This window comes from Terrabacter sp. Soil811 (assembly GCF_001429655.1).
Lineage (GTDB): Bacteria > Actinomycetota > Actinomycetes > Actinomycetales > Dermatophilaceae > Terrabacter.
In genome coordinates this window covers 345,130-460,472 of record NZ_LMSX01000008.1, presented here as the reverse complement: position 1 = coordinate 460,472, position 115,343 = coordinate 345,130, and the positions used below count along the sequence as shown (strand labels likewise).

The following is a 115,343-nucleotide window of genomic DNA, read 5'->3' as shown; positions in this document are numbered from 1 at the left end:
ACCTCGCCGGCTCGGGCCCCGGTCTCGAGCATGAGCCGCAGGATCGCCTCGTCGCGGCGGTGCCGCAGCGTCTCGGTCGGGGCGGCGCCCTTCGGCGGGGTGCACGCCTGCAGCAGGGCCCGGAGCTGGTCCTCAGTCAGGGGCTCGATGACGGCGGTGTCGAGCTTGGGCGCGGTCATCCCGAGGAACGGGTCGGTCGGCAGCTCGCCCTCCTCGGTGAGCCAGGCGGTGAACCGGCGCACCGCATGCTGCCGGGCCCGGGCCGTGGCTGGTGCATTGGCGCCGTCGATCAGCTCGGTGACCCAGCCGCGCAGGCTGGCCCGCTCCAGCGGGGCGGCGGCGACGCGCTCGCACCAGCGCAGGTAGAACCGGACCCCGTCCCCGTAGACCTTGACGGTCTGCTCGCTCTTGCGGTCGGCCCGCAGCGACAACAGCCACGAAGGCAGCAGGGCGGTCAGGTTCGGGGGCGGCGGCGCCTTCGGCATGCCGACCAGCGTACGCCGTTATCTGGACTAGGAGCGCTGTGCTGCCCGGGAATGCCGCAGGCTAGGCGCCCGATGGGCACCTGACCTGCGGAAACACGGGACCGCGAGTCAACCCGTCAGTCGAGGTAGTCGCGCAGCACCTGGCTGCGGCTCGGGTGACGCAGCTTGCTCATCGTCTTGGACTCGATCTGGCGGATGCGCTCGCGCGTGACGCCGTAGACCTTGCCGATCTCGTCGAGCGTCTTCGGCTGGCCGTCGGTCAGGCCGAAGCGCATCGAGACGACGCCGGCCTCCCGCTCGGACAGGGTGTCGAGCACCGAGTGCAGCTGCTCCTGCAGGAGCGTGAAGCTGACCGCATCGGCCGGGACGACGGCCTCGGAGTCCTCGATGAGGTCACCGAACTCGCTGTCGCCGTCCTCACCGAGGGGCGTGTGCAGGGAGATGGGCTCGCGGCCGTACTTCTGGACCTCGACGACCTTCTCGGGCGTCATGTCGAGCTCCTTGGCGAGCTCCTCCGGGGTGGGCTCGCGGCCCAGGTCCTGGAGCATCTGACGCTGCACGCGGGCGAGCTTGTTGATGACCTCGACCATGTGCACCGGGATGCGGATGGTGCGCGCCTGGTCGGCCATGGCGCGGGTGATCGCCTGGCGGATCCACCACGTCGCGTAGGTCGAGAACTTGTAGCCCTTGGTGTAGTCGAACTTCTCGACCGCACGGATGAGGCCGAGGTTGCCCTCCTGGATCAGGTCGAGGAAGAGCATGCCGCGGCCGGTGTAGCGCTTGGCCAGCGAGACGACGAGTCGCAGGTTGGCCTCGAGCAGGTGGTTCTTGGCCTTCTTGCCGTCCTGGGCGATCCACCACAGCTCACGCTTGAGCTTCATGTCGATCTTGTCGCCGGAGTTGAGCTTCTCCTCGGCGAACAGGCCGGCCTCGATGCGCTTCGCGAGCTCGACCTCCTGCTCGGCGTTGAGGAGGGCGACCTTGCCGATCTGCTTGAGGTAGTCCTTGACCGGGTCGGCCGTGGCGCCGGCGGTGACGACCTGCTGGGCCGGGGCGTCGTCCTCGTCGTCGTCACGGATGACGAAGCCAGACTCCTCGGTCTCCTCGGTCTTCGCGGCGGCTGCGGGGGTGGCCTCGTCACCGTCCTCGGCGTCGTCGTCCACGTCGACGGGCTCGACGACGACCTCCTCCAGCTCGCCGACCGGTGCGTCCTCGGGCTCGGCGTCGTCACCGGCAACGACGGTGCCGTCGGCCGACGTCGTGGCCTTCTTCGCGGCGGTCTTGCGGGTGGCGGTCTTCTTGGCAGCGGGCTTTGCGGCCGCCTTGGCGACACCGGCGTTCGTGGCAGCCTTCTTGGCCGTGCGGGCCGCGGCCGCCTTGGGGGCGGCGGCCGCCTCGTCGTCGGTGGCTGCGGCGGCACGGGCCGGCGCCGCCTTGGCCGTCGTCTTCTTGGCGGCGGTCTTCGTCGTCGCGGTCGTCGTCCGCGTCGCGGACTTCGTCGCCGCGGCGGTGGTGCTGCGTGCGGTGGCCACAGTGCCTCCCTTGGTCCCTGTTCGGGTCTTCTTCGTCGTGCTGGAGTGCGGCGCGTCGACGACGATCTCGATGTCGTGGGCCTCGAGGGTCGTGAGGACCGGCTTCATCTGCTTCAGGTCGAGTCCTGCATCGACCTGGGCGCGCGCGATCTCCGTCCCGGTGATGGTGCCGCTGCTGCTGCCCTTGACCAGGAGCTGCATGATCGCCTCGTGCTGGAACACCTTCGGCAGGGTCTTGGGAGCTCCAGCGGTTGTTGCCTTAGGCACGGATGCAGTCGCCTTTCGTCACAGGTCTCGTCTGATGGTCGACCCGAATCCGGGCATGCACCATCACAACGAACGAGAATGGGGGTTGGTGCCGGAAGAGCTTGGCCTGTCGGAGTCGATCCCTGTTTCGAGCTCTCGGTGCGCCTCGTGCGATCCGGTACTCGGACATTATAAAACGGCGTACGCCCTCCGAGCGAACGCGCGTCCAACCCGCGTGCCGCGAACGGGCGTCCGGCCCGCACGAACCGGGCCGGACGACGTGCCGGAGAGGGCTCAGTCGCCCTTGACCGCGAGCACCGGGCAGCTCGCGTCGAGCAGGATGCGCTGCGCGTTGGACCCGAGGATCAGCTTGCCGACCGGGCTGCGGCGACGCAGGCCGATGACGATGAAGTCGGCCTTCTCCTCCTCGGCGACGGAGATGAGGTCCTCGGCGGGGTCGTTGCCCCGGACGAGCTGGCGCACCTCGTGCTCCAGGCCCTTCTCCTCGAGGAGCGTCTGCACCCGGGCGAGCTCGCTCTCGAACTGGCTGGCCTCGTTCGCGTCGAAGTCCTTGCCGCCCCGGTGGGAGCTGATGACGACGAGCTTCGCTCCACGCAGGACGCACTCCTCGGCGGCTCGCTTGAGCGCCGCGCGACCTTCCTTGGTGGCGACATAACCAACGACGATGGCCACTTTCCCGGACCTCCTTGGGACGGAAACAACCAGTGCTCGCACCGTACCCGATTACGAGGCGTCCGGCGCGTCCCGCGCGAAGTCTCACCGCGGCGTCGGCGACGCGGACGACGAGCGTGCGACAGCGCCGCCTGTCGGCGAACCGGCCCGGCGCGCAGATGGGTTCAGTCGCGGGGTCGTTCGAGCGCCTCACGGACGATGCGACCCACCTGGTCCTCCTCGATGAGGAAGCCGTCGTGCCCGAACTCCGAGGTGATGTGTGCGCGTCGGGACCCCGGCAGGGCGGCGTGCAGCTCGTCGGAGAGCCGGGGCGGGTAGAGGCGGTCGGTGTCGACAGAGACGATGGTGCACTCGGCGCGGACGCGCTCGAGGGCGGCCTCGAGCCCCCCGCGGTCGCGCCCGACGTCGTGCGAGTTCATCGCCTCGGTCAGCACGACGTAGGAGTTGGCGTCGAAGCGCCGGGCCAGCTTGCCCGCGTGGTGGTCGAGGTAGGACTCGACGGCGAACCGGCCGCGGTCTCCGGCGCGCAGCGGGTCCTCGCCGAGCTGGGCCTCTCGTCCGAAGCGGGTGCCGAGCTCGGTCTCGGTGCGGTATGTGATGTGGGCGATGCGGCGAGCCAGGCCCAGGCCGGTGTCGGGTCGCGCGTGGCCCTCGTAGTAGTCGCCACCCGCGTAGTCGGGGTCGTTGCGGATCGCCAGCAGCTGCGGCTGGCACCAGGCGATCTGGTCGGCGGTCGCGTACGCCGTCGACGCGAGCACGATGCAGCGGTCGACGTCGTCGGGGTGCGTCACGGCCCACTCCACCGCACGCATCCCACCCATCGAGCCGCCGACGACGGCCGCGAGGCGGCGGATGCCGAGCCCGTCGAGGAGGCGTCGCTCGACGGCGACCTGGTCGCGGACCGTGACGTAGGGGAAACGGCTGCCCCAGGGTCGACCGTCGGGCGCGGGGCTCGCGGGGCCGGTGCTGCCCTGGCACCCGCCTAGGACGTTGGACGCGATGACGAACCACCGCTCGGGGTCGACCGGTCCGCCGGGCCCGATGAGGGCGTTCCACCAGCCGGGCGAGGCGTGTCCGTCGCCGGCCTCACCGAGGACGTGGCTGTCGCCGGTCAGTGCGTGCTCGACGAGGATGACGTTGTCGCCGGCCTCGTTGAGCCGGCCCCACGTCTCGTAGGCGATGCGGACGTCGGGCAGCACTCCCCCGCGCTCGAGCTCGATGTCACCGACGTGGGCGAACTGCCGCCGCCCGACCGGGTCGCCGTCACGCCAGGCGCCGTCGGGCCGGCGGGGCTCCGGTGCCGTCGGGTCGACGTGGCTCGTCGCCGCACGGTCCCTCGTCGCCGAGTCGCCGGTCTGGCCGGTGCCAGCGGTCCCGGGCCGCGCACGGCGACGGGTGCTCTGCGTCCGGTGGGTGACGGTCATCGGGGTACTCCTCGGTCCTCGCGCTTGCACGCACCCGGGGACGGGGCGGCCTGGTCTTCACCCGGGGCACCCCACCGCGAAGGAGGGTTGCCGACCAGCGAGCCGGGGCTTGTCGCTGGTACTCATGACCTGCTCCAACCATACGCGAGGCCTCGCGGAGAGGCCGCGCGCCGTTCCACGACATGGACGGACGGCGCCGCCGCCGGAGACGCTCAGGCGCACTCCCGTGGCCGGAGTCCGACGTCGAGGGCGTGCCGCAGCAGCCGCCCCAGCCCGTCCTCGGGCTCCAGCTCGAGCGCACGGTCGACCGCGACCCCGGCGCGCGCACCGTCGCCGCACCACCACGCCATCGAGGCGAAGAGCGCCAGGACGGGAACCGCATGATCCGCCGGCGTGAGTCGGCAGACCTGCTCGAGGCGGGACAGGACGAGCCGTGGCGTCGCAGCCTCGTCCCACTCCTCCCAGCCGCTCGGGTCGGTGCCGTCACCGAGCCACGACTCGGGAGCCGCGTCGGGCGCTGCGGCGAGGCCGGCCCGAAGGTCGAGCGAGCGCGGTTCGTCCCGGTCCACCGACGCCTCGAGCGCCGCGAAGGTCCCGACGGCGTCCAGCTCGTCCAGCACCCGTCGTGCCTCGAAGACGTCGCGCCGCGGCTCGCCATCGTCCTCGTGGTCGTCCTCTTGGTCGTCCTCGTGGTCGTCCTCGTGGTCGTCCTCGTCGCTGTCGTTGTTGTCGTCGCCGGGGTCCTCGTCGTCGGTGTCGTCGTCGTGCCGGTCCGACGACGGCGGCCCGGCAGCCAGCAGCTGCAACAGCGCTCGGAGCGCGTCGGAGTCGCCCTCCTCGAGGTGTTCCTGCACGGGCGTCCCCGACCCCTCCGCGGTGTCGGGGTCGCCCGGCTCCGCGCCCGATCCCGGGGAGCGACCGGGCTCGGCGCCGTCGGGTGTCGGGACGCCGGCCGTCTCGTGGTCGCCCGCGGCCGGGGCGAGCCGGAGGTCAGGACCGAGCAGCACCCCGAGGAGGGCTGCGAGGTCGTCGGACAGGAAGTCGGCCGAGGCCATCCCGGGGCAGAGCCACGCCAGCAGGGCGTCATGGAAGCGCGGGTCACGGAGCGGACCTACGAGGGACGGGAGCCAGTGCTCGACGCCGTACCCCTCGATCTCGCCGTGCAGCACCCCTCCCCAGGCCACGAGGGAGTCGTGGACGAGGAACTGGCGGGCCGTCGGGTCGCCGCCGTCGAGGACCCCGAGCGCCGCGCCGGGTCGGCGCCCCCGTCCTGCCGGTCGACGGCGGCGACCCCGGGCGGGCTTCCGGTCCGTCCGGCTCGCCCGGGCCGGCGTCCTGCTGAGGGAGCCACCGGCTGCCACATAGCGGCGCTGCCAGTCGTCGATCGCGGCGGCAGCGAGGTCGTGCCGGGGCTCCGTGGGGGCGAGCGGCTCGACGAGCCTCGCCAACCCCTCTCGGTCCGCCAGGACGGAGTGCCCGAGCGCCACGTAGCTCGCGACGGCCGGCACGTCCGCCTGCTCCGGGAGGAGCCAGCCCTCCGAGGGGCAGCAGTCGCACCCGACCGAGCGCCAGCGCCCCTCGAGGACCGCGAGTCGCTCCCGGACGACGACCCGGTGGTCCTCGACGCCCGTGGCGAGCGCCTCGAGCAGGGCCAGCGACTCGTCGCGCACCTGCTCGAAACCCACGAGGGCCACCGACGACGGGGAACCCTGGAGCAGGGTCGGCACCGTCTGGGCGGCGGCCTCGGCGGCCAGGGTCTCGTCGACGAGATCGAGCCGCGCGACGAGCCCGAGCCGCTTGCCGTGGAAGCACACCACGACGACACTGCGCTCCGGCTGGAAGCCCAGGTGGAAGGGGATGATGGTCAGCAGCTCGGCCGGCCCGGACAGTGAGATCTTCGGCATGTCCCGAGCCTCGCGGCACGCACCGGGGACCGGCAGACCCCGATCGGCTCCTGTGGACCGAGTGCCTTTCGTGTCAGGGGGTGTGGATCGCGGACCCAGCGGCCGGGTTCACCGCACGCAGCACGGCGCAGCAGTACGCCGTGTCGCCGAGTGCGCTGGGCTCAGCGCTCGAGGCGCTTGCGCACCGACTCGAGGACGTAGTCGGTCGCGGCCTGGCGCGTCCCTTCCGGAAGTCGCGCCCGGTCGTCCCGACCCCGCCCGGGGTCACTGCTGGCGGACCTGCCCCTGACACGCGTGACGCGGCTGACGATGCGGCGGGGTGCAGCAGCCCCGGTGCTGTCACGGTCGCGGCGCAGTCCGTCCTCGGCACCTCCGGCCCACGCCCGGGTCGTCGGATCGCCCGGCACCGTGACCGGCTCACCGTGCACCGTCGTGCGCGACGCCTCGGTCGCCGGATCGCCACCCGGCGCCCCGCTCGCAGAACCACGCCGGGGCCGCGGGCGGTGCAGACCCTGACCGACCTCCCAGGCGATGAAGCGCTCGGTCTCCTCGAAGAATGCCTTGACCGCCCAGGAGATGACGACGGCGTCGTCGGCCGCGCCGATGACCGGCAGGACCGCCTCGGGCAGCAGGTCGACAGGCGAAGCGACGTAGGCGACCGCCCCTGCGACGAGCCCGAGCCGCTTGAGGGTCGTGCCGGCATACGTCCCGTCCACGGTGGCGCGCACCATGCGCGGCACGGCCTGCAGCCGCTCCGGCAGGCTGGGCGCGCCGGGTCGCGTCGAGGCGCGCACGACCGACGCGACGGTCGCGGCCATCTTGATCCGGGATGCGGGCTTCATGCCCGGCCCAACGAACGGGTGCCGCGTGCGATTCCCCGGCCCGGACGGCGATGCGCAACGGTGATCTGCGTGTCCCTCACGGTGAGGCCAGTCCAGCCGGTCGCTCAGCGACCGAAGGTCTCGACGGGAGGAAACTCCTTGGCCGCCTGCTTGCCGATGCGGCCCAGCATGTAGACGTCGACCGCGGCGCCGATGAGGCCTCCGACGACGGGCACGAGGCGCCCGAGCCGGGCGAAGGTCCCCTGCCCGATGCGCCCGAGCAGGCGGAAGCCGACCGCCTTGTTGAGGACCATGAGCGCCGGGGCGGGCAGCCGGTCGAAGGCGACGGACGACAGCTTGCCACCGGCAGCCTGCAGACCGGCCTTCTTGAGGAGGTCGTCGCTGTCGGCGCCGGCGAGGGTCAGCAGGATCGCGGAGCGGATCTCGGGCTGGTCGATGTCGTAGCCGCGCACCTTGGCCGTCGCCGCCGTCATGCGGGTGGCCAGCAGGTAGAACTCGAGCACGTTGGCCGGCAGCGAGAGGGGCATCGTGAAGAAGCCGCCCAGACCGGTGGCGAAGCCGCCGATCGCGCCGAGCTGCCGGTGGTCGCGCACGATGATCCGCAGGGCCTGGTCGCGATCTCCCCGGGCGTGCTTGAGCGCGTTGGCGGCGACCTCGTGGGCCGGGTCGAACGGTCCCTTGCCGTCGATCCCGACGTCGAGGAGACGCTCGACGAGTCGGGTCGCGGCTCCCGAGAGACCTCCCTCGGCCGGCAGGGCAGCCCGCTCGAGCGCGCCGGCGTCCTTCGCCGTGCGCAGCTTCACCGCGGTCGCGTCCGATGCCTCGACGGTCTCGTCCCTGCCGTAACCCAAGATGCCCACCGGCTCCACCCCTTCGTCCGTCGTCCCTGTGTGGCGGCTGTCGATTCGCCGCCGACGACACCGTATGCCGCCCGGGTCGCTCGTGGCACCCTCGTACCCAGTCGAGCCGACCGGGGACCGCGGGAGACGACGTCCCCCCGCTCTCATAGGGTCGCTCCCATGGGTGAGAGGCACGCAGACGGCGCGACGATCCTCGGCGTCCCGCTGGCCGACCTCCGGCGCGACCGCACGTCGGTCAAGTGGGGACGCTACGAGCCCGACGTCATCCCGATGTGGATCGCCGAGATGGACTGCGCGCCGTGCCCCGCGGTCGTGGACGCCGTCAGCGCCGCCGTGGCCCGGGGCGACACGGGCTACGCCCTGACGCAGGAGTATGCCGCCGAGATCGCCGCGTTCGCCGCCGACGAGTGGGGCTGGGGCTTCGACCACGACAGCACGACCCGCGTCGCCGACGTGCTGACCGGCGTGACCCACCTGCTCGGGCTCCTCACCGACCCCGGTGGCCCGGTGGTCGTCAGCCCGCCCGTCTACAACGCCTTCTACGAGGTCATCGAGGCGTGCGGGCGACGGGTCGTCGAGGCGCCGCTCGGTCCGGACCACCGGCTCGACCTCGACCGCCTCGCCGACGTCTTCGCCGAGGTGACCGCTGGAGGCGACCGCGCCGCATACCTGCTCTCCAACCCACACAACCCGACCGGCACGGTGCACACCCCCGACGAGCTGGCGGCCCTCGCCCGAGTCGCCGACGAGCGCGGCGTCCGGGTCGTCTCCGACGAGATCCACGGTCCGCTCGTGCTGCCGACGAGCACCTTCACGCCCTATCTCGCCGTCGCGGGCGCCGAGCGCGGCATCACCGTGACGTCGGCCTCCAAGGCGTGGAACCTCGCAGGGCTCAAGGCCGCGATCATCGTCCCCGGGAACGACGCCGCCGACGACGTGCGCCGCCTCCACCCCTGGGTCACGTTCGGCGCGAGCCACCTGGGCGTCATCGCGCAGACCGCTGCCTTCCGCGACGGGCGCGAGTGGGTGCACCGACTCGTCCGCGAGCTCGACTCCAACCGGCGTCTGCTCGCCGAGCTCGTCGCAGCGCAGCTGCCAGGCGCCCGTCTCGTCGTGCCGGAGGCGACCTATCTCGCGTGGCTCGACCTCTCCGGGCTGGGCCTCGGCGACGACCCCACCGGCGAGGTGCTGCGCCGCGCCCGCGTCGCGCTCTCCCCCGGTCCGATCTTCGGCTCCGGCGGCGCGGGGCACGCGAGGCTCAACTACGCGACCTCCCCCGACATCCTCCGCGAGGCCGTCAAGCGGATGGCGAGTTGCCTTGACTGACAAGTCTTCCGGTCCACCGCTCGTCGCGCTCGTCGTCGGCCCCCGAGGGGCGTATGCCGTCGGGCCGGGTGTCGACGAGGCGTGGCCGCTCGGCGACGTGGTGCACCGGTTCGTCGACACGACGACGCGGCTCGGTCCGCGCTGGGTCGTGTGGTCGGCCGCCTCGACCCTGCGGCTCGTCGTCGGCGCCGGTGTCGACGTCTCCCGCACGTGGGACCTCGCCGAGGCCCACCGCATCGTCCACGGCGGCTGGTGGGCGACGCCCGGTCATGTCGTGGCGGGGTGCCGCGGGCTCGACGAGGCCGACGTGCCCGCGCCACGCGCGCCGCGGCTGAGCGGCTTCGACGGCGACCTCTTCGACGTCGCTGCCGGCGAGGACGTGTCCCTGCTGACCGCGGCCGGCCACCTCCGCGCCGATGCTCTCGCGTGGGCGACCGACGACGCCCGCCTGCGCGAGCTGGCCGTCCTGGCGCTCGACTGCTGCACCGCGCAGCGCGAGGCCCTCGCCCGCCTCGGCGGCGACCACGTCGGTCGGCTCGAACGCACCGTGTGGTCCGAGTCCGCCGCGGCCGTGCTCTGCCTCGAGCTCGAGCGCGACGGGCTCCCCGTCGACCGGCCCGCCGCCGAGGACCTCATCGCGGCGTCCGCCGGGGCGCGACCCGACGACGACGCCGACGCGGCGCGCATCAGGGCAGAGCGCGACGCGGTCGTGCTCCGCCACGCGCCCGGCCGGGAGCGCGCCGACCTGCGCAACCCGGGCCAGGTGCGCGACCTGCTCCTCTCGGTCGGTGTCGACGTGCCCAACACGCGCGCCTGGGTGCTCGAGCCGTACCGGCACACCCATCCCCTCGTCGACGCGCTGCTCCGGTGGCGCAAGGACGAGCGGATCGCGACGACCTACGGCTACCGCTGGCTCGACGACCACGTCGGCGCCGACGACCGGCTCCGTGGCGGCTGGACCGCCTGCGACGGGGCGGCCGGGCGCATGACCGCGCAGAACGGTCTGCACAACCTCCCCGCACCCCTGCGTCCAGCCATCTGCGCGGCACCGGGTCACGTCTTCGTCCGCGCCGACCTCGGCCAGATCGAGCCGCGCGTCCTCGCCGTCGTCAGCGCCGACCGGGCGTTCGCCGAGGCCACCCGCGCCGACGACCTCTACGCACCCGTTGCCGCCAAGCTCGGCGCCGACCGGCCCCGGGCCAAGGTGGCCGTGCTCGCAGCGATGTACGGCCAGCGCTCGGGTGCGGCGGGCGAGGCCCTCAAGGACCTCGAGCGCGCCTACCCCGTGGCCATGAGCCTGCTCGACCGGGCCTACGCGGACGGGGTCGCCCGCCGTCCGGTGCGCACGTGGGGTGGACGGCTCATCCGCTTCGGCGGGGTGCCCCTGCCCGCGCTCGAGCCGGGCGCGCCCGAGCCGTCCGGCAGCGCCGAGTTCTCGGCGACGGGCGCGGACGGAGCGCGGGGCCGCTACGCGCGCAACGCGATCATCCAGGGCTCGGCGGCCGAGCTCTTCAAGGCGTGGGCGGCGACGGTACGCCACGCGGTGCGCCCGCTCGGCGGGCAGATCGTGCTGTGCCTGCACGACGAGCTGCTCGTCCACGTGCCCGAGCAGCACGCCGCGGCCGCGGCGGCCGCCGTCGAAGGCACGCTGACGAGCGCAGCGCGCACGTGGGCCGGCACCGACGAGGTCCGGTTCGTCGCCGACACCTCCATCGTCCGCCGCTGGAGCGAAGCGAAAGCCTGACCCGAGGCAGCCGAGCCGAACACGAGCGAGCGGGGCGCGGCGGGGGGAGCGGCATCGGCGGCGGCCGACGGCATACGGGAGCAGGGGACACGAAGGCGGGCCCGACCAGATGGTCGGACCCGCCTTTCGTCAGAACGCCTCAGGTGCGGTCGTCGCCCTGGTCCTCGTCGGTGACGTCCTTGAGGAACGCCTCGAACTCGGCGCCGATCTCGTCGGCCGTCGGGAGGTCCGAGAGGTCGGTGGCGAGCAGGTTGCGCTGCTGGCGGCCCTCGAGGAACGTGTCGTACTGCTGCTCGAGCGCGTGCACCACAGCGGAGATCTCGTCGGACTCCTCCATCTGCCGGGTGATCTCGGCCCGGTTGAGCCCGGCGGTCGCGGCGAGCTCGCGCAGGTCGAGGTCGAGCCCCGTCGCAGCGCGCACCCGCTCGAGGCCGAGCACGGCGGCGTCGGCGAACTCGCTCTGACCGAGGTAGTGCGGCACGTGGACGGCGAAACCGATGGCGTCGAGCCCTGCCTCGCCGAGGCGCAGCTCGAGCAGCGACGAGAAGCTCGCCGGCACCTGGACCGTGCCGAACGCCGGGTCGTTGCCGGTCACGAGCCGCGGGTTGGTGCCGTGCGCGGTCACGCCGAGCGGTCGGGTGTGCGGGACGGCCATGGGGATGCCGTGGACGCTCACGGTGAGGTCGACGCCGAACGCCTTGACGAGCATCGTGGTCGCCTCGACCATCCGGTTCCACTGGTAGTCGGGCTCGGGGCCGACGAGGAGCAGGAAGGGCACACCCTCCTTGTCGACGACGCGGTGCAGCAGCAGGCTCGGGTCGTCGTAGCTGCTCCAGTGGTCGCGGTCGAAGACCATGACGGGCCGACGGCCGCGGTAGTCCAGCAGCTGGTCGACGTCGAAGGAGGCGATGACGCGCGACTCGTGCGTCTCGAGGATGTGGTCGGCCATGAGTCGCTGGGTGTGGCCGGCGTCGATGAATCCGCCGAGGGCGACCACGAGCACCGACGCCTGCAGCTGCTGGAGCTGGCTCGGTGAGGTGTCGCTCTCGAACTGGAAGAGCTCGGTCGGGTCCTGCACGGGTCTGGCCTTTCGTCGTACGGGGTCCTTCGTGCAACGCTCCGCTGCATCCCATGATTCCCCATGTCCGGGCGCGGCAGGGGTCAGGCGTCCACCTTGGCGATCGCCTTGAGGATGCGCTGCGGCGAGACGCTGTATGCCGTCCCGACGGTCTGCGCGAAGAGCGAGACCCGCAGCTCCTCGATCATCCAGCCGATGTCGACGACGTCGGCGGCGCCGCGCTGGGCGGGCCGCAGCGTGTCGAGCAGGTCGGCGTACCGGCCCTCGACGAGGTCGACCTGCTCGAGCGCCTGGGCGTCGCGGGCCAGGTTGGCCGGCGCCTTGTCGAGGCGATGGGTGATCCCCCGCAGGTAGCGATCGAGGTCAGGCAGACGGCGCAGCCCGGTGTCGGCGACGAAGCCGGGGCGCACCAGCTCTCCCAGTTGGGCCCGGACGTCGGCGAGCATCGGTCGGATGGCCGGGCTGCTCGACCGGTCGAGCTCGGCGAGCCGGTTCGTCAGGGCGAGGTGCTTGGCGAGGATCGGCTCGACGAGCCCGACGACCTGCACGACCTTGGCGGTCGTGTGGGTGCGCACGGCCGACAGGGCCCACTCGAAGTCCTCGCGGGTGCGCACCGTGTGGTCCGACCTGTCGGTGACGGCGTCGTCGCGGATCGCGTCGATGGCCGCGGCGAGGCAGTCGTCGAGCAGGGCCGGGACGCTGCCGTGCGGGTTGTGGCCGAGCGCGAGCTTCTGGGTGTTCGTCAGGCGGGCGAGGATCTGCTTCCACGGCGGCGAGATGCCGAGCAGGAGGAGTCGCCGGACCCCGAGGCGGTGCTCGGCGTCGGCCTCAGCACGCGTCGGGAGCACCCGGAGGTCGACGGTCGAGCCGGTGTCGACGAGGGCCGGGTAGCCGTGGACGCCCTGCGCGCTCTCGAACGACTCGGCCACGCCTGCGTCGGGGAACGACGTGAGGCCCGCGCGCTCGAGTCCGGAGCCGGCGCGGCTGACCTGCCGGCGCAGCTGCGGCGCGGCGGTGTCACGGACCGCCTCGAGGTCCTTGCCGGTGGCGACAGGTCGGCCGTCGGCGCCGTCGACGCTGAAGGTGACCTGCAGGTGCGGCGGGATGCGCTCGACGTCGAAGTCCGCGGGGGTGACGGCGACGCCCGCCCGGCGCCGCAGCACGGTCGCGAGCGTGACGAGGAGCGGTCCCGACGTCGGGTCGAGCTCGGGCAGGACGGCGCGGGCGTGGTCGGGCGCCGGAACGAGGTTGCGGCGGATCCCCTTGGGAAGGCTGCGGATCAGCGCCGTGACGAGCTCCTCGCGGAAGCCCGGGACCTGCCAGTCGAAGCCGTCGGGTGTCACCTGGTTGAGGCGCTCGACCGGGATGTGCACGGTCACGCCGTCCTGTGCCGATCCCGGCTCGAACTGGTAGGTCACCGACAGGACGTTCTCGCCCTGGGTCCAGGTCGTCGGGTGGTCCTCGTCGGCGATGCTGCCCGCGCTCTCGCGCAGGAGCAGCTCCTCGGTGAAGGTCAGCAGGTCCGGCGTCTGACGCCGTGCCTTCTTCCACCACGTGTCGAAGTGACGTCCCGAGACGACGTCGGCGGGAATCCGCTTGTCGTAGAACGCGATCAACGTGCTGTCGTCGACGACGATGTCGCGGCGCCGGGTGCGGGCCTCGAGCTCGCCGAGGCGTTCGACGAGGGCGGCGTTCTCGCGCAGGAAGGCGTGTTCGGTGTGCCAGTCGCCCTCGACGAGGGCGTGCCGGATGAAGAGGTCGCGCGCGAGCTCGGGGTCGATGCGGCCGAGGCCGACGACGCGGCCGACGACGAGCGGCACGCCGTAGAGCGTGACGCGCTCGGTCGCGACGGCCGAGCCACGCTTGCCCGACCACCGTGGCTCGGAGTACTGCCGCTTCACGAGGTGCTCGCCGAGCTGCTCGGCCCACACGGGGTCGATGCGGGCGTTGACGCGCGCCCACAGGCGGCTCGTCTCGACGAGCTCCTCGGCCATGACGAACTGGGGTTGCTTGCGGAAGAGCGCCGACCCGGGACTGATGCCGAAACGCGTGCCACGCGCACCGGCATACTCCCGCTTCTGCTCGTCCCGGACACCGACGTGCGAAAGGAGTCCGGCGAGCAGCGACTGGTGGATCGCGTCGACGTCGAGCTCGCCCTGGGCCACGTCGGTGCTCCCGCGGCTCAGGTCGAGACCGGCCTGCTTGGCGGCCTGCTTGACCTGGCTGTGGAGGTCCTGCCACTCGCGGATGCGCAGGTAGTGGAGGAACTCGGCCTTGCACATCCGCCGGAAGGCGCTGCTGCTCAGCTCGTGCTGACGCTCCTTGAGGTAGGCCCAGAGGTTGAGCCACGTGACGAAGTCGCTCGTCTCGTCGGCGAAGCGCTTGTGCGAGGCGTTCGCGAGCTCCTGCTTGTCCTGCGGCCGCTCGCGCGGGTCCTGGATCGACAGGGCCGCGACGATGACGAGCACCTCGCGCAGGACACCGCGCTGGTCGGCCTCGATGACCATGCGCGCGTGACGCGGGTCGATCGGCAGCGTCGCGATGGTGCGGCCGTATGCCGTCAGGCGGCGTCCCGGACGGCGCCTCCCCCGCGCCGGGGCGGGCTCGTCGTCCTCGGGGGCGAAGGCCTGGAGCTCCTCGAGGAGCCGGACGCCGTCGGTGATCTGGCGGCTGTCCGGCGGGTCCACGAAGGGGAAGCGTGCGATGTCGCCGAGCCCGAGGCTCGTCATCTGGAGGATGACCGAGGCGAGGTTGGTGCGCAGGATCTCGGGGTCGGTGAACTCGGGGCGGCTGTCGTAGTCGTCCTCGGAGTAGAGGCGGATCGCGATGCCGTCGGAGACGCGCCCGCAGCGACCCGACCGCTGGTTGGCCGACGCCTGGCTGACCGGTTCGATGGGCAGGCGCTGGACCTTGGTGCGCTGGCTGTAGCGGCTGATGCGCGCCGTGCCCGTGTCGATGACGTAGCGGATGCCCGGGACGGTGAGCGAGGTCTCGGCGACGTTGGTGGCCAGCACGATCCGGCGGCCGGTGTGCGACGAGAAGACGCGGTGCTGCTCGGCGGCCGAGAGCCGTCCGTAGAGCGGGACGACCTCGGTGACGGGCAGCTTCATGCCGTTGAGCGCGTCGGCGGCGTCGCGGATCTCTCGCTCGCCGGAGAAGAAGACGAGGATGTCGCTGCTCGTGCCTGCGTGCCGCTCGGTCCACAGCTCCTCGACCGCCTCGCAGACGCCGGTCACCATGTCGCGCTCCTCCGCCTCGGGGCGGTCGGGGTCGACGAGCGGGCGGTAGCGGATCTCGACGGGGAAGGTGCGGCCCGAGACCTCGATGATCGGGGCCGGCTCGCCCGTGGCCGGGTCGGCGAAGTGCTCGGCGAAGCGCTGGGGGTCGATGGTGGCCGAGGTGATGATCACCTTGAGGTCGGGGCGCCGAGGCAGCAGCTGCCTGAGGTAGCCGAGGATGAAGTCGATGTTGAGGCTGCGCTCGTGGGCCTCGTCGATGATGATCGTGTCGTAGCGGCGCAGCTCGCGGTCCCGCTGCATCTCGGCGAGCAGGATGCCGTCGGTCATGACCTTGACGAGGGTGTCTCGGCTGCTCTGGTCGGTGAAGCGCACCTGGTAGCCGACAGCGGTGCCGAGATCGACGGCGAGCTCCTCGGAGAGCCGCTCGGCGACGGCGCGCGCCGCGATACGACGCGGTTGGGTGTGCCCGATGACGCCGTCGAGGCCGAGACCGAGCTCGAGGCAGATCTTCGGGATCTGGGTCGTCTTGCCCGACCCCGTCTCACCGGCGATGACGACGACCTGGTGGTCCCGGATCGCCGCCGCGATGTCGTCGCGACGCTCGACGACGGGCAGGTGCTCGGGATAGGTGATGGGCGGAACCGTCGCCGCCCGGGCGGCGCGGCGGGCCTCCCGCTGCTCGGGCGTCAGGGTGCGGACGCCCTGACGTCGCGAAGTCGCGGTGCGGCCGTGGTCGCGCCGGTCACCCTCCGTGGCCCTGGCGCGCTGGGCCGTCCGGTCCGAATGGCCCTTGGCGGCCGCGGGCGTCGAGGGAGTCGAGGAGGCCGGTGGCTCGGTGGAGGCCGAGGAAGCCGAGGAGGCCGAGGAGGCGGGGGCCGAGGGTGTCTGGGCCGGAGGCTGCTGGGCGCCCGCCGGACGTCGACGCCCGCGTCGACGAGGTGGCCGCGAGCGCGCGGGTGCGTTCGCAGGCTCGTCGGACATGCTCGACAGGATAGGCGGGCGGCGGCGGTGGCTCCGAACGGATATCGCTCCCGCGCTCTGTGCTGAGGGTGAAGACCTCGTCGAGGACTCGTGTGGCTCGGGTCGACGGCGCCGTGGACTCGCCTAGCGTGGAGCCATGAGGGGGACGGGCGTGCACGGGGAGGCAGGCAGGACGTCGGCCCGATCCGTCGTGTCCGCCGCAACGCTGGCGTTGACCTTCGTTCTCGTCGCCGGCTGCGCCAGCCCGCCACCCGACACCTCCCTCGACGCGTCCAGGCCGCCGGCCACCACGGCCCAGACCGAGCAGACGCCGACGGCCCTGCCCACCGAGCCTCCGCTCGTGCTGCCGCCCAGCCGGACCGCCGGTGCGTCGACGGGTCCGGTCGACCCGGCGGCGCCGCTCTTCCCTGACGGACCGTGCCAGCCGAGCCAGCTCGACGTCTCGGCGAGCCCGGTCGACCCCGCGCTGGGCTATCGGCAGATGCGGGTGCGGGTCACCAACTCCAGCCGGGTGCCGTGCGTGCTCACCGGGTATGCCGTGGTGTCCGCTCGCGGCCCCTCCGGGACCGTGTTCGCCAACCCTCGCGGTCGCCTGCACGACGCGGAGACCTCGAGTGCGCAGACGGTGCCCCTCGATCCCGGTGACGTCGCCCACCTCGACCTCGGGTGGCGGGGCGACCTCGCCGCCGCCGGCGTCGAGCAGACCGCGTCGATGACGATCGTCGTGAGCGACGGGTCGTCACCGGCGGCCGTGCCGCTGGACCCCACCTCACCCGTCGACATCGTCGACGGCACCGAGATCCGGGTCGGTGGCTGGAGGCCCGGCGCCGACTGACCGCCACCGAGCTGGGGTGACCCCGGCCGTCGATGCCGCGGTGAACGACCGGACGCGGAGCGGCGTCCGCTGAGCCTGCGCCGTCAGCCTCCCGGCTCGGGACCCGGCAGCCGCACGGAACGCGCCGAGGCCGGGGACGGTCAGAGGTGCGACGACTGAGGCACCCGAGGACCTACCGTGGTCCCACCCGTCTGAAGCGAGGCATCGTTGTCCGACCCCGGCCACCCGCGCCCGGCCCTCCCGGACCCCCAGCGGGACCGGCACGTCTCCTTCCCGGGCGACGTGTCCAGCGCTGACCCCGCCACGTCGGGACCGTCCCTGCCCCCGGACGCGTGGGCGCCTCGGTCGTCCGCCCCCGCTCCGGAGTCAGCGACGCCGTCCTCGTGGCAGGCCCCGGTGCCGCCGGTCCTCACCACCCCGCCGGTCCGGCAACCGCCCCGGCGACGACTGCCGGGATGGGCCGCCTTCTTCCTCATCCCGCCCCTGCTCCTCGGTCTCTCGAACCACGACGACGCGACCGAGAGCTACGAGTGCTGGACCTCCGACATCGGAGCGGAACCCGGCATCCCCGACTGCGACAGCACGATGGACGGGACGCTCGACGGCACGACCGACGGGAGCAGTGACGCCCCGGGATCCGTGATCGGCGTCCATGCCCGTGACGTCACCGCCTCGACGGCCTTTGCCCCGTTGCTCGGGGGGACCCCGGACGTGTCCCCGGTGCCGGCGGACGCCACCTCGCTGACCGTCGAGGTGGTGTCGACGCCGAGCTCGCCCAGCGCGGGGCTCGTCGCCGGCGTCGACATCACCTCGGGCGGTGTCGTCCTGGACGGGCACCAGGGGCTCGGGCCGTACGCCGCCAAGGTCACGCTCGACAGCCGGCCGTCCGAGCTGCAGGTCACGGCGACGGTCCTGACCGGGCCGGGCACGATCCAGTGCCGTGTCTACGCCGGCCGACAGCTCGTGGCCGTCGACACGTCGGACCACCAAGTCGTCTGCAGCCCCTCCCTGTGACCGAGGTCAGGGATGGTCGGCCGCACTAGATTGGGCAGCCGCACGCACGAGACGAGGGGACCCCGTGTCTGAGAATCCGCCGTTCGAGCCCGACCCGACCCGCGACACGACGGGAGATGTCGGCCCCGATCCGACCGACCCGCGTGACGGGTCGACGAGTGCCCGCGGTCTCGACCCGGCCGGTTCGGCTGACCCGGCCGATCTGCCCACGGCGACCGGGACGCCTGAGGACGTGACGGCATACGACACGACCTTCGGCCTCGAGCGGCCGCCGGCGACGAGCTGGGTGCCGCAGAAGTTGGGGGCGGACCCCGCACCGATGCCACCGCCTCCTCCCGCACCCGCCTCCCCGCCGATGACCGAGCGGCTGCGCACCGTCACCCTTCCCGGCGCCGCGGGACGCTCGCTCGGCGGGCGTCTCCAGGCCTGGCACGTCGTGGCGATCCTCGTCGGGCTGCTCGTCCCGCTCGGCTTCTGGGCGGCCATGAGCTCCGTCGACGATTTCGACCCGGTCGCCCGACCCGCCGTCAGCGTCACCCGCAACCGTCCCGTCGTGACCCGGACGTTCCCGGTCCCGACGATCACGCCCCTGGTTCCCGGCGCCAGCCCGACCCGGTCGGCCCCCGGCGCGACCGCGAAGGCGACCACCCCGACCCGAGGCGTCATGACCTCTCCCCCCACGCTCATCCCCGTGCCGGCCGTTCCCGTGACGCCCGTTCCCGCGGACGCGCGGACGATCCGCTTCGAGGCGTACGCCGAGAAGGGCGCCCGCATCGAGGTGTCCCTCTCGGACGCGACGCACCAGCGCTACGACTACCCCGCGCAGACCGCGCCCCTCGCCTTCGAGGTGCCGGTCAGACCGGGCGCGACGAGCAACGACTACTTCAGCCTCCGGGTGCGCACGAGCGACCCGACGGGGTCAGGCGTCCGCGGCGCCGTGTCGTGCCGGGCGCTCGTCGACGGGATCGTCGTCACGGCGCAGCAGGGGCAGGGCTATGCCACCTGCTACGTCAGCCCGTACTTCGACATCCAGCGACGCTGACCCGCGGTCGGCGCGCCACCTACCGCGTCGATCGGTCAGATGTCGGCGGCGTCGGCCGAGGCGCGGGCCGCCTTGCGGCGCTTGTTGATCGCGATCCGGGCAGCCATGGCCTTCTCGAAGGCGAGGTGCCAGAACCTGCTGATGACGAGCTCGCGCTCTCCCACCATCTCGACGACGTCGGCGCCGGCGCCGAGCTTGAAGAGGAGCAGGCCGGTGAGGGGGCTCGTGGCACCGAGGGAGGTGTTGAACCCCCTGAAGTCGTAGGACTCGCACCCGGCCGCGGCGGCGTCACGCATCGCCTGCCACTGCAGGGCGTTGGAGGCTCGTGCGTCGCGGTTGCGCTCGGTCGACCCGCCGTAGAGGTAGGAGAACGTGCGACCGAAGCGGATCATCAACGCCGAGGCGAGCACGTCGCCGTCGACGTGGGCCTCGTAGAAGCGCGCCGACACGGGACCGTCACCGTCCGTGCCGTCCGACGCGAACGAGCGCGCCATGACGTCGAAGTACGCCTTGGGTCGGGGCAGGAAGTTGTCTCGGTCGGCCGACTCGACGTAGAGGGCGTGGAAGGTGTCGAGCCCCTCGGGCCCGACCGCGCGCACCTGGACGCCGGCCTTCTCGGCCTTCTTGACGTTGCGGCGCCACTGCTGGTTCATGCCCTTGAGCAGCTCGGCGTCGGAGCGGCCACGCAGGTCGACGATGCAGAGCAGGCGGGGCTGACCCACCGCGACACCGTCGGCGCCGAGCGGGAGCCAGTGGTTGCGGTCGAGCCAGGCCTCGAGGGTGCGGGCCGTCGGGTTGTCGACCGCCGCGGGCAGGGTGGTGAAGCTGAGCAGGCCGTTGTCGACGACCTGCTTCTTGACCGGCTCGCGGTCCCAGACGCGGGAGACGACGGGGTAGCCGAGCCGGAGCGCGAACGCCTTGTTGGCCTTGGCCCAGGCGACGAGCGGGTCGAGCCACGCCGCCGGGTCGGTCGCCACGACGTCCCACGGCAGCCCCGGACCCTCGGGCAGGTAGGCGTAGGACCGGGAGAGGCGCGGGATGGTGCGCGAGAGGACGAGGCCAGCCCCGACGCGGGCCCCCGAGGCGTCGAACCAGCCCAGGTGCGTGCGCCGCCAGCCTGCCTTCGCCCGTCCCCAGGCAGGCGTCTGGAGGAAGCTGCCCCCGACCTCGAGAAGCGTCTCGACGGCCTCGTCGGCGCTGATCTCGCGCACCGTCAGCGGGCCGGCGACAAGGGTCGCCTGCGTCGTCGGCGCAGGGGCAGGGGTCTGCTCGGTCATGGCCGCAACCCTATCGGCGGCGCGTCAGTCCGCCGACCGCGCCACCTCGGCATCGGAGGCGGCGGTGGCCTTGGCCGTGCGACGGATCCACCAGAGGCCGACGAGCGGCAGCACGAGAGGGACGTAGCCGTAGCCTGCGCCGAAGTGTGACCAGACGGTCTTCTCGGGGAAGGCCTCGGGTCGCGCGACGCTCCAGGTCCCGACCACGAGCACGCCCACGAGCTCGACCGTGAGGGCGATGGTCGCGAGGCGTACGGATGCACGGTCGCCGCGGGCCAGACCGATGGTCGCGACGAGGTAGATGAGCGCCGCGAGCGCCGACAGCAGGAACGGGACTGGTGCCCGGTCGAAGTACTCGGTGATCTGCAGGATCGAGCGCCCGGTCGCTGCGAGGGCGAGCAGGCCGTAGACGGCGACGAGCACGCGGCCGAAGCCGTGCCCGGTGTGCGGCCGCTCCGTGTCCGGCTGCTCCGACGAGGCCTCGGGGGTGGGCGCCGGCTCAGACATTGAGGCTCCAGACCTGCTGCAGGCGGGCGACGAGGATCGCCACGACGAGGGCGCCACCGAGGACGACGGCCATGGCCCACTGCGTCTTCTCCTTGACGGCGATGACGATCGTGGCCGGGATGACGAGCAGGACGGTGAAGAGGTAGGCGATGAAGGTGGCCCGCTCGGCGCCGTCGCCGATCGCGGACGCCTTCGTGAGCCCCACGACGAGCTGCACGACGAGCGCGAGCTCGATGACGGCACCGACGATGATGAGCGGGTCGTCGACGAGACGGCCCCGGAGCAGGTGGTGGGCGGCCAGCAGGCCGAGCAGGCCGCTCGCGACGAGCAGCACGACGGTCAGGGGTTGGAGCACGCGAGAAGCCTACGGCGTCGGTCCGTGCTCCCCGACGCGGCATCGAGGGTTGGACCGGACCGTCGACCGGGCCGGCGCGGACGGTAGTTTCGTCCCGAAGCACCACCCCACGTCCCCGGGCGCCCGAGCGTCCACACCGTCCAGGAGGAGCCGTCGTGTCGATCCGCCCCATCGCCGTCGACCGCGCGGCGGGGGTGCTGCTCGGTGAGGCCTGCGGCGACGCCCTCGGCGTGCCGTACGAGATGGCGGCGCCCCCGGTCGGCGAGGCGGTCATGAAGGGTGGTGGCCTCGGGCCGTACGAGCCCGGCGAATGGAGCGATGACACCCAGATGACGCTCTGTGTGGCGCGCATCGCCGCCCAGGGCATCGACCTCACCTCGCCCGAGGGCCTCGACGGCGTCGCCGATGCCTTCACGGCCTGGCTCGACGGCGGCGCCACGGACGTCGGCATCCAGACGCGCTCGGTGCTGACGGAGGCGAAGGAGCTGACCGGACGCTCGCACGAACGCCTGACCCGGGCGAGCGAGGCACTGCACGCCCGCACCGGGCTGACCGCCGGCAACGGCGCGCTGATGCGGACCCCCATCGTCGGCCTGTCGGCCCTCGACGACCGCGACGCGACGGCCCGCGCCGCCCGAGCCATCGCCCTGCTCACCCACGCCGACCCGCTCGCCGGTGACTCGGCGGTGCTGTGGTCGGAGGCGATCCGGGTCGCCGTCACCGAGGGGCGTCTCGACCTCGCGGCCGGTCTCGACCTCGTGAGCGCGCCGCACGTCGGACGCTGGGGCGACTGGATCGAGGCGGCGACCGGCGCCGAGCCGGGGCAGTTCGGCAACAACGGCTTCACCGTGACGGCGCTGCAGGACGCCTGGGCCGCGATCACGACGACCGACCGCGGCGACGGCTCGGCGATGCACCTCCAGCGGGGGCTGCAGGCTGCCGTCCGGGCGGGACACGACACCGACACCGTGGCCGCCATCGCGGGCTCGCTGCTCGGCGCCCGCTACGGGGCGTCGGCGGTGCCGACCCAGTGGCGGCGCATGGTGCACGGGTGGCCGGGGCTGCGCGCCCACGACCTCGTCGAGCTCGCCGTGTCGACCTCGGAAGGCGGACGTCGCGTCGGCGAGTGGCCGTCGGTCGCCTCGATGGGCGACGCGCGGATCCCGACGCTGGGCATCCCGCACCCGATCGACCCCGACATCATGCTGGGCACCATCACTGACCTCGGACGCGTGCCCGAGCTCGACGTGCAGGCGATCGTCTCCCTCTGCGCGCTCGGCCTGGACGACATCCCCGCCGCCGGCATGACGGCACGCGACCACATCGAGTTCTGGATCAACGACGAGGAGCAGGAGGAGAGCAACCCTCACCTCGACTTCGTCCTCGACGACGCCTCGTCGGCGCTGCGACAGTTCCGCGCCGAGGGCAAGCGGGTGCTCGTGCACTGCCGTCAGGGCGTCCAGCGCACCCCGGCGGTGGCGCTGCGGTATGCCGTCGACCTCGGTGTCGCTCCCGAGCTCGCCGAGCGGTCGATCCGGGAGGCCCTGCCGGGCATCCGCGGGGAGGGACGGCTCTGGGACGTCGCCGCCCACGGCGCCTGAACCCGGGCCGGGCTGCGGTCTACAGTGCCGCCATGAGCGAGATCGACCACCGCCGCCTCGGCGTGGACCTCTACAACGCGACATGGGAGCTGCTCGAGCAGACCGACCGGTCGCCGGAGGACGACGACGAGATGCTGGCTCGCGCCCATGCCTCGCTGTACCACTGGGGCAGGTTCGAGGGGGTGCGGCCGGAGAACAGGGGCCGGGGTCACTGGCTCGTCTCCCGCGTGCATGCCGTGCTCGGACAGCCTGATGCCGCTGCCTACCACGCGGGGCGGTACGTCACCATCGCGCGCGGTGGGGCCGGCGAGCGCTGGGACCTCGCGGCCGCCCTCGAGGCGTCCGCGAGGGCGGCCGCGGTCGGCGGCGACTTCGATGCCGCCGAGCGCTTCGAGGCCGAGGCCCGTGAGGTGCTTGCCACGATGGACGACCCGGAGGACCGCGAGGTCGTCGAGAAGGACCTCGCGTCGCTCCCCCGCCGAAACTGACGCCCGGACCGGCGCGGGCCGCTGCGGTCGACGCGGGCCATCACCGAGCGGCGCCGTGCCGGCGAGTCCCGGCTCAGACGGTCTTGGCCTCGTCGACGTAGCGGCACAGCGCGTTGACGGCGCGCAGCTCCTCCGGTGTGTGGACCTCGGCGTCGGTGAGCAGGGGGCTGCCCACGATGACCGCCATCGCCTTGGCGCGGGAGATCGCGACGTTGAGCCGGTGCAGGTCGTAGAGGAACGAGACGCCGCGGGGCGCGAGGGCCGCCGTGGTGCTCGCCATCGAGTAGATGACGACGGCGCCCTGCTGGCCCTGGAACTTGTCGACCGTGCCGACCCGAGCGCCGTCGGGCAGCTCGGCCGCGAGGGTGGCGACGTGCGCGTTGTAGGGCGCGACGACGAGGACGTCGGCAAGACCGATCGGACGCGAGTCGCCGTCCGCCGTGGTCCAGCTGCCGCGGAGCAGGTCGTCGACGAGGGCACGGACGACCCGGCCCTCCTGGCGGCTCGACTGTTCGCACAGCGTGTCGTGCTCGACGGGAACCCAGCGCAGCCCCTCACCCGACAGGGCGCCGGGCGCCTCGACGCGGAGCTGCTCGCGCCCCGGCGCCGACTCGAGCCGGCCCTCGTAGGCGAGCTCCGACACGAACGCCGTCAGGCTCGGGTGCATCCGGTGCGTGCGGTCGAGGAAGACACCGCGCTCGGCAGGGATGACGTCGTGGACGAGCCCGTCGTCACCGGCGCGGAGGTGGTCGAGCGCAGAGACACCGGAGCCGTAGGGATGGACCGCCTTGGTCGGCTGGGTCAGCTGTTGCGGGTCTCCGAGCAGGACGAGCGAGCGCGCGGCCGGGGCCACGGCCACGGCGTTGGCGAGCGAGAACTGGCCGGCCTCGTCGATGACGAGCACGTCGACGGCATCGACCATGTCGTCGCGCGACCACAGCCAGGCGGTGCCCCCGACGAGGGTCGCCTCTCCGCTCGCGAGCGCAGCCGCGATGGCGGCATTGTCGGACGTGTGGCGGATGAGGGCGTTCGGGTCGTCCGGCTCGTCGCCTTCTTCGACGTTGGTGCCGTCCTTGTGCCAGGCAGGACGGGCCACCTCGTCGAGGAGGTTGAGCACGACCGCATGGGACTGCGCGGTGACGCCGACGCGCAGGCCGGCGTCGAGCAGCTCGCGGATCAGCGCCGACCCGGCATACGTCTTGCCGGTGCCGGGGGGCCCCTGGACGGCCAGGATCTCGCCGCGCAAGCCGCGACCGACGCGGACGACGACGTCCTTGGGCGACTCCCCGGCACGGGGCGCGAGCAGGTCGGCGGCCGGGACGACCCGCTCGACGAGCCGCGTCGCGAGGTTGGACCCACCGGCAAGCGCGAGCTCGCCGGTGCGGGCGATGCTCGCCCGGAGCGCCTGGTCCATGACCGGTCCGGGTCCCCCGAGGCCGCGCGGACGTGGCGGCTCCAGCGACTTCTTCATCGACAGCTCGACCCAGCCCTCGACCGGGTCGAGGTCGACGACCTTGCCGACCGGTGCGTGGGTGTCGACGTCGGGGACGTACTTGCCGACCGACACCTTGCAGTCCTGGGGCGGAAAGGTGTAGCGCCAGACCTTGGAGACCTTGACGATCCGCATCTCCTCGGGCTCACCGAGGTCACCGATGGCGGTGCCGTCCTCGACGAGCTCGGCCGTCTCGAGCTCCTTGTAGCGGAAGAAGTCCCACCACTCCGGGCGCTTCTCGCGCCGGTGCCACCCGACGAGTCCGGCGAGGAGCAGGTGGCCGTCGGCGACCAGGCGCTCGGAGAGCGCGATCTCGGCACGCTCCTCGTCGCTGATCTCGCGCAGCGGCTCGGGCACCGGCCGGCCCAGCGTGTGCCCCGCGCGTGCGAGCTCGGCGCGTCGCTCCTCGAGCCACTCGTGCAGCGCCAGCGTCGAGCGGACGTCCTCCTCGTTGTAGCGCCGGATGTCGTCGAGGATCGCCTGGTCGGCCGACCCGTCGTCGCGACCGGCGAGCCAGCGTTCGTATTCGACGACGGACGAGAGACCGTCGGCGACACCCGCGCCGTCGGCGGATCGCGTGTGGCCCCAGTAGAACTCCTCGAGCTTCTTGATGGAGTAGGAGCCCTTGCTGATGCGCACGCCCTGGCGCACGACGGCGTAGAGGTCGACGAAGACCTCGTGGCGCAACAGCTGGTCGAGCTCGGCCTCGCGCGTCGCGTGCTGGCCGACGAGCCTCTTGAGAGCCGTCGTCTCGTAGGGCGCGTAGTGGTAGACGTGGAGGTCGGGGTAGCGCTGCCACCGCTCCGTCAGCCAGTCGACGAGGTCGGTCGTCAGGCGCCCCTCCTCGGCGAAGTCGTGCGCCCAGAACTCGACGAATTCCCCCTGCCGCGTCCAGATGCCCGCGAGGTACTCGCGCCCCGTACCGCCCTCGGCCCACGGGTCGCCCTCGAAGTCGAGGTAGACGTCGCCCTCGTCGGGCTCGGGCAGCATCTGCAGCCCCCGGGCCGGCTCGGGGTCGAGGAGCTCGAACTGCGCCCGCCCGGTCTCGCGCTCGGCGAGCTGGAGCCTGGCCTGCTGGAGCAACCGACGCCGGGTCGCGATGGACAGGGCCGGGGCCAGCCGCTCCTCGCTGGACTCGGCCAGCGAACGAAGCGTCGGGATGCCGAGGTCGATGAGCGCGGCGCGGTGGTCGGCGCGCATGCCCGCGACCTGGATGAGGTCGTCGCGGTCGAGCCACTCCTGCGCACACCGCTCCTTCCACCGGCACTGACCGCAGTGCTGGACGCGCGCGGACTCCGTCTCTCGCGGGTTGGCGATGGCGTCGAGCAGCTCGGCGCGCCGACGGCGGGCGTAGGGGGCCACGTCGACGAGCCGCCACGGGTGCGACTCGGTGTCGCCGGTGACGACGGTCAGCCACTGCGGCGGGACGCCCTGGAGCAGCTCGAGCCGGGCGGCATACGTCGCCATCTGGAGCAGCGCTGGGACCTTGAGCCGCCGCGCCAGCTTGGTGTCGGCGATGTCGTAGCGCCACGGGCCGAGGTCGCTCGGCTCGTCGACGCGCAGCAGGAAGTCGGCGAGCCCCACCCAGTGCCCGTCGAAGAACGTCGCCTGGTAGATGACGTCGACACCCCGGCGCATGGCGTCGAGCGTCGCCGCCTCGGCCTCGACACCCCGCACCCCCAGGGCCGCGATGTCCTCGACGACGCGCCCCTCGGCGACGAGACGCTCGAGATAGGCGCGCTCGTGCTCGAGCCCCTTGGCGAAGACGAGGTTGAGCGAGTCGTCGGCGCCGCTCGCCCTGCTGCTCGTCCCGGCACTCGTCCCAAGGCCGGCGTCGAGAGCCTCGAGGTCGAGCGTCGTGATGTGCGCACAGGCCACGTGCTTCGTCAGGTCCGTGGGGCTCAGGACGAGGTGACCGTCGATGCGCTGCATGGCGCCGAGTATGCCGTCCGGCACCGACACCCTCGACACCCCGCGAATCAGTTTGCCCGGAACGCGCCGGAACGGCTCGAACGGGGATAGGTTGCATCCGGCGTGGCAGGCAAGTTCGGGGGCGAGCGTCCCTGCGCACGCGGTGCGCAGGCGCATCGCGGGCGAATGGAGCCACGCAAGGAGGATCCGTTGTCCGACAACACTCGGGGACCATGGCGCTCGCGCCGTGGCGTGATGAGCTCGGTGAGTGCAGGAGCCATCGCGGCCCTGGCCGCCACCACCCTCGGGGCCACGCCGGTGTCGGCGAGCCCTGACCCGTCCGTCAAGCACCGCAGCAACGCCTCGGTTCCCGATGGTGTCACGAGCGCCGGCTCCCTCGGCCTCGGCACGCAGCGCGTGGCCGCGGGCGACAAGGTGGACGCCGGCCTGCGCAAGGCCACCGGCCCCGTCGACGTCATGATCGAGCTCGACGCCGCACCCGCGACGACGGCGTTCGGTCAGGCCCGCGGGCGCGGCCTCGCTGCCGCCAAGAGCGCGGCGCGCACCCAGACCTCGGCGGTCAAGGCAGCCCAGAAGGGCGTCGAGTCCCGTTTCGCCGCCACGGCGACGAAGGCACGGACGCTCTACAAGGTGCACGCGGCATACGCCGGCATCGCGGTTCGCACGGACGCCGCGAAGCTCACCGCCCTCGCGGGCATCCCCGGCGTCAAGGCGATCCACCGACTGACGCCCAAGGCACCGACCAACTCCTCCTCCGTGCCGCTCATCGGCGCGCCGAAGGTGTGGAAGGCGCTGTCGCAGACGGGCAAGGGCGTCCGCGTCGGCATCATCGACACCGGCATCGACTACACCCACGCCGACTTCGACGGCCCCGGCACGGTCGACGCATTCACCGCGGCCAGCGCCTCCAACACCTTCACGCCGACCGCCAAGGTCGTCGGCGGCTACGACTTCGCGGGCGACGCCTACAACGCCGACCCGACCTCGGACAGCTACGACCCGAACCCGCAGCCCGACCCCAACCCGCTCGACTGCAACGGCCACGGCTCGCACGTCGCGGGCACGACCGCCGGTCTCGGCGTCTCGTCCGACGGCACGACGTGGTCCGGTGGCTACGCGTCGGACATCGACCCGGCCAGCCTCGACATCGGCCCCGGCGTCGCCCCCGAGGCGAGCCTCTACGCCCTCAAGGTCTTCGGCTGCGACGGCTCGACCAACGTCGTCGGGGAGGCGCTCGACTGGGCGGCTGACCCGAACGGCGACGGCGACCTGTCCGACCGCCTCGACGTCGTCAACATGTCGCTCGGCAGCTCCTACGGCTCGCCTCAGGACCCCGACGCCGTCGCCGCGAACAACCTCGCCGCGCTCGGCACCGTCGTCGTCGCCTCCATGGGCAACTCCGGCGACGTCTACGAGGTCGGCGGCTCCCCGGGCAACGCGCCGCGCGTGCTCGCGGTCGCCGCGTCCGACGACGGCAACGACGTCGTCGACGGCCTCAAGGTCGACTCCCCCGCCGGCATCGAGCCGGCCGACACGGTCGACGGCACCCAGGACAACGTCTTCGCCGCTCTCAAGTCGGTCGCCTACGACTGGACCGCCGAGCCCGGCGTCACGAACGTCCCGGTCGTCACCGTCGGTGACTGGTCGCAAGACCCCAACGCCGGCAACAACACCGACGGCTGCTCGCCCTACTCCTTGGCAGACCAGGCCAAGGTGACCGGCAAGGTCGTCCTGCAGATGTGGCTCGACGGCACCGGTCGTCGCTGCGGCTCGGCCGCGCGCGCCCAGCTCGCGCAGGACGCGGGCGCCGTCGGCGTCATCTACGGCAGCGACGTCAACGCCTTCTCGGCCGGTGTCACCGGCGACGCCGACATCCCCGCGATGCTCACCGTCAACCAGGCGACCGTGGCCATCAAGGCGCAGCTCGACGCGTCCAACGAGGTCCGCGTCACGATGACGAACGACCTCCGCAACGGCGTCTCCATCCGCAACCCCAAGGCGATCGACCAGCTCGCCGGCTTCTCGTCGCGTGGCGTCGGGGTGGCCGGTGGCGTCAAGCCCGACGTCGCGGCTCCTGGTGTCACGACCTTCTCCGCGGCCGTTGGCACGGGCAACGAGGGCATCGCCGAGAGCGGCACCTCGATGGCGTCGCCGCACGTGGCCGGTGAGGCGGCGCTCGTGCGCGGCTCGCACCCGACGTGGACGGTCGAGGAGGTCAAGGCCTCGATCATGAACACCGCGACCCAGGACGTCTTCGTCGGTCCCGACCACACGGGCGACGTCTACGGTCCCGAGCGGGTGGGCGCCGGTCGCGTCGTCGCCGACGCGGCCGTCGGCACGAGCACGCTCGCGTACGTCACCGACGACAAGGGCGCCGTGAGCGTCTCGTTCGGTCCCGTCGCGGTGACCGCCCCGACGCAGACCCTGACGAAGACGGTGCGCATCGTCAACAAGCGCCCGGTCACGTCGGCGGCCTACGTCCTGTCCTACGACGCCGCCCACCCGACGCCGGGTGTGACGTACTCCTTCAGCCCGTCGCAGGTCCGCGTCCCGGGCAACGGCTCGGTCGACGTCTTGGTCACGGCGACCTTCACGCGTTCGGCGCTGCGGGCCGTCGCCGACCCGACGACCGTGGCCGACCCGCTCGAGATCGGCATCCAGCGCAGCTACCGCGCCGACGCGAGCGGCCGCATGCTGCTCGAGCCGGTCCAGGGCACGTCCGGTGGCACGCTGCGCGTGCCGGTCTGGTCCGCTCCGCGCGCGGCATCGACGATGTCGTCGCCCTCGAGCACGACGGTGACCAAGCAGTCCGGCCTCCCGGCCGGCATCGCCACCTCGATGCTGCCGCTCACGGGCACCGGCATCGACCAGGGCACCGACACCACGTCGTACGTCTCGACGGTCTCGACGTTCGAGCTGCAGGGCACGAGCCCGCGCCGCGCTGACTGCTCGTCGACCCGCGTCGTCGACTGCAACGCGACCGCCGACGACCGCGGGGCCGACCTGCGCTACGTCGGTGCGGCCACCGACGCACCCGTGTTCGGCCTCGCCACGTCGATGCTGACCTTCGGCATCAACACCCACGGCCCGTGGCGCACGCCGGCCACGTCCACGGAGTTCGACGTCTTCCTCGACACGAACGCCGACGGCACGGCCGACGCCGCGGTCTACAACACGCGGCTGTCGACGACCGACGACTACGACTACTTCGTGGCCGAGCTCGTCGACCTGCGGCCGGGTGCCGGCTTCGGTGACGTGCTCGACCAGGAGCTCGTCAACGGGGTCGACGGGTCGTTCGACACGAACGTCTTCAACAGCGACTCGCTCGTCATGCCCGTCTCGGTCGAGGTCCTCCAGAACGCCGGCCTCGTGACGGGTGCCGCGCCGAAGGTCCGCTACTGGGTCAGCTCGCTCGCCCAGGGCTCCGCCGTCGACGCCGTCGGCTCGGCCGCCAAGCCGATGACGATCAGCCTCGCGTCCCCCGGCCTGTCGGCCTACGGGGACTTCGGCACCCTCCTCAACAGCGACCTCCCCGGCGAGAAGCTCGAGGTCCGACGTGACGAGGCCTCCGCCGCTGTCGACAAGCCGCAGGGTCTGCTCCTGCTGCACCACCTCAACACCGACGGCTCCCGGGCCAAGGTCGTCACGGTGCGCACGACGTCGACCACGAAGCTGACGGCCAGCCCGTCCAGCTACACGTATGGCGGGCACTCGACGCTCACGGCGACCGTGTCCCCGTCCACCGCGACGGGCACCGTCACGTTCATCCTGAGCGGCAAGGTCGTGCGCACGGTGTCGCTCAGCGGCGGCAAGGCGGTCCTGCCACTCAGCAGCAGCCTCGGCCGCGGCGCCCACGCGTTCACCGCGCGCTACAACGGTGACGCGAAGCTCGCCGGCAGCACGTCGGCGTCCGCCGTCGTCACCGTCAAGGGGCTGTCGAGCCGCACGAGCCTCTCGTCGAGCAGCAGCGCCTACCGCTACGGCGGACGGCCGGTGCTCACTGCGACCCTCTCGCCGAGCTCGGCCACGGGCACCGTCACCTTCCGTGACGGCTCGCGCGTGCTCGGCACCTCGACGGTGAGCAAGGGCAAGGCCACGCTGTGGGCGCCCGTCCTCTCGCGCGGGACGCACTCCGTCAAGGCGACGTACAACGGCTCTGGCGCCTACGTCCCCTCGACGTCCACGGCGGTCACCCTGCGCGTGAGCTGAGCGGTCACCGCGCACCATCCCGACGACGTATGCCGTCCGGCCGCCTCGGCCGGGCGGCATACGCCTGTCCCCGCGACCGTGGGTCGGTCCGCCCGGGTCTGCCGCACGCAGCAGGAAGGCGGCCCTCCGAGGAGGACCGCCTTGCTGCTCGGGCCCGAGGGCCCGTGCTGGTGGCCGGGTCAGGGACGCGGCCACCGACCCGACTCACCGCAGGAGGCCGTTACCGACGTGGCGGCCCCACCACTTGCCAAGGCCCCAGGTGTCCCCGGCGAGCGTCGTGGCGAGAACCGCGACGCCCAGTGCCTCGATCCAGTGGCTGTCGATGAGCGGGTTCGTGTAGACGCCGGTGGTGCCGAGGGGGAACTCGGCGAGGTACATCAGCGCCAGGAGGAGTGCAGCGGTCCAGGCGGCGATCTTGAGGCCGGCGCCGGCGAGGAGAGCGATGCCGATGCCGAGGAGGCCGGCCATGAACAGCCAGTCGGCCCACGGGCCGGCGATGTTCTTGAAGAAGGAGGCGAACGGGCCCTCGGCGTGCTTCATGAAGCCCTGGGCGGGCGTGCCGCCGTGGATCCAGGCCTTGGCCGACGGGGTCATGTAGCCGAGCCCGAACAGCTTGTCCATGAAGGGCCAGAGGAAGGTGAAGCCGAGCACGATGCGCAGACCAGCGAGGAACTTACGGGCAACGGCCGAGCGGACCACCTCCTCCTGGAAGGTGACGACGCCCTTGGTGGGGTCGTGCGTGGTGACCGGCGCACTACCTTCGGTGTGCGTGTCGCGCGGGATGGTGCCCATGGAACTCAACTCCAGAACTCGGTGTGTGTTCCGGCAGCTTCTCTGTCGGTACTACACAGCGTAGTAGTGGCTGGTCCACAACGCTCCCCCATCGGGGTGTGATCTGCCGGACACCGGGGCGCCCGGGCTCCGGACAGCGCGGCGATCAGCTCCGAGAGCCGACGCTCCGCCGCCTCAGCGGCGCGAGCGGATGAGGGTGGGGACCTCGAGCTCCCCTGGGGCGTCAGCGAGCTCGCGCACCAGCTCAGCGAGCGCGTCGAGCGAACGGCACACGGCGGCATACGACCCGTCGAGACGGATCGGACGGCAGAGGATCCGGGTGCCGGCGTTGCGGATGACGATCTCCGACTCCGGCGCACGGTCGCTGTTGCAGTGGATGAGCAGGCCCGTCGGCAGGCCCATCGCCGTCGTGTAGGCGACGAGCTCGAGGTAGTCGCGCGAGGCCATGTAGCCGTCGGCGCCCATCGAGTACTTCGCGTCGCCCACGAGGACGACCTCGCTGCCGCGGCGCACGACGAGGTCGGGGGCCATCGTGACGGCCCGGCCCTCGTCGAGCCAGACGTCCTCGTCGCGCTCGATGCGCATCTGCGGGGCGAGGCGCAGGTCCAGCTCCTGGGCGATCCAGCGCTGGAAGAGGTCGTCCATGTCGACCATGAGGCTGTTGGCCTGCTGGTCACCGGCTTCGTGGCTCAGCGACATCGCTTGCAGGACAAGGCGACTGAGCCGCATCGCGTCCTCGTAGTGCTCGTTGAGCCGCGTGATGGGCAGCGGTGCCGCGTGCCTCGTCGCCGGGGTGTCCGCGACGCCGTCGAAGCGGCCGAGGACGCGCAGGGCCTCTCGGCGGACGTGCGGCGCGAGCTGGGGCCACGACAGCATCGCCTGCAGGGTGCAGCGGAAGAGCTGGTTCTCGACGATGTCGGCCGTGAAGTCGTCGAAGCGGCACTGCGGCTCGGCAGCGCTCCACGGCCGGCGCGCGAACTCCTCGACGAGCAGCCGCCCCCGGATGGTCCGCATCCGCTCCTCGCGCGGGACGTAGCCGTGCACGAGACCGCGCATCGTCGACGAGTCGATGAGCCGGATCGCGAAGTACGCGACGCCGTCGATGAGCTCGTCGGTGTCGCTCCACGTCACGTGCTCGTGGTCGAACGCGTCGGGCGAGACGCCCGCGCCGAGCATCGCGAAGAAGTTCGTGACCGACACCTTCGGCGTGACGCGGACGACGAGGCCGGGCACGGCGAGCGCGCCGACCCAGCTCGTCGCACCGATCGTGACGACGTCGGGGTCGGCGGTCGCGTGGATGACGAGCCGCTCGCCCGCTGCCGCGACGAGAGCCGCTCGGGTCTCCCGGGACAGCCGGACCGGACCCGAGCGTCCGTGCTCGGGGATCGGGGCCAGCTCGATGGTCATCGGAGGATCGACTCCACGGTCACGGCCTCGTCAGGTCGAACTGGCCGTAGCGGGCTCGGACGTTCTCCCAGCGGAACTGAGCCAGCTCGTGCTCGCGCCCGTAGAGCTGGTCCTCGATGAACGGGTAGACGTTGTAGTCCCAGATGCGGCGCAGAGTGGCCTCGTCGCCGTCGAGACCCGGGCGCATGAAGTAGCTGTGGCCGATCTGCAGGTGCGGGCCGCGCAGCGCCCGGCGCAGGTCCTCGTTGACGCGGTCGACGAGCTCGGCCACCCACACGGGCCCGTCGTGGACCTCGAGCCACCGGCGCAGCAGGCCTTCCATCGGCCCGTCGTGCGGCATGAACGGGACGAAGTCGAAGCGCCTGCGCAGGGCCGCGTCGACGAGCGCGATGGAGCGGTCGGCGGTGTTCATCGTGCCGATGAAGTAGAGGTTGGGCGGCAGCTCGAAGCCCTCGTCGGGCCGGTAGCTCGTCTTGACCGAGTGCGAGCGGTACTCGAGCAGGAACAGGAGCTCACCGAAGACGCGTGGGAGGTTCGCACGGTTGATCTCGTCGATGATCATGATGTGCGGTGTCAGCGGATCCGCCTCGGCCGCCTCCGCGAGGAGGGCGAGCGGGCCCTTGCGCAGCTCGTAGACCATCTGGCCCTGGTGGTCGATCTGCGGCCGGAAGCCCTCGAAGAAGTCCTCGTAGCTGCTGCTCGGGTGGAACTGGACGATGTCGCGCTTGGCCGGGTCGGGCTGCAGCGCCTGCGCGAACCGCTGGGCGAGGTAGGTCTTGCCGGTGCCGGGAGGGCCGTAGAAGATGACCTGCTTCTTCTCCTCGAGCAGGCCCTGGATCTCGCGGAGGAAGTCCTCCTCGATGAGCAGCTCCGCGGCGGCCTCGCCGAGGGCGTCGTGGTCGGGCATGAGCGCCTTGTCTGAGCGGCGCATGAGCCAGTACGCGAGCTGCGCCTGGCCCCACGGGTCGTCCGGCAGCAGCGGGTCGAGCGTCTGCTTGAGCAGGGCGTTGGTCTCGACGTGCGTGCGGCCGCGGGACTTGCCCTCGGTCCAGCGTGCCGGCCCGCCGAGGCGGCCGAGCATCGCGATCTTGCCGGAGTCCCCGCCGAGGGCGAAGAGCGGCAGCCAGTGCTCGGGGTGCGCGATGGCGAAGAGCTTGAGCACGACGCTCTCGCCGAAGCCCTGGACCGGGACGTCGTCGGAGCCGAGCACGCGGTTGATCCGCTCCTCGTCGCGCCCCTCGCCCCAGAGCAGGTCGCGCACCATGACGCGCAGCTCGTCGATGCCGGCGGCGTCGAGGGCGTTGATGCTGCTGATGAGGACGGACTGCGCGCCGATGTCGCCGTAACCGCGCGTCGACACGATCCGCTTGAAGGTGGGCAGGTCGAAGGCCTCGAGGCCCTCCCGCGACAGGCAGGCGACGAAGACGCGGCGCTGCTCCTGGTGCCAGGCGTCGCGCTCGCTGGGGTAGGGCCGCTCGGCCTTGAAGATCTCGACCTCGCTGTCGAGGTCGACCATGGAGGCGAGCTCGAGGCTGGGGTCGTCGAGGGGCCCGCGCTGGCTGGAGGTCATGAAGCGCAGCAGCGGCGTCAGGGCCCGCGCGGTCGCGATGACGTCGTCGGCGAAGTCGGCGCGTCCGACGGCCTCGTCGCCCTTCCACCAGCGGCCGACGAAGGCCTCGCCGCCGGGGTACTCGCGCCCGGCGGGCTCGAGCCGGTCGGTGCGGCCGTCCTCGTGCACGCGCAGGAAGCTGAGGCCGCGCGGGAGGTGCTCCTGGACGATGGTGCCGACCTCGCGGTGCTGCTGGTCGCTCTCGCCCTCCCAGCCGCCGTGCAGTCCGAACGCGACGCCCGACGGGGTGACCCACAGGCGGAAGCCGGGAGCGCCGGCGCCGCCGACGAGGATCCACGCGGCGTACAGGTCGGAGCGGTAGGCGGCGTCCTCACCCGTGTGCTGCTGGAGGGCGAGCGTCGGGGCCTCGAGGTAGAGGCCCGTCTCGGTGGAGAGGCGGTCGATGAGGCTGTCGCTGATGTGGTCGGCCTCGCCGCGCAGCTGGCGTGCGAGATCGGCCGCGCGGTCCTCTCGCCGGCCGTCGCCGTAGCCGGTCGACGGGCGGAAGTCCGCCGCGATCTCGGCCGCCTCGACGCACACGTCCAGCACCTTGGGCGCGATCCCGACGAACGCCTCGGTCTCCTTGAGGTACCAGAGGATGCGGGCGGCATACTTCGGGTCCTCGGGGCGCAGGGCCGCGCAGAGGTCGGCGAAGGCGACGTAGCGCTCCGCGTGGCTCAGGCCGCGCTCGAGCCAGCCGAGCCGCTGGAGCATGTGCGGGGCGTTCTCCCACATGAGCGGCCACTCGCCGCCGTCGTCGGTGGACCAGAAGAGCGAGAGCACGTATGCCGTGTGGCCGGGTCCGGGGGCGCGCTGGCCGCGCGAGCCACCGCGGGCGAGGAAGGCCTCCATGGCCTGGAGCTTGTCGCCGGCGTCCTGCGGGGAGGCCGGGGTCTGGAGGGTGAGCTTGAGCAGGCCGACGACCTCGGCGTACTCCTCCTCGGAGCGGCGCATGAGCGAGGCGAGCCACGGGCCGCCGATGGGGCCGAAGCCGACGTAGGGACCGTCCTTGCGGGTCCACTGGTTCATCGCCTCCTTGAAGGCGACGAGGTCGCTGGAGGCCACGAGGTCGGCGAGGATCTCGCGCAGCTCGCCGTTGCGGGCGGCCCGCTCGGAGTCGAGCTCGGCGAAGAGGGCCTGGGCGTCCTTGTCCGCCTCGGCGGCCCGCTCGATGAGGGCGTACTTGGCGCGCCAACGCTTGACGTCGACGGTGTCAGTGCGAGACATGGGGCTCCCTTGCACGCCCACTTCTAGGGCGCATAGCTACTGCGCGCGTGGAGGTGCGCACAGGACCGCGAAAAGGTTACCTGCCGGTCGCCCATGCTCCGAACTCGTGGGTGTGTCGCCGGTGAGACCCCAGTAATCGCAGCGTCGAACGGCCCCTGACGGCAGCGAATCGCCACCATTGTCACCCGAGCATCCCGGCTCGGTGCACCCGGGGTGCCTGTGGATGACGGACGGGGCTCGGCGTGCGGGTGCGGCACGATCGTCGTAGGTTGCCGTCGTGGAACAAAGGGTGCACAACGCACCTCAGACGACGCAACCGCACGATGATCGACGATCGACAGGGGATGCCGATGACCGCCGCCGCACGCCCGCACCGGCACCGCACGCTCCTTGCGTATGCCGTCGCCCCCGTCGCGCTCGCGGCGCTGGGTGCGTGCACGGGCAGCGACCCCGGTCCTGCGGTGACGACTCCCCCGTCGACCTCGGCCGTCACGAGCTCCTCTGCTCCCACGACCACCACAACCTCGGCCACCCCGAGCCCCACCGCAACGGTCGACCCCATCATCGCCAAGATCCCCGCCGCCGCCCGACCCGAGACCATCGAGGGCGCGGCCGCCTACACGAAGTTCTACTTCACTCAGCTAAATAGGGCATTCAAGACCAGTGACCCGTCAGTCTTGAATGACCTCTCCAGTGACGCTTGCAAGATGTGCGCGGCTCTGAGCAACGGTGTGGCCGATCTCAAGAAGGCAGGCCACCACTATGGCGGCGACCTCACGAAGCTCAATTACGCATCCACCACTGAGTTCTCCTCGAGGACGCGCCAGGTCCTAGTCGACCTCAACCAGAGGGCCGTGCCGGTTCTCGACGAGTCCGGCCGCACAGTCGACACCACCCGCTCAGCAAAGTTGGCCTTCGTCGCAACTGTCGACTTCGATAAGCGCTGGATCATCACGCGCCTCCAGAAAGCCTCGTCATGAAGTCTCGAGCGCCGTGGAGCGCATGCTTCGCTGGCGCTGTCCTCGCCTTCACGTCGTCTCTCTCGGCTAGCGCCGCTGATGGGAGCTGCGACCAACTAGATGTCTGTGAGGTCGATGACACGGCAGTCGTAACCGGTCTGCTGTCAAGAGAACAGGTGCTGGCGCTTGAGAAGTTCCCAGGAGACAAGGGCGGCTCCATTGTTGACAGGCCCAGTACCGCCCCTGTTTACGAGTACGTCTCGCTCAATGACTGCCCGCAGGCAAAGCCGGACTCTCTAACCGAGCAAGTCTCGTGCGCTCACGCGCTGCGCGACTGCCCTGAAGGCGAGCTCGGTCCCCTACTTCGGATCTGGCGCCGCACCATGACGGCCGGCGAGGTGACCGAGCCCTGGCGCACGCGTGGCCTCACCTGCGCGTCCGACGTCGCACCCGGGGCGCGGCCGACGTTGACGATGGCTGACCTCAAGGCGGCGTTCATGAGGACGCCTTGGTCGAAGCCGCAGATCTCCAGCCAGCCGGCCGGCAACACGACACTCGTCAACCTCCGCACCTTCTACAAGGTCAACTGGACGTCGCACGGCTTCCAGCCCGGCGAGGTCGACCGGTCGGTCCTGCGGGGCATCCCGGTCCAGATTCGTCCGAAGCTGGTCGGGTTCACCTACGTGTTCGGCGACGGCTCGAGCACGGGCCCCACCACCTCGACCGGAGGTGTCTACCCGGACGGCGACGTCACGCACGTCTACCGCGCCAAGGGCGAGTACCCCGTTCGCGTCGACACCACCTTCGGGGCCGACTTCAGCCTCGACGGGTCGACGTGGGACGAGATCCCTTCAACCGTGACCGTGCCCGGCCCCTCCACCACGGTGACGGTGCGTGAGGCGAAGGGTGTGCTCGTCAACCACTGACGTCGCGCCGAGCCGTCATGACCTGGTGGTGTGTGCAGCGAGCGTTGCCGGGGCACCGTCCAGTGCACACGGGGTCCTGTGACGAGCGCGAGCCGGGTCAGGGCTTCTCCTCCGGGGGGACGGAGTCATCCGGCTCGTCAAAGGTGAGCTCGCCCTGCGTCGGCAGTGCTCCCGGTCCAGCGACCCCGGCCACGTCGCCGCTCGGGGTGGCGTCGGCGACGGGGACGATGTTGGTCGCCCGCGCCACCGACACGTCCGCGTCGAGGTCGTCCTCCTGGCTCGGCTCGACATCAGGCACCTCGTCCGCCCACGAACCTGCGTCATCCTCCTCGACTTCCTCCTCGAGGGCCGCAACAGCCTCGGGCTCACCCACGCCTGCCAGGTCACCGTTCGGGGTCGCGTCGACGACCGGTGCGACGGCAGAGGCCGCGCCATCGTTCGGGGTCGCGTCGACGACCGGTGCAACGGCAGAGGCCGCGCCATCGTTCGGGGTCGCGTCGACGACCGGTGCAACGGCAGAGGCCGCGCCATCGTTCGGAGTCGCTTCTGCGACGGGCGCGTCGTCGGCGTCGTCCTCCGAGGCCCTCGACAGCAGCGCGTCCTCGTCCTCGGCATTGCGATCCCACGACTCCGCCGCGCTCCGAGACTCCGAGAGCGGCGTGTGAGGCCCTCCGAATCCAGCCGCGTCGACGTCGACCTCGTCGTGCGACCTCTGCGACGTTCCGGCGGGCTCGGTGGCCAGGACTCCCGCGCCGGCCGCGGCGGCGAGGTCGGCCCCTCCGGCGACGCCCGCGGCTCCTGCCACGGGCTCGCTCGGGGAGACCACCGGGGTGGGCTCGGGCGCCGACAGCTCTGCGGCGGCGCCAGCACCCTCCTGCACCGTGCGGCTCGCGTGCTTGACGGTGAGGAACCACGTGATCGCAGCGCCGAGGACGAACGCCAGCATCAGGAGCAGCCACTTCATCGCGCGCCCTCCCAACCGCCCGAGCCGCCGAGATCCGCGAACGCCTCGTCCGCGGACCGCGCCGGCACGAGCCGACCGGCCACCGCGATGGCGACGAGCGAGCCCACGACGAACCCGACGATGCTCCACAGGAAACCGCTCCAGAAGCCGCTGTCGGTGCGACCGAGGAAGCCGAGCAGCACGGTCACGACGACGAGGGCCGTCCACCACGCGCCACCGACCCCGGTCCGGTACGAACGGGTCACGGTCTTCCCACTGCTGTGGGCCTGCTGGGACATCGGTCCTCCACGGGTTGCGTCGCGCGGTCGCGACGACGCTACCCCGCCCACCCCCGAGGACGCAGGGAACGCCACAGCGTCAATACCCACTCCGCGGTTCCCCGACGGTCCGTCTCAGGCCGCGGCGCAGCCACCCTCCGCCGTCAGCGCCGCAACGGCGTCCGGGGCCGCGATCGCAACAGCGTGCAGGGTGAACCCAGTCGTGCGGCAGGCGTCTTCGAACGCCGCCCGCAGGTCACGATCACGAGGGGTGGGCGCCGCCCGGCCGGGCCGCGCGATCACCATGACGACGTCGTGCACGTCATGCCGCGCCATCTCGGAGAGGAGCAGCCCGACGCCCTCGAGGACCTGGCCGACATCGACGCGCCGCGGCTCGTCGGGCAGGCAGATCGGCTGGAGCAGCCGCCCGTTGTCGTGCATGAACAGCAGGTAGGTCGCTCCGTCGCACCTCGTCTGCTCGGTGACGATGAGGTCGACCACCCCCTCGAAGACGTCGGGGTCGGTGATCGGTCGCTGGGCCCAGTCTCGCGGAAGCTCGTCGAAGCGCATGCCAAGAGCATGGCCGCCACCGGTGACAGTCGACCGGCGTTGTCCACACGCCCCGACGACGCCTCACCGCGAGAGGTAGCGTTCTGGCACCAGGGCCGATGCCACGATCTCCTCGCCAGCGGGCGGCGCGAGGTCGACCGCCGCGGAAGGACGTCCATGCCGCACACGTCTGGCCGACCGGCCAGCCTCACCGCCACCGAGCTCGTCGCTGCGTACGCCTCGGGCGACCTCTCTCCCGTCGACGTGCTGCACGACGTCGCCGACGTCATCGAGACCCGGGAGCCTCTGCTCAACGCCTTCTGGCGGCTCGACCTCGAGGGTGCCGAGGTTGCCGCCCGCGACAGTGAGGCCCGTTGGCGCAGGAGTGCACCCGCGGGGCCGATCGACGGCGTGCCGGTGACGATCAAGGAGAACCTCGGTCGCGCCGGCGTCCCGATGCCCTTCGGCAACGCCGGCGTCGAGCCCGTCGTCCCGACCCGGAGCAGCCCGGTCGTCGAGCGGATCGAGGAGTCCGGCGGCGTCGTGCTCGGCTCCACGGTGATGCCCGACTGGGGCATGCTCAGCTCGGGCGTCTCGAGCCTGCACGGCATCACCCGTTCGCCGTGGGACCCCTCCCTGACGACGGGGGGCTCGAGCTCGGGCGCCGGTGCCGCCGCCGCTGGCGGCTACGGGCCGCTGCACGTCGGCACCGACATCGGCGGCTCGATCCGTCTGCCGGGCACCTGGCTCGGCCTGACGACCCTCAAGCCGAGCGCCGGACGCGTCCCCCTCGACGCCCCGTACCTCGGCCGAGTGGCCGGCCCCCTCGTGCGGTCGGCCGCAGACGCGGCGCTGTTGTTGTCGGTGATCAGCCGCCCCGACCCGCGGGACTGGACGAGCCTCCCGCCCGCCGACCTCGCCGCCGTGCTGCCCCAAGACCCCCTCGACGTCTCCCGTCTGCGCATCGGTCTGCTGCTCGATGCCGGGTGCGGGCTGCCGGTCGACCCCGTCGTGGCGCACGCGGTCGAGGCTGCCGCCGCGCTCTTCGCCGGCTCCGGGGCGGAGGTGGTGCCCCTGGCCCCGTTCATGGCGCCGAGGATGCTGCGGGATCTCGACGAGTTCTGGCGGATGCGTTCGCTCACCGACTTCGACGCCCTGACACCGGAGGCCCGCGAGCGGGTGCTCCCGTTCATCCGGCGGTGGGTGCTCGCCGTACGCGACGTCGACGGGCCGTCCGTCATGCGCGACTACGCGAGCATCATGTCCCTCCAGCAGGCCACGATCGCCGCCACCGAGCCTTTCGACCTCGTGCTCTCCCCCGTCGCACCGATGACGGCGTTTCCGGCAGCGTGGCCGATGCCGTGGGGCGACGACGACGAAGGCATGGCGCACATCGGCTTCACCGTGCCCTACAACATGTCCGGTCAGCCCGCGGCATCGGTGAACTGCGGTTTCACCGCGGACGGGCGCACCATCGGCCTGCAGGTCTCCGGGCGACGCTTCGACGACCTCGGGGTGCTCCGCGCCGTCGACTGGTACGAGCGCCACCGGGACGGCTCGGCAGCGCCGCGATGGCCCATCCCCGAGAAAGAACGAGGAGCGACTGCCACCCCCGCACCTCGACACGAGCAGGGTCGTCCATGAGGCCCGCCCGAGGGGCGATCGGGCTCGCACGGCAGAATGCGTGACCCCGGTGTGTCGTCGACGTCTAGGAGTTCAGCCCCCGTGAGCGTGCAGGTGAAGGTGCCGTCCATCGAACGTCGCATCGCAGAGGAGCTCGGTGTCCGCGACGGACAGGTGGCCGCGGCCGTGGGCCTGCTCGACGGCGGCTCGACGGTGCCCTTCGTCGCGCGCTACCGCAAGGAGGTCACGGGCGGCCTCGACGACGCCCAGCTGCGCACGCTCGAGGAGCGTCTCGGCTACCTCCGCGAGCTCGAGGAGCGACGCGCTGCCGTGCTCGCCTCCGTCGCGGAGCAGGGCAAGCTCGACGACACCCTGCGCGCGCAGATCCTCGCCGCGGAGACCAAGGCGCGCCTCGAGGACATCTACCTCCCGTTCAAGCCGAAGCGCCGCACCAAGGCGCAGATCGCCCGCGAGGCAGGACTCGAGCCCCTCGCCGAGCTGCTGCTCGGCGACCCCGGCACCGACCCCGCCACCGCTGCAACGCGTTTCGTCGACGCCGACCGTGAGGTCGCCGACGCCGCCGCCGCTCTCGACGGCGCCCGCGCGATCCTCGTCGAGCGCTTCGCCGAGGACGCAGACCTCATCGGTGACCTGCGCGAGCGCGTCTGGAAGCAGGGACACGTCGGTTCGCGTGTCCGCTCCGGCAAAGAGGAGGAGGGCGCGAAGTTCTCCGACTACTTCGACTTCGCCGAGCCCCTCGCCAAGCTGCCCTCGCACCGCATCCTCGCCCTCTTCCGCGGCGAGAAGGAGGACGTCCTCTCGCTCGAGATCAACCCCGAGGACCCGGCGGCCGAGCAGCCGCCCGGCCCGACGGCATACGAACGCGCCATCGCTCGGCGCTTCGGCATCGAGAACACCGGGCGACCCGCCGACCAGTGGCTCGCCGACACCGTCCGTTGGGCTTGGCGCACGAAGATCCTCGTCCACCTCGGCATCGACGCCCGGATGCAGCTGCGCCGAGCGGCCGAGGAGGAGGCCGTACGCGTCTTCGCGGCCAACCTGCGCGACCTGCTGCTCGCTGCCCCCGCCGGTGCGCGGGCCACGATGGGTCTCGACCCGGGCCTTCGCACCGGCGTCAAGGTCGCCGTCGTCGACGGGACCGGCCGCGTCGTCGCGACCGAGGTGATCTATCCGCACGTCCCGCAGCACCAGTGGGACCGCTCGCTCGCGACCCTCGCACGGCTTGCGAAGGAACACTCGGTCGACCTCATCGCCATCGGCAACGGCACCGCGTCGCGCGAGACCGATCGCCTCGCCGCGGACCTCATCAAGGCGCACCCCGAGCTGAAGCTGACGTCGGCCGTCGTCTCCGAGGCCGGCGCCTCGGTCTACTCCGCGTCGGCCTTCGCGTCGCAGGAGCTGCCCGGCATGGACGTGTCGCTGCGCGGCGCCGTGTCGATCGCGCGGCGCCTGCAGGACCCCCTCGCCGAGCTCGTCAAGATCGACCCGAAGTCGATCGGCGTCGGTCAGTACCAGCACGACATCAGCCAGACGGCCCTCTCGCGCTCGCTCGACGCGGTCGTCGAGGACTGCGTCAACGCCGTCGGCGTCGACGTCAACACGGCGTCGGCTCCCCTGCTCACCCGCGTCTCGGGCATCACCCCCGGACTCGCCGAGAGCATCGTCGCGCACCGCGACGCGACCGGACCGTTCCGCACGCGCAGGGCCCTCAAGGACGTGCCGCGCCTCGGGCCGAAGGCGTTCGAGCAGGCGGCCGGCTTCCTCCGGATCCCGGGCGGCGACGACCCGCTGGACGCGTCGGCCGTGCACCCCGAGGCCTACCCCGTCGTCCGGCGCATGCTCGAGTCGACCGGGCAGAAGCTGACCTCGCTCATCGGCAACACCGTTGCGCTGCAGTCGATCCGGCCCGCCGACTACGTCGACGACAGCTTCGGCCTGCCGACCGTCACCGACATCATCAGCGAGCTCGACAAGCCCGGGCGCGACCCGCGACCGACCTTCAAGACGGCGACCTTCAAGGACGGCGTCGAGGAGATCAAGCACCTCAAGCCGGGGATGACGCTCGAGGGCGTCGTGACCAACGTCGCGGCTTTCGGTGCGTTCATCGACATCGGCGTCCACCAGGACGGCCTGGCCCACGTCTCGGCGCTCTCCAAGAGCTTCGTGCGCGACCCGCACGACGTCGTGAAGTCCGGCGACGTCGTCATGGTCAAGGTCCTCGAGGTCGACGTGCCCCGCAAGCGGATCTCGCTGACCCTGCGCCTCGACGACGAGGTGACCCCCGGCGCCCCGAAGGAGCGAACGGGTCAGGGGCAGGGAGGCCAGCAGCGCGGTGGTCAGGGCCGCGGCGGCCAGGGCCGTGGTCAGAGCCGGACGGGCCAGGGCAACCGCCCCCGCAAAGAGGCTCCTGCCGACGGCGCCATGGCCGACGCCCTGCGGCGCGCCGGTTTCACCGGCTGACCGCGCGGCGACGGCGCCTCAGGCGTCGGGACCCGCGCGGTGGAAGACGGCCTCGACGTTGTTGCCGTCGGGGTCGCGCACGAAGGCGCCGTAGTAGCCGGGGTGGTACTCCGGCCACAGGCGCGGCTCGTGCAGCGACTCGGCACCGAGCGCGAGTGCCGTGGCGTGGAAGGCCCGCACCGCGTCGACGCCGTCGGCCTGGAACGCGCAGTGCATCTCGCGGTTGGGCTCGGTCCCCTGCCATCGGCTGATCCAGAAGTCCGGGTGACCCTCGGTGCCGTAGCCGATGGCCACGCCGACGTCCATCTGCCGGGTGTAGCCGAGGACGCCGAGCACCGCGTCGTAGAAGCGGGCGCTGGCCTCGAGGTCGGAGCAGTTGACGCCGAAGTGGTCGATCATGCTCCCGAGGCTAGGCCCGATGCGGACCGAAGAGGGGGCCTTCACCCATTGTCTTCCGGGCCAGTCTTTGGTCGACTGTCTGTGGTGGGTCCGGCCCCATCAGGGGGCCGGTCCGTACGACCCGGAGGTGCCCATGAGCAGTTCAACGCAGTCGATCCCCGAGAACGCGGAGGATGCCGAGCTCGAAGGATCTCCCGCGGGCGTGCACTCGAGCCTGACCGTCGGCGCGCCCGTCGACCGGGTGTGGCAGCACCTCATCAGCGCCCGCGGCACCGAGGCGCTCCTCGGCCCCGGCGTCACGCTCGGCAACAAGGGCGAGTCGTGGCACAGCTCCGACGGTCCCCATGGCGTCGTGCGCAGCTACCACCCGATGGAACAGGTACGCGTGTCGTGGCACCCCCATGCGGACGGCCCGCTCAGCATCGTCGACCTGCAGCTCAAACCGGACGGTGACGGCACGCGCGTCGACCTCTACCACGAGGGTCAGGGCATCGCCGAGGACGGCGCCGGCGACAAGTCCCGCTGGGACGACGCCCTCGGCCGCTTCGCGCAGGCCCTCGACGCCTGAGCCCGGCGCCCGGGCCGAGAGGTCAGGCGCCGACGACGCCGTCGCCGACGCTCGACGCCGTCGCTCAGCGGACGACCATGACGGGGCAGGCCGCGTCGTGGATGGCGCGGTGGCTGACCGACCCGAGCAGCATGCCCGTGAACCCGCCGTGCCCCCGTGAGCCGACGACGATCATCCCTGCCGTCGCGCCCAGGTCGGCGAGGGACTGGCCAGGGTCTCCGTAGAGCACCTCCGTCGTGACGATGACCTTCGGGTGCAGCGCCCGCACGCGCTCGGCCGCGCGCAGCACGGACTGCTCGGCGTTGTCGCGGATCGCGTGTGTCTCCTCCGTCCCGCCCTTGGCGGTCTCGACGTACGTCCAGGCCTCCATCGACGGCGAGTGCGCGACGCGCACGATGTGCAGCACGGCCCCCTCGCGCTCGGCGACCTCGACGGCCGCGTCGACGGCCCGCATCGCGGCGTCCGAGTCGTCGATGCCGACGACGACGTCGTGCCCGCGCCCGGGACGGGGCGGCATCGGCACGTCGTCGGGGGTCTTGCCCTCCGGTCCGCGCACGACGACGACGGGGCAGTGCGCGTGCGCGGCGACGGCATACGACGTCGAGCCGAGCAGCCCGGCCAGGATGCGCCCGCGCCCGCGACTGCCGACGACGACCAGGGCGGCGTCCTTCGACATCTCGACGAGCTGGGCGGCGGGGCTGCCGAGCCAGTACTGCGTCGTCACCTGGGAGGCGTCGAGCGTGGCGCCGGCGCGGACCGCACCCTCGTCGACGATCGCCTTGGCGGCGTGCTCGAGCGAGGGCTCGATCTCGGAGAGGTCCATCGCCGGGAAGGCGGGGGTGGCGGCCAGGTTGACGTTGTGCACCAGGGTCAGGTGCTTGCCCTGCTGCCGAGCCGTCTCCGCGGCCCACTCGAGCGCGAGCTGTGATGATGCCGAACCGTCGTAGGCGACGACGATCCCGTTCGTGGTCCCCACCTGGCCGTTCATGGTGCTCCCCTTCTCTCGTTCACATGGCCGGGCCTCTGCTCCGTCCACCTCCATCGTCCCGCCGGGCCCGGACGCCGCAGGTCCTTTGTGACCACTCAGACAGGGCAGGCGTCCCCGATGGCGTATGCCGCCGAGCCGGGTCGAGCGACCCGGCCCGGCGGACTGCGTGGTGGGTCAGCCGACGGCCTTGAGCGCGTCCACCTCCCCAGAGCCGAACCAGCCGTTCTGGCCGCGGCCGCCTTGGCACCGCTGTGCGGCACCGTCGTCGACGCCCGGGAAGAAGGCGTACGGCGAGACGTCCGCGGGGCACGCGATCGGGTTCGTCGCACGCTGCAGATCGGCTGCGAGCGCACCACCGGTGTCGCCGGTGACACTGGCGATGAGCGCCGCCACGCCCGCGGCGTGCGGGGAGGCCATCGACGTGCCCTGCTGGTAGCAGTACGTCGCGCCACTCGCATCGACGAGTCGGCGTGCCGGCAGGCACGTCACCGTGAGGAGCGCCGCGGGCCAGGTCGAGAGCACCCGGCCGTTGGGAGCGGCGGGCGTCAGCTGCAGGATGGAGTCGCCGCCCGGCGCCGCGACGTCGACCGCCGAAATGCCGTAGGACGAGTAGAACGACTTCATCTGCTGGTTGCCCGTGGCGCTGACGCCCACGACGCCCGGCACCTCGGTCGGGACGACGGCACACGCGTTGCTGATCGTCCGCAGCACCGGGTTCGTGTCGTCGGGACTCGTCGCGTCCAGGGTCGGGTGCGACAGGTCGTCGGCCTGGTTGCCCGCGGCCGCGACGACGAGCACACCCTTGTTCTGTGCGTACTTGATGGCGCGACGCTCGGCGGTCCAGATGGCCCGCTGCTCGGCGTCGTTGCGGCAGTTGAAGAGCCACGGGTCGGCGAAGTAGCTGTTGTTCGTCACGTCGACGCCGTGGTCGGCCGCCCACATGAACGAGCAGACGACGGCCTCGGGGAAGAAGAAGCCGGCGGCGTTGCCGGCCTTGATGCCGGCGATCTTCACGTTCGGTGCCACCCCGACGATGCCGATGCCGTTCGCGGCGGCGGCGATCGTGCCGGCCGTGTGCGTGCCGTGACCGTTGTCGTCGGCAGCCGCCGCCGCGCCGGGCTCTGCCACTCCGCTGACGCAGTTGGCGCTCGCGCCGGAGTCGACGTTCGCCGCGAGGTCCGGGTGCGTGTAGTCGAGGCCGGTGTCGATGTCTCCCACGAGGATCGAGGGGTCACCGGTGCTGATGGCGTGTGCCTCACCGACCTTGATCTGGGTCATGTCCCACTGCAGCCCCGACAGCGAGTCGTTGAGGCCCGGGAGTGCTGCCCCGTTCGCGGTGGTCTGGGTCGTGGTCGCGGCTGCGGTGTCGGCCGGGACCGCTCCGCCGTCGACGGCGGTGGCGAACCTCGTCGTGGCGACGGCACCCTCGACACCCGTGACCCGACGCATCTTCGCGGCGAAGTCGGGGCTGGCCGACCGCGCGACGACGACGCTGATGGGGGCGTAGGTCGCGACGACCTGACCGCCCGCTGCGGCGACGGCGCTGCCCGCGCCGCTCGTGGAGGTCTTCTCCTTGTAGACGACCAGATAGGTCGAGCTCGCGCCGGTCGTGGAGGCGTCGGCCGACGCCACCCCGGTCGCGAGTGCGGCGGCCGCGACGACCGCGACCGCCCCGAGTACTGCAGTCCCCCGAGATCCACCCCTTCGTGACACGGACATGGTGCTCTCCTCCGCGGTGGCGGCGTGTGCGTCCCACCGCTCCGGGCCGACTCCTGTGGCGGCCCAGTTGTCCACGCTAGGGCTGTCGGGTCGTCGGCACCGGCCTTCTCAGGAGCCTGAGAGTCCGCTCGACGATCGCTGGGAACGATTCGGGCGTTTGCGGTGTCCGCGAGCGAATTCTCCCGTGCGAGTGGAGGACTCGAGTCGAGGACTCCTCAGGTCGAGTCCCGCGCGGCGGCCGTGGCGCGGTCGTTGGCGCGCTGGATCGCCTCTACGAGCTCGGCCTTGCTCATGGTGGAGCGCCCCGACACCTGGAGGCGCTTGGCGATGTCGTAGAGGTGCTGCTTCGAGGCGTTGGCGTCGACCCCGCCGGCCGAGTCCCCGTCGTCGCGGTGGGCCCTGGCCTCGGCACCGCGGCGTTCGGCCTGGCGGTCGCTCGGTCCCTTCTCGGCCTTCTCCTCCCAGTGGTCGCCGACCTTATGGAAGGAGTGCTTGAGCGAGGCGAACGCCGTGCGGTGGGCTCGCTCGCCCTCGCCGTACTGCTCGACCGCGGCGTCATGCGTCGCGAGCCACGTCTCCTGCGCCTTCTTCGACGACCGCTCGAGGGTCGAGGGCAGGTCCGTGCTTCCGCGCGTTGGCTTCCTGGCCGGCATGTCGTTCCTCCTGCGCTGTCGAGGGAGGGCGACTGTGCCCCCGTCATCTGACGTACCCAGCGGGACGGCGTGGGACCACCCGACGGCATACGCACTCGGGAGGGCACCGGGGCAAACCGTCACGAAGCACGTTCGTCGTGCCGGGCCACGGGGTACGGACTCCGGCGGTGAGGACGCGGCGCCGCGCGCCCTGACCCGACGGTTCACAGCGATTCGGATCGAAGGAGATGGGGATGAGCGAGGCTGTCGCACAACGCACGGACGGTGCCATCAGGAGTCTGGTGCCCGCCCGCATGGACCGGCTCCCGTGGACGAAGTTCCACTGGTCGGTCGTTCTCGGGCTCGGGGTGTCGTGGATCCTCGACGGACTCGAGATCCAGATCGTGTCCGAGTCGGGCTTCCAGAAGACGCTCGGCATGTCCGCCACGCAGGTGGGGCTGACGGGCACGGTCTACCTCGTCGGCCAGGTGGTCGGAGCGCTGACGTTCGGTCGCCTCACTGACCGGCTCGGGCGCCGCAAGCTGTTCATCATCACCCTGGTCATCTACCTGATCGGATCGGGCCTGGCCGGCCTCTCACCGAACATGTGGTTCCTGTGGGTCTGCCGGTTCGTCGCCGGCATGGGCATCGGTGGTGAGTACACCGCGATCAACTCGGCCATCGACGAGCTGATCCCCGCGCGCTTCCGCGGTCGCGTCGACATCGCGATCAACGGGACGTACTGGTTCGGCGCGTTCTTCGGGGCGCTCGCGAACCTCTACCTGCTCAACCCCGACAACGTCGCCGAGAACGTCGGCTGGCGCCTGGCGTTCTTCATCGGCCCGATCCTCGGCCTGTCGATCATCTGGCTGCGCCGGCACATCCCGGAGAGCCCGCGCTGGCTGCTCACCCACGGTCGCGCGGAGGAGGCCGAGCGCACGGTCGACGAGATCGAGGAGCGGGTGCGTCGCGAGGGCGGCGAGATCCCGGAGGTCGACGACAGCAAGGCGATTCTCGTCAAGGCCGAGGACCGCATGGGGCCGAAGGTGCTGTGGGACGTCTTCGTCCGGCGGTACGGGCGGCGCACAGTTCTCGGCCTGACGATGATGGTCACGCAGAGCTTCCTCTACAACGCGATCTTCTTCACCTATGCCCTGGTCCTGACGAACTTCTACGGCATCAGCAAGGCCCAGACGTCGCTCTACTTCCTGCCGTTCGCGGCCGGCAACCTCCTCGGGCCGCTGCTGCTCGGTCATCTCTTCGACACCATCGGGCGTCGCAAGATGATCTTCAGCACCTACACGATCGCGGGGCTCGTCCTGCTCGTGTCGGCCTGGGCCTTCCATGCCGAGATCCTCACCGCGACGACGCACACGATCTTCTGGTGCGTGTCGTTCTTCTTCGCGTCGGCCGGAGCGTCCGCGGCCTACCTCACCGTGAGCGAGATCTTCCCGCTCGAGGTGCGCGGCCAGGCGATCAGCTACTTCTTCGTCGTCGCCCAGTGCGCCGGCGCCGTCGCGCCCGTGCTCTACGGCGCCCTCATCGGCGAGGGCAAGGACCGCGGCCCGCTCACGTGGGGCTACGTCGCCGGTGCGGTGATCATGATCATCGGCGGAGCCGTGGCCCTGGCGATCGGGATCGACGCGGAGCAGAAGTCCCTCGAGGACGTCGCCGACCCGCTGAGCAAGGTCTCGGAGGAGTCGGGGGCCGCGGCATGAACGTCGCGGACCTGGGGCGCCAGCCCACGATCGTCGTCGGCGTGAGCCCGACGAGCGGCTCCCCCGGTGCCCTTCGCTGGGCCGTCGAGCAGGCCTCGGCGCGCGGTGGACGCGTCGTGGCCGTCCGGGCCTTCCGCCCGCACGCACCCGAGACGGCGACCGGCGGCCGCGTGCCGTCGGTCGTCTCCGACGACAGCGCCCTGTCTGCGGAGCAGTCACGCCTGGCCGAGGACGTCGCGCACGTCCTCGGCCGCGACCACCTCGTCGAGACGCGCGTCGTGGCGGGCAAGCGTCGCGCCGTCCTCGTCGAGGAGAGCCGCGGCGCAGACCTCGTCGTCATCGACGCCGGTCACTCGACCGAGGTCGGCGCGCGCTGGCTCGGCAGCCGTCTCGTGCGCGCAGCGCACTGCCCTGTCGTCGTCGTGCCACCCGCGCTCGGCGACCGCGGGTCGAGCACGCTCGGGGCGGCCGCCAGCAGCTTCGGCCGCTCGGTCGAACGCGCCGCCGGCACCGCCGGGCGCCCCGGCTTCCAGCGCCCGCCCTCGGGCTGACGCCTTCGTCGCCTCTCACGAGGCCGTATGCCGTGTGGCCCGGTCCCGGGACCCGAATTCTCTGCGAGTTGCACCGATTCGGGCCCGGGACCCACCACGCCGTGCCTAGAGTCACCGGCGACAGGGGCCCAGGGGGCTCGCATGGCAGCAGGTGGGTCGGCGCAGTCGCGCGCCGATGAACTCAGGAATCAGGCCGCGCAGGCGCGCGCCCACGCGGACGCTCTCGAGGCGCAGGCCGGAGCCTGGTCAGCCGGTGCCGACGGCGAGCGTCGAGTGGCTGCCGCACTGGACGTCCTGCCGCCCGGGTGGCACGTCCACCACGACCGTCTCCTGCGTCCGGGACGCACCCGGACGAACCTCGACCACATCGTCATCGGACCGTCGGGCCTCTACCTCGTCGACACGAAGAACTGGGCCGGTGGCACCAGCGTCCACGACGGGAACCTGTGGCAACACACGAGCAGCAGCTCACCCAAGGGACGCGAGCTCGACGCCGTGGCGCGCTTCGCCGGTGAGATGGAGAAGACGCTCGGCCTTCCCGTCGTCCCCGTCATCGCCCTGGCGGGTGGGCACTCCACGTCCTTTCCGAGACAGCGCGTGCGAGGGGTCGAGATCATCCCCTTCGACGGCCTCGCTGCCTGGCTCCTCGACCAACCCCAGGCCCCCGGGCCCGAGGGCACGGACCTGCTGTCCCGCAGAGTCGCCCACGCCTATCCGTCGGCATCGACGGAACCTGCGGGCACAGACCCGGACGTGCTGACGGTCGCCGACGTCCTCGGGGCCGAACGATCGACGGCTCGTCGGACGCCGTCACCGGTCATGGTCCGCGACACCTCCCGACCGCGACACCGCGGACGTGCTCGACGTCGGCCGCGCCGCCGCGGATCGGTGGTCTCCGCGCTCGTCGGCCTGGTTGCCCTGTGGGCGTTCAGCCACGTGGGTCCGCACCTCTTCAGCAACCTCGGAGCTCAGCTCGGGTCCGTCGTCTCCCCTGCTGCCACGGGGTCCTACCCGCTGGACGCACCCAGTCCCGCCAAGGCTTGTCAGTCCTTGGGCCGGATCACAGTCCAGAAGGTGACGGCGGCACAGTCGGCGCTGGTGGTTCCGACGCCCGACGAGGACACCTGTTCGTGGTGGCTGGCAAAGCCGCGATACGCCTTTCAGAGCCCAGACCTGATGGTCAGGACAGGGGGCTCAGTCGACCGCCGATTCGCGGCCAACGGAACCACCGGGGCGCGGGTCGACATGACCCCGGGCGAGGTCTCCGCCTGGATTCCCGTGAACACGAGGCTCGACGGATGGCGGGCCGGCACACGCGCGCGGCAGCCGTTCATGATCTCTCTCCGTTTCACCTACCCCCAAGGGGCGAGCCATGCCAAGGCCCGGGCTGTCGAAGCTGCGGCCGAGAAGAAGGTGACGCGGTTGGCCGAAGAGCTCGCGAAGGCTCTGCCCGCTCGGCCGAGCACCTGACCGGCATTGGCGGATGACGCATCCCATCAGGGCACGAGCATGACCGGGCAGGTCGCGTCGCGGATGAGCCGGTAGGAAGCCTGCCCGGACAGCACGGCAGTGGCCCCACCTCGGAGTGGCGCACCGACGACGAGCAGTCCGGAATGCCGCGTGGCCTCCGCCAGTACCGTGACGGGGTCGCCGGTGAGGATCTCGACGGTGACCACGAGCGCCGGGTGCCGTGAGGTCAGGGAGGCGACGGCATACGGAATCCTCTGTCTCGCAGCGTCACTGACGCCTCCACGTGTGACGGTGACGAGCCGCAGCGACGCACTGCAGGCGACAGCGATGCGGGACGCGGCGGACACGATCCGCTCCACGCGCGCAGCGTGCTCCTCCCCGTCCCCGCCGGCGATGGCGCAGACGACCTCGCCGCCCGGACCCGGGACCCGCGCGTCACCGCTCGCGTCGGACGAGAAGCGGACGAGGTCGTGCAGGACGACGACGGGGCAGTACGCATGGGCGACGACCGCGAAGGAGACGGAGCCGATGAGCGCGGTGCGGGCACGTCCCCGGCCGCGGGTCCCCAGCACGACGAGCTCGGCGGACATCGAGGCATCGACCAGCGCGGGGGCCGGCCCACCGACGGCATGGACTGCACGCACCCGCCCTCGGGCAAGCGCTGGGCCGGGCCAGGTCGACGGACCGCCGACGATCGTCTGGGCCACCATCTCCAGCGAGGGGCTCAGCGGGCGCAACGCGTAGCCGCGCCTGCTCGGCACCAGGTCGAGCTCGACGGCATGGACGATCTTCAGACTGTCGTCGAGAGCGCGGGAGACCGCCGCGGCCCAGACCAGGGCACACTGCGAGGCCGGGGACCCGTCGTAGCCCACGACGATCTGGCCGCAGGCCGGTCCGACATCCTGGATGCGAGTTCCCTTGACCACCAGTGACGTCGAGTCATCGGCCGCGTCAGCGGATCACCATGACGGGGCACGGCGCGTCGTGGACGACCCGGTGGCTGACCGAGCCGAGCAGCATTCCGGTGAAGCCCCCGTGACCGCGAGACCCCATGACGATGAGGCCGGCCCTCACGTCCACGGCGTAGGCGGCGACTGCTGCACCGGCTCCGCCACCGAGGACGGTGGTCTGCACGTCGAGCCCTGGGTGAGCGCGTCGTGCGTCCTCCGCGACGTCGCGCAGCAGCTGGCCGACGTGGAGGTGCATCTGGTCGATCATCTCCTCGCGACCCAGGATCGTGTCGGTCTCCGGCCAGGCCTCGAGGCCACCCACGTTGTCGACGGCGACGATGTGCAGCGACGCCTCCGCGGCCGTGGCGATCTGCACGGCGGTCTCGAGCGCCTTCTGGGACTTCTTGGAGTCGTCGAAGGCGACGACGACAGGGTGCGACGGACCCGCGTGGATCACGGAGGACCCACGGACCACGACCGCGGGGCAGTGGGCGTGGGCCGTGACGGCATACGCCGTCGAGCCCAGCAGGCCACCGGAGACTGCCCCGTGACCGCGTGACCCGGTGACGACGAGGTCGGCCCGGGTTGAGATGCCGACGAGCTCGGCGGCGGCGCCGCCGATGACGCTCAGCGGGTGGACGTCCTTGCGGTCCAGTGTCTTCGTGGCGATGTCGATGGCCTCCGCCAGGACGCCTCGCGACATCTCGTCGTACGCGTGCGCCTGGACCCCGGGGTCGTAGGCGCGGAAGGTCGGCGTCATCGTCAGCCCGACGCAGTGCAGCAGCGTCAGCTGGCGGTCGTCTCGCTTCGCGGTCTCGACGGCCCAGTCGAGGGCGAGGCGTGCTCCCGGTGACCCGTCGTAGCCCACGACGATGCCGGGGTCCATCGTCTCGTCGGTCGACTCGTGGGTCGACTCGTTCGTCGAGCTGACTGCGGCGCTCATCGCTCTCCCCTTCCACGGCGGTCGGGGCCGCATGCTCCGGCCACTCCCATCGTCCCGCGTCGGGCGTGCGTCGGCAGGGAGTTGTGACTGCTCAGACAGGTCGGCGGCGGGCGGGCTCTCCCGCCGCCGACCGGGTGTCAGGTGCCGATGAGCACACTCACCGAGGTGTTGTCGGTGCAGTCGGGGATCTCGCGGATGGCCCACCGGCCGCGGAGCCCGTTGCCGTCGAAGTTGGACTCGGCGTCCCGCTCCTCCACCTCACCCTCGGACGCCGACCACCCACGGGTCGAGTAGGCGGTCTGCATGTCGGCGAGCGTCTGCTTGAACGGCTTGGGCGACACCGCGGTGACGACCGTGCGACCGGCGCTGCGGGCCTCGACGCCCGTCACGACGTACCCATCCGGCACGGCCGCGCTCGCGGGGAACGACGCCGGCAGCGTCACCGGCTTGGCGTCCTTCGCGCAGACGAGGGCCGCGCTGTTCGAGCTCGGTTGCGCCGCCATGGCCGACTCCAGCTCGTCGTTCTCGCAGCCGGCGAGGACGAGCGCCGTGACGAGCGCCGTGGCGAGCGCCCCGGCGGCGAGGGCCCGGCGAGGTCCCGACCGTTCGTTGAGCCGTCTCATCTCGTCACCTGGAGCCGGCGCTCGTTGTCGGCCTCGTCGGACTCCCGGATGCGTCCGTCCGGGTCGACGACGACGGCGACGACGTGCGTGCCCTTGCCGAGACGGACGCCGGGGAACGTGACGGCCGCCGAGCGGCCGGGCTGGACGTCGACCGGCGACGAGGTGGCGACGTTGACCCCGTCGACGCGGAGTCGCGTCGTGACGCCCCGGGCGGCGGCCTTGCCCGGGTTGGCGACGGTCGTCGACGCGGCATAGAGGCCGCCGGCCTTCGTGACGGACAAGGAGGTCGGGGTGATGTTCGGCAGGGCGTCGTAGGCGGCATACAACGTGTTGCCCGCCTGCTGGCGCGCGATGGTCGCATAGGCATCGAAGTTCTGGGCGCCGCCCGGCTGCGCGCAGGCACCGGTGCACCCGTCGGCATAGCCGACCTCGACCCGGCCGGTCCGGTCGACCGTGACGTCCATGAAGTCGAGGAGGTTGCGGTCGTTGCCACACGTGGTGCCACCCGTGCAGATGGAGCCACGCTGGACGGGGTCGCCGGGCGTCGTGTCGACGGTGACCCAGCTCTTGCCGCCGTCGTACGTCGTCGCGACGTAGAGGTGCCAGTCGCCCTTGAAGGTCGTGGCGTCCTGGTAGTTCCCGGCGGTGGTCGTGCCGATGAAGGCGAAGGAGGCGCGGTCGTCGTCACCGGCCACGACGGCGGGGAAGACGGTGTTGTGGACCCCGAGGCCCGCGCCGACGTTCTGGTCGTCGGTCCACGTCTTGCCCTTGTCGCGGCTCACGGCGATGCGGGGGGTCCCGTCCGCGGCCTGGTAGCCCATGTAGACCGTGCCCTTGGAGCCGATGCCGACGCTGGGGTCCGAGTCGCCGGCGGTGCTGGCGGGGTCCTTGCGGACCGACCACGTCGTGCCGCCGTCCTCGGAGACCGCGACCGCCTGGTTGCCGCCGCACGACTTGTTGGGGACATAGACCGTGCCGTCGTCCGGGGCCACCTTGACGTGACCGTGCAGGCCACCGCAGTCGAGGAGCGAGTACATCGGGATGGCGGGTCCGAAGGTGACCCCGCCGTCATGGCTCGAGGCGCAGTTGGCGTCCGCGATGTCCTGGCTGCAGTAGTAGACGGCGTTCGGGTAGCTCGACGTAGGCAGCGCACCGACGCCGTTCGGCGAGTAGGGACCTCCACCCACGGTCTGGTGGTCGACACCCGAGTTGAGGCCCCCGCCCTGGCTGGGCGACCACGTGGCGCCCTCGTCGTCGGAGTAGCACATGAGCGAGGTCTTGCCGGCGAGCTGGCTCTCGAAGACGCGTCCGGTCGCCCGGTCGGTGAAGCCGATCGGGTCGAGCGACGTCGATCCGCCCGTGGCGCAGCCGTTGGCCGGCTTCGCGGAGACGTCCGACCACGTCACCGCGGACGGCGTGACGCTGTCGTCCCACGTCGCCCGGTACGTGTCGTAGAGGGCCTGGTAGAACGTCGAACCGGTCGTGTGGCTGCTGCCGATCGACGGCTCGCCCGCGTCGTGCGCGCGCCCGAACGACTGGGGTGCGCCGTACTGGCTGTAGGTCGGCGGCGTGGCCGGGCTCGGCGCGGGGTTGGCCGGGACGTCGGTCAGGGTCGCCGTGCCCGTGACGGACTCACCGAGCGGGGCATACGGCACGACCCTCACCGTGTAGTCGCCGCTGGTCGGTGCCACGACGATGGTCTCGGGGTCCGCGCTCGAGGCGGACGACGCCACGACCGAGCCGTTCTGGTCGAGCAGGTAGATGTCGAAGTCGGCAGCAGCATTGGCCCAGCCCACCTTGACCGTCAGCTGGTGGGTCTCCCCGTAGCCGCTCGGGGTCGACACGTGCAGCGCGAAGTCGTCGCAGAGCCCGGGCCCGCACGTCACGTCGCCCGTCGTCCCGGTGACGTTGGGGGCGACGAAGGGACCGGCGGTCCACCGGACGCTGGTGCTCGTGTCGGTGACGGCTCCCCCGGTCGGTGTGGCGGCCAGCGCGGGGGCGGCCACCCCCAGGGCGGCGACGAGGCCCGCGGCAGCGATGAGCGGGACGGCTCTGCCGCGGGCGCCGGCGCGGAAGCGGGAGCGGGCCCGCGAGGGAAAGGTCGGCAGCATGGGTGCAGCTCCTTGATCCGAAGTGGATGACACCCCCGAGGTGTCCGGTCCGAGGACCGTCGAGAGAGGGCACGAGGACCTCGCTCGTCGGGTCCAACGAGTCGGAGGACCGGGCGGCTACGGATGCACGGGTCAAGAATCGGTCAGGAGGGGCTGGGATTCTGCTGGACGTCCGCTGGGGACTCGGCTCCGGCGGCACGCAGGATGGCGTCGGCGGAGATGTCGATGTCGTGCTCGCTGGTCGTGGCGTTGGACACCGACACGCGGATGAGCCGCCGACCGTGCCACGTCGTGGCGCCGACCCAGCACGTGCCGTCACGCTGGACGGCCTCGACGATCGCGTCCGTGCGACTGGGATCGCCGATGCTGACGAGGACCTGGTTGAGCACGACGTCGTTGTGCACGGTGGCACCGCCGACTGCGAGGCGCTGGGCCATGCGCAGCGCCAAGGCGCAGGATCGGTCGACGAGCTCGGCCACACCCTCGGTGCCGAGCTCGCGCAGGGCGGCCCAGACCGCGAAGCCCCTTGCCCGTCTGGATGACTCGGGCGTCAGGTCGCCGAGGACGTGGTCGGACTCCGCGCCCGACCCGGTGAGGTATGCCGCCGCGTACGACATCGTGGCTGCGTGCAGGTCCGCGTCGGCACAGAAGGCGAGTCCGCAGTCATAGGGGACGTTGAGCCACTTGTGGGCGTCCGTGCCCCACGAGTCGGCGAGCTCGACCCCGTCGACGAGATGGGCGGTCCGGGGGCTCGCGGCCGCCCAGAGTCCGAAGGCACCGTCGACGTGGACGTATGCGCCGTGCTCGTGCGCCATCGTCGTCGCGGTCCTGAGGTCGTCGCACGCCCCCGTGTTGACGTTGCCCGCCTGCAGGCAGACGATCACCGGCCGGCTGCCGACGGACTCGAGGGCGATTCGGAGACGGTCGACGTCGATGGCGCCCTGCGGGGTGGCGGCGACGGGCTCGATGCTGCCCGTGCCGAACCCGAGCAGCCGAGCGGCCCGGTCGATCGTGGCGTGCCGTTCCTCACTCGCGACGATGGCGATCCTGGGAGCACCGAAGAGACCGTCCCGCGCGACGTCCCACCCGACGTCGGCGAGCACCCGCTGCCGTCCGACCGCGAGGCCCACGGTGTTCGCGGCCTGGGCACCGGTGACGAAACCCACCGAGGCGGACTCGGGCACTCCCAACAGGTGCTTGGCCCAGCCTCCGGCCGCACGTTCGGCCGCCGCCGCGGCGGGTGAGAGGACCTCGTTGTAGGCGCACTGGTCCCAGCCCGCGGCGAGCAGGTCGGCGGCCGTGGCTGCCGCTGACGCTCCCCCGATGACGAAACCGAAGAAACGTGGACCGACGGTGCCGACGAGGCCTGGGCGCGCGGCGGCGATCAGCTCGTCGACGACACGGGTGGGATCGGTTCTCCTCGCTGGTAGCGGGCCGCCGAACGCTGCCGCCAGAGCGGCGCGATCGGCCGCTGGCTGCACCGGCCGGTCTGCGACGGTGGCGCGGTGCCGTGCCCCTTCGGCGGCGGCGCGAGCGAACAGCTGTTGCAGGTCCACATCCATCCCCGCACGTTCCTCCGGGAGGCGCACACGCACAAGGGGGCCGACAGCTGGGGCAGGTCATCGATGGCCGAGGCATGACAGTGCGCATGATCCGGCAATGCCAATCATGCTGCCGGACAACGAGACTGGCCTGCTCCACCCCTTGACCATCGACTCGAACAGGTGTTCTCATGGGGTATGGACGGCGCAGCGGCAGTCAGGAGTCATTCCTCGACCGACCTTGCCCAGGCTTCCGACGCCGTCGTCGACCTCGACCGTCTCGCGACCCTCTATCGATCGAGGGTCGCGACCCGAGTGCCCATCCGGCAGCGCGACCTGCCACGTCTCGAGCGCACGCTGCGCAAGCACGTGGCCGAGGCGGTGCTCACGCAGGTCCTGCCGGCGCTCGTCGGCGAGCTGGTCGAGGCCGTCGCCGACGATCTCACGACGGCGCAGGACGACGAGGCGCGGACGGAGCTCGAGGCGCTGGCCGACGCGGACCTCAGGGTCGTCGAGTCCGTCGAACGCTGCAAGGCGGTGCTGGATGCGGTCGCCCTCGAGGCCCTGGCTCGGCTTCGCTCGACGATCGAGGCGGACGAGCTGACACGCTTCGCCGACCTCGACCGGCCGCTTCCTGCGGGCTGGATCGACGCCGACCAGCTGACCGCGCTGGAGGTGTGCACGGCCACCGGGCTCGGCACCCACGAGGTGCGGGGTCGGCTCGACCTGGCCACCGCCAGCACTCCTGGGGCTGCCGCCCTCCGCGGTCGCCTGCAGCACGGCGCGCTCACGCTCTACCGTGCGTGCACGATCCAGGCTGAGATCGCCCCACTACCGCCTGAGTGCGGGCCGCGCATCGTCGACTCCGTGCTCCGGTCCAAGGACGGCGCTCCACCCTCCCCCAGCCTCTTCCGCCAACGGCTCACCCGCGCGTGCCTGGCCGCCGACCGCGAGGCCGGCGAGCGGCGACGCGCCGCCCGACGTCGTCGAGGCGCCCACGCGCAGATCGACCACGAGGGCCTCGGCGTGCTCACCGTCGTCAACGACGCCGACAAGATCATCGCCGCGATGGAGCGAGCCGATGCCGTCGCCCGGGCCGCTCGGGCCCAGGGCGACCCGCGCGATCTCGACTCGCTGCGCGCCGACGTCATCACCGACACCCTGATGTTCGGCTGGCCCGCGCCCGTCGGCACCGACCCGCCGATGCCCGGCGCGACTGGCGCTGATGATGACGGATGCCGTTCAGGCAGCGAGTGGTTCACGCGTCTGGGTCGCCGGCCGTCAGCGACAGTGACGCTCGTGGTCCCGTTCACGACGGCCGTCGGGCTCACCGACACCCCCTGCGAGGTCCCGGGCCACGGCTGGGTGACGGCGGACCACGCCCGCCAGATCATGCTCAACGACGGCTCGGCGTGGCGTCGGCTGGCCGTCGATGCGGACACCGGCGCTGCCGTGCACCTCGAGACCCAGGCCTACCGGCCGACCCCGGCGATGCGAGCGCATGTCGAGGCCGTCGACGGGACGTGCCGCGCGCCGGGGTGCACCGTGCCGGCCGCTCGATGCGACCTCGACCACGACGTCCCTTGGCCGCACGGCCTGACCGAGGTCACGAACCTCACGAGCAAGCACCGTCCCCACCACAACCTGCACACGAACGGCCACTGGCTCGTCCGCCGCGAGGGCGACCGGGTTCGCTGGCGCACCAAGGCCGGTCGCATCTACGACACCTACCCAAGGGACTGGCTCGACGGCGTCCGAGACACGTCGCTCGCGCCCCCAACTCGAGATCGGTCGACCCGGCATCGCTCGACCGATCTCGAGCCCCCACCCTTCTGAACGTGCGGTGATTCCGAACGTGCGGTGGGTCCCTGCCAGACACCCTCACGACGCGGCGGTGAGTGGCTCGGGCAGGCGGAAGACTCCGTCGCCGGTGGCGAGGTAGAAGCCGAGCAGGTCGACCTCGTGGTCGGCGCAGCGGTCGATCGCCAGCTGGTGCCAGTCACGGTCGACGTCGTCGGGCGCCGTCCCTCGCGGTCGGCCCCGACCGATGAGGATGGAGCCGTCGTTGTCGGCCACGAGCGGCAGGAGCATGCCGAGCAGCTGGGCCAGGCCAGTGGCCTCGGCGTCCGGCGGGACGTCGTGGAGCAGGATCGGTTGGATGCCGCGGTCCTCGGCATCGCAGATCATCAGCGCGACGCACCCGGTGGCGGTCCGTGTCGCCGATGATGAGGTCGATGACGTCGGCAGCGACGCGACGGTTGGTCAGGGGGATCTCACTCGCCCGAGGGGGCAGGTCCTTGAAGGTCATGCCCGCCATCGTCATCCGGACGCGAGGCAGCCCGTCGAAGTTGTCCCCAGCCCCGGCGCCGCCTGACATGGCTGCGTCACCCGATGCCGAGCCGGTGAGCCACCTGGGCGCCACCGATCTCGCGGATGAAGTCCGGGTCCCCCACGACGACGAGCTCGTCGGTGGCGCGCGACATGCCCACGTAGAGCATCTCGCGGGCGCGCTCGGTCTTCTTCGCGTTCACGCAGAGGACGACCGCGCGGCGTTCGAGTCCCTTGCAGCCGAGGACGTGGCCATAGAAGACATCGTCGTCGTCCCAGAAGGACCGCCAGTATCCGACGTGGCCGTCCGCCTCCTGACGCTCGACCTGTGTCGGGTGCCGTGAGCCCATCGTCAGGAGCGCGACGTGCTGCGGCTGCCATCCCTCCTCGAGGAGCAGGTCGACCTGGTCGTCGGCGCTGCCGATCGCCTCGTCCCGAGGGCAGGCGACGAAGCGGACATCGGCGCCGACTCCTCCCCGGAGGTGCATCCGCATCGGTGCGAGCGGCCCGAAGGCCCGGGCGATCTGCTGCGTGTTGCGCAGGTTGTGGTCGAGCACGAGTGGGACCAGTGGCACCGGCGGCCGGCCGAAGCGGGCGAAGATCCGCTGGTTCTCGTCGGAGTAGACGTAGAGACCGCCCTCGTCCTCGTCGCGCAGCGCCTTCATGAGGGGGTACCACCAGTGGTCGGCGAAGTCCTGGGCCTCGTCGACGATGACGGCGTCGAACTTCTTGCCGTCCGGGAGTGCTGCAGCGATCTCGGTCATCCGGGCGGCCAGATCACGCTCCCAGAAGGCTGCGTCGTTGCGGTCGTGCGACGCGGTGTCGATCCCCCACTCGTTGGCGAGGTCCTCGAAGGAACCGACGAAGGCCGGCCGATGGTGCCTCGGCACGCTGGCGAGCTGCCGTTTGAAGTACTGGGAGAGGCCGATCGAGTAGCAGACGAGTGCCACACGCTGCGCCTTGCGATCACCCTGGCCACGGGTGAGGTCCTTGGCCTGGGTGAGGGCCAGGATCGTCTTGCCGCTGCCGGCACCACCCCGGATCTCCATCCGCCTGATGAGCCGTGTGACCTGGAGCAGAGCCGCCTGTTCCTGGGTCAGTCGGTCCGACGTTGCCTCCCGCTCGTCCGCGTCAGCGGCGATGTCGGGTACGGGGAAGCCTCTGCCCGAGAGGATTTCGACGATCAGCTCGACGTCCTCGGCAGTGGGGACGCGCTGGTCGTTCTCCTGCAGGGCTACGACGTCGTGGACCCGGCCAGCGAGGTCGTCGAGGTCTCCGCGGCCACTGATCATCCAGCGCGGGCAGTCCGGGGTGGCGAAGTCGTCCGCGATGTCCGTGAACGGGACGACGACCGCGTGGCCAAACCGGACCCGGCTGCGGCGGTTCTTCCAGCGGGGGTCGGCCTCCACGAAGTCGCGCAGGGCGTACTTGCCGTCGCGGCACTGCTCGACGGGGCGCACCCGGCTGCGGCGCGCACCACCACCGGACCACCAGTGGCCCTGCGCGTCGACGGAGACGCTGCCGCCCTTGACCTCCACGACGACGACGCCCACGCCAGGCATGAGCACGACGACGTCGAGCTCGTGGTCCTTGAGCTGTGAGGTGAGGCGGATGTTGGGCAGCAGCACCGTGCCCTCCGTGACGCCACGCGCCAGCCGCTCCCAGACGACACGCTCCGACTCGTGCGCGAACCGCGCGCCCTCCCCCTGTGCCATGCCCGCAGGGTAGCCGTGCTGCGCGACCCGACCTCGTAGTTGCGCAGATCCGTCGAACCGCACCCGCGGCCGCTGCACCGGCGTACGCTCGAAAGTTGTGCGAGCGGCGCTCCCACACCAGCGAACATCCGAAAGGTGGCCAGGCTCCGCTCGACACGTCCGCGCAGATTCTCCCGGAGGTGCTCATGCGAAAGATCATCGCCACCAGCGGAGCCGCGGCCATCGCCGCAGCGCTGCTGAGTCTGCCAGGAGCCGCGAACGCCGCCCCTTCTGACACCCGCCAGATCACGTCCTCTGGCACGACCAGTATCCGCAGCCTCGGCACCGGCGCCGACGGGCTCCAGCAGCCCGAGCTCAGAGCCGGACCCGACGACGAGCAGGGTGGCGTCCCGTCGACCCGCCCCGACCCGAACTTCAAGCACGGCATCTTCCCCAAGCACCCGCTCGATGCCCCCGTGGTGGCGTCGAGCGCCGTCGCTGCGACGAACCCGGCGGTCCAGGCCAGCATCCAGGGCCTCAACCACCGCGACCAGCGCCTCGCCAACGGCGGCAACCAGTTCTCACTCGAGCCACCTGACCAGGCCCTCTGTGTCGGCAACGGCTTCACCGTCGAGTCGGTCAACAGCGTGCTGCGCGTCTACGACTCGAACGCCGTGCCGCTGACCGGGGTGCAAGACCTCAACACCTTCTTCGGCTACCCCGCGGCCATCAACCGCACGACCGGCGTCGTCGGGCCCGACGTCATCGACCCGATCTGCCACTACGACCCCGACTTCCAGCGCTTTGTCGTGGCCATCACGACGCTGCACGTGGACGCGAACGGCGACTTCAACGGCAGGAACACCATCGACGTGGCCGTCTCGAACACGAGCAACCCGACGGGCACGTGGACCATCTACTCGGTGCCTGCCCAGAATGACGGCACGGAAGGCACACCGAACCACGGCTGCACGACCGACGGCGTCACACCGGGCCCGTGCTTCCAGGACTACCCGCACATCGGTGGGGACGCCAATGGCATCTACATCACGACCAACGAGTACGACCTCTTCGGACCGAGCTTCAACGCCGCCCAGGTCTTCGCGTTCTCGAAGGCGCAGCTCGCCACCCACCCGGCAGCGGTCCGCATGACGCTGGTGCCGAATCTCGACCTGGCCGGCACGCCCGGCTTCACCGTGTGGCCGGCAACGTCACCCGCGGGCCAGTACGAGAGCGCCGCCAACGGCAGCGAGTACCTGCTCAGCTCGGCCGCCGGTGACGGCTCGGAGACGGGCAACCCGACCGGGACCGCTCGGCGCATCGGCCTGTGGGCGCTGACCAACACCGCATCGCTCGACGCCGCCACCCCGGCGCTTGCGGTCACGAACAAGCTGGTCAACAGCGAGACGTACGTCTTCCCGCCGAAGGCCGACCAGAAGGCCGGCGACTTCCCGCTCGGCCAGTGCATCAACGACACGACGATCGCGACCCCGTTCGGTCCAGGCTGTTGGCAGCTCTTCTTCAACCCGCCCGAGCCGGCGCACGACGAGGTCATCTCGCACCTCGACTCCAACGACACCCGCATGCAGCAGACGTGGTTCACCAACGGCGTCCTCTGGGGCTCGGTCGACACCGCGGTGCGGGTCAACGGCGAGCTGCGGGCCGGCATCGCCTGGTTCTCGGTGGAGCCCAAGATCAACGGCGCCGGCAAGGTCGGCGGCAACATCAAGAAGCAGGGCTACCTGGCCCTCGCGGGCAACAACCTGACCTACCCGGCCATCACGATGCTGACCACCGGTCAGGGCGCCATCGCCTTCAGCGTCGTCGGACGGGACCACTTCCCCAGCGCGGCCTACGCTCCGATCTCGTCGAGCGGAGCAGTCGGCCCGATCCACATCGTGGCCGAGGGTATCGGCCCGGCGGACGGCTTCACGAGCTACAAGGCCTTCGTCGGCACCCCGATCCGCACCCGCTGGGGGGACTACGGGGCGGCCGTCACCGACGGCCGGTCCATCTGGATCGCCTCGGAGTACATCGCCCAGACCTGCACCCTGGCGCAGTACCTGACTCCCCCGATCGGCAGCTGCGGCGGCACGCGTACCTCTCTCGGCAACTGGTCCACGCGTCTGACGAAGCTCACGCCGTCATGACCGGCTGACCGCCCGGCCACACACGTGTGCCGCCCAGCCTCGCGAACCCGGCTGGGCGGCATACGTTGTCGGGCGTCAGGGTCCGACGTCAGGCGACGCGCTGCTGCGGCGCCGTCTCCTTCGTCTTGCCCGAGTCCTTCTCGACGATGTCGCCGAGGACCTCGTCGATCTTCGTCATGAGCTCGGGCCCGAGCTTCACCCCGGCCGCCTTGACGTTCTCGGCGACCTGCTCGGGACGCGAGGCGCCGACGAGCGCGGCTGCGACGTTGGGGTTCTGGAGCACCCAGGCGACGGCGAGCTGGGCCATGGTCAGACCGGCCTCGTCAGCGATCGGCTTGAGCTTCTGCACGCGGGTCAGCACGTCGTCGTTCATGAAGCGCTTGATCATGTCGGCGCCACCCTTCTCGTCGGCGGCGCGCGAGCCCTCGGGCGGCTGCTGGCCGGGCTGGTACTTCCCCGTCAGCACGCCTTGGGCGATGGGGCTCCACACGATCTGGCTGACGCCGAGCTCCTCGCACGTCGGCACGACCTCGCCCTCGATGACACGCCACAGCATGGAGTACTGCGGCTGGCTCGAGATGAGCTGGAAGCCGAGCTCCTTCGCGAGAGTGACGCCCTCGCGGATCTGGTCGGCGGTCCACTCGCTGACGCCGATGTAGAGCGCCTTGCCCTGGCGGACGACGTCGGCGAAGGCCTGCATCGTCTCCTCGAGCGGCGTCTCGGTGTCGTAGCGGTGGGCCTGGTAGAGATCGACGTAGTCGGTCTGGAGGCGCTCGAGCGAGCCGTTGATCGACTCCATGATGTGCTTGCGTGAGAGGCCCGTGTCGTTCTTGCCGCCGGGTCCGGTGGGCCAGTAGACCTTCGTGAAGATCTCGAGGCTCTCGCGCCGCTCGCCCTTGAGGGCGTCGCCCAGAACGCTCTCGGCCTTGGTGTTGGCGTAGACGTCCGCCGTGTCGAAGGTGCTGATGCCGGCGTCGAGCGCCGCCCGGACACACTGGGTGGCCACGTCGTTCTCGACCTGCGAGCCGTGGGTCAGCCAGTTGCCGTAGGTGATCTCGGAGATCTTGAGTCCGCTGTTGCCGAGGTATCGGAAGTTCATCCGTCCACCGTATGCCGCCGGCGATGTTGCTCGGACCCCGCTCCCCGTCGAGGGGACGCACGTACGATCGCGACGTGACGCTTCTCGAGCGCGTCGAGCACCTTCGCGCTGTCGCTGGCTACCTGGACGACGCACGCGCTGGGCACGGGCGACTGGTCTACGTCTCGGGCGAGGCCGGCATCGGCAAGACCACCTTCGTCTCCGCCGCGGCCTCCGAGCTCGAGACCGGCGCACGCGTCGCCATCGGCAGCTGCGACGGATCCGCCACCCCTGCACCGCTCGGTCCGCTGCGCGACATGGTGCCCTCCCTCCCAGCGGGCCTGTGGCCCGAGGAGGCGAGTCGGCAGGACGTCTTCACGCGGCTCGTGGAAACCCTCCGAAACGCGCCCCCGGACCGGCCCTACCTGCTCGTCATCGAGGATGCGCACTGGGCCGACGAGGCCACCCTGGACCTCCTGCGCCACGTGGCTCGGCGCGTCCACGGGTGCCATGCCCTCGTGCTCGTCACCTACCGCCCCGAGGACGCGGGTGCCGGCAGCGCTTTGCGAATCCTCTTGGGGGACACCGCATCCGCCAGTGGGACCCGGCGGATCGACCTGCCGCCACTCAGCCCAAGGGCCGTGGCGACCCTCGTCGCCGAACGCTCGCACGACCGGCTGTCGCAGACCAGGATCGACGTGGAGCGACTGCACGACGTCACGGGCGGCAACGCGTTCTTCGTCACCGAAGTGCTCTCCGGCGACACGGCCGGCATGCCCCCGACCGTGCGCGACGCGGTGCTCGCCCGCGTCGCCCGTCTCCACGAGTCGTCACAGCGAGCCCTCGAAGTGGTCGCCCTGACCGGGTCGAGAGCCGAGAGCGACCTGCTCGAAGGACTCCTGAGCGAGGGCCTGGCCGTCCTCGACGAGCCGCTCGCCCGGGGACTGGTCGTCATGTCGGGTCGGGAGGTCACGTTCCGTCACGAGCTGGGCAGGCTCGCCGTCGCCGACGAGGTTCCTGCCGGACGACGGCTCCACATCCACCGCCGACTCCTCGCGGCGCTCGAGAGTCGCGGAGCCGACCCGGCGCGGCTGGCGCACCATGCCGACGCTGCCGGGGACAGCCGGGCCGTGCTGGCCCATGCGCCCGAGGCCGGGGCACGGGCCGCTCGCCTCGGCGCCCACCGGGAAGCCGTCGACCAGTACCGCCGCGCCCTGCAGCACGCGGACACCCTGCCTGACACCGAGGTGCCCTCCCGCCGCCGGGCCGACCTGCTCTGGGCCCTCGGCTACGAGCTCTATCTCACCGACCGCATCGAGGGCGCCATCGAGGCGGGCGACGCGGCCCGCCGGATCTGGGACGCCGCCGACGACGCCACGCGGGTCGGCGACGCGTGGCGGTGCCTGTCACGGCTCAGCTGGTTCGCGGGGCGCAAGGCCGAGGCCGAGACGCAGGCCGCGGTCGCCGTCGACGTGCTCGAAGGGGGCTCGACCTTCGAGCTGGCGTTGGCCTACAGCAACCTCGCGCAGCTCCGCATGCTGGCCACCGACCTGGCCGGCACCCGGGAGTGGGCGCACCGGACGCTGGACCTCGCCGACTCGCTCGACGACCTGGCGCAGCAGACCGAGGTGCGCGTGCACGCCCTCAACAACCTCGGCACGATCGAGATCGCGGCCGGTGACTTCGCCTCCGGGGCCGCGATGCTCGACGACAGCCTCCAGCAGGCACGCGCCGCCGACCTCCACGAGCACGCGGCTCGCGCGTACTGCAACCTCGCGTCGAGCGCCGTGCTGCAGCGGCGGCATGAGGACGCACGGCGCTACCTCCTCGAGGGCATCGAGTACTGCTCAGAGCGCGACCTCGACTCGTGGACCCTCTATCTCGAGGGGCTCTCCCATCCCGAAAGGACCACGAGCATGCCGCTCTTCATGGACGTCCACTCCCTCGGCGACGGGGTCACGATGGACGCGGTCGCCCAGGCACACCGGGCCGACCTCGCCACGCAGGACCCCCACGGTGTCAACTACCTGCGCTACTGGGTCGACGAGCGCCGGGGCCAGATCTTCTGCCTCGTCGAGGCTCCCGACGCCGAGGCCGCCAACATCGTGCACCGCGACGCCCACGGGCTCGTCGCCGACGCCATCTACGAGGTGCAGGAGGGCGTCTGACCGCCCCATCCGCTCCATCCGCCCCACCCGCACCACTGCCAACCGCCTGACGACCCAGCCGTATGCCGCCACCCCGAGGTGACGGCATACGGCCACGTCGTCCTGCACCCACGCGGTCGCCCACCTGTCATCCCCGGTCGTCCCGGCACCGTCCCAGCCGATGGAACCGCACGGTTGGCCCGCGCGTTGGGCGGGTAGAAACCAGTCGTCACCTCGACGGAATCTTCATGTTCACTTGAACGTTGATCCAGACGAGGCACGCGTGGACAGACGGTCCACGCACGACCCGAAGGGGGTGCACCATGAGGCGAAGGAAGTACGAGGAGTTCGAAGAGGACAACGGAACCGTGCTGCGCTACGCCCGCCACGACAACGGTGGCGGTTTCGTCGAGTCGCACGCCCACGTCGACCCTGCGGCCTATGTCGCCGAGAACGCCTACGTCGACCGCGGAGCGGTCGTCGGCGCGGGAGCCCGCATCGCGAGCGGTGCCTGGATCGACCGCGGCGCGGTCGTCCACGCCGGAGCCAGCATCGGCACCACGGCACACGTGGCCGCCGGCGCCGTCGTCGGGCGCGATGCCCGGATCGGCGCACGCGTCAAGATCGGCGCCAACGCCCACGTCTGGGACGGCGTGCGCGTCGACAGCGACGACGTCATCTCCGAGGGCTCTGTCGTCCGCGCCGGCTCCCAGCACCGCCGCGCCGCCTGACGCCGGTCCGGTCAGCGGGTGCCGGCCACCCGGGACACCGCTGCGGCGACCGCCGGCGCGACGCTCGCGTCGAAGACGCTGGGGATGATGAAGCTCGGGTTGATCTCGCCCGGCTCGACCGAGTCGGCGATGGCGGTCGCCGCGGCGACCATCATGGCGTCCGTGATGTCGGAGACGCCGGCGTCGAGCAGCCCGCGGAAGAAGCCCGGGAAGACGAGGACGTTGTTGATCTGGTTCGGGTGGTCGGAGCGGCCGGTCGCGACGACGGCGGCGTGCTCGCTCGCGGCGATCGGGTCGACCTCCGGCACGGGGTTGGCGAGGGCGAAGACGATCGCGTCGGGAGCCATGGTCGCGATGTCGTCACCCGTCAGCAGGTCCGGCGCCGAGACGCCGATGAAGACGTCCGCACCGACGAGGACCTCCTTGAGGGTGCCGCTCTGGTGACCGGTGTTCGTGTGGTCGGCGATCCACTGGCGGAAGGGCTCCATGCCCTCGTTGCCGTTGTGGACGGCACCCGTGCGACCGCAGGCGACGATGTTGCGGGCACCCTGGGTCAGCAGGAGACGGATGATCGCGTGACCCGCGGCGCCGACGCCGGACACGACGATGTGCACGTCGTCGATGGACTTGTTGACGACGCGCAGGGCGTTCTTGAGCGCGGCGAGGACGACGATCGCGGTGCCGTGCTGGTCATCGTGGAAGACGGGGATGTCGAGGAGGTCACGCAGGCGTGACTCGATCTCGAAACACCTTGGGGCAGAGATGTCCTCGAGGTTGATGCCGCCGTACACAGGGGCGATCGCGCGCACGATCTCGACGATCGCATCGGGGTCCTGGGTGTCGAGGCAGACCGGCCAGGCGTCGACTCCCCCGAACTGCTTGAAGAGCGCGGCCTTGCCCTCCATCACCGGGAGGGCCGCGAGCGGGCCGATGTTGCCCAGCCCCAGGACGGCCGAGCCGTCGGTGACGACGGCGACGGTGTTGCGCTTGATCGTGAGACGGCGGGCGTCCTCCGGGTGCTCGACGATCGCCTGACAGATGCGGGCGACTCCGGGCGTGTACGCGCGTGACAGGTCGTCGCGGTGCTTGAGGGGCACCTTCGGGTTCACCTCGATCTTGCCGCCGAGGTGGAGCAGGAACGTCTGGTCGCTGACCTTGCGGACGACCGCCCCCGGGATCGCGGCGATCGCCTCGGTGATGAGGTGACCGTGCGCCTCGTCCCGCGTGTCGCACGTGACGTCGACGACGAGCCGGTCGGTGCGGCTCTCGGCGACGTCGAGCGCCGTGAGGGCTCCGCCGGTGGACGAGACGGCGGTGGTGAGGGCCGACGTCGCGTTGGCGGCGGCCGGCACCTCGACCCGGACGGTGATCGAGTACCCAGGACTCGGGATGGCCATGACAGTCCTCTCGCGCGGAGCAACGGTGCCCGACCCGTTCATCCTCCACCCGCGACGGTCGGCCCGCTCGGATGCCGACCGTCTCGTCGGGAATGTCGCCGGCATGCCGCAGAGGTCGTGGCCGGCGCATCGGTTTCGTGACCGGCCCGGACGCGCGCCCGTCTGTTCACTGCCGCCCCGAACGGGCCAGGGCCACGAGGTCTCGCATCCCGGCATCCGGCAGGTACGCGCGGCTCAGGGCCAGCCCGATGCGCGGGAGCGCGGCCTCGTCCGGGAAGACGAGATAGAGCGGTTCGTGCCTCGGTTGGAACTTCGACTTGAAGGCATGCAAGGACCTGAAGCCGTAGTACGGCTCCAGGGACTCGCCGAGTCGGTCGAGGAAGACGTCGAGCGTGCCCCGGTCCAAGGACTCGTCACCCGCAGAGGGCCGGGTCCGGGCCAACGGGGCACCCGAGAGGGAGACGAGGGCGCAGCCCTCCTCCTTGAAGGTGAGACAGGCCGAGGCGATGAGGAACTCCATGGAGTAGCGGAAGCCGCCGGGCAGGCGCCGCATGACGTCCAGCGTCCAGCCGGCGGGGTCCCCACCCCCGCTCGCGTGGAACGGCATCCACGACGTGACCCCGTGGACCGTGGCGTCACCGTCGATGGCCAGGCCGACTCGGACGTGAGGGTCGAGGGCTTCATCCACGCCACCGAGGGTGAAGCCCATCTCGGGCAGCCCCTTGTCCTCGACCCATTCGGACGAGATCGCCTTGACCTGCATCTGTATGCCGCGTGGCATGTCCTTGAGTGGGCCGATCCGGAAGCCGATGCCGAGCTTGGCCGCCTGGTTGAGGGCGGTGCGCACGTCCTGCCATGCCTTGCCGACGAAGTCCAGCGTGGGCAGGTCGACCCAGGCCTCTTCCGCCACCTGGAGGGAGTGCCATCCCTGCGCTCGCGCATGTCGAGAGGCCTCTCCCGTCACGGTGAAGAGGCACGGCACCAATCCCTGGGCGTGCACGGCGTTCGCGAAGGCGCCGAGCAGCATGGACCGGTCCTCCTCGGCCGAGGCCACGGGGTCACACAGCCCGACCGCGACGCCGGCGTGCACGCGGTACGCGACGTATCCCGACACGGAGGCCGGCGTGAACCAGCGGTTCTCCGGCCAGGTCGTCATCCACGCGAGACGGTTGACCGTGCCCTGCTGCCGCAGCAGCTGCGTGGCCCGTGAGCGCTGGTCGTCGTCGGCGGGAGCGACGATGCTGCCGCTGGTGCGGCGAGCGCGGCGGGGCGACGGGTTGCGGAACGCATGGCGGCCCACGAGGCACACGGACAGGCCGAGCCCGTTGCCGAAGAGCTCCCAGCCGGCAGCGAGGAGTCCCTGCTCACCCACCGCGATCATGTAGCCGAGGTTCAGGACCTGGATGACCATGACGACGAGCAGGAGCCCCACGGCCCAGCGCCAGGCCAGTCGCCGGCCCTTGTAGAGCGACCGGGCGAGCCACAGCCAGAGGACGATCTGGAGGACGCCGAGCAGCACGTCCGTGTCGGCGAGCTCCGCGGCCCGGGCCTCCGGGCTCAGGGTGACCGCGAACGGGCCGTCCGCGGTGGTGAAGGGGCGTAGCGCGACCTCGACCGCGGCGATGACGAAGAAGCCGGACGCGAGCAGGCGGAAGTCTCGTCGCGTCAGGTGGCGGAAGGTGAGCAACGGCGCGCGGCCCATGAGAGTCGGTCCGAGGAGCAGGCCGAAACCCACCCCCAGCACGTGCTCGAGGTCCGCGAGTGCGCCCATGTGGATGACGAAGAGCACGACGTAGGCGCCGAGCAACGCCCGGACCCGGCCACGCCACGGGGGTGACAGCGTGACCGACGCTGCGGCCGCCGCGCCGAGGAACCCGGCGGACGGCCCCGCGTCGAGCACTGCGGCGAGGTGCGTCGTCCACGCGTAGCCGTGGTCACGGGTGAGCCACAGCAGACCGGCGGCACCCAGGACGGCTACGACGTGGCAGGACACGAGCGCCACTGCGTAGCGGAGCGAGCCCAGGCGCCACTCCGCGAAGCCCCCGAACACGATGAGCCCCAGCAGGATCGGGACGTACTGGAACGGCCGCGCCGCGAAGAAGGCACCGGTCAGCACGGTGGGCCAGGAACCCTGCTCGAACGCGGGCAGGCCGTAGCTCACGGAGTCGTTCAGCGGCCGATCGAGGAGCGGGTCCCAGAGGGACCGGGTCCACACCGACAGCGCGAGGGTGGCGACGACGAGAATGCTCGTCAGCGGTAGGCGACTCGTCACCGTCCAGAGACGGGACATGCCTTCGATTGTCCTGCCAACCACCCCTCGCGTCGAGGACGTGCTGGATGTCCGACGAGCCCGTCCGACGCCGCCGACGCGGCCGACGTGGCCGACGCCTCAGCGGGATGCCTGCGTCAGGGCGAGGAACTCCGCCCGCGAGCGTGAGTCGTCCCGGAGGGCGCCGAGCAGGCTCGAGGTGATGGTCGTGGTGCCCGGGGCCTGCACGCCGCGCAGCGTCATGCAGAGGTGCTCGGCCTCGACGACCACGCCGACCCCGACCGGGCTGAGCTGGGCGCACAGCCAGTCGGCGACCTGGACGGTCAGTCGCTCCTGCACCTGGGGACGCGACGAGAAGTGCTCGAGCACACGAGCCAGCTTGGACAGGCCGAGGATGCGCCCGCCCGGGAGGTAGCCGATGTGCGCGGTCCCGACGAACGGGAGCATGTGGTGCTCGCAGAGGGACCGCACCGGGATGCCCCTCGCGACGATCAGCTCGTCGTAGCCGCCGTCGTTGGGGAACGTCGTCATCTGGAACGGTCGTGGGCTCATCAGCTCTGCGAGCGATGCGGCCATGCGTTCCGGTGTGCGCGCCAGCGACTCGTTGTCCAGGTCGATTCCCAGTGCCTCCAGCATGATTCGGGCTCCGGAGGCCGCGCGCGCCAGGTCCGGTTCGGTGACGGCACCGGTTCCCGCCCAGTGCCTTCGGGCGCGATCACGAAGTCCAGCCTGTTCCGGTGACGGGCTCATGCGCTCGTTCCTTCCCGGGCGCGGAGCCCGTCATGGTCGTGGAGGGCCAGGACGCCCGCGTCGCCCCGGGGACGGGACGAGGCCGACCGCAACCAACGGCGGGCGCTCTCGTGGGCCCGCGCCACGAGAGCGGTCGTCTGGCTGAAGTCGGCGGGTGACACCGACAGGGGGCACAGCGGGGGCAGGACGTGCAGCCGCGCACCGCCGTCATAGCCGCGGACCTGCGCCATGAGCTGGCGGTGCAGCAGCAGGCTCAGCGCCGTCAGGACCGAGCCGAGCGCGGTCGTCGGACCTGCTCCCGCGCACGGGTAGCCGGCGGGCAGCAGATAGATGTCCGTGACGCCGTGCGCCGCTGTGTGGGCCAGCACGTCCAGCTCGCCGATGGCGCCGTCGACGAGGGTCCTGCCCTGACGCACCACGGGCGGGAGCAGCCCCGGGACCGCAGCGCTGGCTCGGACGGCGCTGACGGCTGCACCCGTGCCCATCACGATGCCCTGACCGGTCACGAGATCCGTGGCCGTGACCTCGACCGGGACACGTGCGTCGTCGAGGTCGTCGTAGCCGAGGTTGCTCTGCAGGAGGCGCTCGAGGCCGGTGCCGGCGAACAGCGACGGTTGGGTCCCGCGTGCGGCCCCGAGCCACCGAAGCGGGTCCGGGGCGAAGATGTCCTGGCGACGCATCCGTTGCCAGAGGCCCACGAGGGCCTCCAGTCTGGCCCGCGTGCTCCCGGGTCCGGCGAGGTAGGCCGCGTTGACGGCGCCGACGGACGTGCCGACGAGCAGGTCGGGCTCGATCTTGCAGTCGCGCAGGGCCAGGAGCATCCCGACCTGCACCGCGCCGAGGCTGCCGCCCCCGGTCAGCACGAAGGCCGTGCTCATGGTCAGCCCCGCCGGACCGGCCACAGCACGGGGCGCGGGTCGAAGCGCGTGGCGAGCCGCTGCAGGGCGACGGCCGCCGACAGCAGGCCGAGGTCGCGCAGGGCCACATCGTAGAAGCCGGGGAGGAGCAGCAGGTTGAGGATGATGCCGCCGAGCCACGCGGCCACGACGATGGCGCCGAGACGCGGGTGGAGGGCGACGACCAGGCCGGCCACCACCTCGACGATGCCGACGACATACATCGCCTCGTGCGGTGTGACCGGCAACGGCCGGGACAGCACGGGGGCCAGGTACTGGTCCCACTGCACGAGGAGGTTGGTGAACTTGTCGAGACCGAAGACGACCGGGGCGACGACGAAGGCAGCGCGCAGCACGGCATACGCCTGGTAGGTGGGGTCACTCCTGTCCGGACGTGCGGGGCGCTCGACCCGACGGGTGGTGCTGGGACTGCCGATGGTGACCATGCGTGTCCTCCTGGACTGGTGGCTCGGTGCCCTCCGGGCTGCTCCGCGACATCGAGCCGGCCGAGTGGGACGCTGACGGGGTGTTAGTGCGTCCACGCGTCATCGGTCTTACCGCGCTGTCCCCGACCGGTAAGACCGGCGACGCTGCACACCGCCAACAGGGCATGACCCCGCACCAGACCCACACCCCGGCCACCGCGGTCCCCTGCCAGTCCGCCGGACCACCGCTCGACGTCGTCGAGTGGCGCAGGTGCCGGCTGCGCGAGGCGGGCTTCCCGGCCCTGCTCGCTCGGGACCTGGCCCGGCAGCGGGTCGACCTGCACGCGCTGCTCGAGCTCGTGGACGCCGGCTGCCCGCCGGAGCTCGCGGCACGCATCCTGTCCCCGCTCGACGGCCTCGACGGCCTCGATGGCCTCGATGCGCCGCAGGTGGGCCGATGACCGCGGTGAGCAGGGACGAGCAGCGCTCGAACACCTCGGTGTCGTCACCACCGTCGGATGCCCCCAGCCCGATGGACTGGGTGGAGGCGCTCACCGGTGGAGGACCCGAACAGGCCGCGGCCCTGCGAGAGCTGCACACGCTGATGCTCCGGGCCGCCGCGCACCAGGTGTGGCGCATGCGTCCCGCGCTGCCCGATCCTTCCCCGTCGGCGGTCGACGTCATCGTCAACCAGGCGGCCGACGAGGCCATGACCGCACTGCTGGCCAAGCTGCACACCTTCGAGGGGCGGAGCCGCTTCACGACGTGGGCCTTCAAGTTCGCCATCCTCCAGGCGGCGACCGAGGTCCGGCGGCTGCAGTGGCGGCACCGTGAGGTGGAGCTCCGTGACCTCGACGTGCCGAGCGCGCCGCGGCACGAGGACCCCGAGCTGTATGCGGAGGGAAACGACCTCGCGGCGGCCGTGGCCGCAGCGATGCGTGGCGTTCTCACGCCCTACCAGCGCCGCATCGCGATCGCCCTCCTCGTCGACGGCATCCCGATCGACGTTCTTGCCGAGCGCCTGGGCACCAACCGAGGAGCCCTCTACAAGACGCTGCACGACCTCCGGGTCCGCCTGCGGACGGAGCTCACCGCGAACGGCTACCTGCCCGTCCACCCGGCAGACCCACCGGATCCGGCCCCCTCCGACGCCCGCTCACGCATCTCCCCCACCCCCACGGCAGGCACTCCATGAGCACGACACCTCGCCCCGACTCGGCCGCCCTGACACCACGCAACGTCAGTGCGCTGCTGCAGGACACGACCCCCTGGCTCTCGTGCGACGAGTGCTTCGAACGGATGGACAGCTATGCCGAGGCGCTGGTGCACGACCCCACCTACCGGGACAAGGCGATGGCCGCCCACCTGCGGGGGTGCGCAGCCTGCGACGAGGAGGCCGAGTCGCTGCTGCGGCTGCTCGACGGCGGGTGAGGCTCGGGCCCAGCTCCGCCACCCGGCAGGCGACCACGTCTCGGGTCCGGTGTGGACCCGAGACGTGGTCGCCTGCTGGTGGCTCAGTGCGCCTCACGGGTGAGGCTGAAGCGGGCCGCGACCCCTGAGATGAGCAACGCCCAACCGGTGAGCACGAGGGCAGCAGTCGTCGGGCTCAGCATCCCGTGCGCTGCCGTGCCGACGCTGGTCAGGGCGATGGCAGCCCCCGCGGGGAGCCACTGGGCGACCTCGGGGAGGGCGCTGGCGAGGATGCCGACCTCGATGATCATGACCCAGGTGATCGCCCCGACGATGGCAGCGACCGTGTTGCGGGTCAGTGCCCCGAGTGCGACGCCGACGAGGCCGTAGAGGGCGGAGGCCACCGTGGCGCCGATCCAGAGCTGGGCCACATCGATCGGCAGCGAGTGCACCCCGCGGGCGCCGTAGATGATCACGGCCTCCGCGTAGGCGACGCCGAAGGTGCCGGCGCCCAGGAGTGCACCGAGCCCGAGGACGGTGACGGCCTTGGCCGCGAGCACCCGGGCGCGGCGGGGCTCGCCGAGGAAGGTCTGCATGATGGTGCGGTGTCGGTACTCGCCGGCGACGACGAGCACCCCGATGGCCAACATCACCATCGAGGTGAGCGCTGACACGGAGAGCGTGTGGTTGACGTGGTCCGTCGACCCGAAGGCCGGTCCCCCGGGACTGGGGACGAGTGCGTTGGCGGCGACGGAGGCCATTCCGAGCACGAGGGTGATGCCGAGGCTCACCCACGCAGCGGGGGTGGTGCGAAGCTTGTAGAGCTCAAGGGAGACAAGGGTTCTCATGACCAGACTTCCTGGGTGTCGGTGGAGTGGATAAGGTCGTGGAAGACCGACTCGAGGTCGGTGTCGTCGGTGACGATGTCGCGGACCGGGCCGGCGGCGGCGAGGGTGCCGCGGTGGATCACGACGAGGTCGTCAGCGACCGCCGCGACCTCGCTGAGCAGGTGGCTCGACAGGAAGACGGTGCCGCCGGCGTCCGCGAAGGACCGCAGGAAGCGGCGCATCTCGCGGATGCCGTCCGGGTCGAGGCCGTTGAGCGGCTCGTCGAGGACGAGCACTGACGGGTCGCCCACGAGCGCCGAGGCCAGGGCGAGCCGCTGACGCATGCCGAGCGAGAAGCCACCGACCCGGCGACCGGCCGCGGCCCCGAGACCGAAGCGGTGGAGGAGGTCGTCTGCCGTGTCGGTGGGAACCCCCGCCTGCCTCGCGGTCAGGCGGATGTGGTTGCGGGCAGAGCGGTTCGGGTGGAATCCCTGGTCGAGGACCGCGCCGACGACGCGAGTCGGATGGGGCAGGTCGGCGTAGCGGACGCCATCGATCGTCGCCTCCCCGCTGGTCGGGTCGGCGAGACCGAGCATGATCCGCATGCTCGTCGTCTTCCCTGCCCCGTTGACGCCGAGGAACGCGGTGACTCGGCCGGGAAGGGCCGTCGCCGTGAAGCCGTCGAGGACGGTGACGGGACCGTAGTGCTTCGTGAGCTGGTGGAACGAGAGTGTTGGCATGGTGCTGAGCTCCTGTGTCGGGCCGGTTTGGCTGAGACCAACGATCCGGCTCCACGGGGTCCTCGGTCGTCGGCCGTGCGGCCGAGCCTCCGCGTGCGCCTGGGGGTGGGGTCATCGGTCGCCCACGAGACGGCATACCTCCCGGGGCGTACGCCCCGAAGCCGATCCCACGGAGGCCCGCGCTCCCTACCCTTCAGGTATGGACACGCGTTGGCGGCGACGCCCGCGGCGGCTGGACCCACGGGTCGCCGACGCTCTCGTCGCGCTCGGCCTCTTCGTCCTGCTCGTCCTGTCGTTCGGCGTGGCCGTCCGCGCAGGGCAGCGGCCGGTGGACGCGTGGGCCTGGGTGCTGGGCATCCTCATGACGGCGCCGTACGCCGTGCACCGCCGAGCCCCGTGGCTCGCCCTCACCGTGACGCTCCTGGCCCTCGTGGCCTTCTCGCTGCTCCACTACGCCCCCTACCCCGGGGTCAGCGCCTTCGCTCTGCTGTTCGGACTCGCGCTGCACGGTCGACGCCGCGACTCGCTCCTGGCGCTCGGCGCGACCGTGGGGGCCTTCTGTCTGGCCATCGCCGCCCAACCCGCAGGCGTGGTCTCCCCGAGCGACGTCGTCTCGACCCTGCTCGCGACAGCGGTCGCGTGGCTGGCCGGCGACAACCTGCGCCAGCGACGCCTCCGGTGGGCGGCGATCGAAGAGCGAGCCCGCCTGCTCGAGCGCGAGCGGGAGGACCGGGACCGCGCGGCCGTGACGGCGGAGCGGCTTCGGATCGCCCGCGAGCTGCACGACGTCGTGGCTCATTCGATGTCGGTGATCGCGGTCCAGGCGGGTGTCGGGAGCCACGTCATCGCCACAGACCCGACGGCAGCTCGAGACGCCCTGGCGGTCATCGAGTCGACCAGCCGTGGTGCGCTCACCGAGATGCGTCGGATGCTCGGGGTGCTCCGCCAGGACGGTGAGACCGCGATGCACCCCATGCCCGGGCTCGCCGACATCCCACGGCTCGTGGCCGAGACGCGCCGGACCGGTGTCGGGGTCACCGTGAGCTCGACCGGCGACGGCGCGAGCCTGCCCGCCGGCCTGGACCTCGCGGCATACCGCGTCGTGCAGGAGGCGCTGACGAACGTCCTCAAGCACGGCGGACCCGTCGCTCACGTCCACATCGCCTGCTCGGAGGAGGAGGTCGACCTCGAGGTGCTCGACGAGGGACCAGCCAGGCGTCCGCGCCGTGGGGACGTCCCGGCGTCGGACGTCGGCGTCGCCCCGGGCGCCGGCCAGGGACTGGTGGGCATGCGGGAGCGGGTGGAGCTCTACGGCGGGAGCTTCGAGGCCGGCCCGAGGCCCGGAGGTGGGTTCCGGGTGCACGCCACGCTGCCGTATGCGGTGCAGACGCCGTGAGTGCGCCGGTGCGCGTCGTCGTGGTGGACGACCAGGCCCTCGTGCGAGGAGCGTTCTGCGTGCTGGTGGGCTCCGCGCCCGACCTCGAGGTCGTGGGTGAGGGCGAGAACGGCGCCGAGGCGGTCGCGCTCGCGCGCGAGCTCGAGCCGGACGTCGTGCTCATGGACATCCGGATGCCGGTGATGGACGGACTCGCGGCGACAGGCGCCATCGCCGCCCTCGGCCTGTCCACACGCGTGCTCGTCCTGACGACCTTCGACCTCGACGAGTACGTCTTCGGAGCCCTGCGCGCCGGAGCCAGCGGCTTCCTGCTCAAGGACACGCCGCCGGCCCAGCTGCTCGACGGGATCCGAGTCATCGCGCGTGGTGAGTCGCTGCTCGCGCCCACGGTGACGCGCCTGCTCATCGAGGAGTTCGTCCGGCGAGAGCCGGCCGACGTGGTCGGACGACCCGACCCGCCCGCGTCCCTGGACGCGCTGACGGAGCGCGAGCGGGAGGTTCTCCTGCTCGTCGCCAGGGGCCTGTCCAACCACGAGATCGGCACCGAGCTCTTCGTCACCCCGGCGACGGCCAAGACCCACGTGAGCCGACTCCTCATGAAGCTCGGAGCCCGAGACCGCACCCAGCTCGTCGTCATGGCCTACGAGAGCGGACTCGTGGAGCCGCACGCCCCCTGAACCCGGCCCACGCGGGCCACGGCCCCGGCAGTTACGCCGGGTCAGCCCACGTCATCGAGGCAGGCCGACCGACATCGTCATGCCCGACGGGGTGGTCAGTCCCGGCAGCGCATTCGGGGCGGACAACAGCAGCAGGCCGAGGACCAGCAGGAGCGCGGCCGTCGCGTACGTGACGACGCGCCGCCACGGGAGCAGCTTCTCGAGGGCGATGATGCCCGCCACGAGAGCCATCCACGTGAGACTCATGACGCCCAGCGCGAAGAGGGAAGCCATCAGGGCCCAGCAGCATCCGACACACCAGGCCCCGTTGCGAACTCCCATCCTCAGGGCCCCCCTCAATCCACCGCGCCACGAGCCCAGAAGCGCACCAAGAGGGCTGCGGCACGCGCCGAGACACACGTCCTTGAGGGGGGTGAGCTCGTACACGGCGGCGACCACCAGAGTGACGCCCGCGACGGCCCGCCCGGCGTTGTCCCACGCGAGTGCATCCCCGAAGATGGCACCGACGATCACCCCGATGCCGTACGCGATGACCCCCGCGACGGCCCAGGTCAGCAGATACCCCGCGGCGAACATCCAGGGTGACAGCGGCGCACTGGTCCTGGTGAGACGGGAGTACAAGGCGACCGTGGGTGCGACGGAAGGCAACATCATCGCCGCCATCATGACCACCCAGATGCCCAGGAACCAGCCGAGGCTGCCGAGACTCGTCCAGGGTCCGGCATCCATCCCGCGCATCTCACGCGCAGTCAGCAGCCAGCCGAGCGCGGCGAGGGCGAAGAGCGCGACAACCAGACCCACGCGCGTGCGCATCGCGGCGATCGCCGGACCCGGACCCGCATCACCCCCCGGCTCGGCCGGCGCGCGCATCGAGGTCAGGCGGCCCAGGCGAACGTGGACGTCGACAGGCCCGTCTTGCCCTCGTACGAGATCCCGAACGCGTTGATGCGGGTGCGGCGTGCCTCGGCCATCGTCAGGTCGGAACCGACCGGGTGGAACATTCCGTGGAAACGCACCGGCTCTCCGGTCTCGACGCCGAACGGGACGATGTCCTCGATCTCGAAGTCGATCGAGTCACCCACCCGCACACGGTGCAGCAGCCCGTCGTCCGAGATGTCGATGGCGGCGCGCTCGACCCCCACGACCTCCCCCACCAAGGGCGCCAGAGCACCCATCGGCCCACCCAGCTGCCCGCCGAAGACCTTGACCAGCTGGTCGAACTGCTCATCGCTGGCGTCATCATCGACGTAGACCCCGAGCCGCCAGTTGCCCTGGGTCATCACCTTCGGGGTGTCGGCGATCAACACGACCCTCCGCCCGCTGATGTCAGTGCCCTCGACCTGGCCCTCACTGATGGTGAAGGCGAGGGTCACCCGACAGAAGTCGTAGGTTGCGCCGTGATCGAGGGAGAGGTTGCACGGACACATGAGCTCGCACGAACAGGTCTCCACGTAGCTACCGGTCAGATTCCACGCCATCGTCGAACCCCTTCCTCGTGCCCTCCAGTTTTTCCCCAACGGCGTTGCGCGTCAACGAAACTGAGGAGCCATTTCCCCGTTCGGCGCGATCTGCGGCGCCCCCACCAGCCCGACGTGTCCCCGGAGGGTCCGGGGCCTCCGTCCCCGTGAACTGTTTGGGATACTTCGACTCGTTTGTCGCCCGGCGGCGGGCGGCGACGGGCCGAGGCAGGTGCTTCCGGATCCGTGCGTGCCCCGGTGGGCCGGGTCGGCCCAGTGCGCTCACGGAACGCGGAAGCGCTCTTGCTGTCATGCTTGATATGTGGGTGATCCTTCGGGGTCGCCGACGCTCCTACGTTGGGGTGTCCGTTCTCCTCGAGGAGGCCCCGTATGCCGAGCGTTGTGTCGTGTCTGATTCCGTCCGCTGAGCCTCGGCAGGAGCTGTTCGGCGATCCGCTGCTGGATGCCTACCTGGAGTTCTTGTCCGGGCGCTGTCGGCCGAACTCGGTGCTGGCGGCACGGTTCGACCTGAAGGTGTTCTTCACGGTCGTGGCCAAGCCGGTCGAGGCGGTGACGGCCACCGACGTGCTGGGGTTCATCACCGCCCAACGCAGCGGCGCCCCTCACCTTCCGGACCCGCTGCTCGCTCCGGTCGGCGGTGACACGGTCGGGGTGTCCCTGCGGACCGTGCGTCGCCGACTGTCCACGGTCGCAGGGCTGTACGCGTTCCTGACCGCCCGAGGCGACGTGCCCAGCAACCCGGTCCCGCGCGGGCTGCCGACTCGCCGCGAACGGCACCGGCCGTCCCAGGGTGTGCCGTTGGTGCGGGCGCCGCAACGGACGCTGCCGCGGATCCTGACCCCGGTCGAGGTCGACGCCCTCACCACCGCGTTGCGCACGCACCGGGACCGGGCCATGGTCGCCGCGATGCTGCTCGGCGGGCTGCGGCGCTGCGAGGTCCTCGGGCTGCGGATGGAGGATGTCCGGGCCGCGGAGCGTCGGTTGTTCATCGCTCAGGGCAAGGGCGGGCACCAACGATTCGTGCCGATCTCCTCGCGGTTCTTCGAGCACCTGGGCGCCTACCTCGAGCAGGAGCGACCCGCCGACGCCGACACCGACGTCGTGTTTCTCGTGTTGAAGCGTCCCCGGCGGGGCCGGCCGTTGAGCGCGTACGGCCTCGACGAGGTCCTCGACGGCGCCCGCGCCAGGGCCGGATTGGCGCACGCGTCCTGTCACGAGCTGCGCCACACCTGCCTGACCCGGCTGCGGGAGGCCGGGATGCCGCTGGAGGCCGTCCAGGCCCAAGCCGGGCACNNCGATCGAGTCGACCCGGATCTATCTGCACCTGGCCGACGACTGGCTCGCCTCCCAGTACCGCCGCGCCGCGGAAGTCATCGACGCCCAGGTCTTCGCCGGCCAACCAGGGTCGCCCGTGCCGCCTGTCCCGCCGCATCTTCGGGACCATCCAGACCGTCAAGACCGAGCCGCGGTCCCGGGGTTCCGGAGGCTGAGGTGAGTGGGCCGCTGCTGCTGCCGACCTGGGAGCAGCTCGAGGCGACCCACCCGCACGTGGTGGCCACGATGCGCGCCTACCTGGCCCAGGTCGCCTGCGTCCTACGCCCGGGCAGCGTCACCGGCGCTGACCTCGCGCTACGCTCCTTCACCACCTACCTCGCCACCGAACACCCTGGGCTGCAACGCGTTCGGGACATCGACCGGCCGCACATCGAGGGCTTCAAGACGTGGGTCGCGGCCCGACCCGGACAGAACAAGGAACGCGTCACCCCAGCCACCATCGCCCACCGCCTCGGCACCCTACGAGTGTTCTTCACCCGGATCGATGAATGGGGCTGGGACGACGCCCCACCCCGGGTCCCGATGTTCCTGGGTGACGTCCCCCGACAGCACCACGCCCTGCCCAAAGCGCTCGATGACCCGAGCGCAGCCAAGCTGCTGCGCGCCGCGCAAGCCGACCRGCGSATGCTCGTCGGGGTCACCGTCGAGTTCCTCCTACGCACCGGCCTACGCGTCGGGGAATACACCGCCCTGAGCTCCGACGCCGTCGTGCTCATCGGCGACACCCACTGGCTCCACGTCCCGGTCGGCAAGCTCCACGAAGACCGCTACCTGCCGCTGCACCCACGCATTGTGCAGCTCGTCGACACCTACCGCGCCGCGCACGTCCCGGACGGACACCCACTGCTCATCCCCTACGAAAACGGCAGGGCCCTGGACCGGCACGCCGTCACCCGGTTCATCAACACAGCCGGCTCCGCGGCCGGCCTCGGCCACATCCACCCCCACCAGCTCCGGCACACCCTGGCCACCCAAGCCATCAACCGCGGCATNGCGCGCTTGTTCGTCGGCCCGTCGTAGGCGTCGAGCACGAGGTCGCCGAGCCCCGGACACCCACTGCTCATCCCCTACGAAAACGGCAGGGCCCTGGACCGGCACGCCGTCACCCGGTTCATCAACACAGCCGGCTCCGCGGCCGGCCTCGGCCACATCCACCCCCACCAGCTCCGGCACACCCTGGCCACCCAAGCCATCAACCGCGGCATGWSCATCGAGGCCATCGCCGCGATGCTCGGACACAAGTCCCTGGACATGACCCTCGTGTACGCCAAGATCGCCAACCGCACCGTCGCCGAGGAGTACTTCACCGTCGCCGAGAAAGTCGAGGCCCTCTACGCCCAACCCGCCCAGCTGCCCACCCAGCTGCCCGCCGAGGACCTCGGCCCGAACATGGCCCGACTCAACCGCGAACACCACCGCATGCTCGGCAACGGCTACTGCGTCCGGCCCAAGAYSATGGACTGCCAGTACGAGAACATCTGCGAGTCCTGCACGTTCTTCCAGACCACCATCGAGTTCCGACCCACCCTGCTCGCCCAACGCGCCGACGCCTGCGCCAAGGGCCAAACCCGTGCCAGTACGAGAACATCTGCGAGTCCTGCACGTTCTTCCAGACCACCATCGAGTTCCGACCCACCCTGCTCGCCCAACGCGCCGACGCCTGCGCCAARGGCCAAACCCGACGAACCGAGATCTACGACAACCTCATCACCAGCCTCGACAMCACCGAAGCCTCTTGACACCGATCACCCACATAATGCCGATGTGCGTGCGTTCTGGGTGCGGCCAAGGCCGCCCGGTGTTGTTCCGAGGCGCAAGAAGGCCCTGGCGTCAAGCTGCTGGTGTGGCAGGACGAACGAGCGTCCTGCCACACCAACTGCGTTCAGCTTCCGGAGGTGGTGGCCGACGTCCGTGGCGTGCACGGTGCCGGGGCGCATACGGCAAAGCCGTTGGTGACTTCTTCCGCATAGTGACTGCCGGCGTAGTCGTACTCGACCTTGGTCCTTGGCCAGAGCCACTGCCCATCTTTGGTCACCTTGGCCACAAGGAAGAGCTCGACTTGGCCGTCCGAGGCAGCCGTCATCTCGAAGCCCTGCAAGGGTTTCGCGTGGTTCGACCACTCCCTTGCAGGCCAAGACCCCGCGCCGAGGTAGCCGGTGTCGAGTGCCGCGATGTCGACGACGACGGCCGGCTCGAACAAGATGCCGTCGCCGGTTTCCTCCGCCGCGGGTACAAGTTCCGCGGACAGGTTCGTGATGGGACTGCCGCCTTCGTTCGTCATGACGTTGAAGCCGTAGGCGACCATCTGCCCCACCTTCGACTCCATCGTGACCACTGCGTCGCCGCCACGTATACGCAACGGCCCATCCTTCAGGTCAGAGCCGCTGCAGCCCGCCAAGCCCGGCAGCAGCGCCAAGACACCCACGACGGCTGCGCGACGGATCACCTGGCGGGCTACACGCATCATCAGACGATGTTCTGGGAGTGGATGATGCCGGGGTTGGTGGCCTCATCTCCGGTGATCCCGCAAAGCCAAACGCCGCGACCGCGCTTGCTGTCCCAGTGCATGTCCATCTTCGTGGAGTAGCCCGACGTGCCGCCCAGGTTCAGGTACGGCGTCGACACGGCAACGGAGGAGCGGGTCGCTCGGGACGAGGAGATCGTGAGGCCGGTGCCGGCCGGGTATGTGCCCCGGTAAGAGGACATTGGCGACTGGATGCAGCCGCGGTCATACGCTCCGGCCTGGGTGTCCGAGCCGACGCCACCGGCCCACGTCTGGACCGCCGTCTTCTGGTCACCGACGCGCAGGCCGCTGCCTGAGCAGGTGCTGCCGTTGGCCGCGCCGTAGTAGTCCTGGATGTGCCCCTTCTGGTAGCGCATGTCGGTCCTGATCCACGCGTGGAACGCTGTCGTGTGGCTGCTGGTCACCGCAGTGCTCAGCGAGTTGCCCACGTGCGCGCTCCCGCTGATGGACCAGGCGGAAGAGCCCCACGACTTGGCGCCCACGTCGATGTCGGAGTCGGCCGTGGTGCCGTACTGCCAGTACGAGTCAGCGTTGGAGGCGTTGTGGTGCTGTCCCAGGCGCGTCGAGAGGCGGTAGGTGGTGTCGATGACGTACTGGCATCCATAGGCGGTGGCCGTGGTCGCCGTCGCGACGCCGTTGACGGCCTTCGGCGTACCGTTGAGGAGCTTTCCCTTGGTGTCGTAGACGTACTGCACGTTGACAGGGCCGGCGAGGTCTTGGCGTTCCTTCGTCGACCAGGCGTGGTTGTGCCAGGCGCGGGAGAAGTTCTGGCTGGTCGTCCCGGACGCCGAGTCGACCGTGAGCTGGAAGTTCACCCAGCCGTCATTGCGGTTGGCCTCGGCGACCATCTTGTCGTTGGGCGTGGCCGTCAGCTGGTATCGGCCGTTCACGTCGGTTCGCCCCGCTGAGAGGACCACGGGCGTGATGACATCGCCCGTGGCCGCCGTGTCGAGACCGGGGTACCAGATCAGCTTGACGCTGGCTCCGGCGATGACGCCTTGGCGTTCGCTGGACTGCAGGAGGATGGTCTCGGTGTTCAGCGCTCCTGTGGAGCGGCTCACCTCCCCGGCGGCAAGGACGTTCCCCGACGGCGGCTGTGCCAGCGGCGCCGACTGCGCGGCCGGTGCGGCATGCGCACCAACCGCTCCAGCCGTCGCCAGGAGTGGGCCCACGAACATGATGACGACTGAACGCGTCACTCTCATATGAAGTAACTCCCCTGTGACGAGGGTCCCCTGTAGACCCCTGCCCGCGGCAGACTGCTGTACGCAGCAGAAGTCGGCAACCCGAACGCCCGGATTTTGCCAAGCCCATACCATCAGCCCCGGACGGCCAACGTCACCACGCAGGCGGAGCCGGACTCCGCGGTTTGCGCCGCTGCACCCTGACGGCGATAGGGATGCGCACGGAAGAGACGCGAGCATGACGCGATTTCGCCCCATCGGGCGCTCGGACGTCACGTGCGTAGGACGACTGCCTCGTCCGACTTGGGCCGATCGGTAGCGCTCAGTAATGCGCCTTTGGAGGTCGACGGGGAGCGCTTAGAAGTACATGAACGGATCGGCGAGTTCTCCCTACAGGGGAACCAATGGTTCCGGTCCGGACGACGGGCACAGCTTCGCGAGGTCGTCCTACAGCCGAGCACGCAAGGTCGGGTGAAGCGGCTTCTCCGGTATGAGCGCGACCTGGTCTCCGACCGCGCGCACGAGCACGCATGAGATCCTCCGGCGCCCCTGAACTGCAGCGCCACACAGCCACACCTGCTTGAGCGCGTCATCGAACCAGTCACGCAGTTCCGGCTCGACGAAGCTGCCAAGCCTGTTGTTGCAGCTCGCGCAGGTCACCGTCCTGCGCTGGCCGCCGAGGTCCTCCTGGGGCGCATGCTCGCGCGTGCCTCTCTCGAGGGACCCGAGACAAATCGGGCACTTGCCGAAGTCCCGGAATGCGGCAGTCGCGAGCCCCACGGCTCGGCACCGCAACCCGTCGGGCGACACGCGAGTGATGGCCTGCTGCACCCCCGTTGACCCTTCGAGCGTCATCTCGTGCACGGGAGCGAGCCCCTTCGCGCTCCCGGGCGATCGTCGGCCGACGACGGAGCTGACCATTGCTACCGACTGGGGCGGCACCGAATCCGGTGCCGCCCCAGTGCGGTCATGTCACGCTGAACGAACTTGCGACATACGTGACCAAGAAGTCGTCAATCGCGATCTAGCCGCTCGTGACACTTTCTGACCATCGACATCAGCTGCAGCCGCTGGTGCTTCCGCAACCCTCGCAGACGTAGCAGGAGCCGGCGGGGCGCATCTTCGTGCCGCACGTCATGCAGATCGGCGCGTCGGCCGTGATGCCGCCGAACTTCTCGAGCAGCTCGGCCGAGCTGTGCACGTCGCTGGAGATCTCGCGGGCGGAGGCAGCGCCCGCACCCGACTTCACCTCGGCGGCCGCGGCCGGAGACTCGGCGTGGGCCTCCTCGGCCTTGTGCTCGGCCTTCTTGGAGACCGGGGCCGACTGCTGGAGCGACTCGAGCTCGTCCTCGAGGTCCTCGTCGGACTCGTCGGACTCGATGGCCTCGTAGGAGCCGGTCTCGACCTGGCGCGCCCGCTCCGACGCCGTGTGGATGCCCATGAAGGAGCGGGTGTCGAAGTCGAGGTAGTCCAGCGCGAGGCGGCGGAAGACGTAGTCCATGATCGACTGCGCCATGCGCACGTCCGGGTCGTCCGTCAGGCCGGCCGGCTCGAAGCGGAGGTTCGTGAACTTCTCCACGAACGTCTCCAGCGGCACGCCGTACTGGAGACCGATGGACACGGCGATCGAGAAGGCGTCCATCACGCCGGCCAAGGTCGAGCCCTGCTTGCCGAACTTGAGGAAGATCTCGCCGAGCTGCTGGTCGTCGTACGTGCCGGCCGTGAGGTAGCCCTCGGCCCCACCGACGGCGAACGACGTCGTCTGCGAGGTGCGACGCTTGGGCAGGCGGCGACGGACCGGGCGGTACTCGATGACCTTCTCGACCTTGACCTCGGCGGCAGCAGCCTCGGCAGCGGCCTTGTTGTCCTTGGCCGTCGAGCCACCGTCGGACAGCGGCTGACCGACCTTGCAGTTGTCGCGGTAGATGGCGAGCGCCTTGATGCCGAGCTTCCAGCCCTGCATGTAGACGTCCTGGATCTCCTCGACCGTCGCCGTCTCCGGCAGGTTGACCGTCTTGGAGATGGCACCGGAGAGGAACGGCTGCGTCGCGGCCATCATGCGCACGTGGCCCATGGCCGAGATCGAGCGCGCACCCATGGCGGTGTCGAAGACCTCGTAGTGCTCGGGCTTGAGGCCGGGGGCGTCGATGACGTGACCCTTGTCAGCGATGTACTCGACGATCGCCTCGACCGTCTCGCCGGTGTAGCCCATCTTGCGCAGCGCCCGCGGGATCGTCAGGTTGACGATCTGCATCGAGCCGCCACCGACGAGCTTCTTGAACTTCACGAGCGAGAAGTCCGGCTCGATGCCGGTCGTGTCGCAGTCCATCATGAAGCCGATGGTGCCGGTCGGGGCCAGCACCGACGCCTGGGCGTTGCGGTAGCCGTGCTTCTCACCGAGCTTGACGACGTCGTCCCACGCCTTCGTCGCGAGCTTGTGGACGTCGGAGTCCATCGCGTCGAGCGTCTTGATGTTGTCGTTGGCGGCCTGGTGCTTGCGCATGACCCGCTTGTGGGCGTCCGCGTTGCGGGCGTAGCCGGCGTAGGCGCCGACGACCGAGGCCATCTCGGCGGACCGCTTGTAGGCGGCACCCGTGAGCAGCGAGGTGATCGAGGCGGCGAGCGCGCGGCCACCCTCGGAGTCGTAGCCGTGGCCGGTCGCCATGAGGAGCGCACCGAGGTTGGCGTAGCCGATGCCGAGCTGGCGGTAGTTGCGCGTCGTCTCGCCGATCGGCTCGGTCGGGAAGTCCGCGAAGCAGATCGAGATGTCCATCGCGGTGATGACGAGCTCGACGACCTTCTGGAAGGTGACGGCGTCGAACGTGTCGTCGTCGCGCAGGAACTTCAGCAGGTTGAGCGAGGCGAGGTTGCACGAGCTGTTGTCGAGCGACATGTACTCGGAGCACGGGTTGGACGCGGTGATGCGGCCCGTCTCGGGGTTGGTGTGCCACGCGTTGATCGTGTCGTCGTACTGGATGCCCGGGTCGGCGCACTCCCACGCGGCCTTGGCGATCTTGCCGAAGAGCTCACGGGCGTCGACCGTGTCGATGACGGAGCCGTCGCTGCGCGAGCGCAGCCCGAACTCCGTGCCGTCCTCGACGGCCTTCATGAACTCGTCGTTGACGCGGACCGAGTTGTTGGCGTTCTGGTACTGGACGGAGACGATGTCCTTGCCGCCGAGGTCCATGTCGAAGCCGGCGTCGCGCAGGGCGCGGATCTTGTCCTCCTCGCGCGCCTTCGTCTCGACGAACTCCTCGATGTCGGGGTGGTCGACGTCGAGGACGACCATCTTGGCCGCACGACGCGTCGCGCCGCCCGACTTGATGGTGCCGGCGGACGCGTCGGCGCCGCGCATGAAGGAGACGGGACCGGAGGCCGTGCCACCGGAGGAGAGCAGCTCCTTGGAGGAGCGGATGCGGGAGAGGTTGAGCCCGGCGCCGGATCCGCCCTGGAAGATCTTCCCCTCCTCCTTGTACCAGTTGAGGATCGAGTCCATCGAGTCGTCGACGGCGAGGATGAAGCAGGCCGAGACCTGCTGCGGGCTCTTGGTGCCGACGTTGAACCACACGGGCGAGTTGAACGAGAAGACCTGGTGCAGCAGGGCGTGGGTCAGCTCGTGCTCGAAGATCTCGGCGTCGTCGGGCGAGGCGAAGTAGCCGTTGCTCTTGCCGGCGGCGACATAGGTCAGCACGACGCGGTCGATGAGCTGCTTGAGCGAGACCTCACGGGCGGCCGTGCCGACGGCGCCGCGGAAGTACTTGGTGGTGACGATGGTGCTGGCGTTGACCGACCAGAAGTCGGGGAACTCGACCCCGCGCTGCTCGAAGATCGTCTCGCCCGTCTTCCAGTTCTGCTGGACGACGTCGCGCTTCTCCCACGTGACCTCGTCGTAGGGGTGCACACCGGGCGTGGTGTAGATGCGCTCGATCTTGACGCCCTTGGCGCCTGCCTTCGAGCGTGAGCTGCGGTTACCGATCTCCGTCATGTCGTGCGGCCTCCCTGACCGAATCTGCTGCTGGTTTCAAGTGTTGCGTGGGGCACCGACAGGGCGGGTGTCCCGGACGTGCTGTGGAGGGTGGTTACCGCTGGACGTCGAGCCGGGACGGAGCCGTGGGCTCCTCCCCCAGCGCGTCGTGCTCGGCTCGAAGGAGCGCGATGGCTCCCTCGAAGTCCTCGAGGCTCTCCCAGGCCTGGTAGACACTGGCGAACCTGAGGTATGCGACCTCGTCGAGCTCGCGGAGCGGTTCGAGGACGGCCATGCCGACCTCGTGCGCCTCGATCTCGGCGTTTCCCTGCGACCGGATCGCCTCCTCGACCTTCTGGGCGAGAAGGGCCAGATCGTCCTCGCTGACGGGCCGCCCCTGGCATGACTTGCGCACGCCTGAGAGGACCTTGGCCCGGCTGAACGGCTCGGAGGCCCCCGACCGCTTGATCACGTTGAGGCTCGAGGTCTCGAGCGTCGTGAAGCGGCGGTTGCACTCGGGGCACTGGCGTCGGCGCCTGATGCAGGCGCCGTCGTCGGTGGTGCGCGAGTCGATGACCCGCGAGTCGGTGTGGCGACAGAACGGACAGTGCACGTCTGGTCACCTTCCCTTCCACGAGACCCAGTCGTTCAACGGTTCCAAGCCGTCCCGTATGCCGTCCCGAGCCCGTCCCAACCCCCGCCCGGTGTTCGTGGGACCGGTCGGGGCTGGGGATGGATCTGGGGATGACGTGGGGATGACCTGTGCGTAACCCCCGTTTGCCTGGGGACTACATGTGGACGTCTTACATCTGTGTAACTACTAGATGTAGGGGTAACTGTAGGCATGGTGTGACCCCGATCGCAAGCACGTGCGCGAGGTCCGGCGCGTCGCGTCCCTGACCTGCACAAACGTCACTCCAGTCCCAGGCGTCCCGGCGTGTCGCGAGGCATCCATCCCCAACATCTAGGGGTGGCCGGCGCCGCCCACTCCCCCATCTACGGGTTCACGAGCGTATGCCGCCCGGCCGCGACCGCGACGATCGGGCCCCTCCGGGCACCACGGCCGTGAGACCCGGCCCGGTGCGCGGGGTCGGGTGGCGCCGTCGGTCAGCGAGCCGCGGCCTCGCCGAGCTGCACCTCGAGCTGGCGCACGCGGGTGACGAGCCCCTTCAGCAGCAGGACGGCGGTGTGCGGGTGCTGGTCGATGAGGTCGGTGAACGCGGCGGGCGAGAGCCGGAAGGCACTGAGTCCGTCGGGGCCACTCGTGACCGTGGCCGTGCGCCCCGACCCGTCGATGAGCGACATCTCACCGAAGTAGTCACCCTTCGACAGCGAGCCGACTCCTCGGCCGTCGACGTCGACGTCGGCCGTCCCCTCGAGCAGCATCACCATGCCGGCGCCCCGGTCGCCCTGCTTGACGACGGGTACGCCGGGGCCCACCTTCACCGTGGAGCCGCGCGCGATCACCTCTTCGACGAGGTCGTCGGGCAGCTCGCAGAAGAGTTCGACGGCGCAGAGCGAGTCCTTCAGGCTCATGACGTGCCTCCCACCTCGTGGCCCACTCGCGGGCCGGCCCTTCGACGGTAGCCCTCGTCGGAGCGTGCGGGTAGGCATTCGACGAAGACGAGGAAAGACGTTCCGGGAGGGCAGAGCACGCGCCCGTCGCTCAGCTCAGCCGCGCGATGCCGGGTCGGGTCGCGAACCACAGGCAGAGCACCGACATCGCCGCGCCGTAGACGACGGCGGCCGTGAGGACCGAGGTGCCCGCCGCGAGCGCACCGAAGGCCGGGATCGCGAGCGGCACCAGCGCCATGTCGCCGAGGCTCGAGACCGACGAGACGCGCCCGAGGTGGCTCGGCGCGATGGTGCGCTGGTACGTCCCCGAGAGCCACACCGACGCTGCACCCGCCGCGACCCCGATGAGGAGCATCGACGCCGACAGGACGGCGCGCGAGCCGACCCCGGTGCCCGCGATGCAGACACCCTGCCCGACGAGGGCGGCAAAGCCGGCGCGAGCCGGGCGGGCCACCCGCCACCGGATGCCGACGACGCTGCCGGAGATCGCCCCCACGGCGAACGCCGCCTCGGCGGCGCCGAGCCAGCCCGGCCCCCAGCCGGAGCTGCTGACCCGCAGGGCGATCCCGAGGGCGATGACCGGCGACACGAAGACGTTGAGGGCCGCGAGCCCGAGGACGAGCAGTCGGGCCGACTCGTCCCCGCGCAGGTATGCCGCCCCGTCCCTCAGGCTGGCCGTCCACGACGCGTGGGGCAGCCGGGGCATCCGGTAGCGCGGGCGCACCACGCCCGCGAGGACGGCGGCGATCGCGGCGAAGGTGACGGCATTCGCCAGCATGGCCCCGGCAGGGCCGATCGCCGCGACCGCGACACCTCCCACGGGCGCACCCAGCAGGCGCGCGACGCGGCCGCCGATCTGGTTCCAGCCACTCACGGTCGCGAGGTCTTCAGGGCGCACGAGCTGGCGGGCGAGCGTCGCCCCGGCCGGCAGCGTGAGCCCGGTGGCGGTCCCGAGCAGGACACCCATCGTGACGAGGAGAGGTGCGCCCCTGACCCCGGCGGCCCACGCGGCTGCGCCGCCGAGCAGGACCGCCGCCTGGACGAGCCGTCCGGTGACGAGAATGCGCCGGGTGTCCCACCTGTCGGCGATGACCCCGCCGAGGAGGACGAAGACGGCCTGCGGCAGCGTCTCGGCGCCCAGAACCACGCCCGCCATGGTCGGCGACAAGGTGTGCACGGCGGTCCAGGCCAGCGCCACGGTCCACACGGCGTCGCCGAACCACGACAGCGCCATCGCGCCCACCCAGGCCTGGACCATCCGGTCGCGGGTGACGGGCGGTGGCGCAGCGCCGATGAGGGACGGCTCGGTGGCGGGTGGGGACGCCGAGACCCGCGCCGGCCCGGTGCCGGCGCTCACGGCTTCACCGGTCCGCTCGGGAAGACGCGCGCCGAGACCCGGACCGGCAGACGCTCGGCGTCGGGGTGGACCTCCACGTCGGCGCGGCACTCCTCGCTCCACTCGACGACGAGCGCAGTGAGCCGACGGCTCAGCTCGCCCATCTGGTCGACGGTGGCGGCCGCCAGGGTGTCGGTCGCCACCGACGCGTGCCGCACCTCGGCCGGTGCCGACTCGCCGCCCTCCGCGAGCCACCGCTGGACCGCGCGCACGTGGTGCCGGAAGTTCTCGGCCTCAGCCGCCCCGGCGATCCGCCGCGCGACGGTCCCCTCGCCGTAGTCGGTCGCGTCCCACGAGAGCTGTCGGGGACGACTGCGCCACCAGCTCTCCCGGGTGTCTCGGGCCAGCTCGGGCGCCGGCTCGACGAAGCCGTAACGGTGCAGCGTGCCGAGGTGGTGGCTCACCGATCCGACCGCCAGGCCGGTGCGCCGTGCCAGCTGACCGACGGTCGCGGGGCCCTCGACGGCCAGCAGCTCGCACAGCCAGCGGCGGGTCGGATGGTGGAAGGCGGTGAGCACGTCGAGCAGGGCGTTGCCCGTCTCGCTGCCGAGCGTGTCGGTGGAGGCGGGGCTCGTGGCGGCATGGCGCTCGGAGGCGGTGCGTCGTGGCATGCACCCAGCCTCGGGCGGGCACCGGCTTTTGCACAAGAGCTCTTGTATGACTTCGGTGATGCCGAGAACGTGACGCGGCAGGCCCGGGTGCTTGCCCCGCACGCCGTCATGACAGAGTCTTCCCATCGTGACAAACCGGACATCATCAGCGGACGTCCTCGACCCGACCCGGCGACGCGAGGACGCGCTGGCGGGCTATGACGTGCTCGGCAACGCTCCCGAGCGCGAGCTGCAGGCCCTCGTCGACATCGCGGCGCAGGTGTGCGCCGTCCCCCGGGCTGCGATCAACCTCATCACCGCGACCCACCAGCAGCAGATCGCCACGACCGGCTTCGCCGCCGCCATCTGTGCCCGCGAGGACTCGATGTGCGCCGCGGTGCTCGAGCACACCGATCGCGTCGTCGTGCCCGATGCCAGCCTCGACGCCCGGTTCCGCGAGAACCCTTTCGTGACGGGCGTCCTCGGGACCGTCCGTTTCTACGCGTCAGCGCCACTGACCACGCCGGACGGCGTCATCATCGGTCGCCTCTGTGTCTTCGACTCCCAGCCACGCGCGCTCGACGAAGCACAGGAGGAGGCCCTCGTCGCCATCGCCGAGCGCGTCGTCGACGTCCTCGAGCTGCGCCTGCGCACCCGGGAGCTGGAGGACTCGCTCGCGGCGCTCACCGAGACGAGGGACGAGCTCCACCGGTCCAACGAGGCCCTGTCGGTCTTCGCCGGACAGGTGAGCCACGACCTGCGCACGCCACTCACCGCGATCATGGCGAGCACCGAGATGCTCGGCCAGCAGCCCGCGGTCGCCGAGGACGAGTGGTCCGAACGCCTCGTCGCCACGGCCTTTCGCTCCGCCACGCGCATGGCCGGGATGATCGAGCAGATCCTCGCCCACGCCCGCGTCGGCGCCGAGCTGCACCGCAGCGACACCGACCTCGACGACGTGCTCTCCTCGGTGCTCGAGGACCTCGACCCGACGCTCACCGCACGGTCGGCGACCGTCACGACGGGGGCACTGCCGACCCTGCCCGCAGACGGGCAGCAGCTCTACTCGGTGCTGCTCAACCTCGTGTCCAACGCGGTGAAGTACGCCCGCCCCGGCGTCGCGCCCGTCGTGGAGATCTCGGCGGTGCGGATCGACGGCTCGTGGCGTCTCTCGGTGCGCGACAACGGGATCGGCATCTCGGCCGCCGACCGTGAGCGGGTCTTCGGCCTCTTCAACCGCGTCGAGACGTCCGTCGACGGCAGCGGCATCGGCCTGGCCACGGTCAAGCGCATCATCGAGGCTCACGGTGGGTCGATCGGGATCAGCTCGGTGGACGGTCCGGGTACGGACGTGTGGTTCGAGCTGCCGGCCGAGCTCCCCCGTCGGGACGAGCACGACGGTCCCGGCGGCGACTGACCGGACGTCGCGCCCGGGCGAGGACGACGAGCGCGACGAGAAACGCTGTCGGTGCCCTGACATCCATGAGGAGCACCTGCACGACCGTGGCGACGTAGGCCCCGAGGGCGGAACCGTCGTCGAGAGCGTCCCCGACGGAGAAGGCTCCTGAGCTCTCGGCGCTCACGAGCAGGGCGGCTCCGGCGAAGGTCGCCGCCTCGGCCAGAGCCGCGAAGGCGGCCCACCGCAACCGCGGCACGACGGACCCGGTCGTCCACGTCGGGCCTGTCGGGCGCGTCGGCAGGAGGGGGCCGCCCGTGTCGTCGACCTCCACGCCTGCGTCGACGAGCGGTTGCATCCCCGGCCGGGACAGCGCAACCGCCAGGACGACGCCGAAGCCGACGACGCCCAGCAGCGCAGTGGGCGACAACGCGTCCAGGGCACCGTCGCCGGCAGCCGTCCCGCCGTCGGTGATCCAGCCGACCGCGACGTAGGGCAGAGCCTGGAGCACCGCGAGCCACCCGCACGCCCACGCGACGAGGCGGTCGCGTCGGGCGGACCCGGCCATCCCGTTGAACAAGCGGGTCGGGTCGTCGTCGAACGAGGTCACGGGACGAGCCTCGGCCAGCGCAGGGGGTCGGTCCCGAGGCTCGGTCCGGTCGTCGTGCACGCCCTCTCGTCGATGCCCTGGAAGACCCGCAGGTCGGGACGACCGGCCGCCACGGCGACGAGGTTGCGCGCGCTGTCGGTGCCGGCCCGGAGGTAGTCGGAGTGACCGGCGGAGGTGCGACGGACGTCGACGAAGTCGGATCGTGGGTGGAGCCAGTGGTTGCAGCCGGTCCCGGTCTGCTTGAGGGCGAAGGTCGAGAGCCGGCTCGCGCCCACGACGTCCGCCGGCGCCGTGCCGTGCACCATCCAGCCGTAGGCGAACACATCGTCCCCGACCGCGCCGAGGACGTTGAGGGAGCCGGGTTTGAGGGCGGTGTGCGCCACGTCCGAGAACGGCAGGCCGGGCGCACCGAAGACGGCGACGTCGTCGATCGCACTCGTGCGAAGCGAGGCCTGGCCGGCGAGAGTGCCGCCGTAGGAGTGGGCCCAGACCGTCTGGTGGGCCGGACGGTCACGGGAGGCCTCGACACCGGTCACGAAGTCGGCCAGCGCGCCGGCGTTGTCGCGGGCCAGCTTGCCGTTGAGGACGTTCCGGTCGACCGACGTGATGATCTCGTGGACCTGCGGCGCGTCGTAGCCCATCCACGTCACGAGTGCGACGTCCTCACCCTGCGCCACCGCCTTGGCCTCCGAACGCATCCGCACGAAGGTGTCGTCGTAGCGCCGGAGATCGGCCCCGACCATGGTCGACAGGCCGCCGACGAACGTGACGACGTGCTCGGCCCGGTCGACGTCGCCGATCGCGACGGCCGCCTTGACGTCGGGTCCGTTCGCGTCGACGAGGAGCAGACGCCGGGGTCCACCGTCGCGACGCCCGAGCACGTCGCGCACCGCCTGCAGGGCCGCCACGTGCTCGGCCGAACGGGTGCGTTCGGCGGCATTGCTCGCAGACGCCGCCCGCTGCGCCTCCCGCTCGCGGGTCCAGGCAGCCTGCTCCGCTCGGCCGAGCAGGACGAGGTTGGCCTCGTGGCGAGCTGCGGCCGGCACCCCGTCGCGACGACCCACCCAGTCCGGCCGCTCACGGATGGCGCGGCGTCGCTCCTCGTCGGTCAGGGACCGCCACCAGGCGGCCGAGGCGAACACCTGACGGCCGACCCCGGCACTCGTCGAAGGTCCCGCCGGCGGAGGTGGCAGCTGCGGGACCAGCTGCGCGGCAGTCCCCGGAGACGCCGTCGCGCCACGGGCAGCGGTCAGCAGCCCTCGCCACAGCTCGTCGTCGGTCTGGCTCGCGGCCTGTCGGGCCCGCGCCAGACAGGCGTGCACCTCGACCCTCAACAGCTCGTCGAGCCGTGCCCGGTGCGCCTCGCCGGCAAGGTCTCCGAGCGACGCCCGCACGGGAAGGAAGAGCCGACCCTCGCCGTCGACCCAGGCGCCCTCGTCGGCGGCCCGACGGTCGGCGCGACCGACGAGCTCGAGCGCCGACTGCAGACGTGCCGCGGCGTGCCCGACCGCGTGACCGGTCACCGCGATGCTCCCCGCGAGCCGTCCGAGGCCGGCGACGACGAGGCCGTAGCGGTCGGCGGCCGCCGAGGAGGCCGCGCCCGACCAGCGCGGCGCGGCGGAGCGACGCCACAGCACGAGCTCCGCGAGTCCGAGGACCCGGAGGCGATGCTCCTCGAGGCGCCGGCCCACCTCGAGCAGGGACTGCGGTCGGCAGGCCCGGACGTCGGCGACGGTCATGGTCAGCGGAGCACCGGCACCCGCCACACCAGGTCTCATGGGGTGCCGCCGGACGACGACGACCGCAGGGCCTGCCGGGACGCCTGCTCGACGGCGTCGTAGGTGTCGGCGGCCGTGGCGAGGCAGCGGCCCAGCTCGCGCAGCTCCCAGCGGGTCCCGGCCAGCCGCGCCTCCCACGCCGCAGCGACCTGGCCGAGCCCGCCGGCGACACGACCACCGGGGATCGCCCCACCGAGTGGCCGCAGCTCGTCGCCGATCCTCAGCCGCTGCACCCGCGCGAGCACCTCGCCGACCGAGGCGGCGTCGTCGCGCAGCGCGTCGGTGTCCACGTCGTAGCGCATCCCCTGCTCCCTTCCGAGGACAGCCACGCTAGGCAAGGCGTCCGAGGACTCGAGCCCGTCATCCACAGGGGTCGGGAACGGCAGGTGCGGGCACAGCAGGACGCCGCACCCCCGTCAGGGGTGCGGCGTCCGGGGCAGGAACGGCGGGGTCGAAGCGCCGCTACCGCCAGCCGCTGAAGGTGGAGCCAACGCGGCGGATCGGAAGGGCCGGGACGGGCGCAGCCGGACACACGGCATACGTCCCCGGCCGGCCCAGGAGGCCCCGGGTCAGCGACCCGGGACGACGAGCTGCTGGCCGGCGTGGATCGAGGTGGTGCTGAGCGCGTTGGCGATCTGCAGCTCGACGACACCCTCGGCCGCGGTCAGCTCAGGCAGCTCGCGGGCGGCGATGCCCGACAGGGTCTGGCCGGACCGGACCGTGATCGTGCGCGGCTCGCCCGTGGCCGACGCGAGCTGACCGGCGAGTCCGACGCCGAGGAGGGAGACGACGCCCGCGACGAGGAGCGTCACGACGAGGCGACCGAAACGCGTCAGGCGCATCGGCGGCCTCGCGGCACGCACCGCACGAGCGGCCTCCGGCCCGGTGGGGACGAGGACGAGACGGGGCCGACCGGTCGGCTGCGACCGCGCGGGCTCCTCGGTGTGCGGCTGACGAACGGCCTCGAGGACGATGGCGCTCATGGTGACCTCCCCTTGCTCCTGATCTGGCGAACACGTGTTCGATAGAACGTCTGTACGAGTTGTAGCACGTATGTTCGATGAAGTCGAGACACGCATCGAACAGGTGTTTGGCAACTGTGTTCGAACTGCGTAGTCTTTCCTCACACCACAGACCTCACCAGCCACCACTGACACTGGCCGCACACCCAGCGTCACGACGCGGACTGACGAGCCGACGAAGGGGACACCATGGGCGTGACCGAGCTTCCCGATCGCGAGACCGGCGACGGTCTCACCGTCCGCCAGCGGCGGGTGCTCGAGGTCATCCGCAACTCCGTCGACCGGCGCGGCTACCCGCCGAGCATGCGCGAGATCGGCGACGCCGTCGGCCTCGCCAGCCCGTCGAGCGTCTCCCACCAGCTCAATGCCCTGGTCGCCAAGGGCTACCTGCGCCGCGACCCCAACCGGCCGCGGGCCCTCGAGGTCGTCTCGCCCGATGCGAAGGCCGAGGAGCTCGGCTACCGCGGCGGTGACCCGACCGCGCCGCGTCCGCGGGGCGACCACTACGACACCGAGACCGACTCGGGCGACGCCCGCCCCGAGGCGTCCTACGTCCCGGTGCTCGGCCAGATCGCGGCGGGCGTGCCGATCACGGCCGAGGAGGTCGTCGAGGACGTCTTCCCGCTGCCGCGGCAGCTCGTCGGCGAGGGTGACCTCTTCCTGCTCAAGGTCAACGGCGACTCGATGGTCGAGGCCGCGATCTGCGACGGTGACTGGGTCGTCGTGCGCCAGCAGCAGCACGCCGAGAACGGCGACGTCGTGGCCGCGATGCTCGACAACGAGGCGACGGTCAAGACGTTCAAGCGCACCGACGGGCACGTGTGGCTCATGCCGCACAACCCCGACTTCTCGCCCATCGACGGCGACCACGCGACGATCCTCGGCAAGGTCACGGCGGTCCTGCGCCGGCTCTGACGTCGCCCCGCTCCCCCACCCGACGACGTATGCCGTCGGCGCCCTCCGCGCCGGCGGCATCGTCGCGTCCGGGAGGCGTATCGGACGCGACGGCGCGAGACTCTGACTCGTGAGTCCTGCGAAGGAGACCGCCACGGCACCCGGCCGCACCCGCGACGTCGTCTTCACCTACCGCTACCTGCGCGGCGCGATGATCGCCCTGCTCCTCATGCTGCTCCTCTCGGTCGGCTACCAGTGGTGGTGGGAGACCGACCACTCGTGCTGGCTCGGCTCGATCAGCGCGTACTACTACACGCCGGCGCGGACCGTCTTCGTCGGCTCGCTGTGCGCGCTCGGGGCCAGCCTCATCGCCTACAAGGGGCACTCGCCCGAGGAGGACGTGCTGCTCAACTTCTCGGGCTTCATGGCCTTCGTCGTCGCCATGGTCCCGACGGTGCCGGACGGGCGGTGCGGGCCGAACGCGTACACCCAGACCCCGGCCGAGATCGCCGCGGCCGTGCGCAACAACATCTGGTCCCTCGTCGTCGTCGCCGTCCTCGCGGCCCTCGTGGCCGCCTGGCTCAGGCGCGGCGCGATGACGCGCGACCCGTCCGACCGGCCCACGGTGCGCTCGGCGGTCGTCTCGGCCGTCTGCGGTCTGGTGCTGCTCGCGGAGCTCACCCTCTTCCTCGTGCTGCGCGACCGGTTCATCGCACTGAGCCACGGCATAGCCGCGGGCACCATGGTGGCCGGGGTGATCGCCGTCATGGGCTTCAGCGCGCTGCGCGCCGAGGAGCGCCACCAGGGCACCGCCGGTGGCACCGGCGCGAGCGGAACGGTCTACAAGCGCATCTACATCGCGATCGCGGTCGCCCTGGCCGTCGCCCTGGGAGCGACGGTGCTGGCGGCCCTGACGGTGCGCGGCTTCGACCACCTGATCCTCATCGCCGAGGTCATCATCATCGTGCTCTTCGCCGCCTACTGGGGCGTGCAGACCAAGGAGCTGTGGGACCTGCGCGAGGCCGATGGCGCCGAGGCGCGTTCGGCTCGATCGGTGGCCGAATAGCCTTCAGGACAGCGGCGGCTCGTCACCGAGAGCGCCGAGCCACCACGTGCCGGCGTCGCCGTGCTCGACCGCCTCCTCCGGCGTCAGGGTCGCGGTGACCCGGAGCCACGACTCGGCGCGCCCGAGCCGCCCGAGCCGCAGCGCGGACGGCAGGGCCGAGCGCAGTGCAGCGACCGGGACGACGTCGCCCCAGACCTCGAGCGCGGCGTCCGCCACCCGCCTCAGCCGACGGTCGTCCGGGGTGGCGCCGAAGCGGTGGAGCAGCACGTTGAGCGGGACGAAGAGCGCGGACAGCGGGTGCGCGAGCACGGCATCACCGAAGTCGAAGAAGCGCATCCCGTGCGCCGTCGCGAAGACGTTGCTGGCGTGGAGGTCGTTGTGCACGAGGCTCTCCCGCAGGCCGAGACCCCCCACGTCGTCGGCCCACGCCGTGACCGCCGGCAGCAGCGCACGCAACCGGTGCGCGACGTCGTCGGCCATGCGGCGCGGGTCGTCCGGGGCCAGGGCCGTCAGGGACGCGACCCTCGCCTCGACGTAGGCCGCCGACTCGGCCGGAGGCAGGGCCGTGATGCCCGCGCCGAGGAGGTCCGCCTCGTGGCCGACGAGCTCGCGCTGGAGGTGCATCGCCTCGGCGGCGACCCGGCACCAGGCGTCGACGTCGTCGTCCGCGACCGTCAGAGAAAAGACCGGCCCCTGGTCGGGCACGAGGTGCAGGCCACGCTCGACGTCGGCCGCGGCGACCGGGACGACCCGGTGCGGCGACAGGCGGTCGAGCACGACGAGCAGGGCCGCTTCGAACGACTGGTGCGGGCAGTTCTGCTTGGCCCAGTAGGTGGCGCCGTCGGATGTGACACCGCGCCACACCGTCGACCAGGGGCGTTGGTGCACCGCGTCGAGCGACACGAGGTCGGTGCCGAGACCGCCCAGGACTCCACCGACCCACTCGCGCAGCTCGGCCTCGAACGCGCCGGACGTCCAGCGGACCGACGGGCCGTCACCGGACTCCGGGAGGGCGGCATACCAAGGCAGTTCAGTGCCCGAGGGCATCGCGCAGCTCCGTCAGCGTCGGGCCGAGAGGTGCGTGGAGGCGCAGCGTCGCCTCGGCGTCGCCGCGCGTCGCCGACCGCGTGACGATCGCGACGGGCACGTCGCGCTGGTGCGCGCGACGGACGAAGCGGTAGCCACTCATGACCGACAGCGACGACCCGAGCACGAGGACGGCGCCGGCACTCTCAACGAGGGAGAAGCACTGCTCGACGACGGCCTTGGGCACCGACTCGCCGAAGAAGACGACGTCGGGCTTGACGGTGTCGTGGCCGCAGACGAGGCAGCGCGGGGCGTGGAAGGACTCGACGAGTGCGTCGGCGAGCACGATGTCACCGTCGGGCCGCACCTGCTCACCCCACTGCGAGCCCACCACGTGCGCCGCCTCCTCGAAGCGGTCCATGAAGCCGGGGTTGGCCTCGGTCATCCTCTCGTGCAGGCCGATTCGCGAGGTGTACTCGCCGCACGTGAGACAGACGGCGCGGTCGAGGGACCCGTGCAGCTCGATGACGTCCGTCGCGCCCGAGACCTGGTGCAGGCCGTCGACGTTCTGGGTGATGATCGGCCCGACGTAGCCCGCACGTTGCAGGTCGGTGACGACGCGGTGCCCCTCGTTGGGCGCGGCGGCGTTGAAGCGCTGCCAGCCGATGTAGCTGCGAGCCCAGTAGCGCCGACGGGCCTCGCTCGACCCCGCGAACTCCCCGTACGTCATCGGCTCGACCCGACGGGTCCCGTCGGGCCCGCGGTAGTCGGGGATGCCCGACTCGGTCGAGAGCCCCGCACCCGAGAGCACGACGACGCCGCCGCCACTGACGAGGTCGACGAGGTCGTCGAAGGTGCCGAGGTCGTGCGTCTGGAGCGGCAGGGTGCGCGAGGTGGAGAGCCGGGTCGTCGCCGGGGTGACCGCGGCGGCCGTCGACTGCGGTGGTATGCCGTTCGGCTGCTGCACCCGGCAAGCCTACGTGCCGCTCCGGGACCATGCTCGACCGACTGGATACAGCAGGATTCCATAATCATCGGTTATGATGAGGACATGATCGATGCTGCCGGCCTGCGGGTCATGAAAGCCATTGCCGACGAGGGAAGCTTCACGAGCGCTGCCAACGCGCTGGGCTTCACCCAACCGGCCATCTCGCAGATGGTCCGCCGACTCGAGCAGCGCACCGGGACCGTTCTCGTCGAGCGCTACGGGCGCCAGGTCCGCCTCACCGAGGCCGGTCAGGTGCTCGCCCGCCACGCCGTCGGTGTCCTCGCCGCCCTAGACGCGGCCGAGGAGGAGATCACCGCGATCGCCGGCCTGCGCGCCGGACGGGTCCGCCTCCAGGCCTTCCCCAGCTCGTCGGCCACGCTCGTGCCCCGGACGCTCGCCATCCTCAAGGCCCGCCACCCCGACATCACCGTCACCTTCACCGAGGCCGAGCCGCCCGAGTCGCTCGCGGCCCTGCGCAACGGCGACTGCGACGTCGCGGTCGCCTTCGCCTACGAGGGTGGCGACCTCGGTGAGCTCGAGGAGGACCTCTCGCTCCTCGTGACCCGCCGGCTCATGGACGACGAGGTGCGTCTTGTCGTCCCCGGCACGCACCCGCACGCGGGCGACGCGGCCGCCTCGCTCGCCGACTTCTCGGGCGAGGAGTGGATCGCCGGCTGCCCCCGCTGTCGGGGCCACCTCCTGTCGCTCGCCGACACCGCCGGCTTCCGGCCCAACGTGGCGTTCGAGACCGAGGACTACGTCGCCCAGCTCGGGCTCGTCACGGCCGGGCTGGGCGTGGCCCTCGTGCCGGACCTCATCCTCAACGCCGCCAAGCACGACGACGTCGCGACCCTGCCGCTCTCCCCTGCGTCGCGCCGCCAGATCCTCGCCGTGACGACTCCCGACCTGCAGCGCGTGCCTGCCGTCGCCGCTGCCCTCGACGCACTGTGCGAGGCGGCCGGCGCCGACCCGAAGGCCTCCACCGCCGAGCTCGTCGGCGCCAAGACCTGACGGCTGGGTCGCCGCGTGAGGGCGCGCCACGGGCGCTCGGCCCCCACGCGGCATACGGTGGGCCTCATGGGTGACCGCGAGCGCATCTCGTACCTGGCCGTGCCCGAGCGCGACGACGTCCCGGAGGGCGTGAGCCGCCTCTGGGACAAGGCACAGGAGACCGTCGGCTTCGTGCCCAACGTCTTCCGCGCTCAGGCGGTCAACGGCGAACAGTTCCTCGCGTGGTGGGGCTACTTCAACCTCCTCGTCAACAAGGAGGGGCACCTGAGCAACGCCGACCGCGAGCTGCTGGCCGTCGTCGTCAGCAGCGTCAACCGGTGCACGTACTGCGAGGTGAGCCACGGCGCAGCCCTCCGGGAACACACCGGAGACCCCGTGACCGCCGACCTCGTCGCCTCGAACTGGCGGCAGGCAGGGCTTGCCCGCCGTGAGTACGCGATGGCCTCCTACGCCGAGAAGCTGACCCTCCATCCCGCCGAGGTCACCGAGGCCGACCTCGCCCCACTGCGAGCCGTGGGACTCGACGACCACCAGGTGGTCGAGCTCGTCCAGGTCGTCGGGATGTTCAACCTCACCAACCGGGTGTCGACGGCGCTGGGGTTCGTGCCGAACTCGGAGTACCACTCGAGCGGCAGAGCGACCTCATGAGCCGGGTGGCGCTCGCCGCTCCGGGTCCGGCGGCCCTGCAGGCCGGGCTCGAGGTGGCAGCCGAGGGCGGAAACGCCGTCGATGCGGCAATCGCCGCGTCCCTGGCGGCCATGAGCACCGAGCCCGGGGTCGTCAGCCTGATGGGTGGCGCCTTCGTCAACGTGTGGCTCGCCGGCGACGACCCCGTCGTCATCGACGGCAACGTCGAGATGCCCGGCCGGGGACTGGACCGGTCGGCCTTCGGCCACGGCGTTCGGCAGGTCCCCACCGACTACGGCGGCGGGGTGACGATCGGTGCGGGGCACGCTGCGGTCGCGAACTCCGGTGCCGTGCAGGCACTCTCAGCCGCCAGGGACCGCTTCGGGAAGGTGCCGTGGCGGCGGCTCGTGGAGCCGTCGGCCCGCACCTGTCGCGACGGGTACCTGGTCGGCGCAGCCGCCGCCCTCTACCTCGGCATCGTCCGCGACACGCTCTTCGGCCACGACCCCGAGGCCCACGCCCTCGTGACAGGAGCCGACGGCGGACCGCTCGAGCCGGGCGAGACCTCCCTCAACGTCGACCTCGCCGACATCTTGGACCTCCTTGCGGCACAAGGAGCCTCGCTCTTCACGACCGGCGCCGTCGGGCGCGTTCTCGTCGAGGACATGGCCGCGAACGGTGGGTTGATCACGATGGCCGACCTCACGGCATACGAGGCCGTGGTGCGTGCACCCACGATGCGGACCGTCGGCTCCTGGCACATCGCCCTCAACCCGCCGCCCTCCGTGGGCGGCCCGATGCTCGCCGCCATGCTCGGCCAGCTGGCGCGGCACGAGGACTGGACGTGGGCCGAGGTCATCGAGATCCAGCGCCGGGTCCTCGCCTACCGCCTCTCCGTCCACGACAGGTCCCTCGACCTCGACGCCGACGGCCACGCCCTCCTCGAGGCAGTGGAGCGACACGGGCTGGCGGGGCTTCCCACCTCGGCGTCCACCGCTCACGTCTCCGCCGTGGACGAGCACGGGAACGCGTGTGCCATCACGATGTCGTGCGGATACGGCGCCGGCATGGTGATCCCCGGCACCGGCATCCTGCTCAACAACGCCCTCGGCGAGCCGGAGCTCAACCGGCTCGGGATCCACGCCGTGCCCCCCGGCACGCGGCTCGCCTCGAACATGGCCCCGACCACCGGCCGCAGCTCCTCGGGCACCGCGCTCGCCGTCGGCTCACCCGGGGCGGACCGGATCACGACGGCGCTCATGCAGGTGCTCGGACGCGGACTTCTTCGCGGCGACGACCTCCAGCACTCGATCGACGCCCCGCGCCTGCACGTGCGGTTCATGGACGACGGGTCCCCACGCGTCGAGCACGAGCCGTCGGACGACATCGCGGCCGCCGTCGAGGCGAGCGGACTCCCGTCGCACCGCTTCCCAGGGCCGCACATGTACTTCGGTGGGGTGGGCGCAGCGGTGCTGGGTCCGGACGGACTGGTGGCCGCCGGGGACGCGAGACGGGACGGGTCGGTAGGGGTCTCCTCCTGACCGGTGCGGGCGCCATCGCCACCAAACTCGGTGCGGACGTGGGCGTGTCATGCGATCCTCGTCGCACCCGGACGGTCGGAGGGCCCACGGAGACTCAGGGTGCCACGGCCATGCAGCGACGGCGACGAACCAGCTGGCTCCGCAGGCCGCTGGGTTGGGGTGCTGGGCGGCACGAGCACGGCGAAGGTGACCGTCACCCAGCTCGTGGACCATGTCGTCGTCACGCAGGCGACCTACCGCTCCTCGACCCGCGAGTGGCGCGTCGTCGGGACAGCGACCCGCCCGAGCTCCAGGTTCTGCCCTGCTCGTGGACCGACGGCTCCCGGGGGCAGGCGCGGGACGCCACGGCGCGATCCGGGTATCTCCATGACGGTGCGCCGCGCCGCCCCATCCGACGCGCGGCCGGCACCGAATCATCTTGAGTCGACCCCCAACGAGAGGCCACCCCGATGACCATGACCGACGACCGCCCCGACGCTCCCGCCCCCTCCGCGGCGTCCTCCCGTCCGAACGGCATCGCCGCCCGGCTGGCGGCCGTCGTCGAGCCCCTCTTCGGCGGCCAGCTGCCCGTGCGCCTCAAGGCGTGGGACGGCACCGTCGCCGGACCCGCCGACGCCCCGACCGTCGTCCTGCGCGACCCCGCGGCGCTGCGCCGCCTCGTGCGCCACCCCGGCGAGCTCGGTCTCGCCCAGGCGTACGTCACGGGCGAGCTCGACGTCGAGGGTGACCTGCTCGACGGCTTCCGTCGCGTGTGGTCGACGGCCCGTACGCTCGCGGGCGGCCGTCCCTCGGCCGGCACCGTGGCCTCCGTCGCGAAGAACGGCATCAGGACGGCCTTCGACCTCGGCGTCGTGGGGCTGCCGCCCGAGCCGCCCGTCTCGCAGGCCCGGCTCCGCGGGCGCCTGCACACCAAGACCCGCGACCGCAGCGCCATCGAGCACCACTACAACCTCTCCAACGAGTTCTACTCGCTCATCCTCGACCCGCACATGGCCTACTCCTGCGGCTACTGGACGAGCACCGAGCCCGGCTACACCGTCGAGGACTCGCAGCGCGACAAGCTCGACCTCGTGTGCCGCAAGCTCGGCATCGAGCCCGGCAGCCGGCACCTCGACATCGGCTGCGGCTGGGGCTCCCTCTCGCTGCACGCGGCCGAGAGGTTCGGCGCCCACGTCGTCGGCGTCACGATCTCGAGCGAGCAGAAGGCGTTCATCGACGAGCGGATCCGCGAGCGCGGCCTGCAGGATCGCGTCGAGATCCGGCTCCAGGACTACCGCGAGGTGCCGGACGGCCCCTTCGACACCATCTCCTCGATCGAGATGGGCGAGCACGTCGGGCAGAAGAACTACCCGACGTTCACGGGGCAGATCCACCGCCTGCTGCGGCCGGGCGGTCGCGCGCTGATCCAGCAGATGTCGCGCACGACGCGCCCTGGCGGCGGTCCCTTCATCGAGGCCTTCATCGCGCCCGACATGCACATGCGCCCGGTCGGCGAGACGGTCGACCTCATCGAGCAGGCCGGTCTCGAGGTCCGCGACGTGCACGCCCTGCGCGAGCACTACGTGTGGACCGTCAACGCCTGGTACGACACGTTCGAGGCCAACTGGGACCAGGTCGTGGCCATGGTCGGCGAGGAGGTCGGCCGCGTCTGGCGTCTCTACCTCGTCGGTGGCGCGCTCGCCTTCGAGGAGGGCCGCATGGGCGTCGACCAGATCCTCGCCGTGAAGCCGACCGCCGACGGCCGCAGCGGAATGCCGCCCGTCCGGGCCTGGTGACCACGGTGACGTCAGTCTGGACGTCCGTGGCTCCCGTCGTGGCTCCGGCGGCCGAGGCCGCCGGCTTCGACGGCGGCGCCTTCGGGCGCACGCTGCTGTTCACGGCGCTCGCCGTCGTGGTCGTTCTCGGCATCACGTTCGCCGTGGCGCTGCGCGTCGGCAAGCAGGCCGTCATCGACGTGACCTGGGGGCTAGGGTTCGCGGCCATCGCCCTCACGGCGTTCGTGACGAGCGGCGGCCACGGTGACGCGCTGCGGCGCTGGCTGGCGCTGGTGCTCACGGTCGTGTGGGGGCTTCGCCTGGCCGCGCACATCTTCAGCCGGTCACGGGGCAAGGGTGAGGACCCGCGCTACGAGGCGATGCTCAAGCGTGCCGACGGCAACCCGAACGCCTACGCGCTGCTGCACATCTACCTCCCGCAGGGCGTCATCATGTGGTTCGTCTCGCTGCCGGTCCAGATCGCGATGTTCGTCCAGGGTGGCATCGGCTGGGTGCTGTGGCTGGGCGTCGTCGTCTGGGCCATCGGCTTCTTCTTCGAGTCGGTCGGCGACCTCCAGCTGACACGCTTCCGCAACGACCCCGCCAACAAGGGCACGGTGCTCGACACCGGCCTCTGGCGCTACACGCGGCACCCGAACTACTTCGGCGACGCGAGCGTCTGGACCGGGCTGTTCCTCGTCGCGGCGAGCGCCTGGCCCGGCGTGCTGACGTTCCTGTCGCCGGCCGTCATGGTGTGGAACCTCTACGGCGGCACCGGCAAGAAGCTGCTCGAGAAGGACATCGGCGACCGCCGCCCCGACTACGCCGACTACGTGCGCCGGACGAGCGGCTTCTTCCCGTGGCCGCCGAAGCCCGCCGACCCGTCGGTGAAACACGGCTGAGCAGGCACCATGACCATCGGCGCGAGGGGCGGGATGATGGACCGCATGCGCCCGCCCCTCGCCGACGTCCTCGAGCTCGAGCCGCACCCGGAGGGCGGGTGGTTCCGGCAGACGTGGGTCTCCCCCGACACCGTGACGCTGCCGGACGGTCGCGTGCGAGCGACCGCCACCCTCATCCACTTCCTCCTGCCCGCCGGCGAGTCCTCCGCCTGGCACCGCGTGGCCTCAGACGAGGTGTGGCTCGCCCACACCGGCTCGGTCGTGCTCGAGCTGGGCGGCACCGGAGCCCAGCCACCCTCCGAGGGTGGTGCCGACCCGGTCGTGCTCGGTCTCGACCTCATGGCGGGACAGGTGGCCCAGGTGGTCGTCCCCGCGCACGTCTGGCAGCGCACCGTGCCGGGTGATGACGACGCGCTCGTCAGCTGCCTCGTGTCGCCCGGCTTCGACTTCGCCGACTTCGAGCTCGCGCCGGGGGCCGCGCACGACTGACGGGCCCTCACCCGGAGACCGCGCGGACCTCGTCCCCGTCCTTGACGACTGCGACGTCACCCTCGAGGTCGGTGCGGTGCACGTGGAAACCCCTGTCCTGCAAGGCTTCCATCGTGGCGGGCGCAGGGTGGCCGTAGTCGTTGCCGGCGCCGACGCTGATGAGCGCGAGCCGTCCGTCGACGCGGTCGAGGATGCGGTCGTCGCGGTTGCTCGACCCGTGGTGGGCCACCTTGAGCACGTCGACGCGGCCCCAGCGCTGCGGGTCGAGCTGTGACTCGTGGAGCACCTGCCCGGCGGCCTCGCGCTCGATGTCACCTGCCAGCAGCACGGTGACGCCGTGGACGTGCATCGTCATCACGACCGAGCCGTTGTTGGGCACGGAGCCCGCGTCGATGCGGCGCGCGGGCCACCAGACGTCGGCAGTCACCGCCCCGACGGCAAGGCGCTCTCCGGCCCGCAGCTCGCCCAGAGGTATGCGTCGGGCGGTGGCGAGCCGGGCGACGCGGGCTGCCTCGGCGGGCGGGTCGAGCACGGGCGAGGCCCGGATCTCGGCGACCGGCCTCTCGAGCACCGCGGCCAGTCCGCCGACGTGGTCGGCGTGGTAGTGGGTCAGCACGACGAGGTCGACGGCCGTCGCGCCGATGCGGTCGAGGCAGGCCCGCATCGGCTCCGGGTCGGGACCGGTGTCCACGACGACGACGTGTCCGCCGCCGTTGTCGACGACGAGCCCGTCGCCCTGACCGACGTCGCAGGCGATGAGGGCCCATCCGGGTGGGGGCCAGGCGATCGGCGCGGTCGGCGCCGCGAAGCCCGTCGCGAGCACGACGACGGCGACGGCCACCGTGGGGCGGTGTCTCGTGCGGAACCACGCCCACGGCGCCGCGGCGACGACGCCGACGGTGAGGACGGCGAGCAGGATCGCCGCGCCGGCCGAGTCGCCCCAGGCGATGCTGCCGAAGGGCAGGTCGGCGCACCACCGCGCCACGGCAGCGATGGCCTGGGCCGGTAGCGCCGCCACCCACGCGAGCCCCGCCGCACCCGCGACCCAGACGACCGAGACGAGCGCGACGACGACGCCGACGACGGTCGTCGGCGCGACGAAGGGCGCCGCGAGGAGGTTGGCGAGCACGGCGACGACCGAGACACTCCCCTGCAGAGGCACGACAACCGGCGCACAGACGGCTTGGGCCGCGACCGGGATCGCGAGGACGGGACCCAGGGGTTTGAGGAGTCTCGGGAGCCCGCGGGAGATGACGCGCCCCCACGGCCGGGCGAGGACCAGCAGCCCGAGGGTGGCGATGCTCGACAGGGCGAAACCGTAGGAGCGGGACAGCCACGGGTCCCACACGAGAAGCACGACGATCGCACCGGCGAGCGCCGGGATGCCCGCCCGACGCCGTGACGTCGAGAGCGCAAGCAGCCCGACGACCCCCATGACGGCGGCGCGCACGACGCTGGGCTCGGGGCGGGCGAGGATCACGAAGCCGAGCAGGCCCAGTGCAGCCGCCGCCGGGCGCCAACGTCGCCGGACTCCGACCAGCCCGCAGAGCCACACCACCGCGGCGAGCACGAACGTGACGTTGCTGCCGGACACCGCGCTGAGGTGGCTGAGACCCGTCTCGAGCATCGCCGCAGTGAGGTCGGGCGGCGTCTGTGAGGTGTCGCCGACGACGAGCGCCGGGACGAGACCGCGCGCGTCGGGCCAGAGGTCGGCGGTGGCGGCTCGGAAGCGCCCACGCACCGCATCGGCAGCCGCGAAGACCCCACCGGCGGACCCGACGACCTCGACGGCGCCCTTGGGGGTCGCCACCGCGACGACGTCGTCGCCGGGCTCGGCCGGTCCGAGCCGCAGGACGGCCTCGACCTCGTCGTGCCACCGCAGTGTCGACCACTGCGTGCCTCGTCCGATAGCGAGCACGGGAGCGGTCACCGTCGTGGTGCGACCCCGCCCCGCGACCTGGGTAACGTCGAGGCGCACGACGCTGACGACGGCGGCATCGGGACGGTCCGCCCCTGCTCCGGTCCCGCCACGGACCGCTCGTGGGTCGGCGGCCACCGTGGCCCTGACCGTGACCACGGCTCGCTCGGCGGCGAGTCCCTCGACCGGACCTGCGGTCCGCACGGCGCGGTGACCGACGGCGGCGCCGAACAGGAGGGCGAGCACGGCGCAGACGGCTGCGACGCCGCGCAGAGCAGGCGGCCCGAACGCCATGGCACTCGCGCGCACGCCCGCACCGCGAGGCGGCAGCCGCACGGACCGCGGTAGGCACGCGGTGACCCCGCGCCCAGCCGCGGTGGCAGCAAGGACACCTCCCGCGATGGCGGCCAGGGCCACCGCGGCGACGAGCCAGGTCGGGGCGAGGAGTCCCCAGAAAGCCAGGGCAGGCCACGCGACCACCACGGGCACCAGGAGCCGCAGGTCGAGGCGCCGCGCCGTGCGGGGCCGGACCCGCCGCACCGTCTCGCGCCCGGTCAGCACGACGAGGGACGGGCCCCGGGGCGCCTGCTCGCGTTCCCTCGGGGGGTCCGGCGCCCGCGGCGTCACAGCGTCACCTTGGGGCGCAGCTGGGCCATGAGCTTGTCGCCGATGCCGCTCACCTCGCCGAGCTCGTCGACCGAGGTGAAGCGGCCGTGCTCGGTGCGCCAGTCGATGATCCGCTGGGCGAGCACGGGCCCGACGCCGGGCAGCGTGTCGAGTGCTGCCGCGTCGGCCGCGTTGAGGCTCACCGGGCCGTTCGAGCCACCCGACGTGCCTGCGCCACCGGCGCCACCGGCGCCGCTGCTTCCCGCGCCCCCCGCCCCTCCGGCCTCCGGACCTACGGCCGGCGGCTCCCCCGGCCTCGGCACCCGGATCTGCTCGCCGTCGACGACGAGCCGCGCGAGGTTGAGGGCCGCGACGTCCGCGCCCGTGCGGGTGCCCCCGGCTGCCGTGAGGGCATCGGCCACGCGGGCTCCGGGACGCAGCCGCACGAGGCCCGGACGCACGACCTGCCCGACGACGTGCACGACGAGCTCCGCGCCGGACGTCGGGCCACCCGACGGCGCACCCGACGCGGCGCCCGACACTGCACCAGTCGACGGGTCCGTCGTCATCCGGGCCGCCGCCGTCGCCGTCCCACCCACGACCTGGACCGATCTCGACGGTCCGGGCGCGACGTCCGGAGGGGACGCCGAGCGTTCGGCCCACAGGACGCGCAACACGAAGACGCAACCGACGGCCACGACGAGGGCGAGCATCGAGACGACGGCCGCGCTGCTCACCCCGCGCCGCCCCGTGCGCAGCTCGTCCGGGACCGTGAGGACGCCCGGCCGCCGCGCCCGACGAAGGTCGGCGTCGAGCCGCTCCACCTCGTCGTCGTCGGTGGCCCGCTGGGTCAGCCTCCGCACCGCCGACGCCACCGGGTTCTCGCCGACGGCCGCGCCCGGAGCGCGAGGCACCCAGCCGCCGACCTCCTCGCCCTCCGCCGGAGCAGCACGGGCACGGTCATCCCCCGGCCCGACGCGACCGGTGTCCGCGCCGAGGATCCGGGCCACCCGCTCGAGGTCCGGCGGTCTCTGGGCGGGTCGGAACGGCATACCCCGACGCTAGGAAGCCGGCCGCCCACCCGCCCACCCTCGGGCACCCGCTGGGGACAACCCGACCCGCACTCGAAGGGGTGTGGACGGCCACGGCCCGAGACGGCCCGCGCGTCGATTCACGCCCTCGCGTCCGGCTGGTCCAGACTGCTCCAATGGCTCGGCACATCATGACCCTCACCTGCGACGACCGACCCGGCATCGTGGCGGCCGTCTCCGCGGCGCTGCTCGCCGTCTCGGCCAACATCGTCGAGAACCAGCAGTACTCCGACGAGGACACCGACCTCTTCTTCATGCGCACCGTCTTCGACGCCGAGGCGCACGAGGTCGAGCAGGTCCTGGCCGCGATCCGTGAGAGCCCGGCCATCGCGCACCACCACCTCGCGGCCCGGCCCGAGGACGAGCACTGCCGCACCGTCATCCTCGTCAGCAAGTTCGACCACTGCCTGCTCGACCTGCTCTACCGCTGGAAGTCCGGCGACCTCCCCATCGACATCGTCGGCGTCGTCAGCAACCACGAGGACTGCCGGGGGCTCGTCGAGTACTACGGCCTGCCGTTCACCGTCATCCCCGTCACGAAGGACACCAAGGCCGACGCCGAGGCCGAGCTGCTCCGGCTCGTCGAGACCGAGGACGTCGGGCTCGTCGTGCTCGCGCGCTACATGCAGATCCTCAGCGACGGGCTGTGCCGCGCGCTCGAGGGCCGGGCCATCAACATCCACCACTCGTTCCTGCCGGGCTTCAAGGGCGCCAAGCCCTACCACCAGGCGCACGACCGGGGCGTCAAGCTCATCGGTGCCTCGGCCCACTACGTCACGGCCGACCTCGACGAGGGCCCGATCATCGAGCAGGACGTCGTCCGCGTCACGCACGCCGAGTCCCCCGAGAGGCTCGTCGCCATCGGCCGCGACGTCGAGCGTCGGGTGCTCTCGCGCGCGGTCCGCGACCACGCGGAGTCCCGCGTCTTCCTCTCGGGCCGCCGCACCATCGTCTTCTGAGCCGCCACCACAGCGTGCGTATGCCGTGTGCCGCCACCGGCTGACCGAGCCGCGTCGCGCTCGACGCTCGACCACGAGCAGGCGCGGTCCGGTCGGTAGCCTGCTCCCATGAGTGGGTCCGCGTTCGTCGTCGGTCAGCCGCACTTCGGTCGGTTCACCCGGACGCCGGAGGAGAACGAGGACGCCCTCGAGGCGGCCCGCACCGACCTCACGTCCGCCGTCGAGGCAGCGCCCGGCGACGGCGCGGGCCGCGCGGTGCTCGACGCCGCCGTCGACCTCGCCGAGGCGCTCACCATCGCCGGGCTGGAGCAGGAGGCCGTCGCGCTGGCTCGCCCGGCGGTCCACGTCGCCCGGGACACCGGCCGCGGCGAGACGCTGCGCTGGGCGCTCCTCGTGCTCGCGACGGCCGAGCACTACGCCGACGAGGCCTCCGCTGCCGAGGCGCACTTCCGTGAGGCGCTCGAACTCGCTCGCACGTCAGGCGACCGGGTCCTCGAGCACTACACGCTGCACCACCTGGGTCGGTTCCTCGTCGACACGGGGCGCACCGACAAGGCCGTCACGTGCTTCGAGGCATGCCTCATGATCCGCGAGGAGCACGGCGAGCCCCGGGCCGAGACGACCCGCGCCGCCCTCGCCGCCCTGACGGCCCCGGACCCCATGTCGAGCGCGAGGATCGAGTCGAAGTAGTCGTTCGCCGGCAGGCGCGGCAGCAGACGTAGCGCGGCGTGAGCGCCGAGTAGGCCCCCGGTGTAGCTGCTGATCGTGCGCTGCCACACGACGTCACCGGTGGTGCGGTTGACGGCACAGGCTGCCCGCCCAGTCAGGGACGTGGACCAGGCTCCCGTCGACGGCGGGAGTGCCCGAGACGTCGCGGCCGGTCGTCAGCTCCTACTTCTTCGTCAGTCCTCGACCGTCGCCAGGGAACTTCGACTCGCAGATTCGTGGGACGCAGCGGTCGACGTGGGACGAAGCCGCTCAGGGCAGGTGCCGCTGACGCCACCAGCCGATGACGTTGTTCTTGTGTCGAGCGAGGACGAGCAGCCCGATCGCCATGAGCCACAGGCCGGTCCACACATCGCCAGGCGCGTGACCTGTCCAGATGAGGACGGCGACGACGAGCATCGCAAGGGCCCCGAAGATGGATCCGGCCGCGACCCAGCGGGTCAGGGCGACGGCGACGGCGAAGACCACGACGACGACGAGTGCCACCCACGGATGCACCCCGAGGATCGCCCCGAGCGTCGTCGCGACACCCTTGCCCCCGCGTCCCTTGAGGAAGGGTGACCAGATGTGTCCGAGCACCGCGGCGATGCCGACGGCGTATGCCGCGTGGGCGCCGAAGAGGTGGCCGGCGACGAACGTCGGGACGAGACCCTTGAGGACGTCGAGCACGCCGACGACGACACCCCACTTGCGGCCGAGAACCCGGCCGGCGTTCGTCGCGCCCGGGTTGCCCGACCCGGACGAGGCGAGGTCGTGGCCGAGGAGGCGGGCGATCATCGTCGCCGGGTTGAGCGAGCCGACGAGGAAGGCGGCGACCACTCCTCCCGCCCAGGCGAGCACCGTGCCGACGTTCACGACCCGGAGACCTCGCTGGGTGACGGACGGTCCGGCAGCGGGTCGCCGGGACGTGGGCTGACGGCGATCGCGACGGTGCCGGGCCCCACGTGGGCGCCGACGACGGCGCCGAGCTCGACGACGAGCACGTCCGGCGAGCCCGGGACCATCGTGCGCAGCTCCGACGCGATCTGCTCGGCGCGGGCGCGGGCGTCGAGGTGGTGCACGGCGATGTCGACCGCGAGGCCGCCCTGCTCTACCTGCTCGACGACCATCGCCTCGATGCGGGCCACCGCACGCGCGGACGTGCGGACCTTCTCGACCGGCACGATGCGGCCGCCACGGACGGCGAGGATCGGCTTGATGGCGAGGGCCGACCCGAGCAGGGCCGACGCGGCACCGATGCGACCACCACGCCGTAGGTGCTCGAGCGTGTCGACGTAGAAGAGGACGCCCGAGGGCTGGAGCCGCGAGCGCACGGCGTCGAGCACGACCGTCACGTCGGCGCCGCCGGCGGCCGCCTCGGCCGCTGCCACGACGGCGAACCCCATGGCCATGCCGATGGTCTCGCTGTCGACGACCTCGACCGGGACCGGGGCCTCGGCCGCCGCGAGCCGGGCTGCCTCGACGGTGCCCGACATCTGCGACGACAGGTGGATCGACACGATCGCGGTCGCCCCCTCGTCGGCGAGCCGTTGGTACGTCTCGGCGAACGCCTGCGGCGTCGGGCGCGACGTCGTGACGATGGTGTACTCGCGCAGGGCCGCCGCGACCCGCTCGGCCGAGATGTCCCGGCCCTCGACGTGGTCGCGGCCCCCGACGACGACGTGGAGCGGGACGACCTCGATGCCGTGCTCCTCGAGGACCCCACCGGGCAGGTAGGCCGTCGAGTCGGTGACGATCCTCGTGGTCACGTCCCGCTCCCTCCGTCGTCGGTCAGCAGCTCGTCACATCGGGACGACGTTGACGAGCTTGGGTGCCCGCACGATGACGGTGCGGATGCCGCCCTCGGTCGCCGCCCTCACCTTGTC

General features: G+C 71.5%; 96 protein-coding genes, 2 pseudogenes and 1 riboswitch (2 of these 99 only partly in view). Of the genes and pseudogenes, 39 read left to right on the top strand and 59 right to left on the bottom strand.

The features are described 5' to 3' along the window. The 7 genes from ASH01_RS12600 to ASH01_RS12570 form a co-directional block, all read right to left on the bottom strand. Positions 1–485, bottom strand: partial view of a tyrosine-type recombinase/integrase gene (locus ASH01_RS12600; protein WP_082619799.1) — the 5' portion only. The gene continues 439 nt to the left of window position 1, outside the view; 485 of the gene's 924 nt are visible here — the first part of the coding sequence; it begins with the start codon at positions 483–485; the stop codon falls past the left edge of the window. A 116-nt stretch (positions 486–601) separates the two neighbouring features. Next, positions 602–2,218, bottom strand: coding sequence for an RNA polymerase sigma factor (locus ASH01_RS12595; RefSeq protein WP_156415605.1), 1,617 nt, complete (start codon positions 2,216–2,218; stop codon positions 602–604). Between the two features lie 339 nt (positions 2,219–2,557). Then, complete coding sequence (locus tag ASH01_RS12590; protein WP_020144644.1) at positions 2,558–2,956, bottom strand: universal stress protein; 399 nt, start codon at positions 2,954–2,956, stop codon at positions 2,558–2,560. A gap of 164 nt (positions 2,957–3,120) precedes the next feature. Next, complete coding sequence (gene metX / locus ASH01_RS12585; protein WP_056776181.1) at positions 3,121–4,380, bottom strand: homoserine O-acetyltransferase MetX; 1,260 nt, start codon at positions 4,378–4,380, stop codon at positions 3,121–3,123. Positions 4,381–4,395: 15 nt separating this feature from the next. Next, positions 4,396–4,510: riboswitch (SAM riboswitch) on the bottom strand. An 82-nt stretch (positions 4,511–4,592) separates the two neighbouring features. Further along, positions 4,593–6,284, bottom strand: a complete 1,692-nt coding sequence (locus ASH01_RS12580) for a DUF4192 domain-containing protein (protein ID WP_056776179.1) — start codon at positions 6,282–6,284, stop codon at positions 4,593–4,595. Between the two features lie 161 nt (positions 6,285–6,445). Further along, entirely contained in the window at positions 6,446–7,126 is a 681-nt protein-coding gene (locus ASH01_RS12575) for a YkvA family protein (RefSeq protein ID WP_056776177.1), read from the bottom strand. A 104-nt stretch (positions 7,127–7,230) separates the two neighbouring features. Continuing rightward, positions 7,231–7,986: an EcsC family protein gene (locus ASH01_RS12570; protein ID WP_235508784.1), complete on the bottom strand. Its 756-nt coding sequence runs from the start codon at positions 7,984–7,986 to the stop codon at positions 7,231–7,233. A 159-nt stretch (positions 7,987–8,145) separates the two neighbouring features. Here ASH01_RS12570 and ASH01_RS12565 point away from each other — a divergent pair, with 159 nt between their 5' ends. Together ASH01_RS12565 and ASH01_RS12560 are read left to right on the top strand one after the other, a co-directional pair. After that, positions 8,146–9,312, top strand: a complete 1,167-nt coding sequence (locus ASH01_RS12565; RefSeq protein ID WP_056776176.1) for a MalY/PatB family protein — start codon at positions 8,146–8,148, stop codon at positions 9,310–9,312. Further along, positions 9,305–11,056, top strand: coding sequence for a DNA polymerase (locus tag ASH01_RS12560; RefSeq protein ID WP_056776174.1), 1,752 nt, complete (start codon positions 9,305–9,307; stop codon positions 11,054–11,056). Before ASH01_RS12565 ends, ASH01_RS12560 begins: the two co-directional genes overlap by 8 nt. Positions 11,057–11,195: 139 nt before the next feature. Here ASH01_RS12560 and ASH01_RS12555 read toward each other — a convergent pair whose 3' ends face one another. Both ASH01_RS12555 and hrpA read right to left on the bottom strand, forming a co-directional pair. After that, entirely contained in the window at positions 11,196–12,134 is a 939-nt protein-coding gene (locus ASH01_RS12555; protein ID WP_056776172.1) for a proteasome assembly chaperone family protein, read from the bottom strand. Positions 12,135–12,217: 83 nt separating this feature from the next. Beyond that, complete coding sequence (gene hrpA, locus ASH01_RS12550) at positions 12,218–16,354, bottom strand: ATP-dependent RNA helicase HrpA (RefSeq protein WP_056776170.1); 4,137 nt, start codon at positions 16,352–16,354, stop codon at positions 12,218–12,220. 136 nt (positions 16,355–16,490) lie between these two features. On the opposite strand from hrpA, the gene ASH01_RS12545 reads away from it, so the two are divergent. From ASH01_RS12545 to ASH01_RS12535, 3 genes are all read left to right on the top strand, one after another. Next, positions 16,491–17,189: a DUF4232 domain-containing protein gene (locus ASH01_RS12545; protein ID WP_082619797.1), complete on the top strand. Its 699-nt coding sequence runs from the start codon at positions 16,491–16,493 to the stop codon at positions 17,187–17,189. Between the two features lie 396 nt (positions 17,190–17,585). Then, positions 17,586–18,203, top strand: a complete 618-nt coding sequence (locus ASH01_RS12540) for a hypothetical protein (protein WP_156415563.1) — start codon at positions 17,586–17,588, stop codon at positions 18,201–18,203. A 64-nt stretch (positions 18,204–18,267) separates the two neighbouring features. Next, positions 18,268–19,245: a hypothetical protein gene (locus ASH01_RS12535; RefSeq protein ID WP_056776166.1), complete on the top strand. Its 978-nt coding sequence runs from the start codon at positions 18,268–18,270 to the stop codon at positions 19,243–19,245. 35 nt (positions 19,246–19,280) lie between these two features. On the opposite strand, the gene ASH01_RS12530 is transcribed toward ASH01_RS12535, so the two are convergent. Genes ASH01_RS12530 through ASH01_RS12520 form a run of 3 tightly spaced genes read right to left on the bottom strand, consistent with a single transcriptional unit; the run spans position 19,281 to position 21,384 of the window. Further along, on the bottom strand, positions 19,281–20,522 hold the full coding sequence (locus ASH01_RS12530; protein ID WP_056776164.1) for a lipid II:glycine glycyltransferase FemX: 1,242 nt from the start codon (positions 20,520–20,522) through the stop codon (positions 19,281–19,283). 24 nt (positions 20,523–20,546) lie between these two features. After that, positions 20,547–21,029: a hypothetical protein gene (locus ASH01_RS12525; protein WP_056776163.1), complete on the bottom strand. Its 483-nt coding sequence runs from the start codon at positions 21,027–21,029 to the stop codon at positions 20,547–20,549. Next, positions 21,022–21,384, bottom strand: coding sequence for a hypothetical protein (locus ASH01_RS12520; protein ID WP_056776161.1), 363 nt, complete (start codon positions 21,382–21,384; stop codon positions 21,022–21,024). Before ASH01_RS12520 ends, ASH01_RS12525 begins: the two co-directional genes overlap by 8 nt. A 155-nt stretch (positions 21,385–21,539) precedes the next feature. Between ASH01_RS12520 and ASH01_RS12515 the strand changes: the two genes are divergently transcribed. After that, entirely contained in the window at positions 21,540–22,985 is a 1,446-nt protein-coding gene (locus ASH01_RS12515) for an ADP-ribosylglycohydrolase family protein (RefSeq protein ID WP_056776159.1), read from the top strand. A gap of 32 nt (positions 22,986–23,017) precedes the next feature. Further along, positions 23,018–23,473, top strand: a complete 456-nt coding sequence (locus ASH01_RS12510) for a hypothetical protein (RefSeq protein WP_056776157.1) — start codon at positions 23,018–23,020, stop codon at positions 23,471–23,473. Between the two features lie 73 nt (positions 23,474–23,546). Here the strand turns inward: ASH01_RS12510 and ASH01_RS12505 are convergent, their stop codons facing one another. Next, the gene (locus tag ASH01_RS12505) at positions 23,547–26,897 is read right to left on the bottom strand and encodes a TM0106 family RecB-like putative nuclease (protein WP_056776156.1); all 3,351 of its coding nucleotides are present in this window, start codon (positions 26,895–26,897) and stop codon (positions 23,547–23,549) included. Between the two features lie 243 nt (positions 26,898–27,140). Here ASH01_RS12505 and ASH01_RS12500 point away from each other — a divergent pair, with 243 nt between their 5' ends. Beyond that, on the top strand, positions 27,141–31,106 hold the full coding sequence (locus ASH01_RS12500) for a S8 family serine peptidase (protein ID WP_162263881.1): 3,966 nt from the start codon (positions 27,141–27,143) through the stop codon (positions 31,104–31,106). Between the two features lie 204 nt (positions 31,107–31,310). Here ASH01_RS12500 and ASH01_RS12495 read toward each other — a convergent pair whose 3' ends face one another. From ASH01_RS12495 to ASH01_RS23440, 3 genes are all read right to left on the bottom strand, one after another. Further along, complete coding sequence (locus tag ASH01_RS12495) at positions 31,311–31,898, bottom strand: DoxX family protein (RefSeq protein ID WP_082619794.1); 588 nt, start codon at positions 31,896–31,898, stop codon at positions 31,311–31,313. Positions 31,899–32,072: 174 nt separating this feature from the next. Next, positions 32,073–33,305, bottom strand: coding sequence for an McrC family protein (locus tag ASH01_RS12490; RefSeq protein WP_056776153.1), 1,233 nt, complete (start codon positions 33,303–33,305; stop codon positions 32,073–32,075). 19 nt (positions 33,306–33,324) lie between these two features. After that, positions 33,325–36,141: an McrB family protein gene (locus ASH01_RS23440; protein ID WP_056776151.1), complete on the bottom strand. Its 2,817-nt coding sequence runs from the start codon at positions 36,139–36,141 to the stop codon at positions 33,325–33,327. Positions 36,142–36,491: 350 nt separating this feature from the next. On the opposite strand from ASH01_RS23440, the gene ASH01_RS12480 reads away from it, so the two are divergent. Together ASH01_RS12480 and ASH01_RS12475 are read left to right on the top strand one after the other, a co-directional pair. Continuing rightward, a complete protein-coding gene (locus ASH01_RS12480) occupies positions 36,492–37,121 on the top strand; it encodes a DUF6318 family protein (RefSeq protein ID WP_156415562.1) in 630 nt (209 codons plus the stop codon). A gap of 476 nt (positions 37,122–37,597) precedes the next feature. Further along, positions 37,598–38,026, top strand: a complete 429-nt coding sequence (locus tag ASH01_RS12475; RefSeq protein WP_156415561.1) for a PKD domain-containing protein — start codon at positions 37,598–37,600, stop codon at positions 38,024–38,026. A 97-nt stretch (positions 38,027–38,123) separates the two neighbouring features. Here the strand turns inward: ASH01_RS12475 and arfC are convergent, their stop codons facing one another. From arfC to ASH01_RS12460, 3 genes are all read right to left on the bottom strand, one after another. Continuing rightward, positions 38,124–38,990, bottom strand: a complete 867-nt coding sequence (gene arfC / locus ASH01_RS12470) for a channel accessory protein ArfC (protein WP_056776144.1) — start codon at positions 38,988–38,990, stop codon at positions 38,124–38,126. Beyond that, the gene (gene arfB / locus ASH01_RS23435; protein WP_056776142.1) at positions 38,987–39,268 is read right to left on the bottom strand and encodes a channel accessory protein ArfB; all 282 of its coding nucleotides are present in this window, start codon (positions 39,266–39,268) and stop codon (positions 38,987–38,989) included. The genes arfC and arfB overlap by 4 nt, the downstream gene beginning before the upstream one ends. A 114-nt stretch (positions 39,269–39,382) precedes the next feature. Further along, positions 39,383–39,817 carry a hypothetical protein gene (locus ASH01_RS12460; protein WP_056776140.1) on the bottom strand — a complete coding sequence of 145 codons (435 nt, stop codon included), beginning with the start codon at positions 39,815–39,817 and terminating at the stop codon, positions 39,383–39,385. Between the two features lie 156 nt (positions 39,818–39,973). Here ASH01_RS12460 and ASH01_RS12455 point away from each other — a divergent pair, with 156 nt between their 5' ends. Continuing rightward, on the top strand, positions 39,974–41,440 hold the full coding sequence (locus ASH01_RS12455) for an amidase (RefSeq protein WP_056776136.1): 1,467 nt from the start codon (positions 39,974–39,976) through the stop codon (positions 41,438–41,440). 81 nt (positions 41,441–41,521) lie between these two features. Further along, entirely contained in the window at positions 41,522–43,900 is a 2,379-nt protein-coding gene (locus tag ASH01_RS12450; protein ID WP_056776132.1) for a Tex family protein, read from the top strand. An 18-nt stretch (positions 43,901–43,918) separates the two neighbouring features. Here ASH01_RS12450 and ASH01_RS12445 read toward each other — a convergent pair whose 3' ends face one another. Then, positions 43,919–44,299, bottom strand: a complete 381-nt coding sequence (locus tag ASH01_RS12445) for a VOC family protein (protein ID WP_056776130.1) — start codon at positions 44,297–44,299, stop codon at positions 43,919–43,921. A gap of 133 nt (positions 44,300–44,432) precedes the next feature. Here ASH01_RS12445 and ASH01_RS12440 point away from each other — a divergent pair, with 133 nt between their 5' ends. Further along, on the top strand, positions 44,433–44,867 hold the full coding sequence (locus ASH01_RS12440; RefSeq protein ID WP_235508783.1) for an SRPBCC family protein: 435 nt from the start codon (positions 44,433–44,435) through the stop codon (positions 44,865–44,867). Between the two features lie 64 nt (positions 44,868–44,931). Here ASH01_RS12440 and ASH01_RS12435 read toward each other — a convergent pair whose 3' ends face one another. From ASH01_RS12435 to ASH01_RS12425, 3 genes are all read right to left on the bottom strand, one after another. After that, positions 44,932–45,855, bottom strand: coding sequence for a universal stress protein (locus ASH01_RS12435; RefSeq protein WP_056776126.1), 924 nt, complete (start codon positions 45,853–45,855; stop codon positions 44,932–44,934). Positions 45,856–46,029: 174 nt separating this feature from the next. Then, a complete protein-coding gene (locus tag ASH01_RS12430) occupies positions 46,030–47,574 on the bottom strand; it encodes a S8 family serine peptidase (protein ID WP_082619891.1) in 1,545 nt (514 codons plus the stop codon). A gap of 215 nt (positions 47,575–47,789) precedes the next feature. Then, entirely contained in the window at positions 47,790–48,227 is a 438-nt protein-coding gene (locus ASH01_RS12425) for a ChaB family protein (protein ID WP_056776121.1), read from the bottom strand. Positions 48,228–48,460: 233 nt separating this feature from the next. Here ASH01_RS12425 and ASH01_RS12420 point away from each other — a divergent pair, with 233 nt between their 5' ends. The 3 genes from ASH01_RS12420 to ASH01_RS12410 all read left to right on the top strand — a co-directional run bounded on the left by ASH01_RS12420 (position 48,461) and on the right by ASH01_RS12410 (position 51,945). Next, positions 48,461–49,924, top strand: a complete 1,464-nt coding sequence (locus tag ASH01_RS12420) for an MFS transporter (RefSeq protein ID WP_056776119.1) — start codon at positions 48,461–48,463, stop codon at positions 49,922–49,924. Continuing rightward, a complete protein-coding gene (locus ASH01_RS12415; protein ID WP_056776117.1) occupies positions 49,921–50,475 on the top strand; it encodes a universal stress protein in 555 nt (184 codons plus the stop codon). The genes ASH01_RS12420 and ASH01_RS12415 overlap by 4 nt, the downstream gene beginning before the upstream one ends. A gap of 141 nt (positions 50,476–50,616) precedes the next feature. Further along, the gene (locus tag ASH01_RS12410) at positions 50,617–51,945 is read left to right on the top strand and encodes a nuclease-related domain-containing protein (RefSeq protein ID WP_235509607.1); all 1,329 of its coding nucleotides are present in this window, start codon (positions 50,617–50,619) and stop codon (positions 51,943–51,945) included. A 26-nt stretch (positions 51,946–51,971) separates the two neighbouring features. Here the strand turns inward: ASH01_RS12410 and ASH01_RS12405 are convergent, their stop codons facing one another. From ASH01_RS12405 to ASH01_RS12385, 5 genes are all read right to left on the bottom strand, one after another. Beyond that, positions 51,972–52,871 carry a universal stress protein gene (locus tag ASH01_RS12405; protein WP_056776113.1) on the bottom strand — a complete coding sequence of 300 codons (900 nt, stop codon included), beginning with the start codon at positions 52,869–52,871 and terminating at the stop codon, positions 51,972–51,974. A gap of 25 nt (positions 52,872–52,896) precedes the next feature. Beyond that, entirely contained in the window at positions 52,897–53,838 is a 942-nt protein-coding gene (locus ASH01_RS12400) for a universal stress protein (protein WP_056776110.1), read from the bottom strand. Between the two features lie 137 nt (positions 53,839–53,975). Further along, positions 53,976–54,461, bottom strand: a complete 486-nt coding sequence (locus ASH01_RS12395) for a hypothetical protein (protein WP_056776108.1) — start codon at positions 54,459–54,461, stop codon at positions 53,976–53,978. Further along, on the bottom strand, positions 54,458–56,572 hold the full coding sequence (locus tag ASH01_RS12390) for a CARDB domain-containing protein (protein ID WP_056776105.1): 2,115 nt from the start codon (positions 56,570–56,572) through the stop codon (positions 54,458–54,460). The genes ASH01_RS12395 and ASH01_RS12390 overlap by 4 nt, the downstream gene beginning before the upstream one ends. Before the next feature lie 143 nt (positions 56,573–56,715). After that, the gene (locus ASH01_RS12385; RefSeq protein ID WP_056776104.1) at positions 56,716–58,134 is read right to left on the bottom strand and encodes a pyridoxal phosphate-dependent decarboxylase family protein; all 1,419 of its coding nucleotides are present in this window, start codon (positions 58,132–58,134) and stop codon (positions 56,716–56,718) included. A 294-nt stretch (positions 58,135–58,428) separates the two neighbouring features. Between ASH01_RS12385 and ASH01_RS12380 the strand changes: the two genes are divergently transcribed. Next, positions 58,429–59,949: an HNH endonuclease signature motif containing protein gene (locus ASH01_RS12380; protein ID WP_156415560.1), complete on the top strand. Its 1,521-nt coding sequence runs from the start codon at positions 58,429–58,431 to the stop codon at positions 59,947–59,949. Positions 59,950–59,994: 45 nt separating this feature from the next. Here the strand turns inward: ASH01_RS12380 and ASH01_RS23010 are convergent, their stop codons facing one another. After that, entirely contained in the window at positions 59,995–60,300 is a 306-nt protein-coding gene (locus ASH01_RS23010) for a hypothetical protein (protein ID WP_056776100.1), read from the bottom strand. A gap of 197 nt (positions 60,301–60,497) precedes the next feature. Continuing rightward, positions 60,498–62,156 carry an NERD domain-containing protein gene (locus ASH01_RS12370; protein ID WP_056776098.1) on the bottom strand — a complete coding sequence of 553 codons (1,659 nt, stop codon included), beginning with the start codon at positions 62,154–62,156 and terminating at the stop codon, positions 60,498–60,500. 185 nt (positions 62,157–62,341) lie between these two features. Here ASH01_RS12370 and ASH01_RS12365 point away from each other — a divergent pair, with 185 nt between their 5' ends. Then, entirely contained in the window at positions 62,342–64,285 is a 1,944-nt protein-coding gene (locus ASH01_RS12365) for a hypothetical protein (protein WP_156415559.1), read from the top strand. An 88-nt stretch (positions 64,286–64,373) separates the two neighbouring features. Here the strand turns inward: ASH01_RS12365 and ASH01_RS12360 are convergent, their stop codons facing one another. Next, positions 64,374–65,384, bottom strand: coding sequence for an aldo/keto reductase family protein (locus ASH01_RS12360; RefSeq protein ID WP_056776095.1), 1,011 nt, complete (start codon positions 65,382–65,384; stop codon positions 64,374–64,376). A 74-nt stretch (positions 65,385–65,458) separates the two neighbouring features. Here ASH01_RS12360 and ASH01_RS12355 point away from each other — a divergent pair, with 74 nt between their 5' ends. Further along, positions 65,459–67,531, top strand: coding sequence for a nickel-binding protein (locus ASH01_RS12355; protein WP_235509606.1), 2,073 nt, complete (start codon positions 65,459–65,461; stop codon positions 67,529–67,531). A 302-nt stretch (positions 67,532–67,833) separates the two neighbouring features. Further along, complete coding sequence (locus tag ASH01_RS12350; protein ID WP_056776093.1) at positions 67,834–68,241, top strand: DapH/DapD/GlmU-related protein; 408 nt, start codon at positions 67,834–67,836, stop codon at positions 68,239–68,241. A gap of 11 nt (positions 68,242–68,252) precedes the next feature. Here ASH01_RS12350 and ASH01_RS12345 read toward each other — a convergent pair whose 3' ends face one another. From ASH01_RS12345 to ASH01_RS12325, 5 genes are all read right to left on the bottom strand, one after another. Continuing rightward, on the bottom strand, positions 68,253–69,638 hold the full coding sequence (locus ASH01_RS12345) for an NAD-dependent malic enzyme (RefSeq protein ID WP_056776090.1): 1,386 nt from the start codon (positions 69,636–69,638) through the stop codon (positions 68,253–68,255). Between the two features lie 166 nt (positions 69,639–69,804). Further along, positions 69,805–71,928, bottom strand: a complete 2,124-nt coding sequence (locus ASH01_RS12340; protein ID WP_056776089.1) for a bifunctional lysylphosphatidylglycerol flippase/synthetase MprF — start codon at positions 71,926–71,928, stop codon at positions 69,805–69,807. Between the two features lie 99 nt (positions 71,929–72,027). Beyond that, a complete protein-coding gene (gene folE / locus ASH01_RS12335; protein ID WP_056777648.1) occupies positions 72,028–72,573 on the bottom strand; it encodes a GTP cyclohydrolase I in 546 nt (181 codons plus the stop codon). A gap of 80 nt (positions 72,574–72,653) precedes the next feature. Then, a complete protein-coding gene (locus ASH01_RS12330; RefSeq protein WP_156415558.1) occupies positions 72,654–73,535 on the bottom strand; it encodes a patatin-like phospholipase family protein in 882 nt (293 codons plus the stop codon). A gap of 2 nt (positions 73,536–73,537) precedes the next feature. After that, entirely contained in the window at positions 73,538–73,999 is a 462-nt protein-coding gene (locus ASH01_RS12325; protein WP_056776085.1) for a hypothetical protein, read from the bottom strand. Positions 74,000–74,001: 2 nt separating this feature from the next. Between ASH01_RS12325 and ASH01_RS23430 the strand changes: the two genes are divergently transcribed. From ASH01_RS23430 to ASH01_RS12310, 3 genes are read left to right on the top strand one after another with little or no spacing between them, the layout of a single operon-like run. Further along, positions 74,002–74,439, top strand: coding sequence for a hypothetical protein (locus tag ASH01_RS23430; protein WP_200961793.1), 438 nt, complete (start codon positions 74,002–74,004; stop codon positions 74,437–74,439). After that, a complete protein-coding gene (locus ASH01_RS12315; protein WP_056776082.1) occupies positions 74,436–75,173 on the top strand; it encodes an RNA polymerase sigma factor in 738 nt (245 codons plus the stop codon). The genes ASH01_RS23430 and ASH01_RS12315 overlap by 4 nt, the downstream gene beginning before the upstream one ends. Further along, positions 75,170–75,409 carry a hypothetical protein gene (locus ASH01_RS12310; RefSeq protein ID WP_056776080.1) on the top strand — a complete coding sequence of 80 codons (240 nt, stop codon included), beginning with the start codon at positions 75,170–75,172 and terminating at the stop codon, positions 75,407–75,409. Before ASH01_RS12315 ends, ASH01_RS12310 begins: the two co-directional genes overlap by 4 nt. An 83-nt stretch (positions 75,410–75,492) precedes the next feature. Here the strand turns inward: ASH01_RS12310 and ASH01_RS12305 are convergent, their stop codons facing one another. Beyond that, the gene (locus tag ASH01_RS12305) at positions 75,493–76,236 is read right to left on the bottom strand and encodes an ABC transporter permease (protein ID WP_082619790.1); all 744 of its coding nucleotides are present in this window, start codon (positions 76,234–76,236) and stop codon (positions 75,493–75,495) included. Further along, complete coding sequence (locus tag ASH01_RS12300) at positions 76,233–76,955, bottom strand: ABC transporter ATP-binding protein (protein WP_056776077.1); 723 nt, start codon at positions 76,953–76,955, stop codon at positions 76,233–76,235. Before ASH01_RS12300 ends, ASH01_RS12305 begins: the two co-directional genes overlap by 4 nt. A gap of 199 nt (positions 76,956–77,154) precedes the next feature. Between ASH01_RS12300 and ASH01_RS12295 the strand changes: the two genes are divergently transcribed. Beyond that, positions 77,155–78,351, top strand: a complete 1,197-nt coding sequence (locus tag ASH01_RS12295; protein ID WP_056776075.1) for a sensor histidine kinase — start codon at positions 77,155–77,157, stop codon at positions 78,349–78,351. Next, positions 78,348–79,028 (top strand): response regulator, encoded by a 681-nt coding sequence (locus ASH01_RS12290; RefSeq protein ID WP_200959199.1) that lies wholly within the window; start codon positions 78,348–78,350, stop codon positions 79,026–79,028. Before ASH01_RS12295 ends, ASH01_RS12290 begins: the two co-directional genes overlap by 4 nt. Positions 79,029–79,079: 51 nt before the next feature. Here ASH01_RS12290 and ASH01_RS12285 read toward each other — a convergent pair whose 3' ends face one another. After that, positions 79,080–79,898 (bottom strand): DUF2182 domain-containing protein, encoded by an 819-nt coding sequence (locus ASH01_RS12285; RefSeq protein ID WP_056776073.1) that lies wholly within the window; start codon positions 79,896–79,898, stop codon positions 79,080–79,082. 5 nt (positions 79,899–79,903) lie between these two features. Continuing rightward, positions 79,904–80,506, bottom strand: a complete 603-nt coding sequence (locus ASH01_RS12280) for a DUF1326 domain-containing protein (protein ID WP_056776071.1) — start codon at positions 80,504–80,506, stop codon at positions 79,904–79,906. A 369-nt stretch (positions 80,507–80,875) separates the two neighbouring features. On the opposite strand from ASH01_RS12280, the pseudogene ASH01_RS23670 reads away from it, so the two are divergent. The 3 genes and pseudogenes from ASH01_RS23670 to ASH01_RS24020 all read left to right on the top strand — a co-directional run. Then, a pseudogene (locus ASH01_RS23670) lies at positions 80,876–81,799 on the top strand (tyrosine-type recombinase/integrase); the annotation flags it as partial. Positions 81,800–82,066: 267 nt separating this feature from the next. Further along, a pseudogene (locus ASH01_RS24025) lies at positions 82,067–82,833 on the top strand (tyrosine-type recombinase/integrase); the annotation flags it as partial. A gap of 211 nt (positions 82,834–83,044) precedes the next feature. Then, complete coding sequence (locus tag ASH01_RS24020) at positions 83,045–83,797, top strand: hypothetical protein (protein ID WP_443081129.1); 753 nt, start codon at positions 83,045–83,047, stop codon at positions 83,795–83,797. On the opposite strand, the gene ASH01_RS12260 is transcribed toward ASH01_RS24020, so the two are convergent. The 8 genes from ASH01_RS12260 to ASH01_RS12225 form a co-directional block, all read right to left on the bottom strand. Beyond that, positions 83,724–84,308, bottom strand: a complete 585-nt coding sequence (locus ASH01_RS12260) for a hypothetical protein (protein WP_056776064.1) — start codon at positions 84,306–84,308, stop codon at positions 83,724–83,726. The genes ASH01_RS24020 and ASH01_RS12260 overlap by 74 nt on opposite strands. Further along, the gene (locus tag ASH01_RS12255) at positions 84,308–85,684 is read right to left on the bottom strand and encodes a hypothetical protein (RefSeq protein ID WP_156415557.1); all 1,377 of its coding nucleotides are present in this window, start codon (positions 85,682–85,684) and stop codon (positions 84,308–84,310) included. Before ASH01_RS12255 ends, ASH01_RS12260 begins: the two co-directional genes overlap by 1 nt. 312 nt (positions 85,685–85,996) lie before the next feature. Continuing rightward, a complete protein-coding gene (locus ASH01_RS12250) occupies positions 85,997–86,380 on the bottom strand; it encodes a hypothetical protein (protein WP_156415556.1) in 384 nt (127 codons plus the stop codon). Between the two features lie 226 nt (positions 86,381–86,606). Beyond that, complete coding sequence (locus ASH01_RS12245; RefSeq protein ID WP_056776059.1) at positions 86,607–89,534, bottom strand: vitamin B12-dependent ribonucleotide reductase; 2,928 nt, start codon at positions 89,532–89,534, stop codon at positions 86,607–86,609. 94 nt (positions 89,535–89,628) lie between these two features. Continuing rightward, a complete protein-coding gene (gene nrdR / locus ASH01_RS12240; protein WP_056776057.1) occupies positions 89,629–90,126 on the bottom strand; it encodes a transcriptional regulator NrdR in 498 nt (165 codons plus the stop codon). A 494-nt stretch (positions 90,127–90,620) separates the two neighbouring features. Further along, positions 90,621–91,049 (bottom strand): Crp/Fnr family transcriptional regulator, encoded by a 429-nt coding sequence (locus tag ASH01_RS12235; protein ID WP_056776055.1) that lies wholly within the window; start codon positions 91,047–91,049, stop codon positions 90,621–90,623. Positions 91,050–91,179: 130 nt separating this feature from the next. Next, positions 91,180–92,445 carry an MFS transporter gene (locus tag ASH01_RS12230; protein ID WP_056776053.1) on the bottom strand — a complete coding sequence of 422 codons (1,266 nt, stop codon included), beginning with the start codon at positions 92,443–92,445 and terminating at the stop codon, positions 91,180–91,182. Beyond that, positions 92,442–93,095: a winged helix-turn-helix domain-containing protein gene (locus ASH01_RS12225; protein WP_056776052.1), complete on the bottom strand. Its 654-nt coding sequence runs from the start codon at positions 93,093–93,095 to the stop codon at positions 92,442–92,444. Before ASH01_RS12225 ends, ASH01_RS12230 begins: the two co-directional genes overlap by 4 nt. Positions 93,096–93,222: 127 nt before the next feature. On the opposite strand from ASH01_RS12225, the gene ASH01_RS12220 reads away from it, so the two are divergent. After that, positions 93,223–94,491: a sensor histidine kinase gene (locus ASH01_RS12220; RefSeq protein ID WP_082619787.1), complete on the top strand. Its 1,269-nt coding sequence runs from the start codon at positions 93,223–93,225 to the stop codon at positions 94,489–94,491. On the opposite strand, the gene ASH01_RS22510 is transcribed toward ASH01_RS12220, so the two are convergent. The 4 genes from ASH01_RS22510 to ASH01_RS12205 all read right to left on the bottom strand — a co-directional run bounded on the left by ASH01_RS22510 (position 94,397) and on the right by ASH01_RS12205 (position 97,841). Next, a complete protein-coding gene (locus tag ASH01_RS22510; RefSeq protein ID WP_156415554.1) occupies positions 94,397–95,080 on the bottom strand; it encodes a hypothetical protein in 684 nt (227 codons plus the stop codon). The two genes, ASH01_RS12220 and ASH01_RS22510, sit on opposite strands and share 95 nt — an antisense overlap. Further along, positions 95,077–96,819, bottom strand: a complete 1,743-nt coding sequence (locus ASH01_RS12215) for an alpha/beta hydrolase (RefSeq protein WP_162263880.1) — start codon at positions 96,817–96,819, stop codon at positions 95,077–95,079. The genes ASH01_RS22510 and ASH01_RS12215 overlap by 4 nt, the downstream gene beginning before the upstream one ends. A gap of 35 nt (positions 96,820–96,854) precedes the next feature. Continuing rightward, positions 96,855–97,160 carry a hypothetical protein gene (locus ASH01_RS12210; RefSeq protein ID WP_056776046.1) on the bottom strand — a complete coding sequence of 102 codons (306 nt, stop codon included), beginning with the start codon at positions 97,158–97,160 and terminating at the stop codon, positions 96,855–96,857. 267 nt (positions 97,161–97,427) lie between these two features. Further along, on the bottom strand, positions 97,428–97,841 hold the full coding sequence (locus ASH01_RS12205) for a LysM peptidoglycan-binding domain-containing protein (protein ID WP_056776044.1): 414 nt from the start codon (positions 97,839–97,841) through the stop codon (positions 97,428–97,430). Between the two features lie 228 nt (positions 97,842–98,069). Here ASH01_RS12205 and lexA point away from each other — a divergent pair, with 228 nt between their 5' ends. After that, positions 98,070–98,795 carry a transcriptional repressor LexA gene (gene lexA, locus ASH01_RS12200; protein ID WP_056776043.1) on the top strand — a complete coding sequence of 242 codons (726 nt, stop codon included), beginning with the start codon at positions 98,070–98,072 and terminating at the stop codon, positions 98,793–98,795. 109 nt (positions 98,796–98,904) lie between these two features. Further along, positions 98,905–99,840: a hypothetical protein gene (locus ASH01_RS12195; protein WP_056776040.1), complete on the top strand. Its 936-nt coding sequence runs from the start codon at positions 98,905–98,907 to the stop codon at positions 99,838–99,840. A gap of 3 nt (positions 99,841–99,843) precedes the next feature. Here the strand turns inward: ASH01_RS12195 and ASH01_RS12190 are convergent, their stop codons facing one another. Beyond that, a complete protein-coding gene (locus ASH01_RS12190) occupies positions 99,844–100,887 on the bottom strand; it encodes a phosphotransferase (protein WP_056776038.1) in 1,044 nt (347 codons plus the stop codon). Next, the gene (locus tag ASH01_RS12185; RefSeq protein ID WP_082619784.1) at positions 100,871–101,833 is read right to left on the bottom strand and encodes a Sir2 family NAD-dependent protein deacetylase; all 963 of its coding nucleotides are present in this window, start codon (positions 101,831–101,833) and stop codon (positions 100,871–100,873) included. The genes ASH01_RS12190 and ASH01_RS12185 overlap by 17 nt, the downstream gene beginning before the upstream one ends. Before the next feature lie 84 nt (positions 101,834–101,917). On the opposite strand from ASH01_RS12185, the gene ASH01_RS12180 reads away from it, so the two are divergent. The 6 genes from ASH01_RS12180 to ASH01_RS12155 all read left to right on the top strand — a co-directional run bounded on the left by ASH01_RS12180 (position 101,918) and on the right by ASH01_RS12155 (position 108,178). Further along, the gene (locus ASH01_RS12180) at positions 101,918–102,865 is read left to right on the top strand and encodes a LysR family transcriptional regulator (RefSeq protein WP_056776035.1); all 948 of its coding nucleotides are present in this window, start codon (positions 101,918–101,920) and stop codon (positions 102,863–102,865) included. Between the two features lie 66 nt (positions 102,866–102,931). Continuing rightward, positions 102,932–103,513: a peroxidase-related enzyme gene (locus tag ASH01_RS12175; protein WP_056776033.1), complete on the top strand. Its 582-nt coding sequence runs from the start codon at positions 102,932–102,934 to the stop codon at positions 103,511–103,513. After that, on the top strand, positions 103,510–105,033 hold the full coding sequence (locus ASH01_RS12170; RefSeq protein WP_056776032.1) for a gamma-glutamyltransferase: 1,524 nt from the start codon (positions 103,510–103,512) through the stop codon (positions 105,031–105,033). The genes ASH01_RS12175 and ASH01_RS12170 overlap by 4 nt, the downstream gene beginning before the upstream one ends. A gap of 449 nt (positions 105,034–105,482) precedes the next feature. Beyond that, positions 105,483–106,808: a class I SAM-dependent methyltransferase gene (locus tag ASH01_RS12165; protein ID WP_443081128.1), complete on the top strand. Its 1,326-nt coding sequence runs from the start codon at positions 105,483–105,485 to the stop codon at positions 106,806–106,808. Positions 106,809–106,813: 5 nt separating this feature from the next. Further along, on the top strand, positions 106,814–107,689 hold the full coding sequence (locus tag ASH01_RS12160; RefSeq protein WP_327191917.1) for a DUF1295 domain-containing protein: 876 nt from the start codon (positions 106,814–106,816) through the stop codon (positions 107,687–107,689). 45 nt (positions 107,690–107,734) lie between these two features. After that, positions 107,735–108,178 (top strand): cupin domain-containing protein, encoded by a 444-nt coding sequence (locus tag ASH01_RS12155; RefSeq protein ID WP_056777639.1) that lies wholly within the window; start codon positions 107,735–107,737, stop codon positions 108,176–108,178. A 7-nt stretch (positions 108,179–108,185) separates the two neighbouring features. Here the strand turns inward: ASH01_RS12155 and ASH01_RS12150 are convergent, their stop codons facing one another. Beyond that, positions 108,186–110,723, bottom strand: coding sequence for a ComEC/Rec2 family competence protein (locus tag ASH01_RS12150; protein WP_235509604.1), 2,538 nt, complete (start codon positions 110,721–110,723; stop codon positions 108,186–108,188). Continuing rightward, complete coding sequence (locus tag ASH01_RS22505; protein ID WP_082619782.1) at positions 110,720–111,754, bottom strand: helix-hairpin-helix domain-containing protein; 1,035 nt, start codon at positions 111,752–111,754, stop codon at positions 110,720–110,722. Before ASH01_RS22505 ends, ASH01_RS12150 begins: the two co-directional genes overlap by 4 nt. Positions 111,755–111,909: 155 nt before the next feature. Between ASH01_RS22505 and purU the strand changes: the two genes are divergently transcribed. Both purU and ASH01_RS12135 read left to right on the top strand, forming a co-directional pair. Continuing rightward, on the top strand, positions 111,910–112,752 hold the full coding sequence (gene purU / locus ASH01_RS12140; RefSeq protein WP_056776030.1) for a formyltetrahydrofolate deformylase: 843 nt from the start codon (positions 111,910–111,912) through the stop codon (positions 112,750–112,752). 108 nt (positions 112,753–112,860) lie between these two features. Continuing rightward, entirely contained in the window at positions 112,861–113,442 is a 582-nt protein-coding gene (locus tag ASH01_RS12135; protein WP_056776029.1) for a tetratricopeptide repeat protein, read from the top strand. Positions 113,443–113,730: 288 nt separating this feature from the next. On the opposite strand, the gene plsY is transcribed toward ASH01_RS12135, so the two are convergent. The 3 genes in view from plsY to leuS are tightly spaced (at most 33 nt apart) and all read right to left on the bottom strand, a layout consistent with a single transcriptional unit that may run on beyond the window. Then, complete coding sequence (gene plsY / locus ASH01_RS12130; protein WP_056776026.1) at positions 113,731–114,333, bottom strand: glycerol-3-phosphate 1-O-acyltransferase PlsY; 603 nt, start codon at positions 114,331–114,333, stop codon at positions 113,731–113,733. Next, a complete protein-coding gene (locus tag ASH01_RS12125) occupies positions 114,330–115,226 on the bottom strand; it encodes a DegV family protein (protein ID WP_056776025.1) in 897 nt (298 codons plus the stop codon). The genes plsY and ASH01_RS12125 overlap by 4 nt, the downstream gene beginning before the upstream one ends. Before the next feature lie 33 nt (positions 115,227–115,259). Continuing rightward, a protein-coding gene (gene leuS, locus ASH01_RS12120) for a leucine--tRNA ligase (RefSeq protein WP_056776023.1) crosses the window boundary here: on the bottom strand, positions 115,260–115,343 show its final stretch. 2,856 nt of this gene lie beyond the right edge of the window; only the last 84 of its 2,940 coding nucleotides appear in the window; the start codon falls outside the window, past its right edge — the gene reads right to left on this strand; the stop codon is at positions 115,260–115,262.

What these genes read in the sequence shown, in the direction of transcription:
- ASH01_RS12595 (WP_156415605.1), bottom strand. Translation starts at nt 2,218, where the DNA reads ATGCAGCTCCTGGTCAAGGGCAGCAGCAGCGGCACCATCACCGGGACG.
- metX (WP_056776181.1), bottom strand. Translation starts at nt 4,380, where the DNA reads ATGACCGTCACCCACCGGACGCAGAGCACCCGTCGCCGTGCGCGGCCC.
- ASH01_RS12580 (WP_056776179.1), bottom strand. Translation starts at nt 6,284, where the DNA reads ATGCCGAAGATCTCACTGTCCGGGCCGGCCGAGCTGCTGACCATCATC.
- ASH01_RS12575 (WP_056776177.1), bottom strand. Translation starts at nt 7,126, where the DNA reads ATGAAGCCCGCATCCCGGATCAAGATGGCCGCGACCGTCGCGTCGGTC.
- ASH01_RS12565 (WP_056776176.1), top strand. Translation starts at nt 8,146, where the DNA reads ATGGGTGAGAGGCACGCAGACGGCGCGACGATCCTCGGCGTCCCGCTG.
- hrpA (WP_056776170.1), bottom strand. Translation starts at nt 16,354, where the DNA reads ATGTCCGACGAGCCTGCGAACGCACCCGCGCGCTCGCGGCCACCTCGT.
- ASH01_RS12545 (WP_082619797.1), top strand. Translation starts at nt 16,491, where the DNA reads ATGAGGGGGACGGGCGTGCACGGGGAGGCAGGCAGGACGTCGGCCCGA.
- ASH01_RS12530 (WP_056776164.1), bottom strand. Translation starts at nt 20,522, where the DNA reads ATGACCGAGCAGACCCCTGCCCCTGCGCCGACGACGCAGGCGACCCTT.
- ASH01_RS12525 (WP_056776163.1), bottom strand. Translation starts at nt 21,029, where the DNA reads ATGTCTGAGCCGGCGCCCACCCCCGAGGCCTCGTCGGAGCAGCCGGAC.
- ASH01_RS12510 (WP_056776157.1), top strand. Translation starts at nt 23,018, where the DNA reads ATGAGCGAGATCGACCACCGCCGCCTCGGCGTGGACCTCTACAACGCG.
- ASH01_RS12505 (WP_056776156.1), bottom strand. Translation starts at nt 26,897, where the DNA reads ATGCAGCGCATCGACGGTCACCTCGTCCTGAGCCCCACGGACCTGACG.
- ASH01_RS12495 (WP_082619794.1), bottom strand. Translation starts at nt 31,898, where the DNA reads ATGGGCACCATCCCGCGCGACACGCACACCGAAGGTAGTGCGCCGGTC.
- ASH01_RS12490 (WP_056776153.1), bottom strand. Translation starts at nt 33,305, where the DNA reads ATGACCATCGAGCTGGCCCCGATCCCCGAGCACGGACGCTCGGGTCCG.
- ASH01_RS23440 (WP_056776151.1), bottom strand. Translation starts at nt 36,141, where the DNA reads ATGTCTCGCACTGACACCGTCGACGTCAAGCGTTGGCGCGCCAAGTAC.
- ASH01_RS12480 (WP_156415562.1), top strand. Translation starts at nt 36,492, where the DNA reads ATGACCGCCGCCGCACGCCCGCACCGGCACCGCACGCTCCTTGCGTAT.
- ASH01_RS12475 (WP_156415561.1), top strand. Translation starts at nt 37,598, where the DNA reads ATGAGGACGCCTTGGTCGAAGCCGCAGATCTCCAGCCAGCCGGCCGGC.
- arfC (WP_056776144.1), bottom strand. Translation starts at nt 38,990, where the DNA reads ATGAAGTGGCTGCTCCTGATGCTGGCGTTCGTCCTCGGCGCTGCGATC.
- arfB (WP_056776142.1), bottom strand. Translation starts at nt 39,268, where the DNA reads ATGTCCCAGCAGGCCCACAGCAGTGGGAAGACCGTGACCCGTTCGTAC.
- ASH01_RS12460 (WP_056776140.1), bottom strand. Translation starts at nt 39,817, where the DNA reads ATGCGCTTCGACGAGCTTCCGCGAGACTGGGCCCAGCGACCGATCACC.
- ASH01_RS12455 (WP_056776136.1), top strand. Translation starts at nt 39,974, where the DNA reads ATGCCGCACACGTCTGGCCGACCGGCCAGCCTCACCGCCACCGAGCTC.
- ASH01_RS12445 (WP_056776130.1), bottom strand. Translation starts at nt 44,299, where the DNA reads ATGATCGACCACTTCGGCGTCAACTGCTCCGACCTCGAGGCCAGCGCC.
- ASH01_RS12440 (WP_235508783.1), top strand. Translation starts at nt 44,433, where the DNA reads ATGAGCAGTTCAACGCAGTCGATCCCCGAGAACGCGGAGGATGCCGAG.
- ASH01_RS12435 (WP_056776126.1), bottom strand. Translation starts at nt 45,855, where the DNA reads ATGAACGGCCAGGTGGGGACCACGAACGGGATCGTCGTCGCCTACGAC.
- ASH01_RS12430 (WP_082619891.1), bottom strand. Translation starts at nt 47,574, where the DNA reads ATGTCCGTGTCACGAAGGGGTGGATCTCGGGGGACTGCAGTACTCGGG.
- ASH01_RS12425 (WP_056776121.1), bottom strand. Translation starts at nt 48,227, where the DNA reads ATGCCGGCCAGGAAGCCAACGCGCGGAAGCACGGACCTGCCCTCGACC.
- ASH01_RS12420 (WP_056776119.1), top strand. Translation starts at nt 48,461, where the DNA reads ATGAGCGAGGCTGTCGCACAACGCACGGACGGTGCCATCAGGAGTCTG.
- ASH01_RS12415 (WP_056776117.1), top strand. Translation starts at nt 49,921, where the DNA reads ATGAACGTCGCGGACCTGGGGCGCCAGCCCACGATCGTCGTCGGCGTG.
- ASH01_RS12410 (WP_235509607.1), top strand. Translation starts at nt 50,617, where the DNA reads ATGGCAGCAGGTGGGTCGGCGCAGTCGCGCGCCGATGAACTCAGGAAT.
- ASH01_RS12400 (WP_056776110.1), bottom strand. Translation starts at nt 53,838, where the DNA reads ATGAGCGCCGCAGTCAGCTCGACGAACGAGTCGACCCACGAGTCGACC.
- ASH01_RS12395 (WP_056776108.1), bottom strand. Translation starts at nt 54,461, where the DNA reads ATGAGACGGCTCAACGAACGGTCGGGACCTCGCCGGGCCCTCGCCGCC.
- ASH01_RS12390 (WP_056776105.1), bottom strand. Translation starts at nt 56,572, where the DNA reads ATGCTGCCGACCTTTCCCTCGCGGGCCCGCTCCCGCTTCCGCGCCGGC.
- ASH01_RS12385 (WP_056776104.1), bottom strand. Translation starts at nt 58,134, where the DNA reads ATGGATGTGGACCTGCAACAGCTGTTCGCTCGCGCCGCCGCCGAAGGG.
- ASH01_RS23010 (WP_056776100.1), bottom strand. Translation starts at nt 60,300, where the DNA reads ATGATCTGCGATGCCGAGGACCGCGGCATCCAACCGATCCTGCTCCAC.
- ASH01_RS12370 (WP_056776098.1), bottom strand. Translation starts at nt 62,156, where the DNA reads ATGGCACAGGGGGAGGGCGCGCGGTTCGCGCACGAGTCGGAGCGTGTC.
- ASH01_RS12365 (WP_156415559.1), top strand. Translation starts at nt 62,342, where the DNA reads ATGCGAAAGATCATCGCCACCAGCGGAGCCGCGGCCATCGCCGCAGCG.
- ASH01_RS12360 (WP_056776095.1), bottom strand. Translation starts at nt 65,384, where the DNA reads ATGAACTTCCGATACCTCGGCAACAGCGGACTCAAGATCTCCGAGATC.
- ASH01_RS12350 (WP_056776093.1), top strand. Translation starts at nt 67,834, where the DNA reads ATGAGGCGAAGGAAGTACGAGGAGTTCGAAGAGGACAACGGAACCGTG.
- ASH01_RS12345 (WP_056776090.1), bottom strand. Translation starts at nt 69,638, where the DNA reads ATGGCCATCCCGAGTCCTGGGTACTCGATCACCGTCCGGGTCGAGGTG.
- ASH01_RS12340 (WP_056776089.1), bottom strand. Translation starts at nt 71,928, where the DNA reads ATGTCCCGTCTCTGGACGGTGACGAGTCGCCTACCGCTGACGAGCATT.
- ASH01_RS12330 (WP_156415558.1), bottom strand. Translation starts at nt 73,535, where the DNA reads ATGAGCACGGCCTTCGTGCTGACCGGGGGCGGCAGCCTCGGCGCGGTG.
- ASH01_RS12325 (WP_056776085.1), bottom strand. Translation starts at nt 73,999, where the DNA reads ATGGTCACCATCGGCAGTCCCAGCACCACCCGTCGGGTCGAGCGCCCC.
- ASH01_RS12315 (WP_056776082.1), top strand. Translation starts at nt 74,436, where the DNA reads ATGACCGCGGTGAGCAGGGACGAGCAGCGCTCGAACACCTCGGTGTCG.
- ASH01_RS12310 (WP_056776080.1), top strand. Translation starts at nt 75,170, where the DNA reads ATGAGCACGACACCTCGCCCCGACTCGGCCGCCCTGACACCACGCAAC.
- ASH01_RS12305 (WP_082619790.1), bottom strand. Translation starts at nt 76,236, where the DNA reads ATGAGAACCCTTGTCTCCCTTGAGCTCTACAAGCTTCGCACCACCCCC.
- ASH01_RS12300 (WP_056776077.1), bottom strand. Translation starts at nt 76,955, where the DNA reads ATGCCAACACTCTCGTTCCACCAGCTCACGAAGCACTACGGTCCCGTC.
- ASH01_RS12295 (WP_056776075.1), top strand. Translation starts at nt 77,155, where the DNA reads ATGGACACGCGTTGGCGGCGACGCCCGCGGCGGCTGGACCCACGGGTC.
- ASH01_RS12285 (WP_056776073.1), bottom strand. Translation starts at nt 79,898, where the DNA reads ATGCGCGCGCCGGCCGAGCCGGGGGGTGATGCGGGTCCGGGTCCGGCG.
- ASH01_RS12280 (WP_056776071.1), bottom strand. Translation starts at nt 80,506, where the DNA reads ATGGCGTGGAATCTGACCGGTAGCTACGTGGAGACCTGTTCGTGCGAG.
- ASH01_RS12260 (WP_056776064.1), bottom strand. Translation starts at nt 84,308, where the DNA reads ATGATGCGTGTAGCCCGCCAGGTGATCCGTCGCGCAGCCGTCGTGGGT.
- ASH01_RS12255 (WP_156415557.1), bottom strand. Translation starts at nt 85,684, where the DNA reads ATGGTATGGGCTTGGCAAAATCCGGGCGTTCGGGTTGCCGACTTCTGC.
- ASH01_RS12245 (WP_056776059.1), bottom strand. Translation starts at nt 89,534, where the DNA reads ATGACGGAGATCGGTAACCGCAGCTCACGCTCGAAGGCAGGCGCCAAG.
- ASH01_RS12235 (WP_056776055.1), bottom strand. Translation starts at nt 91,049, where the DNA reads ATGAGCCTGAAGGACTCGCTCTGCGCCGTCGAACTCTTCTGCGAGCTG.
- ASH01_RS12225 (WP_056776052.1), bottom strand. Translation starts at nt 93,095, where the DNA reads ATGCCACGACGCACCGCCTCCGAGCGCCATGCCGCCACGAGCCCCGCC.
- ASH01_RS12215 (WP_162263880.1), bottom strand. Translation starts at nt 96,819, where the DNA reads ATGACCGTCGCCGACGTCCGGGCCTGCCGACCGCAGTCCCTGCTCGAG.
- ASH01_RS12210 (WP_056776046.1), bottom strand. Translation starts at nt 97,160, where the DNA reads ATGCGCTACGACGTGGACACCGACGCGCTGCGCGACGACGCCGCCTCG.
- ASH01_RS12205 (WP_056776044.1), bottom strand. Translation starts at nt 97,841, where the DNA reads ATGAGCGCCATCGTCCTCGAGGCCGTTCGTCAGCCGCACACCGAGGAG.
- lexA (WP_056776043.1), top strand. Translation starts at nt 98,070, where the DNA reads ATGGGCGTGACCGAGCTTCCCGATCGCGAGACCGGCGACGGTCTCACC.
- ASH01_RS12190 (WP_056776038.1), bottom strand. Translation starts at nt 100,887, where the DNA reads ATGCCCTCGGGCACTGAACTGCCTTGGTATGCCGCCCTCCCGGAGTCC.
- ASH01_RS12180 (WP_056776035.1), top strand. Translation starts at nt 101,918, where the DNA reads ATGATCGATGCTGCCGGCCTGCGGGTCATGAAAGCCATTGCCGACGAG.
- ASH01_RS12175 (WP_056776033.1), top strand. Translation starts at nt 102,932, where the DNA reads ATGGGTGACCGCGAGCGCATCTCGTACCTGGCCGTGCCCGAGCGCGAC.
- ASH01_RS12170 (WP_056776032.1), top strand. Translation starts at nt 103,510, where the DNA reads ATGAGCCGGGTGGCGCTCGCCGCTCCGGGTCCGGCGGCCCTGCAGGCC.
- ASH01_RS12165 (WP_443081128.1), top strand. Translation starts at nt 105,483, where the DNA reads ATGACCATGACCGACGACCGCCCCGACGCTCCCGCCCCCTCCGCGGCG.
- ASH01_RS12155 (WP_056777639.1), top strand. Translation starts at nt 107,735, where the DNA reads ATGCGCCCGCCCCTCGCCGACGTCCTCGAGCTCGAGCCGCACCCGGAG.
- ASH01_RS22505 (WP_082619782.1), bottom strand. Translation starts at nt 111,754, where the DNA reads ATGCCGTTCCGACCCGCCCAGAGACCGCCGGACCTCGAGCGGGTGGCC.
- purU (WP_056776030.1), top strand. Translation starts at nt 111,910, where the DNA reads ATGGCTCGGCACATCATGACCCTCACCTGCGACGACCGACCCGGCATC.
- ASH01_RS12135 (WP_056776029.1), top strand. Translation starts at nt 112,861, where the DNA reads ATGAGTGGGTCCGCGTTCGTCGTCGGTCAGCCGCACTTCGGTCGGTTC.